Here is a 112662-nt window from a genome sequence, read left to right on the forward strand (position 1 = left end):
TTCGCGATCTTGAAGGCGCAAACTATGACGACACGGTATCGGTGTTGACAAGAGAGTGTCTCGGCCCTAGATTCTCCAGCATTGCCATGTGATGTGTTTTCGCAGGAAAATACAACTTGCAACATTATCTATGGCGAGGGGATTCGAACGGGGGTCCGGCCCACATGGGGCAGGACGAAACACGGAGGGGTTCAGTTTCATGAAGTTGCCAGATCTGGCGCGTCGAAGCTGTGTCACTGCCGTCGCAACATCAATGGCAGTTGCGACAGGGATCTTGATCGGCGCGTCTGGCGCCGCCGCTGATCCGCAGGGGATGCCGGACCAGTACCAGCAGTTCGTGACAGACGATGGCTGGACGGTTGGCTTGACGTTGACCAACGAGGTCATCGATCACATCGACAACATCGCGGGTGCGAGCAACTCCTGGCAGGCGCGGGTGTCCTACCGCGCCGAGGCCACGATCACCGGCAATGGCGGTGCTGTGATCCAGGATGCGCAGCTCGAGACGGGGTATTTCGTAGGTTGCCGCACCGACTCCTCGTCGGGGGTGGAGTTGGGCGGTGACCTCGGTCTAACGCTGAGCCAGCAGGTGTTCGGGCAGGGCTATGGCGGCGGTTACGGCCAGGGCAGTCAGAGCGGTGGTGGCGGCGGTGGCTTCGGCGGTGTGTCCGGTGGTGGCTCGCTCGGCGCCCAGGAGCACATCGGCGGCTACATGCGTGTCCTGCTCAAGCCGGGTGGTTTGGCTCAGCTGCCGATGGACCGCATCAACTTCCGGAACATGCGTGCGGTCTCGCAGGTGCGCAACCAGAACGTCGAGGCCGACGGCTGCGGTGGCCAGGTGAAGATCCAGTCCTTCGCGACATTCCGGATCCGCACCGAGAACGGCAACGACACCCAGACCATCTACGGCGAACCCAAGGATCTGTGATGACTACCCGCACTCGTGGTGCCGTGCTGATGGCCGCGCTGGCGTTCCTGTTTTCGATCGTAATGGGTTCTGCGCCAAGAACTTTGGCAGACCCAATCCAGCCGCCACCTCCGAAGCCGATTCCGTATCCGGTGGCTCAGCCCGATGATCTGCCACGGATCGCTCCGATCGGTGGGGCTCAGGTCAAGACGAACACGCCATTGGGAATGGGGCCCGGGACGGGACGGCCGTTGGCGGCGGGCCGCGAGCGCTCCAATGCCACGATCTCGCCCTCACCCACCGATGGCACCCATTTGCCGACGGCCATCGCCGGTAAGGATGTCGTGCTGCATCTGCCGCAGGAGCGTGAGCTGACGCCGGCGCAATGGGGCGACGGTGGGTCGGCGACTTTTACCTCCCGTGACACCGACTACAGGATCTCCCCGTTCGCCGGTGGCGGAGCCGATGTGAACATCATTCGGCGCACCATTTTCACGCCGGAAAACTTCACCTTTGGCCTGCGGGTTCCCGAGGGGACCCACGTGCGCCAGGGCGCGAACGTGGTGTTGGTCGAGTCCGACGCTGCGCCGGGACTGCCCGCAACGACTATCGCCACGCTGTCGGTGCCGGTCGCGCGCGATGCAAAGGGCAATCCGGTACAGGTGACGCCAGTGATCCACGGCGATTACATGTACCAACAGTCCAACCTGGCACTGGATCTCGGACCTGCGGATATCTTCGCGTTCCCGATCACGATCACCCTGTCGTACCGGGCCTCGTCGATTCCGGCGAGCGGGCAGCTCGCCACCGACTGGGAGGGGCTGCCGGAAGGTGGTGGGCCGCCCGAAGCGAAGAAGGCTGCTCAAATCATTGGTGCACCAGGCGATTACGTGGTGGACCCGGGCGGCTCCTACCGGCCCGCGAGCGTCGATCCGGTCCTGTACAGCCAGCGGCATGCTGACCGGTGCCTGTCCGGACCGAACGAATTCCGTTCGGAGGATGGACGGTCGACCGATTTCTGGAGTTCGTGCCAGCGGCAGGCCATGTGCCTAGATGTCACGCCGGCGCAGATGTCGGTGGATGTGTGCAATAACCAGGCGTTCGCCAACATGTCGGCACAGTGCACCGCCACCTTTGGGCAGACAGGTCCCGAATATGACGCGTGCCTGAATGTGGCGAACGGACACTCGGTCTGGTCTAAGGCGAACCTGTTGGGTGGGTGGCTCTGCCAGCCGGTGGGTCCCGGCACCAATACCCGGTTCTTGCCGTCCAACAACAACCGTTACTGCAGTTGACCGGTAGCAAAGAGGGATCGCTATGACTCCGATGAAGGCGCATAAGGCGCGCATACCCACCGGTTTGCGACGCATGCTGGCTGTAGTAGCGATCGCTTCGGTAGCTGTGGCGGGTTGGCAGCTGAACACCAGCTCCCCATCGGGGATTGGAGTGATGGGCCTACCTGGTGCCACCGCCGATCCCACCGGACCCCCGGGGCCGACTGGCGGACCGGATGGCATGAATGGTGGGCAGTTCCAGCCGCCGGGTCTTCCGCCGCAACAGCCGGAGTATCAAGGCGGGAACAACTTGCCGCCGCTTGATCAGAACAATGGGATATCGATCTACAACACAGGTGCGCAGGGGGCGCCTCAGCAGGCGCCTGGTCAGCGGGGTGCGCAACAACCGCAGGGGCAGCAGCCTCAGCACGGGACTCAAATTCCTGACTATCAGACAGCGACTCCGTACACGCAAGGGCCGGGTAAAGCCAATCCGGACTACCGAGTGCCGCAGCAGGGAAACCAGGCTCAGCAGGGCCAGCAGCAACAACAGCCGAGTCAGGCTCCGACGCAGACGCAACAACCGCAGAACAAGCAGGACGACAGCACGCGGCAGCGGCCGAATGATAATGATCAGCAAGATCAGCAGGACCAGAAAAAATGCGAGTTTGTGAGTGGGTACACGTCGGCCATCAACGGCCAGATCGCTTACTCTTCATCAAGCCAGTTCGAACAGCAAGTAGGCGCCGCCGCACAGTCTTGGAACGACTTGGGTGGTATTAAGATGCGGCCCGCGGCTTCATCTGGCCCGGGCTCTTCCAACTCTGATCAAGACTCCTCTGATAAGAATAGCGAAGACTCCAGTAGCACCGGTGCTCAGGTGGAGATTTCCGATATCGATGACCCGGCCGAGCTTTGGGGTGGAGAGTTCGTCCATAGTAGCCGTGGACCCGATCAAATAATCTTGAATCTAGCGCGACTGGACACTTCGAATCCGGCCCAGATTCAATCAGTGATTGCTCATGAATTGGGCCATGCTGCGGGTCTCTCAGATAGTACACCCGGACAATTGATGAATGGATTTGGCGAACTCCCTGTGGGCCCTCAGGCGGGGGATGCTGAATTGTTCAAACAGCTCAGCACGAGCAACCTGGGGCAACAGTGCGCGACATTGAAGCTCGAGCAGTTCATCGAGCACTGGTGCCCAGGAGGAGATACTGGCTGGATCAAGGGCGTCTGTAACGCTGTCGGTGCCGCCGGTGACTATTTATATGGGTTCGGTGCCGAGACGCTGAAGATGATCTGGGACACGGTGTCTGCGATACCGAACACGATTGCCTTCTTGGATGATTTTATTCCAGGGTATGCATTCGATCCTGCTGTAAGACATGCCATCAATAGTTATTTCGAGAACTTCGGATGGGACGATGTAAAACAGCTCGCCAACGGCGCCTTGAATGACTTTATTGAACACGATCTTTGGACATCCGGGAAGTATGCCGAATGGGCGGGACGAATGACTCCCAAGATTCTCTTGCTCCTGGCGGGTGGAATAACAGCGGTCACGAAATTTGTCAAGGTTCTAAATAAATTCCGCGACGGGCTTAAGGTAGTTGTCGATATTGCCGAACAGGCTTCAAAAATCGCCAGTGAAATCAGCGCTATTCCTAAGGGGGGTGGGCAGCTCAACTCGCTTGCCGAAAAGGTGTCTGCCCTCAAACTCGCCCAGGAGCAAGCTGCCGAGATGACCAACATTGCCTCGGAGATCGCGTTTGGCGAAACAGGGGGGATTGCCCATCTTCCGGATGGAACTATGATGGTACTTCCCGCTAACATACTGCAGAAGGCAGCGATGGTCGTTGGTCCTGACGGGGCAGTTACAGTGTTGAGGAACGTCGACCTCACCCAGTTCTTGCAATATGTTCGGTAAGTGAAGTGGATGCGATGAATACAATCCCGGTGCCTTTGATAATAGACTTTGAAGTCTATCTACTCATGACGATGAAGATCAGGTTGGTTAACCGACTGCCCGCTCTGGAAGCTAAACTCTCCGAGTTCGGGCTTTCTGTCGATGATGCACAACATGTTCAGGCCCGAGTAGCTGAGGCTCTTGGAGGCGAAACCTCTCGCTTCGAGGGCATGAAAACCTTTCTCGGGATAAGTCAAGATTCTAATTTGCTGAAGTACGCAAGCGTGCTATGGCCAGAATTCAATTTCAGTGCGATAGCCGACGAATCTGGAGGGCTCGAGTCGGCGCGATATATTCGTGCGAGAGGCGATTTGCATAGCGGAGATTCGCCAGCAGTGTTACCGCCCTGGAGTGCAGACGTCACCGATTTTACTCAGCATTTCGGCCCTCTGACTAATGGTCGTAAATGGCTTCTATCTGACAAAACATTGCCAGGCTACGAAGAGTACGAATTTTTCTGGAACGAAGAACGATACGGTGTGGGCTTCAGTTGGGGGCTGTTTCTGTATGCAGCAAAGTACTGGCCTGAAGACTGAGATGACTTCAAAGGAAACGGGCAATCTTATGTATAAGAATATCGTACGAGTATCGATATTGATATCGATGACCTTCGTTATTGGGTGTCAATCGACGACTAATACGCAAAGCGTTACTTCTTCGTCTGCATCGGCTTCATCTTCAGCTGGTCCCTCTCGCCTTGTTGAAGTCAAGGAAATAACGCCCACATACAGAATCGATCTCGGCGATCAGAGGCGATTGGCCGGTTTAGCTGATGCTATTTTCGTGGGTACGGTTAAAGAGAAGCAGGACACGATCTTTCGTCACGCTAATATTGCCTACACGAAATTCACAGTGAATATCATGCTTGTTCTCAAGGGAGGCGCCTCAGGTGCCGTCACGGTCGAGCAGCAGGGCGGATTCGACGCTAAATCAAATACAAGATATATCGTTAAGGGAGATCGGCCGCTCGCAACGGGTGGTGCCTACATCTTCGTTGCGATGCACCGAGAAAAAGAAAACACATACAATGTTATCAATATGTATGGTGATATCCCGCTCACCGACGCAGAGGCGAGTGCGGCCACATCAGAGAATCCACCAGTCGCTATCGTAAAGATGCGAGATTCCATCGCCAATCAAATCCCGTCCTAGGCTCGTTCGGGCGATGCAACATGACTGAGACCATTAGGCTGATCCGATGATTCGGGTGACTCGGTTGATGCTGGCCGCGATGTGCGCTGCAACGATGCTGGCTTCGGGGTGCTCGGCCGTCGTCGACGGTGACGCGATCGCCACTCCCGGCGAGGAGGGCAAGCGGCTTACCAACCCGAAATGCAATTCGGTGACGGTGCCGCTCATGGAAGTGCCGCTGGACAACGACTCCGAGCCGCGGGTAGAGGTTCCGCAGCCTGCGGGCTGGGAACGGGTCAAGCGCTTCGAGAGCGGAGTGGTGCGTATCTACCTGGCGGCCACGAATCTTCAGTCCAACGGGTTTGTGCCAAATGCCACGGTGGCCATCGCGAACCTCACCGGCAAGGCTTCAAACGAGGATGCCGCGTTCGCTGCCGAGCGCAGCGGGTTGGAGTCGTTCGGTGTCACGGATCTCGTTGAAGCTGCGGGCACCATCTGCGGGTATCCCTCGAAGACTTTGACTTACAACATGGGGCTTGGGCCCATCCCATCGCACCGGGTGACCACGACCCTTGTGGCGGTCAAGAACGGCAGCAAGGTTTTCACCATCGGGGTGTCGATACAGGCGTTGGACGACACAGTGCGTGGATTTGACACCGGCCGCGAGACGATCCTCTCGGGGCTACAGGTCAGTCCGCCCACTATATCCTGATATCTGTTTCCGGAGAAGCCCATTGGGCATCGATAACGGTGGTGTGCTCCGGTAGCCGGGGGCGGTAGCTCTCATCCTCCGCGATACGGTCGGCGACGCTGGCGTGAATCCAGGCGCCGTCGGGGATGCGGCGACGACGGAATGTCAGGAGTATCCAGAGCCAGCTGACCCGGTGAATCTCACCCATCGCGTACGTGGGTTCCACCGAGCAATACCGTTGATACTTTTCGGTATTGAGCACCAGGCCATGTTCGGCGGCGCCCTCGATGACCCATTTGAGTGCGATATCGGAGAGTCTGTCGTCGTCGGGGTAGTCGCCACCGATATCGGAATGGATACCGGCGAACCATGCCTCGTCAACGAGTCGTTGATCGCCAAGCGGTGTGATGAGGTACTCACGATACGGTCGGCGCTTCTCGTCGATCGGCACCGCGTGCCGTCCGGCCGAGGCGTTGGGAACACTTGGCGCATAAGGCCATTGCATGCTCCGTTTGAAGATGCCAGGCGCGCTCACCGTATCCCACAGGCCGAGATACGCGATGGGGATGGCGACCTTGCCGTCTTGACGGCGCGCCAGAGTGCGTGTGAACGAATGCAGCTGGTCCCATCGATCGGGGGACCAGCGTGCGCACGACTGTGCGTACAGGCTGACCGCATACGGCACCAGGTTTGCAGAGCCGGGGCGCAGCATGCCCACCGAGTTGAGAAGCCCGGCAAGGCCTCTCGCGCAGAGTGCGCCCCGACTGAACCCGAAGATGAAGATGTGATCTCCGGGTTGCCATCGTTCGATCAGATATGTGTAGGCCTGTGCCAGCTTGGCCCGCAATCCAATCCCGAACGCGATACCCAGGATGCGAGAGACGAATTGGCTGACCGGGGCATAGGTGCCGATGGCGGGATCGGTGCCGACGCCGGGGTCGTAGTACGAGATCTGGCGGTCGGTCAGATCGTGGACGAGCATGTCGTAGCCGCGGACCACGTTCGTGTTTCCCGAGGCACGGATTTGATTACCTGTGCCGTCGAAACAGACCGACGATGTTTTTGCCCATCGTCGGTCTGTTTTTAGTCGTCGCCGTCGTATGGCTTGGGGTCGTACACCGAGGGATGTGGATTCTGGTAGGCCACATGCTCCTCGTTCCACACGCCGATGACGGCGGGGGACACCTTGGGCAGCGGGCCGACGAGCTCGTTGCCGTTGTCGATACTCACCAGGAATTCAGGGGTGAAGTGCTGATCTTCGTCTTCCTGGTGTTGGTGCGCACCCGCAGCACCCGGAGTCATCATGGTCGGCGGCTGGGCGATGCCCATGCCCTGCATCGGAGACGGCGCGGCCGCAAGTCCCATGCCCGCGCCCGCGGTGTAGGAGCCGGCGATGATCGGTCCAGCGGCGAGGGGGCTGAAGTCAGACTCCTTGTCCTTGTCCTTGTTTTCGTCTTTGTTGGTGGTCGGCTTGCCCCACCGGCCGATGCCGTAAGTGCCGGGGACAGAGCCCGTATTGGGGCCGGTCGCGGCGGTGCTACCGCCCGACGTCGGCCTGGTTCCGGCCCCGCCGGCCGCACCAGCTGCTGACGAGGGTCCGCTACCGCCTGCTCCCGAAGCGCCACCTGCCGCACCCGCGGCCGCCGCTGCGGCACCTGCCGCACCAGACCCGCCACCGCTTGATGACTGCATTGGGTCTGCCAGCGCCGCGGCAGCAGCCGCACGCACCGAGGCTTCGTCGATGGGCTTGACCGTGTCGGGCTTGATGTCTTTGCCGCCGCCCCAGTCCGACGCGGCTTTGGTGATTGCGTTTACCGCCGAAGCATCGCCGAATTGCGGGGCCGCCGGGAGGGTCGGGAGCCCCGACGCGGCCTGCTGCGAAACGGGGGACCAGACGTTTCGCATGATCATGCGGGCCTCGTCTTGCTTCTGCTGGGCTACGGCTTGATCGGCGAAATGCTGCTCCACCTGAGCTCGTGACGCCCCCGTCGTCAGTGGTGACACCTGTACGGGCTCGGGCATGAGGCCCTTGATCTGTGTCATCGCGGTCTCGACTTCTTGAGGCTTGGTTGCCATGAGCGACATGCCATCGCTGACCTTCTCGGCGTGGCTCTTGTAGTCGGAGATTGCTTGCTTCGCGGCTTCAGCGCCTTCGCCTGTCCAGCTTCCGTTGATGGCCGTGTCGAGAGAGGTCTTGAACTTGTCGAGTACCGACTTGAAGCCGCTAGCAAGCTTTTCCCACTCGTCTGCAACTTCGAGGGCCGACTCCGAATCGAATGCGTCAGACGCTTCCTTGATCTGCGTGTGTGCCCAGCTGCCGAAGTCCTCGGTGGGGATACTCGCCGACTCGGTTCCTCCGTCGATATTGGCGCCATGTAGACGTTGCTTGGCGTAAAGCGCATCGCGTTCGCGGTTGCCTTTGGTCCAGCCGTCTTCGTCTCCACTCATAGCAGCTCCTTCGTTTCGTGGCTCACAGCTCCGCTATTAGAATCTGACGTGACGAGTGTCGATCCGGTTCCATGATTTTTGAACTTTCTTCGAGACGCTTGTCGTGCCTGTCAGTATGGGAAGTACGGCATCAAGGCCTCAATGTTTGCTTGAGCAGCGGTCAAGCAGTCAGGGTAGGGCGCAAAGCCGTTCAACCCGTCGGAGACCAGGACGCCGTACACGCCGGTCGACGCGGCCACATCGATCGCACACCCGTTTGTCCTCGGTGGCGGCGTTAAGTAATAACTCAGTGCCTTTCGGTCATTGATCTCAAAATCACGGTAGCCCCAATGAGTTGTGTCTCGTTTGTCCATCTCAAGGGTGTAGTTCGACGCCGAGACCTGTAGGTAGTAACCCGTCCGGGACTTGTATTGGCATAAGTAGTTCTCAACGCCACCACCGTTGATCGAGTTCGGTTCTGGCGGTTGCGCGTCGAGCTGTTGCTGTGCGATGACGCTAGCCGGTATCTCCTTACAGGGCTCATACGTGATACGAGTATGGCCCTTGCTGTTGGTTGGGAGCGGCGACATTACCGGTGCTCCCGGTGTGGGCACCCCGCAGGCGGTGAGAACCGTGACAGCACAGGCCAGAGTGAATTTGCGAAGCAACATGTTCGCGCGGTCGCTTAGTGGCCGAATCCGCCAAACGCCCTGGCATTGCTTTGCTCGGTCCTCTCGTAGGCATTCCGAAGTGCAACAAACAAGCTCTTCATTTCCTCGACACGATCGACGTGCGATTGGAATGTGTTCTCGGCGCTGTTGGCATCCCCGGCTGCCTTCGCTTGGAACTTTCGCGCAAGTTGTGCACCTGAGTCGAGGTGATCCTCGGAGAAGCCAAGTTTGCGCCCGCTAAGAGCGAGGGCGTTGTTCTTCAACTTCTGCAGGCCATCGGCGTACACATCGCATGCCGTGAGGATGTCCCTGAACTGGTTTGGGTCAAGGTGCAGCACCAGGCCGTCGTTGTCGGCGCTACTTTTCAGATTGTCTAGCGACATCGAGCCCCCTCAGGTCATGGCCGGTTTGGCCAGGTCAGATTCATCGTATGTGTATATGACGCACCGTGCCCCGAATCGGTTCCATCGAATTTCGATGAAGTTTCGCCCGGCTAAAGCGCCGCCTACCCGCCCCAGCGTCTGCGCACTCCGGTGTACCGCCAGCCCAGCGCTGCCGCGGCCCACGTCACGATGAACAGCGCCACGATCACGTAACCCATCGCGGCCAGATCGAGCCCGCCCACCGCCGCCAGCGGCCCCGTCGTGATGTCCAGCTTCTCGGTGAGGATCGAAATGATCTCCTGCGCACCAATCAGCATCGCCACCGCCACCGACAGCCCGGTGACCACCAGGTTGTAGTAGATCTTGCGAGCGGGCTGCTGAAATGCCCAGTCGTAGGCGAAATTCATCAGCGACCCGTCGAGCGAATCGAACAGCGACATCCCGGCGCTAAACAGGATGGGCAGCACCAGAATCGCGTACCAGGGCAGCCCCGTCACCGCGGCACCGCTGGCGATCACCAGTAGCGACACTTCGGTCACCGTATCGAAGCCCAGCCCGAACAGCAGACCCACCGGGTACATCTGCCACGGCTTGCGGATCGCCGTCATCAACCGCCCGAAAAGCCGGTTCAGCCCACCGCGATTGGCCAGCTCGCGCTCCAGCGCGGCCTCGTCGACCTCGCCGCCACGCATCCGCTGGGCAATCCGGTAGATACCGATCAGCGACACCAGATTGAGCAAGCCGATGAGCAACAGGAACGTTCCCGACACCGCCGTCCCGAACACGCCAGTCCACTGTTGTAGTGACGAGTGTTCGTCGGAAACATTGGCCGCCAAAGCCTTAACGCCGAGCGCCAGCAGTCCGACCATGATGAACACGATCGACGAATGTCCCAGCGAGAACCAGAAACCCACCGACATTGGGCGCCGTCCATCGGCCACCAACTTGCGGGTGGTGTTGTCGATGGCCGCGATGTGATCGGCGTCGAAGGCATGCCGCATGCCCAGTGTGTATGCCGTGACACCCAGCCCGACACCGAAGACGCTGCCCTGCACCGTGAAATGCCCGGGAGCCACCAGTAGGAGCAGCATGCCCCAACCGAGGACATGCAGGGCGCCCACCGCGACGCTCATTCCGATAACGCTGCGCTTTTGACCTTCATCCAGGCGACGCCAGGCGGTGAGTATCGGCACGTTTGGGAGCCTAGACGACCGGCTTACCCATGCGCTCGCGTAATCGCATGTCCCAGATGAGAACGGCATAGGACAACGTCCATAGCTGCGCGGGCACCAGTCGATCGGCCACCCGCAGCGCGCCGAGCAATCCGTCAAAGAGCCGTTGGTCGCGCTCCGTCCAAGGCACCCGCAACAGCTCTCGGAACTCTGGAGGCAGAAACCCTTTGGTCGCAAACAGATTGAATCGTCCGGCCATCCGCAGCGGCCACGGCAGCATCTTGAACGACGCCACACCCAGCAGGTGCTCGCGTACCGGCGCATCGATGCGGAGCTCATCGAGCGAGCGCTTCCAGTAGTCGTTGAACGCATCCCGGTCGGGCGGCCACGCCTCGGGCCGCACCTGCAAGGAGGTGCCGATCCGAGCCCCGTCGCGATAGATCTCATCGGCCGTCGCATCATCGAGCGGACCGTGCAGCGCCTCGTGGGCCTGCACGTAGTACTGGTACAGGCACGCCGCGACCCAAAGCTGCAGGTCCGGATCGAACGCGTTGTACTTCACCGGGCTCTGGGGCGTCGAACGCACCTGTCGGTGCACGGCGTCGATACCCCGCTTGATGACCTTGCGGTCGTGGCGGTTGCCCATAGTCGCGACGGCCAGGAACGCGCCCGTGGTGCGCGCGCGTTTGAACGGGTGCTTGTAGACGTTGCCGCTGTCGACGGGGCTCTCCAACACTCCATACCCGACACCCGGATGGGACAGCTGCATGATCACGTTCGAGGCAGGCAACAGCAACGACGCCGGGTTGACCAGGTCGACAAGCCTGGCAGGGGAGTGCTTCATTGCACAGCAAATTCTATACAGTGACGACGTGTCGCGTCGAGGATCCCGCGCCGCGGGTATTGCCCTCGGCTACGCATTGGACCGGTGCTTCGGCGACCCGCAACGGTTCCACCCGGTCGCCGGATTCGGCCAAGCCGCCGCGGCATTCGAGACGTTCACCTACCGCGACACCAGGCTCGCAGGCGCCGTCCATACCTCCGCGCTGCTCACCGCCGTCACCGTCGCCGGATGGGCCGCCGAACGCGCGGCGCGTCGCTCCGCAACGGCCACCATCGTCGTGACTGCCGCCGCGACCTGGGCCACTCTCGGCGGGACATCCTTGGTCCGGGTCGGCGGCCGCATGTCGGAACACCTGTACGACAACGACATCGACGACGCCCGCGCGCTGCTGCCGTCCCTATGCGGCCGCGACCCGAGCCTCCTCGACGCAGACGGCATCGCCCGCGCCACCGTGGAATCCCTGGCGGAGAACACCTCCGATGCGCACACCGGCCCGCTTGTATGGGCCGCGATCGCCGGCGTGCCCGGGCTACTGGCCTACCGCGCGGCCAACACCCTGGATGCGATGATCGGCCACAAATCGGCCAGATACCTGCAATTCGGTTGGGCGGCAGCACGGTTAGACGACTTGATGAACCTGCTGCCCGCCAGGATCACCGCGCTGGCCACAGCAGTTGCCGCTCCATTCCTCGGCGGCTCGGCGGTCGCCGCCCTGCGCGTGTGCCTGCGTGACGGACAAAGCCATCCCAGCCCCAACGCCGGTGTCGCGGAAGCGGCATTCGCGGGAGCCCTTGGCGTACGCCTCGGCGGCCCCGTCCGATACCCGTACGGTGAGGAGATACGTCCCACCCTGGGACGTGGTATCGCCCCCAGAATTGGGGATGTGCATGAGGCGGTGCGGCTTTCGCGTGCTGTCCAGAATGTGACGGCCGTCGCCGCGGTGATCGCGGCGCTGTGTCAGCGCCGACCGTAACGGTCGGCAATCCGCTCTTCGGTGGTCTGTGGCGCATTGGGTTTGGCCGCGGCCGCGGTGCGGCGCTGCTTGATCTCGGAGAACGCGAAGTATCCCAGTCCAATTGGCGCGAGAATTCCGAAGGCGATCCACTGGATGCCGTAAGACAGGAACGGCCCCGCATCCAACTGCGGCAGCGAGATGACCCCCAAGCCGCCCGGCTGATCTTCCGCCAGCTGCAGATAGGGCCCTGCCAACGGAATTTTCAGCAGTGTCGACACCTGGTCCGGGACGATCGAATACACCTGGTATTCGCCGTTTTCCATGAATGGCGCCTTCTCCGACTGCTGTTCGGACTCCCGCAGCCGCGCCGAGATGGTCACCTGCCCCGATGGTGCCGCGGGTATCGGGGGCGCGGCGGTGCCCTGCTCGGGCCGCGCATAGCCGCGGTTCACCAGAATCGCGGGTCCGCCGTCGACCTGGAAGACCGTCAGCGCCTCATAGGCCGGTTTGGCATCGACCACCCGCAAGCGGGCCAGCACCTGACGGTCCGGCAGATAATGACCGGTCGCCGTCACACGACGCCACTCGGAGTCCTCGGGCATCGAATAGTCAGGCCGGAGCTCGCCTTTCAGCGGCACCGGATCGGCGCTCACCGAGTGGGCGATGCGGTCGTTTTCCCGCGAGGTCTTGGTGTTCTTACCCAGCTGCCATGGCGCCAGCACCGTGAAACACAGATATGCGAATGCGATGACCACCAGCGCCAAGGCAATCCAGCCAGGACGCAGCAGAAACGCGAGCCGACGCATCAGGTGTTCTCACGCTCCGCGAGCGACTTGTCGACCCACTCGTGCAGACCGGGCATCGCTGCTTCGATCACCGAGAGCACGTCGACAAAATCGTCGCGGTTGCCGTAGTACGGGTCCTCGACATCCAGAGCCGCCCGGCTGGCCCGCGGATCGAACGACCGCAGCAACCGCACCCGCTCGGGGTCAGCGCCCAAATGCAGCAGCATCCGGGAGTGGTTGCGCGCCAAGGCAATAATGAGATCAGCGCTCAGATGATCGTCCTCCACCTGGGCCGCACGGTGATCCGTTGGATAGCCGTGTTCGGCCAGCACGCTGACAGCGCGTTCGTCGGCGGGATTCCCGGCATGCCAGTCTCCGGTGCCGGCACTGGTCACCCGGACTCGATCGCCAAGACCTCGCTCGGCCAGCTGATGGGCCAGCATCTTCTCGGCAATCGGAGAGCGGCAGATGTTTCCGGTGCACACGAAGGTGACGTGAAGACCGTGAGATTCAGACATGAAGCTCCTCCCGCAGCTCCTGCGGGGTGCCCACCCGCCCGATGATCCACCGAGAAAGATCGCCGGAGCTCACCGCCTCATCATCGAAATCGGTTGCTCCATAACCCCAGTCGACGATCACGGTGCCGATACCGTGCGCGGCCGCGCCCTCGACATCGTGTACCCGGTCGCCGACCATCACCACACCGACCGAAGGAACCTCGTCCAACTGGGACAGCGCGTGCGCGATCACCTCGGCCTTCCCGGACCGGGCGCCGTCCGGGCTCGCCCCGGCAATCACCTCGAAGAACTGGGTGAGCTCGAAGTGGTCCAGGATGCGGCGTGCGATCGGTTCGGACTTGGACGTCGCCACCACCATCGGTACCCCGGCGGCCTGCAAACCGCTCAGGACCTCGCGGACACCGTCGAACATCTCGTTGACGGCCCATCCACGTTCGCCGTAGTCGGCGCGGTATGCCGCTATCGCGTCATCGGCCCGGTCGCCAAGCCCCATCGAGCCAAGTGTGACGTGCATTGGTGGTCCGACCACCCGAGACGTGAGGTCGCCGGCGGGCTCGGGAGCTCCGACGTGGCTGAGCGCATGACGGAAACTCGAGACGATTCCCGGTGCTGAGTCGGTCAAGGTGCCGTCGAGATCGAAGATCACCAGCATCGGAGGAGCCACCCCCCTACATTAGTGTCGAGACATGAATGGGCACGGGACAGGTAGCCGAGCAGTGCGCTACCACGGCGACCAGGCGCTGACTCCCGGCGTCCTGGACTTCGCTGTGAATGTGCGCGCTGCCGTGCCGCCACCGTGGCTGCGTGAACGGCTCGCGTCCCGCCTCGACGAGTTGGGCAGTTACCCGCGCCGCGCCGACGAGGAACGCGCCATCTGCGCGATCGCCGACCGTCACGACCGCCCGATCGATGAGGTGCTGCTGCTGGCCGGAGCCGCCGAGGGCTTCGCGATGCTGCCCCGCCTGAATCCGCGGCGGGCGGCGGTGTTCGCGCCGGGCTTCACCGAGCCTGAGGCCGTCCTCGCCGAGGCCGGTATCCCGATCGACCATGTGGTGTTGCCGCCACCGTTTGCGATCGATTCCGCGGCCGTGCCCGAGGACGCCGATCTAGTGGTCATCGGTAACCCCACCAATCCGACCTCGGTGCTGCACTGTCGCGAGGACCTGCTGGCGCTGGGTCGCCCTGGACGGATCCTGGTGATCGACGAGGCCTTCATGGATGCTGTGCCCGGCGAGCCGGAGTCGTTGGCGTCACTGCGGTTGTCCGGCCTTGTGGTGCTGCGCAGCCTGACCAAGACGTGGGCGCTCGCCGGATTGCGCGCCGGCTATGCGGTGGGTGATCCCGAGGTGTTGCGAAGGCTTGCGCATGGGCGCGCGCATTGGCCTTTGGGCACAATGCAACTCGAAGCCCTTGCGGCCTGCAACACCCCAGAGGCGGTGGCGCACGCAGCGCTGGACACGGAGCGTCTCGTCGACACACGGCAGCGGCAGGCCGAGGCCCTATGTGGATTGGGGTTGGCTGTCACCGCGGGATCCGCGCCGTTCCTGCTGGTGGCTGTGCCCGATGCGGAGCTGATGCGCAAACACCTGGCGATGAAGAACATCGCTGTCCGCCGCTGCGACACCTTCGTGGGTCTGGATGGGAACTATCTGCGGGTCGCGGTGCGATCCGAATGGCCGGAGCTGGTGCAAGCGATGAAGGAGATTCTCTAGTGGGTGTGCGGCTCGCGGACATCATCGGCGTGCTCGACGGAGCGTATCCGCCGGCGCTTGCCGAATCCTGGGATTCGGTGGGCTTGGTCTGCGGCGACCCCGACCAGCAGATCGATACGGTGACCATCGCCGTCGATGCGACGGCGTCAGTGCTCGACGAGATGGACAGCGCTGCAACCGGTTCGCATCTACTGTTGGCGCATCACCCGCTGCTGCTGCGCGGTGTGGACACGGTGGCAGCCAGTACGCCGAAGGGCGCCCTGATCCATCGTCTCATCCGGTCGGGCGGCGCGCTCTTCACCGCGCACACCAACGCGGACTCGGCGAGCCCCGGTGTATCCGACGCCCTTGCCGAGGCCCTCGGGCTGACGGTGACCTCGGTACTGTCGCCGCAGCTCGCCGCCTATGACAAGTGGGTGGTGTTTGTGCCCATCGCATCCGCGGATGCGGTGCGCCGCGCGATGTTCGATGCCGGGGCAGGTCACATCCGCGACTACTCCGACTGCTCGTGGAGTGTCACGGGCACCGGCCAGTTCCGGCCGTTGGAGGGTTCCGATCCGACCATCGGCACGCATGGTGTAGTGGAGCATGTCGTCGAGGACAGGGTGGAAATGGTTGCCCCGTCGCGATTGCGGTGCGGGCTGTTCGCCGCGATCCGGGCCGCCCATCCTTACGAGGAACCCGCCATCGACGTGCTGCCGATGGCCCCCGCACCGGCAGGTACGGGTCTGGGCCGCGTGGGTGTGCTGACTACACCGGAGCCCCTAAGTGACTTCGTATCCCGTGTCGGCGCCGCGCTTCCCGAAACCGTGTGGGGAACCCGAGCGGCAGGCGATCCGGATGCGGTGATCGAGACCGTCGCCGTCTGCGGCGGCGCGGGTGACTCTTTGTTGAGCACTGCCGTCGGATCGGGGGTTGACGCGTATGTCACCGCGGACCTGCGGCACCATCCCGCCGACGAGCATGCCCGGGCAAGTAGTGTTGCCCTGGTCGACGTAGCCCACTGGGCCAGCGAGTTTCCGTGGTGTGCGCAGGCGGCACGGGTGCTCGACGCCGAATTCGCGGAGAAGCTCACGACCCGGATATCACCGATACGTACCGACCCGTGGACGCTGGGTGGCCCAGAGAAGGAAGTAACAGTATGAAAGCCGTTGCAGCGCAACAACGTCTACTGGTCGATTTGGCCTCGGTGGACGCCGAACTGACGCGCATCGCGCACCGGCGGGCGAATCCGTCGGAACGTCAGGAACGCGAGGAGTTGCAGGCGCAGCAGCGGCCCATTCTCGACGAGGTGGGTGCACTCGGCCTCGCGCTGGAGGACCTGGATGCCAAGGTGGCCAAGCTGGACGCCGAGGTGACCGCTGTTCGGCAGCGGGAGGATCGGGACCGCTCGTTGTTGGCCTCGGGGAGTGTGAACCCGAAGGAACTCACTGAGATTCAGCATGAGCTCGACACCCTGGAGCGTCGCCAGTCCAGCCTGGAGGATTCCGAACTGGAGTTGATGGAGCGCCGTGAGGAGCTCCAGGCTCAACAGGTCTCGGCACAGGCGAATGCCGACAAGGTCGCCGAGAGGATCGCGGAAATCGAACGGATCCAGCGTGCGGTCGACATCGACATAGACGCCGAGGAAAACCGTTCCCGACAGCGACGTGACGGTCTGATGGCCTCAATTGATGGTCCGTTGCTGGAAACCTATGAACGCCAACGTCGTTCGGGTGCTCCGGGCGCGGGATTGCTACAGGGCAATAAGTGTGGCGCCTGCCGCATTGAGCTGGATCGCGGTGAGCTGGCACGGATCTCGACGGCCGACGCAGACGAGGTACTGCGGTGCCCCGAGTGCGGCGCGGTCCTGGTACGTCTGTGAAGGTTCTTGTCGAGGCTGATGGTGGTTCGCGTGGTAATCCGGGATTGGCCGGGTATGGCACGGTGGTGTTCGCCCCGGATCACGAGACGGTATTGGGGGAGGCGTGCGAGGCGATCGGTCACGCGACTAACAATGTGGCCGAATACCGCGGTCTGATAGCGGGACTCGCCGAGGCGGCACGGCTCGGCGCCACCGAGGTGAGCGTCTCGATGGACTCCAAGCTCGTTGTCGAGCAGATGTCCGGCAGGTGGAAGGTCAAGCATCCCGACCTGATCACTTTGTACCGGCAGGCCGTCACTGCGGCCATGCAGTTCGAATCGGTCAATTACAAGTGGATTCCGCGAGAACGCAATAAGCACGCCGACCGGCTGGCCAACGAGGCGATGGACCGCGCCAGCGGCATCGAACCAAAGCAGCCGAAGAAGCCCAAGGAAGCCGCAGAGCCCAAGGCCAAGCCGGCTGATACCGCACCGGGCTGGACCGGGGCGCGCGGCAAGCCCACCCGGATGCTGTTGTTACGCCATGGGCAGACGGAACTTTCGGTGCAGCGCCGCTACTCGGGACGCGGAAACCCCGAGCTGACTGAACTTGGTCGCGAGCAGGCCGCAATGGCAGCGCGATACCTCGCAGGCCGCGGCGGCATCTCGGCCGTCATCAGCTCACCATTGAGTCGCGCCCGCGAGACTGCGGCCGCGGCCGCCGATGCGCTTGGGGTTCCATACACCGTCGATGACGATCTGATCGAAACAGACTTCGGTACATGGGAGGGTTTGACGTTCTCCGAAGCGGCCGAGCGTGATCCGGAGCTGCACGGCCGCTGGCTCAGCGATACCTCGGTGACTCCGCCAGAAGGGGAGAGCTTCGACACCGTGCACCACCGGGTGCGGCGGGCCCGCAACCGGATTATCGCCGAGCACGGTGGCGCAACGGTTTTGGTGGTCTCGCATGTCACGCCCATCAAGACGCTGCTGCGCCTGGCGCTCGACGCCGGGCCCAGTCTGTTATACCGGCTGCACCTGGATTTGGCCTCGCTGAGCATCGCCGAGTTCTATTCGGACGGGCCGGCATCGGTCCGACTGATGAACGAGACGTCGTACTTGACTTAGGCTGTCGCCATGGCCTCTCGCGATCACGGCGATCCGGGCGATGCGCCCACCATCGCCCCACCCCTGACAGACGTTGCCAATCCGGCTAGACCATCGGCCGCCGAGGAGGCCCGAACCGTCGCGGCGTCCACGAACATCGCGACGCTTGCGACTCTGTCCGCCGAGGGTGACCCCTGGGCTTCGCTGGTCACCTACGGGCTGCTGGACGGGGATCCGGTGCTGTGCGTCTCGCGAATGGCCGAGCACGGCCGCAACCTGATGCGTGATGCCAGGGCAAGTGTTTCGATCGTGGCGCCCAACCCGCCCGAGGACCCGCTCGCCAATACCCGGATCACCCTCGCCGGGGCGGTGCGCCAGCCGAGTCCGGAAGAGTTACCCGCGGCGCGAGAGGCGCATATCGCCGCGGTGCCGGCCGCTCGTTACTACATCGAGTACAGCGACTTCACCGTCTGGCTCCTGGCGGTTGACCGAGTGCGTTGGGTTGGTGGCTATGGCCGCATGGACTCGACAAGTGGTTCCGAATATCATTCGGCCTCATCGGATCCCGTCTCCACCAACGCCGCCGGTGCCATTAGTCACCTCAACGATGACCATGGGCAGGCGCTGCTCGATATGGCGCAACGACTGGGCGGATATCCGGACGCTACCGCGGCGCGCTGTGAGCGGGCGGACCGGTACGGGTTGGACATCAGGGTGAGCACTCCGCGGGGGTGGGCGGTGACCCGAGTCGGATACGTCGATCCGATTGATTCGATCGACGACCTACGGCTCGCCACGGTGCAGCTGGCGCAGCTAGCACGTTAGGGCGTTGGTTTCCGCCAATCAGTGAGATTGTGGATAACTTGACGATTGCTCGAATGGCTGTGGATAACAGCATGATCCGATCGTTACTCGAACGTACGTTCTAGTAACGTGATGGCATGTTCCCCACCGATCCAGCTGCCGAGGCGGCCCGGCTCGTCGACCGAATCGCCGAGCTAGAGCGGATGAAGGCCGCGGCCGCCGCGGAGCAAGCTCATGCCACGGTGCTGCTCGACCGTGCCCGCCGTGCGGATGAGGCCGCCAAGGGAGTGCCTCGGCGTCGGCAGGGGATGGGAGTAGCCGCGGAGGTGGCCTTGGCGCGGCAGGATTCGCCGGCCCGTGGCAGCCGTCACCTCGGCTTCGCGAAGGCGCTCGTCCACGAGATGCCTCACACGCTCGCGGCATTGGAGTGCGGCGCGCTCAACGAATGGCGCGCGACGATTCTGGTGCGCGAAACCGCCTACCTCGTCGTCGAGGACCGGCAGAAGATCGACGTCGAGATGTGCGCGGACGTGGCGTGGCTGCACGGAATGGGCGATGCCAGGCTCACCGCAGAGGCGAAACGCCTGGCCTATCGGCTGGATGCCGAGGCCGTGGTGCGCCGTGCACGTCGAGCGGAGAGTGAACGCCGAGTATCCATCCGTCCTGCACCCGACACCATGACCTACCTGACGGCACTGCTGCCGGTGAAACAGGGAGTGGCTGTGTACGCGGCTCTCAAACGGGCCGCCGATACATCAATGGATCCTGTTCGCGGCCAAGGGCAGATCATGGCCGACACCCTGGTGGAACGGGTGACCGGCGTATCAACCGCCGAGGCTGTGCCCATCGGCGTGAACATCACGATCTCCGATGAGGCCCTACTTGGCGGGGGTGTCGAGCCCGCCACTATCGCGGGTCACGGACCTGTCCCTGCGGGAGTGGCGCGCAGGCTCATTTCCGATGCCGTCAGCGCCGGTGCGAAGGTCCTCGCGCGGCGGTTGTATCGATGCTGTGGCACGGGTGCCTTGGTGACCTCAGATTCGCGAAGTCGCCTGTTCCCCAAGGGATTGGCCGAGCTGATCGACCTCCGCGACCAAACCTGCCGCACACCGTACTGTGACGTTCCGATTCGCCACCACGATCATGTCGTCGGGAGTGCACGGGGTGGGGCGACCTCATTCGACAACGGTCAAGGCCTCTGCGAGCGATGCAACTACGTCAAAGAGGCGCCGGGTTGGAACGCAACGTCTGTGCTCGGTCCGGATCGGCACACCGTCGAGATCACGACACCGACGGGAACCGTCTATCGGTCCACGGCGCCACCACTGCCTGGGTAGATCCGGGTAAATGGCCACACGGCGACGACATAGATAAGTACGACCGTGACCGGCACGATGAACGGCAGCCAGGACTGTCCCTGCACGGGTAGTGCTGTGGCGAGCAATGCCGCGCATGCGAACAGCAGCGCGGGAATGATCACCTCATTTCTGACGGCAATGACGGCGGAGGGCAAGTGCAGGGGATAGGCGGTGAGCAGATAGGTCGCGGCCGCGAGGCCGGAGAGCGTTGCCAACACTGCGGGAGTGTTACCCAGCGCCAATGCACCGATGGCCGATAGCACCGCGAGTATCGCGGCTATCCGAAACCGAAGACCGGCGAGAACCAAGACCGTCGCGCAAACCGATACCGGTACAGCATATTTTGTGATCCCACCGACCGCTGCTGTCACCATCAAGAGGCCGAGAGCGGCAGCGACTATCGCGCGTACGTTCATCTGCGCCGTCCGATTCGTTGGCGCTGCGGTATGAGATGCATCGCGTGGTTGAGTCCGGCGTCCTGGCTCCAGGCGATCACATCGACACCCGTCACGGCGATGTTGCGGTACATCCGCGAGCGCTCCAACCGCCACCAACGCGCGACGATCGGATCTGGTTCTACACGAAATGGCAAGCGATCGAGCACATCAACCACCAGGACGGGGTGCCCGCGTCGCCGAAGGTCGGTAAGCGCAAGGCCGAAATCGGCATTCAAAAGGGTGGAAAATGCCACGACGATCGAGTTGGGCGGCATCGCTGCACGTGGGGCAAGCGCGCTGGGGCTTTGCGAATGCCACTCTCCGGCATCGAGAATGGCATCAAGCACGCGGTAGAACTGGTGACGGCCTATATCAGGAGAAAGCCACCGCGGTGCACTGCCCAACACGACAACGCCCGCGCGGTCGCCGCGCTGCAACACCGACTGCACGAGCTGCGCCGCACCGCGCGCGGATCGCTCGGTCGCCGTGGTCGCCGGGCCCAACGGCTGCGGATAGGCGTCGATGAGAACAACGAGATCGGCTGCGCGGTCCGTGAGCCGGTCGGTGACATGTAAGCGTCCCCGTCGCGCGCTGACTCGCCAATTGACCGTCCGCAGAGAGTCGCCCGGGACATACTCACGGATATCCGCGTACTCGACGCCAGACCCATGGTGTCTCGTCAGATGTGTGCCGATTCGATCGGGTAGCTCGGCAGGTGGTAGCGCGACATCCTGCGGGTCCGCGGATGGATACACACGCAACTCGGCGACAGAAAGCGGGATCGGAGCGCCAACCCAGAGCCCGGATGTCGACATCGTATGAACCTCAACCGCAATGGTGTACCGGCCCCATCGCGGGGCCGACACATGCATCGTCACCTGGTTGGGCGCGGTCGCCTCGTCCACCGTGATCTGCAGACCATCGATGTGCACGGGTCGCAGCCGGTAGACCACGGCCGCATCGCTCGACTCGACCGATGCGGTGAAGGTCACCGTCTCAGACTCCAAGCACCGCAATGGACTTGGCATATCCGACGCCCATACCCGGGCCTCCGCAGGCTTTCTGGCGGCGCCGACGAGGATGCCGAGGAACGGCGACGCGAAGAGGATCAGCTGCCACCGCCCGGCGATTACCGCGAGCACCAGCGCGACGGCGGTGCAGGCGGCCAGTGCCGATACCAGCGGGGAAGCGCGCCAACCGATCATCCGGATGCTCGCGGTACCGGCAGCCGATGGAGCAGCTCGTCGACCACATGCGCGCCGGTGATGCGGCGCACCCACATCTCGGGGCGCAGACTGATGCGGTGCGCCACCGCGGGCACTGCCAGTGCCTTGACATCCTCGGGGATCACGAAGTCACGCCCCAACAGCATGGCTCGGGCCCGTGACATCTGCACCAGGTCGAGCTCGGCGCGCGGGCTGGCACCAACCTCGACATGCGAGTGATTGCGCGTCGCCGCGGCCAGGGCGACGACGTAGCGAAGGACGTCCGGATGCACCGAAACCTGTTCGACCGCCTCTCGCATCATGATGAGGTCTTCGGCGGCGACCACTTGCGACACCGTCTGCTGCGCTGATCCCCGCGTCAATCGACGCTGCAGCATTTCGATCTCAAGGTCCTCGGTGAGGTAACCCAGTTCGAGCCGGACCGCGAATCGGTCAAGCTGAGCCTCCGGTAACGGATAGGTTCCCTCGTACTCAATCGGATTATCCGTTGCCAACACAACGAACGGTGTTGGCAGCCTGCGAGTTTCACCGTCGATGCTGACCTGCCCCTCTGCCATCGCTTCAAGCAGTGCCGACTGCGTCTTGGGTGGGGTTCGGTTGATTTCGTCCGCCAGTAGGAGGTTCGTGAAGATCGGCCCGGTCCGGAATTCGAACAGCCCGGACGACATGTCGTAGATCGTGGAACCCAGCAGATCCGCGGGCAACAGATCGGGAGTGAATTGCACCCGGGCGAAATCCAGACCCAGGGCGGCCGCGAACGACCGGGCGATCAACGTCTTGCCCAGGCCCGGCAGATCCTCGATGAGCACATGACCGCGCGCGAGGATGGTCAGCAGAATGAGTTGTAACGCATCGCGTTTGCCGACAACCACACGTCCGATCTCGTTCAGTACCGCATCCGCGTGCTGGGTCGCGACGGTGACCGGAAGTGTCATCACATCTGTTCCAATCGTTCGAGTATCGACTGCAGTACCGCGCGGCCGGGAGCGGGATCAGCGCGGTCCGCGTACGACGCGCCATTCGGATCGACCCAGAGCCATAACTCGGGGCCAAATGTCATGCGACCGGTCGCGGCGAGCGCAGCTCGATCTTTGGACTGGCGCTGACCCGCCGCCGTCTGGAAGTCCGCCGCGATGAGCGGACGCAGGTGCCGATCCCAATCGCCACGGGTCCGTTCGGCCCAACTGATCCTCGCCTCGGCGCGGGCAAGCCATCGCTGCAACGTCTCATCCGCCTGGGGGCCTAGCGCGTCCAAGGGCTTGGGGTCAGGTGGGATTCGCACCTGCGTCCACAGCAAGTACAGCGCGACGGCCACAACAACGCCGGTGACCGGAAGGGTGAGCGCGCGCAGCGGGGTCGCAGCCACACTCGCCTCGGTCACGATCACCAGCAGCAGCGCGGCCGGCACCAGCCATTTCACTGTCTGCTCCGAAGGTCGTCCAACACGGTTTGCAGCCACCGCGCGGCGGATTCGCGGTCGGTTTGGGTCATCTGGTGCGGGCTGAATCGAGCTTCCGAGAAGAGTGAGACAAGCTGTGTGCCCGCGTGGGACTGGAGTGCACCGATATGGACTGCCCGCTGCAAGACTTCCGATGGGGTGTCTGACGCGAGTGGTGCCGCATCGGGTGCCGCGGTGAGTCCCTGCTCCATTGCCGCGTAACACGCAATGATCGATGCGCGCGGATCGCGCCCCGGTTCGGCGACCTCAGCGAGGCCGAGCTCAACGAGATGGGCCAGGGATCCGGACGTCGTATCAGCGCCTTCGGGTGCCGCGGATTGAGCAATGCCGCCGACGGCGGCGTCCGGCGCGCGCCCCCTCAACACAAGGACCATGACGGCCATACCGACCAACACCGCGCCGAGGATCAACAGTGGCGTGTCGGGCTGCTCCCGTTCGGGTTTGGCGCGTGGGGCCTGACGCGGCTCGGTGCTATCTGCCCGCCTCGGTTCCGAGGTACTTGAGGCCGGCTCCCGCACGGGATTTTCCCCCGTTGGCCTGGTCAGATAGAGCGACGTCCAGAGCGCGCCGACCAGGAGAAGCGTGCCCACGAGGGCGATGATCGCTTCGCGTCGGCTCAGACCCCGCAACCGCAAATACGACGGGCCCGCGGCGAGCGCTGGCTGCTGGCGTCGCCGACGAAGGCTCAGCAGTATGAGAATGGATAGGGCACCACATAGCAAGAGCTGCAAGGCTATTGAGTGAACCTCATCCCGAGGTTGTTCGGGTTGAGGGAGTGCCTTCGCGTCCGGCAGATAGCTGCGCAGGGCGACGACCGATAGCGCGACAAGGACGATGAGCCCGGCCACTCGAATGAGCGGCCTGTTGGCACCGTTCATGCCTCATCGTTGCACGACGACGACCATTCAGTCCCTAGATCTCGAGAAGGAGCTAGTAAATGCTGCGCTCCACCATTCGGATGTGATTGCCGGATGGGTCGCGGAACGCCGAATCTATTCCGTAGGGCCGTGTTTCGGGCTTCTCGGCGAATTCGAGGCCGCGCGCCGACATCTCCTCGTAGGACTTCTTGCAATCATCGGTGGTGAGAAACACGGTGCCCGCGAATCCCTTGGCGGCCAGGTCGAGCACCGACTGGCGGGTCGGCTCATCCATCACCGGTTCACCGGGCACCGCCATCAACACAATGTCCACATCGGGCTGTCCGGGCGGACCCACCGCCAGCCAACGGAAGTCGCCCAGCTCCGGCATGCTCACATCCGAACGGACTTCAAAGCCAACCTTTTCCGTCCAGAACGCCAGCGCGGCCTCCTGGTCGTGAACCCACAATTGCACACTGCCGATTTTCGCCATGCGCCCACGCTAGAGCCGCACGAGGGCATCCGTCTTCTCCATATGTGCTGTTTTCATATCCGGCCTGGTGCGCATGCGCAGGATGCAGCCGGGCACTCGGGCATAGGTCGACGCGGGCGGCATGCTCGCCCGATAGACGGTGGGGGACACACCGAAGGTGCGGGTGAATGTCGAGGTAAATGACCCGACGCTGCGCAGGCCGACCTCCACACAGATATCGGCAACGGAGTGATCGGTGTACCGCAGTAGCGCGGCCGCCCGCTCCAGCCGTCGCGATTGCAGATACGCGTGCGGCGACTCTCCGAACGTCCGACTGAACATTCGGCTGAAGTGTGCGCGGGACAGCCCCGCGGCCGTGGCCAGATCCGTGACGGTGATGTCATCGGCGTACCGCGAATCCACCAGGTCCTTGGCCCGGAGTAGATATCGCGCCGGCGGCGCCTGAGTCATGAATAGGTGCCCTCTGGGATGAGGTTGGTGATGCAGAATGGGTGACCGGCCGGGTCGATCAGCACCCGCCAGCCGGCAGAATTGGGTTGAACTTCGGCCTTGGTGGCGCCGAGGCCGAGGATGCGCGCCTCTTCGGCATCCAGGTCTGCGGCTGCCAGCTCGAGGTGTAGTTGTTTCGGCACCGCACCTGCTGGCCACTGCGGCGGCTGATGGTCGGCCACCCGCTGGAACGTCAGCAATACGGCTGCGCCCTTCAAGGCGACCATATCCGGGCTCTCGAACAAAATCTCCAGGTCAAGAACCTGCTGGTAGAACCCGGCCAGCGCCGCTGGATCGGAACAGTCGATCGATATTGCGCCCAGCCGAGCCGTTGTCGTCATGGTGATGAGCTTGTCACGAGTAAGATGACCGCGCGGACGAGTTGGCCGGGCGGCTGCGCGTTGCGGGAGATATCCCGCGACACGAGGAAAGTCCGGACTTCACAGAGCAGGGTGATTGCTAACGGCAATCCGAGGTGACTCGCGGGACAGTGCCACAGAAAACAGACCGCCACCACTGAGTCTTTCGGGAGTCAGCGGTGGTAAGGGTGAAACGGTGCGGTAAGAGCGCACCAGCGGACCGGGTGACCGGTTCGGCTCGGTAAACCCCACCCGAAGCAAGGCCAAAAGGCTGTGCTTGCACAGCTGCGGAAGTGTTCGAGGGCTGCTCGCCCGAACTTCCGGGTAGGCCGCTTGAGGTACCCGGCGACGGTGTGCCCAGATGGATGGTCGCCGCTACGCGGCCGCGGCTAGCCCGTGGCTGCGTGGAACAGGATCCGGCTTACAGGCCAACTCGCCCGCCTCGCACTACCCTGACGTGGTGACGTTGAAGCGACTGGTCGCCCGCGACCTCAGCTTCGACGGCATCCGTACGGAGTTCGCGCTTCCCGCCGAATTCGGTTCCGACGTACAGCGCGATGCCGAACAGGCCGTAGACCGTTACCGCAGTGAGCGCATCGACCGCACCGATCTGGGGCTGGTCACCATCGACCCGCCCGGGTCGCGCGACCTCGATCAGGCCCTGCACCTGGAACGCACCACCAATGGTTATGTGCTGCACTACGCCATCGCCGATGTCGCCGCGCAGGTTGAACCCGGCAGCGCGTTGGACCTCGAGGCACGCCAACGGGGCGAGACCATTTACCTGCCCGACGGTTCGGTGCCGCTACACCCATCGGTGTTCTCCGAAGGTTCGGCGAGCTTGCTGCCCAACGAGATTCGACCCGCCGCGCTATGGCGCATCGAAACCGATGACGACGCCAACCCGGTCAACTGGAGCGTCCAGCGCGCCCTGGTGAAATCGGTGCAGCAGCTGAGTTACCGGGAAGCGCAGGACGCCGCGGACGCCGGACACTCGCACCCCGCCATCGCCGTACTCGCTGAATTTGGCCGCAAGAGAAGAGATCTCGGACTGGCCAGGGGTGCTATCGAACTGAACCTCCCGTCCCAGGAAGTGGTGCGCGGCCGCAGTGGCGAGTGGGAACTCGCTATCGAGGCCCGTACCGAAACCGACGGCTGGAACGCGCAAATATCCCTGCTCACCGGGATCTGCGCGGCGCAGATCATGCTCGACGGCGATGTCGGCATTCTGCGCACGCTGCCGCCCGCGGACGGTGATGCGCGTCGGTGGATGCGTCGCACCGCCGACGCGCTCGGACTGCCCTGGGTAAACGACATTCCGATAGGGTCGCAGCTCGCCGCGTTGGACCCCTGCGCCACAACCACATTGGCGATGATGACACAAGCCACCACACTCCTGCGGGGTGCTTCCTACCTGGTCTTCGACGGAAACCGCCCGGATGACCAGGCCGCCCAGCATGCGGGCATCGCCGCCCCCTACGCACACGTGACCGCGCCACTGCGCAGGTTGGGGGATCGATTCGCCACCGAAATCTGCCTGGCGCTATCCGCAGGCACGCCGGTCCCGCAATGGGCACGTGATGGTCTTGCCGACGCCAGATCGTCGCTGCTGAGCTCGAACACCTTGGCCAACAAGGTGGAAAAGGCCTGTGTGGACCTCACCGAGGCCACGGTGCTCGCCCCGCAGAAGGGCCAGACCTTTGATTCGGCGGTGCTCCGGGGTGCCGAAAAGAAGCGGCCCGCAGAGGTTTTCGTGACCGATCCGCCAATCCTGGCCCGCTGCGAAGGCGATCCGCCCGAGGGCCAGCGGGCCAAACTCAGCCTGCGTGAAGCAGATCCGGACAGCCGGACCGTGCTCTTCGGCTTTCCGGCCGACGGCAGCTGATCACTTCTTGTAGCGCACGGCCCTACGGAGCGCCTTGAGCGTCGTCTCCACCTGGTGGCGTGCGGATTCGGCCGCATCGTGGTCACGCTGGTACAGCACCCCGTACGTGAAGGTGTCCTCACCGGCGGTGTGCGCCTCGGCGGCCTGCGTGGCCACATAGGTGCGGCTCACCACGCTGTCCTGATGCTCACCCAGCAGCTCCTGAATATCCTTGGCTGCTTGGGCGATTCGCTTGGCGCCCTCCGCGCTGGCCACATAGCGCAGGCGCTTGGCCGACTTGCGGATCCGGTGCAACGCCTCATCGCGATACTCGCCCTCGGCGCGCGCCGCCGCCCGCGCCGCACGGCGCAACTTGCGGTACGCAGCATCGAGCGAGCCGCCCTCATCCGAATGATGGGTGCCCGGTGCCGGGCCCGCGGAAGCTACCAGCGTGTCCAAGGAATCGAGCAGCCGGAAATAGCGATGACTGCGCATCGCCGCGAGGGACCGGTGTAATCCGTTGTCGTACCGCTCCCTGGCCGCATCCACCAGCCGTTCATGCACCGGGCCGCGAATCAGCTCCTCGGGGATCTCGGCGAGTGCAGATTCGTACCGCTGTGCGAGCACCTCGGCGTCACGCGCCACCCCGAGGATGTTAGCCAGTAGACGGAGCTCGTCGAGCGGCTCGGGATTCGTGTCCAGGCCGAAGCGCTCTGGATTCGACTGCAACAGGCTGCGGATGCGCCGGATGGTGACGCGCATCTGGTGCACCGAATCATCGGTGTCCACCCGGACCGCGCGGTCCCAGCCCTGTAGCTGGTCCAGCTGTTCGAGCAGTGCCCGCTGGATCGAGTCGGTTCCTTGGGGGCGCTCGCGTTCGGGCACGTCAAGAACCCGGGCCAGCTTGGAACCATGGCCAGCAGGGGCCGCACCGGCGTCGAGTAGGCGTGCGGTGACCCGGTCGAACAGTGCGGTGTCGCCGGAAACCGACAGCTCCAGCTCCCATTCCCGCCAGCTCTGCTCGGAGCCCTCCTCATCGGAGTCCTGGCCCACCAGCCGGGCCGCGGTCACGTGGTCATCGCAGAATTCCGCGAGCTGCTCACCGTCCGCGCCGATCAGTATCAGCACCGTGCGGGCGGTACTGATACGTGCGACAGGAGCCAACTCGTTCTCGCGCACCACCGCGAGCACGGTGTCACGCAGTTCTTCCGGGACTGCAAGGGAATCCGCGTCATTACTCTCGAGGGGCAGACGTAGCTCGGTTCGGGTATCCGGCCCCGCAGGCAGCTTCACATGCCATCCCGCGTCGGTACCGCCGGTGCGGCGACGCAAGGTTATGCGATGTTGAGCCAGCCGCTTGTCGGGTGTGTCAAAGTACACGGCGTCCAAATGTTGCTGGGGCTGCTGCTCCACATGAGTGACGGCGGAGATTCCGTCGAATGACGGATTGATCGTCGCGTCCGTGACGTCGAACTTTCGCTCGACCTCGACGTGTTGAGATGGCATGAAATGTGTGCCCTGACGGTCGAAGGGACGGGATGCTCGGGTGCGCGGGCGAGACGATTACGCGACACGGTGCCACATTCAGGTAAACAATGGTCACGACTCGTCACGGGGTAATCTAAGATTCTCTTAGGGTTCTCATAAGGTCGGGGTATCGGTTTGGAACGCGATATTCGTTGCGCACCGCGTGTGGTGCCGGGTGTTGGTGTTCTGTGGTCGGTATCGTCCCCTCATGGGACGCCAGCCGTATCCACAGCTAGACCGAGGTCACCATGAAGTTACTTGTTGAGGAGTACCTGAACGGTAAGGGCGAAATCGTCTTGCCGGATGGCTATACCGTCAACTACTACCTTGAGCGTGCCATCAGCGAGCTGGGCGATGCCTTTGCCTACCGCTATCTGGACTTCAACACGAACTCCGATGGCGAACCTAACGACCTCAACTGGACGCAGCTTGGCCAGCGCTCTCGCGCGGTCGCGGCGAGACTCCAGCAAGTAACCAAGCCCGGCGACCGCGTCGCGATCTTGGCCCCTCAGGGCATCGAGTACGTCATCGGCTTTTTCGCGGCGATCGAGGCCGGAAACATTGCGGTCCCATTGTTTGCTCCGGAACTTCCCGGTCACTCCGAGCGGCTCGACGCGGTGCTCACCGACGCAGAGCCGACCGTCGTCTTGACCAACAACGCCGCGGCCGAATCCGTCAGCCGGTTCGTGCGTGGCCTGCCCCGTGACCGACGTCCGCGTGTGCTCGCCGTCGACAGTGTCCCCGATTCGGTGGGCGACACCTACGTCAAGGTGACCCCGGATACCGACGACATCGCGTACCTGCAATACACCTCCGGATCCACCCGGGTGCCTGCCGGTGTCGAGATCACCCACCGCGGGGTGATGACCAACGTGTTGCAGATGATCTTGTCCCTCGGCCTGGACGAGAGCACTCGTTGTGTCAGCTGGCTGCCGCTCTATCACGACATGGGCTTGTTATTGACCTTCTTCCCGCTGTGTGGCGGCCGGGTCACCCTCATGTCGCCGGTCTCCTTCGTACGTCGCCCTGGACGGTGGATCAAACTACTGGCGGCAGAGGCGAAGCTGGGCCGCACCCTGGCAGCTGCCCCGAATTTTGCCTTCGAGCTCACCGCCGAACGTGGCTTGCCCAAAGATGGGGAGACCCTCGACCTGAGCAATGTGGCGGGGTTGATCAACGGTTCCGAGCCGGTGAGCATTGCCTCGATCCGCAAGTTCAACGAAGCGTTTGAACCGTATGGATTGGCGTCGACCACGATCAAACCGTCGTACGGCATGGCCGAGGCGACGCTGTTTGTCTCCACCATCGCCCCCGACGCCGAGGCGTCGGCGATCTACCTTGACCGCGAGCAGCTCGGTGCCGGACATGCGGTCAGGGTGAGCGCGGATGCCGAGAACGCGGTGCCACAGGTGTCCTGCGGCAAGATTTCGCGCAGCCAGTGGGCTGTGATCGTCAACCCGAACGCGGACACCGAGCTGCCCGACGGTGAAGTCGGCGAGATCTGGCTGCACGGCGACAACATCGGCCGCGGCTATTGGGGCAGGCCCAAGGAGACCGACTTCTCGTTCCGCAACAAGCTACAGGCCCGGCTTGACCACAGCAGCCATGCCGGTGACACCGAGCCCGGCGCCACCTGGTTCCGCACCGGAGATCTGGGCGTCTACCTCGACGGCGAGCTGTACATCACCGGCCGAGTCAAGGACCTCGTCATTATCGACGGCCGTAACCATTACCCACAGGACATCGAGGCCACCGTCGAGGAGGCCTCAGCCGCGGTGCGGCATGGTTTCGTGGCGGCGTTCTCGGCGCCCGTGAACGAGCTGCCTGTCGGCGTCGGCCAGGACAACGGGACAGGGGAGCGCTTGGTCATCGTCGCCGAGCGTGCCGCCGGTGCGGGTCGCGCCGATCCGGAGCCCATCGTCGATGCCATTCGCGCTGCCGTCTCACGGCGCCACAACCTGCCCATTGCCGATGTGCAGTTGGTTCAGGCGGGCGCGATACCGCGCACTACCAGCGGAAAGCTTGCACGCCGAGCGTGCCGCCAGGAGTATCTGGACGGCAAGCTCGGCGTGCGCGCCTAAAGTTTCCGACGAAGAACTTCAGTACGAGTGCTCGGGGGCGGGGAATACGCCGCGAGCCACCTCATCGGCATACTGCTCGGCGGCCTTGCGTAGCTCCGCGCCGACCTGACCGAACTGTCTGACGAACTTGGCGGTCTTGCCGCTGGTCATCCCGGCCATGTCCTGCCACACCAGCACTTGGGCATCGCAGTCCTTGCCCGCGCCGATACCCACGGTGGGGATGGTGAGCTTGCCGGTGATCTGCGTTGCCAGGTCCGCGGGCACCATTTCCATCACGACGGCGATCGCACCGGCCTCCTGCACGGCGATTGCATCGGCGACGAGCTGCTCGGCGGCGTCATCGCGGCCCTGAACCCGGTATCCGCCAAGGCCGTTCACGCTCTGCGGGGTGAACCCGATATGCGCGACCACCGGAATCCCGGCGGCGGTCAGCGTGGCGATCTGCTCGGCAACCCGTTCTCCGCCTTCAAGTTTCACCGCATGCACGCCGGCTTCTTTCATGAAGCGGGTGGCCGTTGCGAGAGCCTGAGCAGCGCCACCTTCGTAGGAACCGAAGGGCAGGTCGGCGATCACCAGCGCCTCGGTGGCGCCGCGAACCACACCGCGCGCCAATGGAATCAGCTCGTCGGCCGTGATCGGCACGGTGGTGTCGTACCCGTAGATCACGTTCGCGGCCGAATCCCCGACCAGCAGAACGGGAATCCCGGCATCGTTGAATACGCGGGCGGTGGAGTAGTCGTACGCGGTGAGCATCGACCACTTGTGGCCCTCGGCCTTCCACTTCTGCAAGTGGTGCGCGCGGGTCTTAACGCGGGGTTTGCGCTCCGTGTCGGAAGCAGCGCCATACAAGGCAGATTCGGACATCTCGGACATGAATGAGTCACCTCATCGATCGAATTCCTCAAGGCCCGTCTGGGTCCCTGGGTTTCTAACGATCTTCAGTCTGCCACTGCGTGGCGATGAGGTGAATAACAGAGAGGGTGGATTTGATCACACCGGCAGTCACGGCATTTGGTCACGACGGAATACCCGGCTCGCCTAGCCTGTGCGCATGCAGCGGCTTTCCGGACTCGACGCCAGTTTCCTCTACCTGGAAACACCCACCCAACCCATGCACGTGTGCGGGGTACTGGAATTAGACACCACAACCATTCCTGGTGGCTACTCGTTCGAGAAATTACGGACGAAGCTGATGGAACGGGTCGAGGGCATCTCGTCCTTCAAGGAGAAGCTCGCCGACAGCCGCCTGAACCTGGATCACCCGGTGTGGGTCGACGATGACGACTTCGACATCGACCGGCACCTGCATCATGTCGGCCTGCCCGCACCCGGAGGCAGGGCCGAGATCGCGGAGATGTGCGGACACGTCGCCTCACTGCCCTTGGATCGCGCCCGGCCGCTGTGGGAAATGTGGGTCATTGAAACCGGAGCGACCGGTGGCGGCACCCGCCTGGTGGTTATGACCAAGATGCACCACGCCTCCGTCGACGGCGTTACCGGCGCCAACCTGATGTCGGCGCTCTGCGGCCTGGAACCAGACGCGGAAGCACCCGAACCCGCCGCGGGCGTGGGCGGCGCCAACAGCCTCGAAATCGCGATCACCGGAGCCCTCAAGTGGGCGTCGCGGCCACTGAAGTTCGCCAAACTGCTGCCCGCGACCATCGGGGTCATCCCGGCCTGGCTGGAACGCTCGAAGCGCGGCGAGGCGATGACGGCGCCCTTCTCGGCGCCGCGCACCTCCTTCAACTCCACGATCACCAGCCGCCGCAACATCGGGTACGCCCAGCTGGACCTCGAGGACGTCCGCGCGGTCAAGAACCACTTCGGCGTCAAGGTCAACGATGTCGTAATGGCCATCTGTGCCGGTGCGCTGCGCAAGTACCTTGAGGATCGGGGCGAGCTCCCGGAGAGCTCGTTGGTGGCCATGGTTCCGGTTTCGGTGCACGAGAAGTCGGACCGGCCGGGCCGAAATCAGGTGTCGGGCATGTTCTCCCGTCTGGAAACCAATGTGAATGACCCAGTCGATCGCCTTAGAGCGATCGCCGAGGCCAACAACGTCGCCAAGGAACACACCGCCGTGCTGGGTGCCACCCTGCTGCAGGACTGGAGCCAATTCGCGGCGCCTGCGGTCTTCGGAACCGCGATGCGGGTCTACTCGCGCATCCGGTTGGCCGACCGCCACCCGGTGATTCACAACCTGGTGGTTTCCAATGTGCCGGGACCACAAGTACCGCTGTATTTCTTGGGCGCCGAGGTCATCGGGATGTACCCGTTGGGGCCGATCTTTCACGGCGCCGCGCTCACCGTCACGGTGATGTCGCTGAACGGGAAGCTCAACGTCGGCCTGATCTCCTGCCCCGATCTGATGCCCGACCTGTCCACGCTGACCGACGATTTCGGCGTGGCGCTGCAGGAGCTGAAGGCTCGCATCTAATCCGGCGGGCACGAGCGCAGCGAGCGGGGAATTGGCGGGCTCATGGCACCATGGCTGACATGATGTTTCGTGGGCTTGCCCGCTCTGGGTTGCTGCCGCTACTGGCTCTTGCCTCGGTGGTAGCCGTCGTCTCTGGTTGTGTGCGTTCGGTGGAGGGCGAGGCGATGGCCGCGCGCCTGTCGCAGGGCACCCTGAACTGGGGCGAGTGCGGCGAGTTTGTCCCGGAGAACCAGACGGTGCCGGCGAGCACCCAATGCTCGGAACTGGAGGTTCCCGTCGACTACGCGAAGCCCGACGGAGCCAAGGCGCGGCTCGCGATCATCAAGTACCCGGCGAAGGGCAACAAGATCGGGTCGCTGCTGATGAACCCAGGCGGCCCCGGACAGTCGGGTATCGAGGCCGCCATCGAGATCGTCAAGCACGCGCCCAAGGAGATTCGGGAGCGCTTCGATTTCATCGGGTTCGATCCGCGCGGGGTCGGCTCGTCCACACCGGCGATCGAATGCAACACCGACGCCGACGTGGATCGGATGCGTGCACAGAACGACACCGACTACAGCCCCGAGGGTGTTGCTCGCATGGAGCAGGACTCCAAGGACTTCGTGAAGCGCTGCCTGGACAAGGTGGGCAAGGAGTTCTTGGCCAATGTCGGCACCGTGAATGTCGCCAAGGACATGGACCGGATGCGCGAGGCGCTCGGCGACGACAAACTCACCTACCTGGGCTACTCGTACGGAACCCGCATCGGGACCACCTATGCCGAGCAGTTCCCGCAGAACGTGCGGGCCCTCATCCTTGACGGCGTGATCGACCCCAACGCCGATCCAACCCAGGCCGATATCGACCAGATCGCGGGATTCCAAAAGGCTTTCGACAACTACGCGGCCGACTGCACCAAGAACCCGACTTGCCCGCTGGGTACCGATCCGGCGCAGACGACGGCCCGCTACCGGGCCATGGTCGACCCGCTCGTCGAGCATCCGGTCAAAACCAGGGACGGCCGCGGTCTCTCTCATGCCGACGCCATCATCGGCACCATCATGGTGATGTACTCGCCCACACTGTGGGACACCTTCACCAAGGCGCTGCGCGAACTCAGCGAGGGCGGGGGCGACATTCTGCAGCTGCTTTCCGACGCGTACATGAAACGTGACGACGAAGGTCACTACAGCCACGCACAGGACGCGCAAACCGCCATCAACTGCGTCGACGAACCGCCGCAGACCGACCGCGCCAAGGCCATCGAGAAGGACCGGCGCATCCGGGAAGTGGCGCCGTTCCAGGACTACGGCACGTTCACGGGTAATGCTCCGCTGGGTGTGTGCGCGTTCTGGCCGGTACCGGCGACCAGCAAGCCGCATCCCATCAACGTGCCCGGTCTGCCCAAACTGCTGGTGGTGTCCACCACCTACGACCCGGCGACGCCGTACCAGGCGGGCGTTGAGCTGGCCAAACAGCTCGGCGGAGGCTTGCTTACCTACGACGGAACCAAGCACACCATCGTGTTCGACGGGAACCAGTGCGTCGACCAAGCGGCCCAGGACTATCTCATCAAGGTCACGACTCCGGCTGAAGGCACCCGCTGCTGAGCACTTTTGGGGTCCGACGTGGCACGATGTGGCCCATGATGCGGATGCGCCGGGCGTTGCCGGTGATTCTTTTGATGTTCTCGGCTGCGATCCCGGCCATCCCCGCGGCCGCCACGCCGCTCCCGGCGCCGGGTCCCGCCCTGCAGGCGTTCTACGACCAGCAGGTCACATGGGGGAGCTGCGCCGGCTTTGTCGGTGACACCAGCCGCATCCCGACCGCACGGTGCGCCAAGGTGAAGGTGCCCGTCAGCTACGAGAAGCCGACGGGTGCAGTCGCGCAGCTGGCCGTGCTGAAGGTGCCCGCCACTGGCAAGCGCGTCGGCGCCCTGCTGGTCAACCCCGGTGGACCGGGAGGGTCGGGCGTTGACCTGGCAGCCGGCATGGGTGCCAAGCTGGCCGAATCCGCAATCGGGCAGAGCTTCGATATCGTCGGGTTCGATCCGCGTGGTGTCGGCGGTTCCACACCGACCCTGCGATGCCGCACCGACGCCGAGTTCGACGCCTTCCGTAAGGAGCCGCTGGCTGACTACAGCCAGGCCGGCGTCGCCCACATCGAGGGTGTATACCGCCAATACGTCGCCGAATGCGCAAAACGTATGGGGCTGGATTTCCTTGCCAATGCCGGAACTGCCTCCGCGGCAAGGGATATGGACATCATCAGGGCAGTGTCCGGGGACAGTAAGCTGAACTACCTTGGCTACTCCTACGGCACCGAGCTGGGTACCCAGTACGCCGAATACTTCCCGCAGAACGTGCGCACGATGGTCCTCGACGGCGCGATCGACCCGACTATCGACCCGGTGGAGTCCAACGTCCGGCAGATGACCGGGTTCCAGGTGGCGTTCAACGACTATGCGGCCGACTGCGCCAAGGACCCCAAGTGCCCGTTGGGGACCGATCCGTCGCTGGCCGTCAAGAAATTCCACCAACTGATTGATCCATTGGTGGCCAAACCCGCCAAGACCAACGACCCGCGCGGCCTGGGGTACCAGGACGCCATCACCGGCACTATCCAGGCGATGTACACGCCGCGGTACTGGAAGTACCTCACCTCGGGTCTGGCGGGCCTGGTCGACGGCAGTGGACCCGATGACCTGCTGTGGCTGGCCGACCAGTACCAGGAGCGCGACGACCAGGGGCAGTACGACAACCTGCAGGACGCGTTCAATTCGATTCGGTGTGTCGACGGGCCGACACCGAAGGACTCCGCCCCCTGGGTAGCGGCCGATAAGACGCTGCGGCAGCAGGCGCCGTTCTCGAGCTATGGCGAGTTCACCGGATATGCCCCACGCGATATGTGCGCCTTCTGGCCGGTGCCGCCGACCTCGGCTCCGCACACCCCGTCGACCCCCGGCCTGCCGCCGGTGGTGGTGGTCTCCACGACCCATGACCCCGCGACCCCCTATGAGGCCGGGGTGGCACTGGCGCAGCAGTTGGGTGGATCGCTCATCAGTTACGAGGGCACCCAGCACACCGTCGCCTTCAACGGAGAGGCCTGTGTCGACGAAGCCGTCACGCGCTACTTCGTCGACGGCACCGTTCCACCCAGGGACGTGCGGTGCTGACGGACGCTATGTCGACGCAGATGTAATAGCCTCTCCCCATGGATCGTCAGAAGGAATTCGTGCTGCGGACGCTGGAAGAACGCGATATTCGTTTCGTCCGGCTGTGGTTCACCGATGTGCTCGGTTACCTCAAGAGCGTGTCCATCGCGCCCGCTGAACTAGAGGGTGCGTTCGAGGAGGGCATCGGCTTCGACGGGTCGTCCATCGAAGGCTTCGCACGTATTTCCGAATCGGACACCGTCGCGCACCCCGACCCGTCGACATTCCAGGTGCTGCCGTGGACGACGAGCGCCGGAAAGCACCACTCCGCACGCATGTTCTGCGATATCAAGCTGCCGGACGGATCACCGTCCTGGTCCGACCCGCGGCACGTGCTGCGTCGCCAGCTCGCCAGGGCGAGCGATTTGGGCTTCTCCTGCTACGTGCACCCCGAGATCGAGTTCTTCCTGCTGAAGAACATGCCCGATGACGGGTCGGCGCCGATTCCCGCCGATGACGCCGGGTACTTCGACCAGGCCGTGCACGAGGCGGCGCCCAACTTCCGTCGCCACGCCATCGACGCGCTCGAATCCATGGGCATCTCGGTGGAATTCAGCCACCACGAGGGTGCGCCGGGTCAGCAGGAGATCGACCTGCGCTACGCCGACGCGCTGTCCATGGCCGATAACGTGATGACCTTCCGCAACGTGGTCAAGGAAGTGGCGATCATCGACGGTGTGCATGCCACGTTCATGCCCAAGCCGTTCAGCGATCACCCGGGCAGTGCGATGCACACCCATATGAGCCTGTTCGAGGGCGATACCAACGCCTTCCACAACCCCGATGACCCGCTGCAGCTTTCGAGTGTCGGCAAGTCCTTCATCGCGGGAATCCTGGAGCACGCCAACGAGATCAGCGCTGTCACCAACCAGTGGGTGAACTCCTACAAGCGTCTGGTGCACGGCGGCGAGGCGCCGACGGCGGCATCCTGGGGTGCGGCCAACCGCTCGGCGCTGGTGCGGGTTCCTATGTACACGCCCAGCAAGTCGTCCTCACGTCGCATCGAGGTGCGCAGCCCCGACTCGGCCTGCAACCCGTACCTGACGTACGCGGTACTGCTGGCCGCCGGCTTGCGCGGAGTGGAGCAGGGCTACACGCTCGGACCCGAGGCCGAGGACAACGTCTGGCAGCTGACCGCCGCCGAGCGGCAGGCCATGGGCTACAAGGAACTGCCCAGCACATTGGAGAACGCGCTCATCGCCATGGAGCGTTCCGAGCTGGTAGCGGAAGCCTTGGGAGAGCACGTCTTCGACTTCTTCCTGCGCAATAAGCGGGCCGAGTGGGCGCGCTACCGCAGCAATGTGACCCCGTTCGAACTGCGGGCCTACTTGGGTTTGTGAGGTGACCCGAGCCTCCACCGAGCGTTCGAAGGTTCCCAGCGCTGGAAGGCTGGGGCTCGTCGATGCACGGGCCGCCTCGCTGCTCGAAGAGCTGGGCTGGACCACCGAGACGCATATCGCGCAGCTGTGGTCGCTCTCACGGTCACCCGATGCCGACGCCGCGTTACTCACCCTGATCCGGCTCCGCGAGGCGCTGGGAACCGAGTGGGCCGCACTGGATCGAGAGCTGAGCGACGACGCCGCCATGCGAGGCCGACTGCTGTCGGTGATCGGATCTTCACTGGCACTCGGCGATCATCTGGTGGCGCACCCCGATCGTTGGCGTCTGCTGGTCGGGGAAATCGAGCTGGAGTCCAAAGATGCTCTAAAGGAGCGATTTTTAACGGCCGTCGGCTCCGTTGGGGGACGCGCCTCGGTATCCGAGCCCGCTGCCATCTCTGCGCTGCGGGACGCTTATCGAGACCGGCTATTGGTACTCGCCGCACTCGACCTGGCGGCCACCGTCGAGAACGAACCGGTGTTGCCGTTCCCGGTGGTGGGTCAGCACCTGTCCGATCTCGCCGATGCGGCGTTGACGGCGGCGCTGGCCGTCGCGGTGTCACTGGTGGTTCCCGATGGGCAGGACCCGCCCCGACTCGCGGTCATCGCGATGGGCAAATGCGGTGCGTGCGAACTCAACTACGTCAGCGATGTCGATGTCATCTTCGTGGGGGAGGAGGCCGATTCGCTGACCACCCGCGTCGCCGGGGAGATGATGCGCATCGGCTCCAGCACCTTCTTCGAGGTGGATGCGGGGCTGCGGCCCGAGGGCAAGCGGGGGGCGCTGGTGCGCACCCTGGATTCCCATATCGCGTACTACAGACGGTGGGCCAAGACCTGGGAATTCCAAGCACTGCTGAAGGCGCGTCCCGCCGTCGGCGATCCGGAACTGGGCAAGGCATACGTAGACGCACTCATGCCGATGGTGTGGACCGCCTGCGAGCGTGAGGATTTCGTAACCGAGGTACAGGCCATGCGCCGCCGAGTGGAATCGTTGGTGCCAGCGGAGCTGCGCGAGCGTGAGATCAAACTGGGCACCGGCGGGCTACGTGACGTCGAGTTCGCGGTGCAGCTGCTGCAACTCGTACACGGGCGGGTGGATGAGTCGCTGCATGTCGCGTCGACTATCGAGGCACTAGCGGCGCTTTCCACAGCCGGATACATCGGGCGCGACGACAGCGCGAACCTCACCGCCTCGTACGAGTTCTTGCGGCTGCTGGAGCACCGGCTGCAGCTGCAGCGCCTCAAGCGCACCCACACCCTGCCCGCGCCGGAGGACACCGAGGCGATGCGCTGGCTGGCGCGCGCCGCTCACGTGCGCCCGGATGGGCAGAACGACGCCGTCGGGGTGCTGCGGGCAGAGATCAAACGCCAGGCAATGCGAGTGTCCCGCCTGCACAGCAAGCTGTTCTACCAACCGCTGCTGGAATCGGTGACCGAGTTCGACAAGGAAGCGTTGGGGCTCTCCAACGAGGCGGCAGTACGCCAGCTCGCCGCGTTGGGTTACCAGTCACCGCAGCATGCGCTCAGTCACCTGTCCGCGCTGACCAAGGAGGGCGGCCGCCGCGGGCGCATCCAAACTATCCTGCTGCCAACGCTTTTAGACTGGTTGGCGGATACCCCCGATCCGGATGCCGGGCTGCTGGCCTATCGCCGGGTGAGCGAGGCGCTGGTTGACCAGACCTGGTACCTGCGCACCCTGCGCGATGAGGGCGCGGTGGCCAAGCGGCTCATGCAGATCCTGGGCACCTCCGCCTATGTGCCGGATCTCATCATGCGGGCACCCGAGGTGATCCAGCTGTACGGCGACGGGCCTAGCGGCCCCAAACTTCTTGAGGCCGAACCGATTTCAGTGGCGGGCGCGCTGATCGCGTCCTCGGCCCGGCACGCCGACCCGGAGCGGGCGATCGCGGCGGCACGAACATTGCGGCGCCGGGAGTTGGCGCGGGTGGCCTCGGCCGATCTGCTGGGCCTGCTGGATGTGATCGACGTGTGTCAGGCGCTGACATCGGTGTGGGTGGCGGTGCTGCAGGCGGCCCTGGACGCGGTGGTCAAGGCAAGTGTCCCCGCAGATTCCGAGGCACCGGCCGCGATAGCCGTCATCGGGATGGGCCGTCTGGGTGGCGGTGAACTGGGCTACGGATCCGATGCCGACGTCCTCTACGTGTGCGAGGCGCGTGGCGATAGCACCGATGCCGAGGCCGCGGGATGGTCGGCGTCGGTGGCTGAAAAGGTTGGCAAGCTGCTCGGTGCGCCGAGTACCGACCCGCCCCTGCAGGTCGACACGGGACTACGTCCTGAGGGGCGCAACGGGCCGATGGTGCGCACGCTGGCGGCCTACGAGACGTACTACGCGCAATGGGCACAGGCATGGGAGGTGCAAGCGCTGCTGCGCGCGCACAGTGTCGCCGGGGATGCCGATCTCGGGCTGCGGTTTCTGCGCATGATCGACAAGACGCGGTATCCCGCCGGCGGTATCGCCCTGGACGCGGTGCGCGAGATCCGCCGGATCAAGGCACGGGTGGATGCCGAGCGGCTGCCGCGCGGGGCCGACCCCAATACCAACACCAAGCTGGGCCGCGGCGGGCTGGCCGATGTGGAGTGGACCGTGCAGCTGCTGCAGTTGCGGTACGCCCACGAACATCAATCCCTGCACAGCACCTCGACCCTGCAGACATTGCACGCCGCGGCAGAGGCGGGCCTTGTCGACGCCGAGGATGCCGAACTGCTGCGACAGGCCTGGCTGACCGCCACCAATGCCCGCAATGCGCTGGTGCTGGCGCGAGGCAAGCCCACCGACCAGCTGCCCGGCCCCGGCCGGCTGCTCAACACGGTGTCTGCCGCGGCGGGCTGGCCGGATCACGACGGCGGCGAGTTCCTGGACAATTATCTGCGGGTGACCAGGCGTGCGAAAGCGGTCGTACAGCGCGTCTTTGGGGAGTAGCTTCGTGCCGATCCCAATCGGCTGATCCAGACCTTTCAAGGAGTGGTTCATGAAGTGCACATCGATCATCGTGGGTGTCGGCGTGGTGGCAGCCGCCCTCGGCATCGCAGCACCCGCCCAGGCGAAGCCGGGTGACTGCACCGTCTCGGAGGAGGCTCGGCTCGATGCGGTGGCGTCAACCAAGCGGGCCGAGTACCTGGAGAGGCATCCCGACGTCAACACCGGGATGAGCGACGCACTCAAGAACACCCCCGGAGACGGTGAGGCGAAGCATGACGCGGTGCAGGTGTACCTCAACGCCAACCCCGCTGCCAAGGCCGACCTGGACGCGATCCGGCAGCCGGTTCAGGACTTCAAGACCAGGTGCTGGTCCGAGGGGTAGGCACCCGACGAACTTCACCGACGTAATTTCTGCCCGGCTTCTAATGGTTCCTTAACGTTAGGGCCATGACCGTCCAACCAACGCTCGATAGCGTCCCGGACGAGTCGGCATATCGTCGGCTGTAATGCTGAACAAGGAGTACTCCATGAAGTTCACCTCTGCTGTACTCAGTGGTGTTGTTGGTGCCGGTGCTGTTGCCGGCGCCCTGGCATTCGCGGGTGCGGCCACTGCCAAGCCCGGCGATTGCACCGCTGCAGAGTTCGCCCGGACCCATTCGACTGTGTCGAGCCAGGTCGCGAGCTACCTGGACAAGAACCCGACGATCAACGACGGCATCACCAAGGCCGCCAAGGGCGCACCCGAGGGCGAGCGACGTGAAGCCATCAAGACCTACCTGGATGGTCAGCCCGCAGCCAAGGCCGAGCTCGACAAGATCCGCCAGCCGCTGACGGGCCTGAAGAGCAGCTGCGGTGCGGACACCGATGACGACAAGCCGGCCCCCGCCGCGCCTGCAGGTCTGGTCGGCCAGCCTGCACAGCCCGCCACCGAGAATGCTCCTGCCGAGCAGCCGCAGCAGCCGTGGAACCCCTTCGCGCCGCAGCAGCAGCCGGCCGAGGAGACCGCCAACACCGAGCAGGCAGCGCCCGCAGCTCCGGCGAAGCCGGCTTCGCCCGCCGTCACCGCCGTGGTCGATCAGCAGGACGCCTAACAACACCATGAGACGGGCGGCTCGGAATGAGGCCTAGCCTTAGGCAGCGATGACTCACGAAACTGCCGCCCGTCACAAGGTGTTGATGGTCGATGACGACCCGGATGTCAGGAACTCGGTAGCCCGCGGGCTACGTCACTCGGGTTTCGACGTCCGGGTCGCCGTCGATGGCCGCGATGCGCTTACCCAGCTCGCGGCCGATGAACCCGATGCCCTGGTGCTCGATGTGCAGATGCCCGAGCTGGATGGCGTGGCAGTGGTTACCGCCCTGCGGGCCCTGGGTAATGACATTCCGATCTGCGTGCTCAGCGCGCGCGACACCGTCAACGATCGGATCGCCGGCCTCGAGGCAGGCGCCGACGACTATCTGACGAAACCCTTCGACCTTGGCGAGCTGGTGGCGCGTCTGCGCGCACTGCTGCGCCGTCGCGGCGCCGGTGGTGGCGGCCTCGCCACCTCCACCATCACCGTTGGACAGGTCACCGTCGACGTTTCCCGCAGGTTGGTCTTCTCCGGTGGTGAACGCGTCGAACTGAGTAAGCGCGAATTCGATCTCCTGGTGGTGCTGGCCGAGAACACCGGGGTGGTGCTCAGCCGCACTCGGCTGCTGGAACTGGTGTGGGGGTATGACTTTGACGTCGAGACCAATGTGGCCGATGTCTTCGTGAGCTATTTGCGTCGCAAACTGGAAGCCGGGGGAACCCCGCGGATCATCCACACCGTCAGGGGGGTCGGATACGTGATGAGAGAAGAGCCGTGAAACGTTCGCTCTCGCTGCGTACCCGGGTAGCGGTCGCGGCATTCCTGGCTACCGGTCTGGTGGTGGCGCTTATCGGTATTGTCGCCGGTATTACCTTGGTACGCAACGATACTCAGCAACTTGATCGACGCTTGGACGTGCTGGTGGACGCGGTACAGGCCACCACTCGGCACGGGGACACCACATTTGTGCTCACCGTCCGTGACGCCCAAAGCGGAGGGCTGGTGATCTTCCGGGGTGTCGAGCTGCCGAAGCTGCCGCCGGGAACCGAGAATGTCACCGTCGGCGGTGCCACTTACCGCGTCCGGACCGTCCCGAACCCCGAAGAGCAGACCGTGATCTCACTGGGGACCAGGGCCGACGCGGTGCTGGTCAACCACCGCGGAATCCCGGTGTTCATTGCCGTCGGTGTGCTATCGATGCTGCTGGCAGGCGGTTTCGCGTGGCTGTTCGGCGGGCGCGCGGTGCGACCACTGCGCCAGCTCACCGAACAGACCCGTCAGCTTGACACCGATGGCCTGCACGTAGCCGCGGTGCGCGGCGCCCGCGAGGCCGAAGAGCTTGCCGACGCCCTGGCTGCGATGCTCGGCCGGGTCTCGGCGGCGCAGTCCGAAACCACCAAATCCCTTCTCGCGGCTCGCGATTTTGCCGCGAGCGCTGCCCACGAGCTGCGGACCCCGCTCACCGCGATGCGTGCCGACCTGGACACCCTGCGGGCACACGACCTGTCGAACGAGGAACACACGGAGGTGATCGGGGACCTGCAGCGCGCGCAGCGACGCGTTGAGGCCACCATCACCGCACTCGGCCAGCTGGCCTCCGGGGACCTGGCTCGGCCCGAGGACCGCGAGCTGGTGGATATCGCGGATCTGCTGGATCGGGTGGCCGGAGATGCGTTGATGCACCCCGCCGCCGCGCCGGAGATCACCGTCAACGCCGACGATGGTGGTGTGGTGCTGGGCTGGCCTGACGGTTTGCGGTTGGCCGTGGACAATCTGGTGCGCAACGCCATCAACCATGGCAATGCCAAACATGTTGTGCTGTCCGCGAATCGGATCGACAACCGGCTGGTCATCGAGGTCGACGATGACGGTAGTGGTCTACCGGAGGCGGACCGGGAACGAGTGCTCGGACGTTTCGAACGCGGACCCGGCGCCAACCCTGGCGGGCTGGGATTGGGGCTGGCGCTCGTCGCGCAGCAGGCCGCGTTGCACGGGGGTGACGTGGTGCTGTCCTCAAGCCCGATGGGCGGTTTGCGGGCGACGCTGACGATCTTGGCTGAATAGATCTGCCGGTTAGTTCTTACGTGACCCGTACTTGGCAAGCCATTCGCGGGCCTCGTCGGGCAGGTTCCCCGAGGTCTCGGCGGCCTTGCACCAGCGCCGCACCATCTTGACCATGTTGGCGGGGTTGTAAGCGTCCTCCTGCTGCGACCACAGGCCGTCCCCGGCGTAATGCAGCACAGTCAGGTTCGGTTCACCCCAATGCTTGCCGTCACCCGGATCGCTCATCACATTGTCGATTTCGCAGACCACCCAACCCTTTTCGGGATCGAACACCGTCCAGGTGGCGGGCAGGCTCGGCATGTGGTTGCCGGGGAAATCTGCCATGACCGCGGTGATGTACTGCCGGATGGCCTCCTTGCCCTGCAGGCGACCCACCACATGCTCGATGTAGAGGGCGTCCTCGGTGTACATCTCGGCATAGGGGTTCCAGTCGCCGGTTTCGATACAGCGATGGACGGTGGCCTGGTGTTGCGCGAACGCTTCCTCGAGTTCGGCGCGGCTGAATGACGGCATGGGTAAAAGAGTGCCATAAGGTACCGTCCCTGAGGTGCGAGGACGGACCGCCGTGGGGGCGCTGGGTTGGCTGCTGAGCATGGTCGGCGTGCTGGCCATCGCGTCCCGCTGGGCGCGGTCGAGCTGGTCGCCGCTGATCGGGTTGGCCGCCGCGTGGCCACTTACCTGTGTGCTGATGATCTTGGCGCTGTTGCTGTTCCTGTTGGTACGGCAGTGGTGGGGTGTGATGACGGCGGTAGTGGTGATCGCGCTGCAGGTTCTGGCCATCGCACCGCTGTACCTGCCCGATAGTCATCTGCAGGGAACAACCATCACCGTGCTGCAGATCAACCTGCGCTTCGGTGCCGGCGATGCCGGGGCAGTGGTGGCGACGATTCGCGAACACGATGCGGGGGTGGTGACCGTTAACGAGCTGACCCCGGAAGCTCGGGCGAAACTCGTTGCTGCGGGTATTGATTCGGTGCTTCCGTACTCCTACACCATCGCCGAACCGAAGGCCGCGGGCACCGGGATCTGGAGTAGATATCCGTTGACTCCCGTGCACCAGGACGATCAGAGCTACGCCTTCCGGCAGATCTGGGCAGAGGCCGAGGTACCCGGAGTCGGGCCGGTCATGCTGGTAGCCGTGCACACCCGCCCACCGGAGAAGGATATGAGTTCGCCGGGCTGGCTGACCGAGCTGGACACCATCGGGCGGCAGTTAGGAGCACTTCGTCCCGACGTCAAAGTCATTGTTGGCGGTGACTTTAACGCCACGTACGATCACTTCGCGTTTCGGCAGATCCTCACCGGCGGATTCGCCGACGCCGTCGATCAGGCAGGAACCGGCTGGGTGCCGACCTGGCGCGAAGGACGCTGGTACACAAGGCTGATCGGGATCGACCATGTGCTCACGCGTGGCGCGACGGCCAAAGAGGTACGCACTGAGGCGATTTATGGCACGGACCACCGGGCGCTCATCGCCACGGTGGTGGTGCCTAGCTCTTCTTCTTGAGTGCCGCGTCTATCGACAGCGATCCGCCACCGGTGAACACCAAGAGGAAGAAGGCCCAGCAGAACAGGGCGGATAACTCGCCCTGGTTCACGATGGGCAGCAGCCCCAACTTCTGGTGCTGGGTGAAATAGGCCACCGCCATCGTGCCCGATGCGATGAAGGCCGCGATTCGCGTGCCTGCGCCGAACAGAATTGCGACACCGGCGAGGAACTCGATGGTGCCGGCCCACCAGCCCAGCGACCATGACTCGATCGGCGGCATATCCGCCAGCTCTGGCCAGCGGAAAAGGATGGCCGTGCCGTGGCAGACGAATAGGAAACCGACGACGATGCGGAACAGCGACAGGACAAGGGGTGTGGCGCCGTCGAGCTTGGCGACTGCGTTGGTGCTGGAGGAGGCCATGGCACAGGATGCTAAACCAATTCTGGCGTAACGACTTAGCGCTTAGCTCGGGTAATGAATCGGTCGACCGACAGCGATCCGCCGCCGGTGAACACCAACAGCAGGAAGATCCAGCTGTACAGTGCCGCGGCCTCGCCGTTGTTCTGGATGGGCAGCAGACCCTCGGGCTGGTGGTACGTGAAGTAGGCGACAGCCATGGCCCCGGAGGCGACAAACGCTGCGAGGCGGGTCCCCAATCCGAGGATGAGCGCTGCGCCGCCGACGAATTCGATGATGCCTGCCCACCAGGGCAGGGTTCCGACGGACTGTAGATATGAGGCGAGCGGCCAACCGAAGAGATGGGAGGTGCCATGCAGGAAGAACAGGAAGCCCACTACGATCCGGAATGCCGACAGAACGGCCGGTGTCAGTCCGGCAAGCTTGTTTTCGATGTCTGCGAGAGCCATACGCCTAACAATAGGACTACGGTCCGCATTATTCCTGTTATGTGTCGGCGAGGGCGTTCGCCGGCGCCGAAAGTGAAGCTGTGGCGGAATTTCCGGCGAAATCTCGCCATGGCTTCACGCTCGGTGAAAGAGACGCGGAAATGACAAGGCCCCCGGGGTTTCTCCCGGGGGCCTCGTCGTAGAACCGACTTAGACGTCGAAGTACAGTGCGACCTCGTACGGGTGAGGCCGGATGTTGATCGGCTCGATCTCCTGCTCCCGCTTGAACGCGATCCAGGTCTCGATCAGATCCGAGGTGAAAACGCCACCCTCGGTGAGGTATTCGTGATCCTTCTCGAGGTTGTCGATCACGGTGCCCAGGTTGGTCGGCGCCTGCGGAATGTTGGCCGCCTCCTCCGGGGGCAACTCGTACAGGTCCTTGTCGACGGGCGCCAACGGCTCGATCTTGTTCTTGATGCCGTCGATACCGGCCATCAGCATGGCCGCGAATGCCAGGTACGGGTTACCCGAGCTGTCCGGGCAGCGGAACTCGAGGCGCTTGGCCTTCGGGTTGTTGCCCGTGATCGGGATGCGCACGCAGGCCGACCGGTTGCGCTGGCTGTACACCAGGTTGATCGGGGCCTCATAGCCCGGCACCAGCCGCTTGTAGGAGTTCACCGTCGGGTTGGTGAACGCCAGCAACGACGGGGCGTGGTGCAGGATGCCGCCGATGTAATGGCGAGCCAGGTCCGAGAGGCCGGCGTATCCGGACTCGTCGTGGAACAGCGGCTTGCCGTCCTTCCACAGGGACATGTGGGCGTGCATGCCGGACCCGTTGTCACCGAAGAGCGGCTTGGGCATGAAGGTGACGGTCTTGCCGTTGGCCCACGCGGTGTTCTTGATGATGTACTTGAAAAGCAGCACATCGTCGGCTGCGGCCAGCAGCGTGTCGAACTTGTAGTTGATCTCGGCCTGTCCGCCGGTACCGACCTCGTGGTGACCGCGCTCCAGCGTGAAACCGGAGTTGATCAGGTTGGTGGTCATCTCGTCGCGCAGGTCCACATAGTGGTCGTACGGGGCGACGGGGAAGTAGCCGCCCTTGGGGCGCACCTTGTAGCCGCGGTTCGGGCTGCCATCCTCCTCGTAGGGCTCGCCGGTGTTCCACCAGCCAGACTCGGAGTCGATCTCGTAGAAGGTGCCGTTGATCTTCGAGTCGAAGCTGACCGAGTCGAAGATGTAGAACTCGGCCTCGGCGCCGAAGTAACAGGTGTCGGCGATACCGGTGCTGGTCAGGTACTGCTCGGCCTTGCGGGCCACATTGCGCGGATCGCGCGAGTAGGCCTCACGGGTGAACGGGTCGTGCACGAAGAAGTTGACGTTCAGCGTCTTGGCGGCACGGAACGGGTCGAGCTTGGCAGTCGAGATGTCGGGCAGCAGCAGCATGTCCGACTCGTGGATCGACTGGAAACCGCGCACCGACGACCCGTCGAAGCCGAGACCGTCTTCGAAGACGCTGGCATCGAATGCAGATGCGGGGATGGAGAAGTGCTGCACGACGCCCGGCAGGTCACAGAACCTGACGTCGACGTACTCGACCTTCTCGTCGGCGATGAACTTGAATACCTCGTCGGGGCTACTGAACGCCATGCTTCTCCTCGTTAATCCCTGTTATCCCTGATTCGATGACCGCGCGACTGAACCTATGAAGCGGGTGTTGCCCGCGGGTCAACCATATGTTGCGCGGATGTTACGCGTAACCATCTGTGGGCTGGCCTTTACGCTGTGAGCATGGCACGGGACCTGGGTTCATGGATGTCGGGGCTGGGGTCGGTAGAGGGAGCGGGCAACTCTCGGTATCCGGGAGACCAGCTCGGCCTGCCTGAGACGGGTCCGGGATCGGCCGCACCGATGTCGCGGCGGCTGGTCGCGCTGCTGGTGGACTGGCTTATCGCGGCGGGGCTGGCGTTGCTGATCGAGCGGGGCGATCTGTTGTCGACGATGCTGCAATCGGTGCAGTGGATCGTCTGGTTCGTCATCGGGGTGGTCGCGGTGCGACTGTGGCGGTTCACGCCCGGCCAGTACATGGCGGGCCTGCAGGTGGCCCCGGCCGACGGCACCGACTCGGTGGGTATCGGGCGTGCATTTGTCAGAAACCTGTTGATCACCCTGATCGTCCCGCCGCTCATCACCGATGTGGACGGCCGTGGTCTGCACGACCGGGTGACGCGCACCGTCGTGGTTCGTAGCCGCTAGATGGTCCTGCTCGCCGTCTGTCTGGCGGTGTTCATGCTGCTGCTCGACATGACCATCGTGTCGAGCGCGCTCGCCGACCTGCAGTCGTCGTTAGGGGCCGATCTCTCCGATCTGCAATGGGTCATCGACGCTTACGCGCTGCCGATGGCGGGGCTGCTGCTCACCGCCGCAACTCTCGGTGATCGGCTGGGCCGCCGCCGGCTCTATATGACCGGCATGGTGGTGTTCACCTGCGCCTCACTGGGCTGCGCGCTTTCGAATAGTGCCGAGATGTTGATCGGCGTGCGTGCCGTGCAAGGTGTCGGTGGCGCGATCCTGCTGGCGGTCTCCCTGCCGATCATCGCGGCCGCCTATCCCGGCGAACGCCGCGGCGGTGCCATCGCGATCTACGGTGCGGTGATGGGGGCGGGCAGTGCCGCAGGCCCGCTACTGGGCGGACTGTTGGTGACCCATTACGGCTGGCAGTCCATATTCCTGGTCAACATTCCGGTGGGTGTGGTCGCGTTGGTGATCGCGGCCCGGCACCTGCCGGAGACCCGCGCCGATGAGACCCGGCCGGTCGACTGGACGGGCACGATCCTGCTCACCTCGGGGCTGATCACCGGCGTCTTCGCGGTGATCTCCCTGCACGAGGGAGGGATCGGAACTCAAGTCTCCGCGGCTCTGGCGGTCTGTGCCGTTGCGGCCCTCGCACTGTTCCTTTGGTGGGAAGGCCGTGTCACGGCGCCCATGCTGAGCCTGCGGTTGGTCTTCTCACCCGGATTCGCGGGGGTGTGGGTTGCCGCGGCCGCGGCCTCCGGCACGCTCATCGCGGCCACCAACTACCTGGCATTGCACTTCATGAATACCCTGGGTTACAACGCATTTGAGACCGGACTGCGTGCTGGCCCGCTGACGCTCGCCACCGTGCTGGGTGCCCCGCTGGGGATTCTGGTGGGCAAGCGGTTACCGACGGTGGCGACCATTCCCGGCGGAGTCGCGCTGGTGGCGGTCGGCTTGTGGGCCGCCGCCGGTGCGGACGCCGGTACCGATTGGACTCACTTCATTCCGGGCTCGGCGCTGGCCGGGTTGGGGCTTGGCGCGCTCTCGGCCGTGACATCCGATGCCGCACTGCGGTTTGTGCCGTTGTCAGATGCCGGAATGGCGACCGGATCGGTGAGCACGGGGCGCCAGATCGGCATTCTGCTGGGGGTGGCAGGACTCGGGGTCGCCTTCGGCCACGCCGCGTCGGATGCTGGGCCTGACGTGCGGGCTGCCGGTGCTGCGGGCATCAACAGCGTGCTGACGTTGGGGGCACTTGCGGCGGCCTGTGCCGCGCTCGTTTCGCTGATTCTGCTCGGTGTGGCTACGATGAGGCGCTCGCGTGAACCGGTCACCGGAGAGTCGCTAGCTATCTAGCCATCGGTGATCGGCCCTGCCTGCAGGGATGCCCACGGGTATTTGTGCATTGCGGTCGTAACCCGTAGACAGAGGGAGTAGCTTTCGATCATGGAGAGCGCGGCGATTTTCATCGCGGCGCCCGGTGTCGGTTCCGATCGGGGGACGGACGCGAACCCGCGGCCGCGTTACAGCATCGTGTTGTCATCCGACCCGGCTGAAGTGGAAGCCGCACAACGACTTCGGTATCAGGCCTTCGCCGACGAAATGGGCGCACCACTTCCGAACGCCGTTCGCGGGCCGATCACGGGCGAGATGATCGATCTGGACAAGCTGGATCCTTACTGCGATCACCTGCTGGCACGTGATGAGGACACCGGACGGATTATCGGCTGTTGTCGGCTACTCCCGCCCGAGGGATACCGGGCCGCGGGGGAGACGTTTACCGACTCGATGTTCGATGCGTCGGCGCTTGACCCGCTGCGGCCCAAACTGGTTGAGATTGGCCGAGTTACCGTGGCACCCGATCATCGCAACGGCGCCGTCATGGGCATCTTGTGGGCCGGAATCTTCCGGTATCAGCAGATGACCGAGCACCAGTACGCGATCGGCTGTTTGTCTGTCCGGATGGAGGACGGCGGGCCGCGCGGATCGTTGGTGCGCTCGGTGCATGATTTCGCGCAGCGATTCGCCGCCCCCGACGAGTATCGAGTCATACCGCGCCAGCCTGTTGTGGTCGACGGCGTGCCGTTGGAGAACATACCGCCGCAGGAAAAAGCGAAGATTCCACCGCTGCTCCACGGATGCCTGCGCATCGGCGGACGTATCTGCGGACCGCCCTCCTATGACCCGGAGTTCGATATGGCGGACTTCTTGGTGCTGGTCACCAAGGACACGACACGGCAACGCTATCTGGAGCGTCTGGAGCGGTCCCTTGCCCTCGGATAGCCATGCTTGTCACGATGTGCTCGGCGTCGGTTTCGGGCCATCGAATCTTGCGCTCGGGATAGCGCTCGCCGAGCACCCGCACCGGCTGTCGGCGCGATTCGTCGATGCTCAGCCCGAATTCGGGTGGCATCGCGGGATGCTCATTCCTGGGGCACGCATGCAGGTGTCCTTTCTGAAGGATCTCGTGACCCTGCGAAACCCGAAGAGTCACTACACCTTTGTCAACTACCTGACCGAACGTGGACGGCTGCCGGATTTCATCAATTCGCAGACCTTCTTTCCGACTCGGGAGGAGTTCCACGATTACTTGGATTGGGCGCAGCAGGCGCTCGGGGCGGATGTCAGCTATTCCTCGCGGATGGTCGGGATTGAGGCGGCCCCAGACGGATTCGAGGTGCGGCTGCATGGCACATCGGGGTCGTCGCCCGATCGTGTGATGCACACACGGGCCCTCGTTCTTGGTTGCGGAACATTCGCGGCCATGCCGTCGGGAATCAATCCCACTGCGCGGCAATGGCATAGCAGTGAGCTGCTGAACCGGCTCGATGCGTTGGACGCTCCACCGGCGCGGGTTGCGGTGGTCGGTGCCGGGCAGAGTGCCGCGGAGGCGGTGGCGTATCTGCACAGTCGGTATCCCGATGCCCAGGTGCATGCCATTTTCGCGCGGTACGGCTACAGCCCCGCCGATGACAGTCCGTACGCCAACCGCGTTTTTGACCCGGCGGCGGTGGAGGACTTCTACGCGGCGCCCGTCGAGGTTCGCCAGCAGCTGATCGCGTATCACCGCGACACCAATTACGCGGCGGTTGATTCCCCGCTGATCGCCGATCTCTACGACCGCGAGTACCGGGAACGGGTCAGCGGACAGCGACGACTGTGGATGCATAACGCCTCGAAGATCGCTGCCGTGGATGAGGCTTCGGAACGGGTGCGCCTGGCTGTGACACATCTGCCGACATCGACGACCGAGCTGCTCGACTGCGATTTGGTGGTGTACGCCACGGGATATCGGCCGTTGGACGTGCGGGCGTTCCTGGGCGCACTGGCATCGCACTATGAGTTCGACGAGAACGGGTTGCCGGTCGTGGAACGCGATTACCGGCTACGACCGCAGGCGGACGCCCCGGGTGACATCTACCTCAACGGGTCGGTTGAACACAGTCACGGATTGTCGTCGTCGCTGCTGTCCAACGTCGCCGTGCGCTCCGGTGAGATCGTGGATTCGCTCGTCGCCGAGACGGAGACGCGCGCTGCGGTGGCGTCCTTCAGGACCGGATAGACAAAGCGCTCGATCATCTCCGCTTCCACGGCTGGGTCCGTCGCGGGCCAGAACAAGAACGCCATCACAACGCGTGAAATCCATTGCCCGGCGATCTCGTCAAGCAGACCGGTGAACGCTGAGGCCGAACGCGGGATCTGCGAGGACGGTGTGAGGTAGGACCCGAGAGAAGCCGGGGACATCGTCGCCACCATCGCACTGACGACCGGATCGTTGCGGATGGCGGCCAGCGAAGCAGTGATAGCGGTGACCGCACGCCGCCGCGCATCCGCCGACTCGACTGCGCGCTGGATGTCGGCGGTGACACTCGCGATGTTCCGCGCCAGCACGGCGTCGACAATCGCCCCCTTGCCCCCGACATGCCGATAGACCGTCGCGCGGGAGCATCCCACCTCGCGGGCCACCGAATCGAGGTCCAGCCGGTCCAACCCGTGACGCGCAATCTGCTTGGCCGCCACCGACACGATGCGATTGGCGGCCATGGTGTGACGGTCGCCCCGGTGCAACCAATCTGAGTAGGGTGACATTAGATCCTAAATTTATCGCAACTTGAGACAAATTTCCAAGAATTCTCAAGATTTGCGCAGGTGGAGCAGGTGTATTGAGACGCCGTAGATCATGGCCCTGAACAGGTGTTTCTCACTTTGGCGAATGCCTTGACGTGCGGTTTTCCGGTCTGTCAGCCTCATGGGTGATGAGTACCGTAGAGCTCTTTGACCCGCAGGTCCTCGAAGACCCGTATCCGTTCTATCGGCGGCTGCGCGAGACCGCGCCGGTGTGGCCGGTGGGGGATTCCGGCTTCTACTTCGTCTCACGCTGGGACCTGGTGGTGGAGGCCACCGAGCGCACCGAGGACTTCTCCTCCAACCTCACCGCCGTGCTTATGAAGTCCGATGGCTCAGCTGGCCCCCATGATGCGGTGACGGTCGCGGAGATGGGTCCGGTCGCCGATCCGACGCATGTGCTGGCCACCGGCGACGATCCGGTTCATCACGCGCACCGCAAGCTGGTGCTGCCGACGCTGGTCGCCAGGCGAATCACGGCCCTGGAATCCGTCATGGCCGAGACCGGCGCACGGCTGTGGGAGCGCGGCGTGGACGGTGACGGCATCGACTGGATGACCGCGATGGGCGATGCGCTGCCGATGACGATGGTGGCCCGGCTGATCGGGCTACCCGATGAGGACGTGCCGCAGCTTGTGCAGTGGGGTTACTCCAGCACGGAGATGCTGGGTGGGCTCAACACCCCGGAGCGGCAGGCTGAGGTGGTCACCGACACCATGTATCTCCTTCTGTACTTGCGTGAACACCTGGAGAAGGAACTGTCCGCACCGGGCGAGGACCTTCTCGGATATCTGGCGCAGGCGTGTAATCGGGGAGATATCTCCCTGGACATCGGGGTGATGATCCTGGTGCAGCTGGTCGGCGCGGGCGGCGAGTCGACGGCCGGACTGATGGGCAATGCCGTGCGCATCCTCGGCGAGAATCCCGAGCTGCAACGCCGTATCCGTGAGGACCGTGCGCTCCTGCCGACTTTCCTGGAAGAGGCGCTCCGACTGGAGTCGCCGTTCCGGGGACATCATCGACATGTGCTGGCAGATACCTCGCTCGGTGGGGTCGAGCTGCCCGCGGGCAGCCACCTCACGCTGATGTGGGGTGCCGCCAACCGCGATCCGGCTGTCTTCGAGGATCCCGACACCCTGCGCCTCGACCGGCCCAGCCCTCGCAGCCACATCACTTTCGGCAAGGGGCTGCATTTCTGTGTCGGCGCGGCGCTGGCGCGCCTCGAGGCGCGTACCGCCATCAACCTACTGCTGGACCGAACGCGCGAATTCGCGGTCAAACCAGGTGGTGCTCAGTGGGTTCCGAGCATCATGGTGCGTCGGCATCAGAAGCTGGAGCTGCAGCTCAGCCCGGTCTAACGCCGCCTGATGGTGCGCTGCATCCCGCCGCGCGACTTCGCCTGGCCCGGCGTCGGGCCCTTCGGCATGGCCGCAGCGCGCGAACCCAGGGCCGACAGCCGCGACTCGATGGAGTCCATCTGCTTGGCGGTGATATTGGCCGGGAGCTTGTTCAGGTGCCGTTCCAGCTTCGACAGCGGCACCTGACCGTCCTCGTTACCGACGATGACGTCGTAGATGGGGGTATCACCGACCACCCGTGCGGTGCGCTTCTTCTCCTGGGCCAGCAGCGGCCCCAGCCGGCCGGGAGCCCCCTCGGCGACGAAGATGATGCCGGGACGGCCAATGACCCGATGGACAACATCGAGCTGGGTGGTTCCGGCGACAGCGGTGGTGACTCGCCACTTCCCGCGCATGTTGTCCAGCGCCCAACCCGCGGCACCCTTCTGGCCCTCGGCCTTGGTGAACACCGACTTCTGCACACGACGGCCGAAGATGATGAACGCCACCAGCACGCCGAGTACCACGCCCAGGATCGGGAACATGAACACGCTGATCCCGCCCGAGAAGTACCCGGCCACCGCGAACACCGCGACGATCAGCACAAACGCGCCAATCATGTATGGCAGCAGCCGCTTGTCTTCCTTGCGCTGAATCTGGAAGGCCTGCCACATCTGGGCGCGGCGCGCCTTCGATTCGGCCTTGCGGCGCGCCTTTGTCTCGGCCTTGGCGACCTTGGCCTCGGCGGGACTCAGTGATTTAGGCATATGCCGAGTCTAAGTCTCAGCGTGCGATGAGATTGACCGCCTCCTGGGCGGCCGAACCGGCGGACGCCAGGTGCTCCAGCTCGGCGGGCAGCAGCCGCCCGTGATGTGCCATGGCCTGCGTGTACAAACGCCCGGCCCGATACGAGGAACGCACCAGCGGCCCGGCCATCACACCCGCGAAGCCCAGACCCTCCGCGAAATCCGAAAGCTCCACGAATTCTTGCGGTTTCACCCAGCGGTCAACAGGATGATGCCGAGGGGAAGGCCGCAGATACTGGGTGATGGTGATGATGTCGCAGCCCGCCTCGTGCAGCGCGACAAGCGCTTCGCGGATCTCGTCGTTGGTCTCGCCCATGCCGAGGATCAGGTTGCTCTTGGTCACCAGATGCGCCTCGCGGGCCTTGGTGATCACCGACAGGCTTCGCTCATAGCTGAACGCGGGGCGGATGCGGCGGAACACCCGCGGCACCGTCTCCAGGTTGTGCGCCAGTACCTCGGGGCGGGATGCGAACACCTCGTCGAGCTGCTCGGGGACGGCATTGAAGTCCGGGATGAGCAGCTCCACGCCGGTGGCCGGGTTGAGCTCCTTGATGTACCGCACGGTTTCGGCGTACAGCCAGGAGCCGCCGTCCGGCAGGTCGTCACGGGCCACCCCGGTGACCGTCGAATACCGCAAGCCCATTTGGAGGACGCTTTCGGCTACGCGCCGTGGTTCGTCGCGGTCCAGCTCGGCGGGCTTACCGGTGTCGATCTGGCAGAAATCGCAGCGCCGCGTGCACTGCTCGCCGCCGATGAGGAAGGTGGCCTCGCGGTCCTCCCAGCATTCGAAGATGTTGGGGCATCCGGCCGCCTCGCACACGGTGTGTAGCCCGCCTGCGCGCACCAGCGACTTGAGTTCCTTGTATTCGGGGCCCATCTTGGCGCGGGTGCGGATCCAGTCCGGCTTGCGTTCGATGGGGGTTTGGGCGTTGCGCACCTCGAGTCGCAGCAGCTTGCGCGGTTCCGTCATGCTCCCACCGCCCCGACGGCTAGTCGTCCTTCGAGCGCATCGAGCACCGAGGAAACCACCTGTTCACGCACTTCGTCCACGGTGACGTCGCGGCCCAGTTCGGCGGACAGGGTCGTCACTCCGGCGTCGCTGATGCCACACGCCACGATCGGCAGGTATGCGTCCAGGCTGTTATCGCAGTTGAGGGAAAACCCGTGCATGGTGACGCCGCGCTGCACGCGAACCCCGATCGCCGCGATCTTGCGTTCCGGTTTGCCGCCGCCCGCGGCCAGCCACACGCCGGAGCGGCCATCGACACGCTTGGTCTGCACGCCCAGCTGCGCGCATACCGCGATAATCGATTCCTCAAGGCGCCGAACGTAGTTCACGACGTCAATGGGCTCGGCCAATTGCACGAGCGGGTAGCCGACCAACTGACCGGGCCCGTGCCAGGTGATCTTGCCGCCGCGATCGGTGTCGATGACGGGTGCGCCGTTGATCGGCCGCTCCTGCGGTTCGGTGCGCCGCCCCGCCGTGTACACCGCCGGATGCTGCAAGGTCAGCAGGGTGTCCGGTCCACCGGCGACGCGGGCCTCGACGATATCCCGCTGCAGGTCCCAGGCCGTCTCATAGCCGACGGTGCCCAGATCCCGCACGACGACGGGATCTGCGCTGGATCGGATAGATCCATGGGTGCGGTGCACGGGTTCCATTATCTCACTTCATCGGTCGACTGTTGTTGGCGTAGGCCAGCGCCTCGCCGATGGTGTGATGCTCGAACTCGAATCCGTGCTGTTCGAGGACAGCGGGGATAACGCGCATGCTGCGGGTCAGCTCGGCATCGGCGAACTCTCCGAAGATGGCACGCAGCGCGAACTGGGGCGCCACCAGCAGGGTCGGTCGCTGCAGCATCCTGCCGAGGGCGGCGGTGAACTCGGCGTTCGTCACCGGCGCCGGCCCGGTCAGGTTGACCGCACCGGACAGGGTCTGTTCGGTCAACGCGAATTCGAGTGCGCGGATCTCGTCCTCAAGGCTTATCCATGGCATGTACCAGCGTCCATCGCCCAGCCGGGCACCCAAACCCAGTGAGAACAGCGGGCGCGATCGGCCGAAGAGCCCGCCGGCGGGGGACAGCACCAGGCCGGTACGGACGATCACCACCCTCGTGCCGGCGCGCACGGCCTCCTCGGTCGCCGCCTCCCAATCGATACAGACGCGCGCAAGGAAACCCGTACCACTGGTGGCGGTCTCGTCGATGACGCGGTCCCCGCTGTCGCCGTAGTAGCCCACTGCCGAAGCGTTGATCAACACCGGCACACCGGCATCGACGACGGCGCCGGCGAGCACCTCCGTGGGGGTGATACGGCTGTCGTAAATCTCCTGTTTGTACGCGCCCGACCACCGTTTGTCGCCGACGCCGACACCGCACAGGTTGACGACGGCGTCGGCACCCTCAAGGGCGCCGGGATCGATCTGCCCGCTCGCCGGATCCCAGCGCTGTTCGTCGGGACCCATCGGGTCGCGGCGAACCAGTCGGACCACGGTGTGGTCGGCAGCACGCAACGATGCAACAAGCGCCGATCCGATCGTCCCCGACGATCCGGCGATGACGATCCGCCTGGAACCCATAGGCCTACAGCCCCAGGTCTGCCTCGAAAGCGCCTTCTTCCAGCCGATGCTTGATGGTGGTGAGGAATCGGCCGGCGTCGGCACCGTCGATCAGGCGGTGGTCGTACGTCAGAGGTAGGTAGCAGATCGACCGGATGCCGATCGACTCGTTACCGGCATTGTCACGGATAACCCTGGGGCGCTTCACGATTGCGCCGGTGCCGAGCATGGCGGCCTGCGGCGGAACCAGGATCGGGGTGTCGAACAGGGCGCCCTGGCTGCCGATGTTGGTGATGGTGAAGGTCCCACCGGCGAGCTCGTCGGGCTTGAGATTCCCGGAGCGGGCGCGTCCGGCGATATCGGCGATGGCACGGGCGAGCCCGGCCAGCGACAGATCACCCGCGTTGTGGATCACCGGGGACAGCAGACCCTGATCGGTGTCGACGGCGATGCCCAAGTGCTCGGCGTCGAAGTAGGTGATTTCCTTGGTGTCTTCGTTGTAGCTCGCGTTGACGTTCGGGTGCGCCTTGAGTGCCTCGACCGCGGCCTTGGCGAAGAAGGGCAGGAACGTCAGGTTGACACCCTCGCGTTCGGCGAAGGTGACCTTGGCCTTGGCTCTCAGTGCCGAGATCTTGGTGACGTCGACCTCGTGCGTCTGCGTCAGCTGTGCGGTCTGCTGCAGCGACTCGCGGGTCTTCTTGGCGGTGATCTGCCGAATCCGGTTGGCCTTCTGGGTGGTTCCGCGCAGGTGCGCCAGTGCGGCGGCTTTCGCCGGAGCAGAAGCGGCGGGAGCTGCCGGTGTGGCAGCTGTGGGGGCCGACGTCGCGGGGGCCTTCGCGGCCTCAGCGGCAGCCAGCACATCCTGCTTACGGATGCGTCCACCCACACCGCTGCCGGTCAACGCGGACAGATCCACGTTGTTCTCGGATGCGAGCTTGCGCACCAGCGGGGTGACGTAGGGGTTGTCGCTGCCGCCGTCGGCGGCGACAGGCGCAGCAGCCGCAGCAGGTGCCGGGAGAGTGGCAGGCGCCGGTGTCGGAGGTGCGGGCGGTGCCGGGGCAGCGGGTGTCGGTGCCGGTGGCGTGGGCGGTGCCGGTGGCGCAGCGGCGGGAGCCGGGGCAGGCGCGGGTGCGGGGGCCGCAGCAGGAGCGGCACCAGCAGCCCCGACCACGGCGAGCTCGCCGCCGACGGCCACGGTGTCGTCCTCGTTGGCCGTGATGCTCAACAGCACACCGGCCACCGGTGACGGGATCTCGGTGTCGACCTTGTCGGTGGACACCTCGACGAGCGGCTCGTCTACGCCGACCTCGTCGCCGATCTTCTTGAGCCAGCGGGTGACGGTGCCCTCGGTGACGGACTCGCCGAGCTCGGGCATCGTGATCGAGGTGCCAGGGCCTGCCGGAGCCGCAGCAGCTGCGGGGGCGGCCGCGGCGGGCGCGGCTTCAGGAGTGGGCGCCGGTGCGGGTTCCGGGGCGGGAGCGGGTGCCGGCTCTGCGGCCGGTGCAGCTGCGGCAGGTGCCGGTGCTGCGGGCTCTGCGGCTTCACCTGCTTCGCTGATCACCCCGAGCTCGGCGCCGATCTCGACGGTGTCATCCTCACGGGCGACGATCTTGGTCAGCACACCCGCAGTGGGAGCGGGGATCTCGGTGTCCACCTTGTCGGTGGAAACCTCCAGCAGTGGCTCGTCGACTTCGACCGTGTCGCCCTCTTGTTTGAGCCACCGTGTCACCGTCCCCTCGGTCACGCTCTCACCGAGGGCGGGCATCTGGACGGAGAAGGCCATGGTTTCCACTCCTGAAAAGGTTCCGATAGCGGCTTGCGCAACGTGCGACATATCTGGCTTACCACAGCGACGTGGCCAGCGGGTCAATCCTGTCACTGAGTGGAACGACGCGCCTGCCCGGGTCCAAGATCGTCGGGTGAGCGAGCGCACCGTCGTCTGCACCATCAAGCCCGGCAGCCGCAAGGGGCCCGCGGTCGAGGTTGCCGACGACGGTGCGTTGACGCTGTTCGTGCGGGAGCCGGCGATCGACGGCAAGGCCAACAAGGCGGCGGTTGCCCTGCTTGCCGAGCACCTCGGGGTGCCCAAGTCGGAGGTGCGGCTCGTTGCCGGTCAGACCAGCAGGCTCAAGCGATTCAATATCGGTCAGCGCCGCTGACCGCGTTTGGCGTCGATCAGATCGTCGAGTGAAGAGAACTCCGGGGCGGGCGCGGGCAGCGGTTTGGCGTTCACCGCCTGTAACCCGTCGAAGATGAGCGCCAGGTAACGGCGCCAGGCCGGATCGCCCATCGCGTACGCAGGCCCCATCATCGTCAAGATTGCGCCGATATCCTCCGGCTGAGCATCGGCACGGATGACACCTGCCGCCCGCGCGCGCTCGACGAGCCGGGTCACGGTCTCCATGATGAGCGGCCAGAACCGCTCCTTGTCCGCAGCGCGCCCGCGCCCCGCGAGCGCGTCATAGAGTCCGCGGTCGGTGGCATGGCGAGTCGCGACGCTCTCGCAGAACTGCCAGAGGGCCTCCCGCGGATCTGAGATAGCCAATGCCGCACGCGCATCCGCCACTATGTGCTCGGTTGCCTCCCCGAGAACCTCGGAGGCCAGCTCGTACTTGTCGCGGAAGTGTCGGTATGCGGTACCTGTCCCGAGGCCCGCGTGGGCGGCGATGTCATCGAGTGTCGCGTCGAGACCTCGCGCGGAGAACACCGCGTGTGCTGCCGCGACCAACCGTGCGCGGTTCTGCTGCGCATCCTTGCGCGGCGCCATCAGGCCAGGCCTTGCGCTAGCAGGTCACGGGCGCAGTCGACGACGGTCTCAGCCCCGGGCCGAGGCGACCAGCCGAGCACTCGTTGTGCCTTCGCGGTGGAGTGCCGATTACGTCGCCCTAGTCCGGGGACGATGGCGCGCAGGTCTGGGCTCAGCAGAGCCAGTGCCCGCACCGCGATATCCGGTAGTTGTCGTGTCGGTACCTTGGCCGCGTCGGGCCCCAGTTGGTCCTGGAGCGTTTTGGCGATATCGCTCATCCACATGAATTCTCCGGTGCCCAAGAATCTTTCACCTGCCGCGTGAGGTGATGTCATCGCCCTCAGGTGGAGGTCCACGAGATCCCGTACATCGACCACTTCGAGCCCGATTCGTGGCGTGCCGGGTATCGCGCCCGTCAGTAGCCGCGAGATAACTTGTACGGAGCCACTGTTATCCGCTCCCAGTACCGGCCCGAAAACGGCACCCGGTAGGACCGTGGTCAATTCGGTTGGGCTCCCTTGTTTTTCGATAAAGTCCCATGCCGCCCGTTCCGCGATGGTCTTGGATTGCCGGTACGCGGGGATCCCGGGTTGGTCGGGATCGGTCCACAGCGTCTCGTCGGTGACGCCCTCGAGGGCATATGACGAGGGACTGGCGGCGTTGGCGGCAGATGTGACGACCACGCGCTTGACACCCGCTGCGGCGGCTGCGCGCAGCACGTGGAGGGTGCCCTCGCGCGCCGGGGTGATCAACGTCTCGGCATCGCGCGACCGATCGGCGCCGAGGGGGGAGGCGATATGCAGCACGTAGTCGCAGCCGGAGACGGCCGCCGCCCACCCCTCGGGCCGCACCAGGTCGGCGTGCGCGAACTCCAATTCCCCGGCGCGGTCGGTCGCGCGGGCGACGGCGGACCGCACCAACTCTTCCTTGGCGGGACTGCGCAGTGTTGTCCGCACCTCGTAGCCACGTTGGAGCAGCTCGGCAATCGCCCACCGCGCGATGAAGCCGCCGCCTCCTGTTACCAGCACTTTTTCACTCATGACTCTCCCAAATTTAAACGGAGACTCAACCTCCGCTTGGATGGACGATAGCATAAACGGAGGCTCGATCTCCGTTTATTTATCGCGTTCTCAGAATTAGCTGGCACCATGTGTGAATGGCATGGATCGACGCCTTCCGCGGCAAGCGTGAGGGGCAAACGAAACGCGGTACCGATAACGATCTGCGCTACCTCGCCACCTGGACCGCGGCGCGCACCGGTGTCGAGGCCTACGTCGAGCCGCAGACCAACTTCTCCGACGTCACCGTGATTCTCATTGCCGGTGACGGCGAATGGACCCGACGGCGCGTCGGAGGGGTAGCGGGGGCGCGGCGAATCTCCGAGAAGCTCAAGATCCCGGTGTACGACGTGCATCGCACGGGATACCCGCAACGCAAGCGTGATTACGACGCCCGGCAGAAGATCCTCAAGCGTCGGGCCACCGAGGAGCAGGCGTAAAGGGGGAGATCAGCCGTGGTTCACCCGTTAGCCGAGATGTCCTCCAGCACGCTGAAGATGGTTCGCACCGGCACACCGGTACCGCCCTTCGATATGTAACCCCACGGCCCACCGGTGTTGTACGCCGGACCCGCGACATCGATATGAGCCCACTGCACGCCGTCGGCCACGAATTCGCGCAGGTACAGACCGGCCGCCAACATGCCACCGTTGCGGTGGTTGGTGACGTTCGCCAGGTCGGCCACCTTGGACTTGAGATCGTCGCGCAGCTCCTCGGGTAGCGGCATGGCCCAGCCGTTTTCGCCCACCGACTGAGAGATCGTCGCCACGCGGTCCCTGAACTCGTCGGTGCCCATCACGCCGGGGGTTCGGGTACCCAGCGCCACTACCTGCGCGCCGGTCAGGGTCGCGGTGTCGATCAGATAGTCGGGCTCGTCCTGGCAGGCCCGGACAATCGCGTCCGCCAGGATCAAGCGTCCCTCGGCATCGGTATTGATCACCTCGACGGTGGTGCCGTCCAGCTGGGTCAACACGTCACCGGGACGCTGCGCCGTCGACGACGGCATGTTCTCGGCCATCGGGACCGTCGCGATCACGTCGATCGGCAGCTGCCGCCGGGCCGCCAGCAGTGTCACCGCGATAACCGCTGCGGCCCCGCCCATATCGGAGGTCATATTCTCCATACCGCCCGCGGGCTTGATCGAGATGCCGCCGGTATCGAAGGTGATGCCCTTGCCCACGAGCGCGACCTTCTTGGCCTTCTTTCCCTTTGCGCCCCGGTAGGTCAACCGCACCAGACGCGGGGGGCGCGAGGAGCCCTTCCCGACTCCGACGACGCCGCCGTAGCCGGCCTTGGCCAGCTCCTTCTCGTCGAGCACCTCCACCTCGATGCCCTCCGTCGTCGCCAACGCCTTTGCCTGCTTGGCGAATTCGGCGGGGAACAGGTGACTGGGCGGGGTGTTCACAAAATCACGCGCAGTGGTCACCGCGGTCGCGACGGCCGCGCCGCGCTCCATGGCCTCCTTCTGGGCACGACCCTTGTCGCCGACGAGCAACGTAACCTTCTGCAGCCCAGCGTCCTTCGGCGCGGTCTTGGTGCGGAACGCCGCAAAGCGGTAACCGCCCAGCACCAGGCCCTGCACGGTGGCGTCGACGTCCCGCTCCGACAGCGTGGTCACCACGGTTTCCACGTTGTCGAGGGTTCGGGCGGCCACGCCCGCGGCACGACGGATCGCCTCGGGGCCGGTATTCTCCGCGTCACCCAGCCCGACGGCCAACACACTGGCCACCGGCAACCCGTCCACCGCCACCCGGGTGAGCTGCTCGGCCGAGCCGGTCGCTCCCACGGCCTTGAGTGCGGCCTCGATGGACTTGACGGCCTTGGTGTCCAGCAGCTGCGCATCGACCACTTTGGGGCCCTTGTCGGATTCTTTCTCGCTGGGACGGACACCCACCAGCAGCACCGCGGCGGAGACTCCGCGCTGCGGAATGGAGGTGGCCAGGGCGAACGAGGGTGCCGTATATGCGCTCATAGGCACTCAGCCTAGTGAAAGCGAGTGATGCGCCAATTAGGGTGAACTCCCATGACGGATCTTTTGCTCGGACCACTGCACGACAGGCACACCGCACAGGGCGCCACCTTCGCCGAATTCGGCGGCTGGAGCATGCCGGTGTCCTACGCCGGAACGGTCGGGGAGCACACGGCCACACGCGAAGCCGTCGGCCTGTTCGATGTCAGTCACCTCGGCAAGGCGCTGGTGCGTGGTCCCGGTGCCGCGGCGTTTGTGAATGCCTGTTTCACCAACGATCTCAACAAGGTTGGGCCGGGCAAGGCGCAATACACGCTGTGCTGCACCGAAAACGGCGGTGTCGTCGACGACCTCATCGCCTACTACGTCTCCGATGACGAAATTTTCCTGGTCCCCAACGCCGCGAACACCTCAGCCGTCGTCGCGGCCCTGCAGGCTCAGGCCCCGGAGGGCATCGCCATCACCAATCAGCACCGCGACTACGCGGTGCTGGCCGTGCAAGGTCCCAAATCGGCGGAGGTGCTGCAACGACTCGGGCTGCCAACGGATATGGAGTACATGGCCTACGCCGACGCCACGCTCGACGGTGTGCCGGTGCGGGTGTGCCGTACCGGCTATACGGGGGAGCACGGCTATGAGCTACTCCCATCATGGGATTCAGCAGGTGCGATATTCGATGCGCTGCTGCCGGTGATCACCGAGGCCGGTGGACAGCTTGCGGGTCTTGGTGCACGCGACACCCTGCGCACCGAGATGGGCTATCCGCTGCACGGGCACGAGCTCTCCGCCGATATCAGCCCGGTGCAGGCGCGGGCCGGATGGGCCGTCGGCTGGAAGAAGGACGCGTTCTGGGGCCGTGACGCCCTCATCCAGGAGAAAGCGGACGGTCCGCGTCGCACCCTGCGGGGCCTGCGCGCCACCGGCCGAGGAGTGCTGCGCCCCGATTTCACGGTGCTATCCGGTGGCCTGTCGGTGGGTGTGACCACGTCGGGAACCTTCTCGCCGACCCTCAAGGCCGGAATCGCCCTGGCATTGCTGGACACCTCCGCGCAGATCGCGGACGGTGCGAGCGTCGTCGTCGACGTGCGCGGCCGGGAGATCGAATGCGAGGTCGTCAAGCCGCCATTCGTGGACGTCAACGTCGGATAATCGGTTCGGGTTTGGCCACGTCGGACAGCTAGACTGCCGAGCATGAATCCGCTTCCCGAGTTCACCCGGCAACTCAACCCGTCACCGGCCAGCCCGGCCCGGCGGGCTGAGGTACTGGCCGCGCCGGGATTCGGGAAGTACTTCACCGACCACATGGTTTCCATCGAATGGAATACCGAAAGCGGTTGGCATAAAGCGCAAGTGGTGCCATATGGCCCCATTACTCTCGACCCGTCGGCCATCGTTCTGCACTATGCGCAAGAGGTGTTCGAGGGGCTCAAGGTCTATCGGCAACCCAACGGATCTCTCGCCGCGTTCCGGCCCGAAGCTAACGCCGAACGGTTGATTCAGTCCTGCCGCCGCATCGCCATTCCCGAGCTGCCACAGGAGCTGTTCATCGAATCGCTGCGCCAGCTCATCGCGGTCGACGCCGATTGGGTGCCGCCGGGCGGCGGGGAGGAATCGCTCTACCTGCGGCCGTTCATCATCGCCACCGAGGCGGGCCTCGGGGTGCGGCCGGCCGCCGAATACCGGTACCTGCTCATCGCCTCACCCGCCGGTGCGTACTTCTCTCAGGGCATCAAGCCGGTCAGCGTGTGGCTCTCTCATGAGTACGTGCGCGCCGCACCGGGCGGGATCGGTGCCGCGAAGACCGGCGGCAACTATGCCGCCTCGCTGGTCGCCCAGGCGCAGGCAGCCGACGAGGGCTGCGATCAGGTGGTGTGGCTCGACGCCATCGAGCGCCGGTACATCGAAGAAATGGGTGGGATGAACCTGTTCTTCGTGTTCGGTCGTGATGGTGAGGCCCGCTTGGTGACCCCCGAGCTGTCCGGTTCACTGCTGCCCGGCGTGACGCGAAAGTCCCTATTGCAGTTGGCCTCCGACGCCGGTTTCGCCATCGAGGAACGCAAGATCGATGTCGACGAGCTGGAGAAGAAGGTGGCCTCCGGAGAGATCACCGAGGTGTTCGCCTGTGGGACCGCCGCGGTGATCACGCCGGTCGGCCGCGTCAAGTACTCGGGCGGTGAATACACCATCGGCGATGGGGAACCCGGCGAGGTGACCATGGCCCTGCGCGACACGTTGACCGGAATCCAGCGCGGCACCTTCGCCGATACACACGGCTGGATCACCAAGCTCGGCTAGGGCCCATCTAGCGAGGCCTCAGCGCCCCGCACCCGTCGGCGGTACGTCACCTTGTCGAACTCACGGCCGTATTCGTCGACGGCGGTGACGTCCATCTCGCTGGCCAGCGTCCCCGGGCGCACGTCGACGCGGATGAACGCGTAGTTGCGATAACGGACACGGGACCACGTGACCGCCTCAATGTGCTTGGTGCCCTCGGGCGTCCAGACATAGCTATTGGGTACCAAGGTGTCACCGATTTCGCGGCCCCGGTAGCCCTCCGGCTCGCCCGGCTGAAAGTCGTATCGGGGCCGGCCCGCGGAGCCCACCGTGTAGTACACGGTGCCATCGGATTCTGGGTCGACGGTCGAATTGTCCCCGGCTTCCCGGGTCGGCCGCCCGCCGCGGATGGGATCGGTGCGCTCGAAGACGTGGTTGTGCCCCTGCAGCACCAGATCCACCCGATAGCGATCGAACAGCGCGCACCAGGCGTCGCGCACTCCGCCGTCGCTCGCATGTGACTGCGTTGTCGAGTACGCGCAATGATGGAAGAAACACACGATGAAGTCGATATTCGGGTTGGCCCGGTACGCCGCCAGAGTTCTGCCCACCCAGCCGGTTTGGGCCCCAGCGGAGTAACCGGTGTTGGCCCGGATCTCATAGGACACGTCGTTGGCGTCCAGGGAGAGCACGGCGACATTGCCATAGGTGAACGAGTACGCCGACGGGCATCCTGTGGGGCCGCCGCCGGGGAAACCGAGACGGGCCAGGTGGCCGCCGTAGCCGTGAGTCCCGTACGCGGCCTCCATATCGTGGTTACCGGTCGCGAACATCCACGGTGTGATTGAGGCACTGGGTTCGATGGACGCCAGGTATACATCCCAGACGAAGGGGTTGTACTTGTCGAACCCGGTTGCGGCCTTGCCACTCGATGGCACGAACTGGGGCTTTTTCCCCATCCCGGACGGGTCCGCGTACGCGATATCCCCGGCCAGGATGTGGAAATCGGGTCGGCACGCCACGATCTGATTCAAGACGTTCTGCGTATGCGACGCGGCGGGGTCGTTGTCCGCGCTGTAGTAACTGTCGTCGTACTCACCGGCCGCGAGGTTTGTTGGGAGTGACGGAGTTTCGTCGGTGCCCTGATCGCCCATCATGGTGAAACGGAACGGGGCGAGTGCATTTCGTGCCGACGGGATGGCCGTCGCGGCCGAACGGACATCGCTCAGGAACCCGTCGGTGGTCCGCCAGCGGTAAAAATGCTCGCTGCCCCCACCGAGCCCATGGACGGGCGCGTGGGCGTAGAACTGTTCGGCCGCCAGCACCCCATGGTCGCTGGACGGGATCTGTGTCACGAGATTACGGACCTCGGCCTCAAGAGAGGCACCTAGTTCGGGCGTTGGGCCGTGGTCGAGAAAGATCCTGGTGCCGTGCGGATTCCTGGACAGCTGTGCGGAGAAGCTGAGCTGGCTGGAGGAGTCGGCGCCGAACCCGACGCGCCTGCCTGCGACACCCAGGGGGGCGTCGTCCGCATATGCCCGCCGGCCGAACGGCGAAAGGCCCAGCGCGGCTACTGCGGTGGCTGCCGCCGACCCCCGCAGGAAGTTCCGGCGTGACACCGCGTGGCGGAACAGGTACCCGCGATGCCACTCGTACTGCTCGGCCATCGTCATCGCCCCGGCAAGTGATTGGGGAATCCCCGTGTCCGGTATCTCACCGGGAGGATTCAACGGATTGCGCGGCATAGCTTCGAATAGTGGCGTACTGCACGGGGTGACGCGACCGCACAGGCCGAGCCCGCTCGCGAACTCTTGATGAATCCTGGTGGCGGCGCTATGCGGCGGCCAACCCCAGGGCGGCGAGCGTCGTGGTGAGCTCAATGCTCGCGCCCAGCACATCGCCGGTGATCCCACCAAACCTGCGGACGCAGTGCTGCACCAGCAGTGCCCCGACGACCAGCGCCACCAACACCGCCATTGGCCCCTGCCACGGCCGCCAGGGTTGGGCGAGAACCCCCACCGCCATCGCCGCCAGCACCCATATCGCCACCACCCACAGCGGCTGAGAACCGGCAACCCGCGCGCCGAAACCGCTGTGGGCGGCACCCGGCACCCCGCGTCGGCAGGCCACTACCGCGCTCACCCGGCCGACGGCGACGGCCAGCACGATCGCCAGCCACTCCTGCCTGGATGTGAGCACACCGAATGACAACGCCTGTGCCAACAGGGTGATGACCACCGCCGCCACTCCGAACGGCCCTGCTGACCCGTCACGCATCACGGTCAACGCGCGCTCCGGCGGCCCGTAGCAGCCGAGCCCGTCGGCGGTATCGGACAGCCCGTCGATATGCAGGCCGCGGGTCGCCAGTACCACCACGGTCACCGCGGCCAGCCCGGCCAGTGGTGCCATGTACTCGAAGTGCATAACCCAGGCGACGAAGGCGGCCAGCGCGCCCAACGCGGCGCCCACCACTGGCAGCGCGCCCAGCGCTGGGCCCGACAGCGTGCCCGCGAGCCGCGCGGGAACGGGTGTCACGGTGGCGAATTCGAAGGCTCCGCCGATGGGCCGCAGGATCCGCAGCAGCCGGTTCATGTATCCGGACCCTGTGGGCCGTCGATCTGGGCCTCATCGAATGTCGCCATCTGGGCCAGTGTGGCCGCGGCGGCCTGCAGCACTGGCAGTGCGACAAGGGCGCCAGAGCCCTCGCCCAGTCGCATCTCCAGATCCAACACGGTGTCCAGCCGGAGGCGTTGCAGGGCAAGCGAATGCGCGGGTTCGGTGGAGCGGTGTCCGGCCAGCCACCACTGCCGGGCCCCCGGGGCCAGCTGCTCGGCCACCAGTGCTGCGGCGGTCACCACCACTCCGTCGAGTAACACCGGGGTGCGCCGCACTGCCGCCTGTGCCACGAATCCGGTCATCGCCGCCAGATCGGCGCCGCCGGCACGGATGAGCAGCGCGATCGGATCGGTGCGCACATCCTTGGTGCGGCGCAACGCATCGCGGACGGCGGCGATCTTGCGTGTCCATCCGGCATCGTCGATCCCCGTGCCGCGACCTACTACGGCCACCGGTTCGCTCGCGGTGAGCGCCGCCACCAACACCGTCGCCGGTGTGGTGTTCCCGATGCCCATATCGCCTGCGATCAGCAGATCGGCTCCGCTGTCGATCTCGGCATCGGCCAGGGCGATCCCGGCGGCCAGCGCGGCGTGACCTTGTTCCGTGGTGAGGGCGTCCTCTACCGCGATATTGCCGCTGGAACGACGAATCTTATGGGCGGCAAGGGGTTCGGTCAGCGATACGTCGCTGTCCACCGCAATGTCGACCACTCGCACGCCCACCCCGGCCAGCGCGGCAAGCACGTTCACGGCGGCACCCCCCGCGTCGATGTTTCGCACCATCTGGGCGGTCACCGATGAGGGATAGGCGGACACACCGCTGGCGGCTACTCCGTGATCACCGGCGAAGACCACCACCCGCGGGCGTTGGAATGTCGTCGGAGGGCACTGATTTTGGCAGGCCGACACCCACGCCGAGAGCTCCTCTAGTCGCCCTAGCGCACCGGCCGGCTTGGTGAGCCGCCGTTGTCGGTCGCGGGCGGCGGCAGCCATATCGGGGTTGGGCGCCGAAATCGGGCCGAATCGCGGAGCCTCGGCCGGCTCGGCGTGCGAGGTCACGCGGAGGCTCCCTTGATCGCCAGCGGCTGACCGGCAACCACCAGGAGAATCCGCTCGCTCTGTTGCGCCACGGCCTGATTCAGTGCGCCGAGTTCATCGGCGAAGAGCCGCCCGGAAGCGGTGGCGGGCACGATGGTCAACCCGACCTCGGGGCTCACAATCACGAGATCGGAGGAGTAGGCGTCGATGGCATCCACCAAATCGCCGATATCGGCGGCGACGGATTCGCCGCCGCCATCCCATGCGCCGCGCGCGTCCATGATCGAGGTCAGCCAACCCCCGAGATCGTCGATGAGCGTCGGCATCGCGTCACCGGTGCGCAGCTCGGCCGCGATATCCGTGGTCTCGGCTGTCACCCAGTGATCGGGGCGTCGGGACCGATGTGCCGCAACCCTTTCCGACCATGCCGCATCCTCGCTGAGTGATGAGCCGGTCGCCAGGTATCGCACGGGTCCCTCGGCGGGCAGCAGGGACTCGGCGACGCGCGACTTTCCCGAACGAATTCCGCCAAGAACCAGCGTGGTGGGCACAGTGCGGTTAGACCGGCTCGCCGCGGTTCACCCGGGGGCGCGGTGCGCGCATCTTGCGCAGCTGAGATGCACGGCTCGCGGCATACCAGCCGAGTTTGAAGCCACCCTCTTCGCTGGTCGGGAAGCGTTCGCCCACACGTTTGTTCACAAGCCTGCCGACGAAGATTCCGTCGACGATCATGACGAGCATCAGCACCAGCATCGCCGGGGTCATCCACAACTGCACCTGGACGGACGGCACCGCGAACATGGTGAAGATCAAGAAGAGCGCCAAGGGCATGAACAGCCCCAGGACGTTGCGTCGCGAATCGACGATATCGCGGGCGAATGCGCGCACCGGCCCCTTGTCGCGGGGCAGCAGGTACGCATCGTCTCCGGCCATCATTTTCTCGCGATTGTCGGCGATCCGAGCGCGTCGGTCGACGTTCTCCGCCTTGCGTTCCGCGCGTGACAGCTTCGGTCCGCGCAAGCTCTTACGGCGCTGGCGGGCCTCGGCGCTGGTCAAAGGCGCCGGGGCGACGGGCCCGCGGCGCTTGCCGGTATCCCGTTTGGGGGTGGGGCGACCTTTTCCGGCCTGCGCCGACGATGTGACATCCGTCTCATCCGCAGGAGACGAAGAGGAGTCTGCAGGTTCCCCGTCGGGGGAGGATTTCTTTCGGCCGAGCAGTTTCACTAGCCCAGATTATCCTGCGCGAATGAGTCAGATTCTGGTGGCGCCCGACAGCTTCGGTGACACGCTCACCGCCACGGAGGCGGCGACCGCCATCGCGGACGGCTGGGCGAGGACTTCCCCCGGCGACATTCTCGTCCTCAGTCCCCAGTCCGACGGGGGACCGGGATTCGTCGAGGTGCTGGCCGCGCAGCTGTCCGCAGCGCACCGTCACAAGGTGCGTGTGCGCGGACCCCTAGATGACGAGGTGGATGCCGGTTGGTTGTCTGACGGCACCACCGCCTACATCGAATGCGCCCAGGCCTGCGGGCTGCCGCTGCTTGGACGTACGCCGTCCGTCGATACCGCGTGGCGGGCCCGCAGCACCGGAGTCGGCCAGCTGATCGCTGCTGCTCTCGACGGCGGAGCCACTCGGATCGTGGTCGGTCTCGGCGGCAGCAGTTGCACCGATGGCGGTGCCGGGCTTATCGAGGGTCTCGGCGGGGTCGACGAGGCGCTACGTCGTCTGGCCACAACGGAATTGGTGGTCGCCAGCGATGTTGAGCATCCGCTGCTCGGCCCGTGTGGTGCGGCCGCGGTGTTCGGTCCGCAGAAGGGAGCCGACCCGGACACCGTGAAACGGCTGGACGCGCGGCTCACCGATTGGGCCGGTGAGTTGGAGCTCGGAACCGGCCGATCCGTCCGAGATCTTGCCGGTGCCGGGGCCGCGGGCGGGATCGGAGCGGCACTGCTCGCGCTGGGCGGCCGTCGTGCATCGGGTGCCCGCATCGTCGCCGAGCACACCGGCCTCGACGGCGCGATCGCGGCGGCGGACCTGGTGATCACCGGTGAGGGCAAGTTCGATGATCAAACCCTGCACGGCAAGGTCGCCGGGGCAGTGGCGGGCCGCGCCGCGACATCGGGCACCCCGGTGCTGGTATTGGCCGGTCAGGTGGCACTGACCGTCGATGAGTATCGGCAGGCCGGGATCACCCGCGCCGAATCGATCGCCCAGTTCGCCGGGTCGGTACAGCGGGCCATGGATGACGCGGCCGGCCAACTGACCGGGCTGGCGGCATATGTCGCCGGTGACTGGTCGCGCGGCTAGGTCATAGATGTAGGAATAGCCGCAGACGAGGTACCGTTGACATCACAAGACGTTCTCTACCCGGACGTCCGCCCGAGAGCTTCGACGCAGGGGAGATCCCACGATGACTGTCCAAGACGAATCAACCGCCACCGCCACCGAGGAAACCCACGGTGCTGTCTTGACCGATGCCGCCGCAATCAAGGCCAAGGCGCTGCTGGATCAGGAAGGCCGTGACGACCTGTCGCTGCGGATCGCCGTGCAGCCGGGTGGGTGTGCGGGCCTGCGGTACCAGCTGTTCTTCGATGACCGCACGCTTGACGGCGACCTCGTCAGCGAGTTCGACGGTGTGAAGCTCACCGTCGACCGGATGAGTGCCCCGTACATCCAGGGCGCCTCGATCGACTTCGTCGACACCATCGAGAAGCAGGGCTTCACGATCGACAACCCGAACGCCACCGGCTCCTGCGCCTGCGGCGACTCCTTCAACTGATCAGAACGCGTTCGCGCCGCGCATGTACGCGGAGCAGACGTAGATCTTGCCGTCGTTGATCAGCAACTCGGCCTGTCCCTGCGGGGCGTCCTTCCGCTTCTGACTCGTTGCGGTGAACAAGACCTTGAGTTGGTATTCGGAGAAGTACACGATCTTGTCGATCGACTTGACCGCGGCCTTGCCAAAAGTCGCAACAAACTGTTGGGCGTTGGCGCGCACAATCGTGTCGTCGATGTCCTTGTCGCGTACCGCGTCATACAGTCCGCAGCCGGCATTGCGTGCCAGCGTCACGGTGTCGAGATTGGCCATCGCATCCAGATAGCCCTGGATTGTCTCCTGGACCTTCACCTCACTGGGGCGGCGGGACACGCCGGAATTCTTGGCCAGTAGCCCCAGAAGTAGCGCCAGCACCAGCAACGCCACCACCACGGCGGCGGGCGCGAGCCACCCAGGGACCTTGCGTGGGCGCTCGGGGTAGTCGACCGGCGGAGGCATAGGCGGTAAACCAGGGTAGGGCACCGTCGAATAACCTGGTTCTGCCATTGTTTCTCCTGAAATTTCGTTCCCCGACCGACAATCCAGGCTAGCAATCGGCCACAACTCCAGAACAATTACGTTGGGTAAGCTTCGGGGGTTGTCTCGTTCCAACCTGAATTCCCGCCGAACCGCACGAAGGGCCTCACGCGTGTCCATCATCGTCACCGGATCCATCGCCACCGACCACCTCATGAACTTTCCCGGCAAGTTCTCCGAACAGCTGTTGGTCGAGCACCTGCAGAAGGTGTCCCTCAGCTTCCTGGTGGACGATCTGGAGATCCGCCGTGGTGGAGTGGCCGGGAACATCGCCTTCGCCATCGGCGTGCTCGGCGGCAAGCCGGCGCTGGTGGGTGCGGTGGGTGCGGACTTCGCCGAGTACCGGTCGTGGCTCGAGGGTCACGGCGTCAACTGCGACGCCGTGAAGATCTCCGAGACCGCCCACACCGCGCGTTTCGTGTGCACAACCGACCAGGACATGGCGCAGATCGCGTCCTTCTACCCGGGTGCCATGTCCGAAGCTCGCGACATCTCCCTGGCCGATGTGGTATCGCGTACCGGGACAACGGAATTGGTGATCATCGGGGCCAACGACCCCGATGCGATGTTCCGGCACACCGAGGAATGCCGCAGCCTGGGGCTGCCCTTCGCGGCCGATCCGTCGCAGCAGTTGGCCCGGCTCTCCGGTGAGCAGGCACGCGAACTCGTCGGTGGCGCCAGGTACCTGTTCACCAACGACTACGAGTGGGATCTGCTGCTGTCCAAGACGGGGTGGACCGAGGCCGATGTGCGCGAGCGTGTCGAGCTGCGGATCACCACCTTGGGACCCAACGGCGTCGAGATCGTGGAGAAGGATGGCACATCCCTCAAAGTGGGTGTGGTGCCGGAGAAGGAGCAGGTCGACCCGACCGGTGTCGGCGACGCATGGCGCGCCGGATTCCTCACCGGCCGCAGTGCCGGTCTGAACCTGGAGCGTTCGGCCCAGTTGGGATCGCTTGTGGCCGTGCTGGTTCTGGAGACCGTCGGCACCCAGGAATGGGTGTGGGATCGTGAAAGTGCGCTCGGTCGACTGGCTGATGCGTACGGCCAGGAAGCCGCTGACGAGATCGGTGCCGCGCTCTAGCGCGGTACCGCTAGAGCTGCACCGGGTAGTGCGGCTCCTGGATGACGGGCCGTACCGACTGTTCGACGAAGATCGCGTGCCACAGCATGAAGATCAACACCGTCCATAACCTGCGGCTGTGATCGGCGACCCCAGCGGCGTGCTCGGTGAGCATCCGGCTCACCGCGTCCACGTCGATCAGGTGGCCGGTTTGCGTGGTGGCGAGCATCTCGCGGGCCCAGTCGTGCAGCAGTCCATCGACGAACCAGTGCCGGATGGGCACCGGGAAACCGAGCTTGGTCCGGTGCAGAACATGCGCCGGCACAATGGGTTCCAGTGCCTTGCGAAGCGCGTACTTGGTGGTTTCCCGGGTGATCTTCTCCCGGTAGGGCAGCGTGGACGCCACCCTGAACACCTCGGGGTCCAGGAACGGCACCCGCAGCTCCAGTGAGTTCGCCATCGTCATCTTGTCGGCCTTGACCAGGATGTCGCCGCGCAACCAGGTGAACAGATCCACATATTGCATGCGTGCCACCGGATCCCACCCCGCACACCGCTCGTAGAGCGCTGCGGTGACGTCTTGGTGGCCCCATTCCGGGCGGTAGTGGGGGAGCACCGCGCGCAGCTGTTCGTCGTCGAAGCTGCGGGCGTTTCCGTAGTAGCGCTGCTCCAGTGTCATCGACCCGCGGTGCAGCAGGCTCTTACCGCGTACCCCGTCCGGGATTGCCGCGGACAGTCGCGCCGCGCTACGGCGCAGAGCGCCGGGGAGGTACTCGAAAGGCTTGAGTGACAGCGGTTCCCGGTAAATCGTATATCCGCCGAACAGCTCGTCGGCGCCCTCGCCGGAGAGCACCACCTTGACGTGCTTACGCGCCTCCCGGGCGACGAAAAACAGCGGCACCAGTGACGGGTCCGCCACCGGATCGTCCAGGTACCAGACGATCTCGGGTAGCGCGGAGACGAACTCCTCCTGGCTGACCACCTTGACGATATGGCGTGCGCCGATCGCCTGCGCCGACTCGACTGCCACGTCGACCTCGGAATAGCCTTGCCGCTCAAAGCCGGTCGTGAAGGTGATGAGCTTCGGGTTGTGCCGGATTGCCAGCGCGGCGATGGCCGTCGAGTCGATACCGCCCGACAGGAACGATCCCACCGTGACATCGGCCCGCATGTGCTTGGCCACCGAATCGGAGAGCACCTCGGTGATCTCGTCGTACCGGGACTGGCGGGTCGCGCGGGTGAACGGCAACACGGAGAACCGGGCCGGGAAGTAGCGGGTGACGCGTGGCTCCTGGCCGGGGGCGATGCGGGCATACGAACCGGATTCGAGGCGACGGATCTCGGAGTGCAGGGTCTCGGGCTCCGGAACGTACTGCAGCGCCGTGTAATGCTGCACCGCCCGCAGGTCCAATTCGGTGCCGATGCCCAACTGATCCACCAGGTCCAGCAGGCATTTCTTCTCGCTGCCCAGGGCGGTACCGCCCGGACCGGTCGCCATGAACAGTGGCTTGATACCGAACGGGTCGCGAGCACAGAACAACTCGCGCTGGGCGGTATCCCAGATGGCGAAGGCGAACATGCCGCGCAACCGGTGTAGCGCGTCGACACCCCAGAAGTGGTAGGCCGCGAGAATCGCCTCGCCGTCGCCTTCGGTGGCGAACACGGCGCCGTGCTGCTGCGTGAGCTCCTCACGGAGCTCTAGGTAGTTGTAGATCTCGCCGTTGAAGACCAGCACGTACCGGTCCGGGTCATCCGCGGGACCCCAGCGCAGCGGCTGATGCGAATGCGCGATATCGATGATCGAGAGCCGGTTGAAGCCGAAGAGCACGTTCTCCTCGTGCCAGATTCCGGGCTCATCGGGGCCGCGGTGGCGCATATGCACCATCGCCGCATCCACCGCGGGGCTATGAGATTCGAGCGAAGAACCGGGCGGACCCAGCCACGCCACCAGTCCACACACGCGGCCAAGTATGCAACATCACCGGACCTATCACGGGACCATGGTCCCCACACCGGCCCCGTCACGCCCTGGGTGGGACGGCGTGGTCTACGCTGCGTAGTATTCGATTGCTGCCACTGGTCAGCGATGGAATTTGTTCGCAGCAGACCGAGCTTTGGAGGCTACAAACGTGACGTCACGGTCCGGCTCACGGCCGTCCCTGCTGGCCACTGCGGTGCTGTTGGGTGCGGCGAGCTTCCTGCTCAGCGGTTGTAGCGTCCAAGAAGTACTGCGCTTCGGCTGGCCCGAGGGCATCACCCCCGAGGCCCACGACTACATGGCACCCCTGTGGACCTGGGCGGTCGTCGCCTCGCTGGTTGTCGGCGTCATCGTGTGGGGCCTGACCTTCTGGACCATCGCTTTCCACCGGCACAAGCCGGGCGATACCGAGTTCCCGCGCCAGTTCGGATACAACCTGCCGCTGGAGCTGATCCTCACGGTGGTGCCGTTCCTGATCATCGCGGTGCTCTTCTACTTCACCGTCGTGGTGCAGAACCGGGTCATGCACAAGGACCCGAACCCCGAGGTCGTCGTCGACGTCACAGCCTTCCAGTGGAACTGGAAATTCGGCTACCAGAAGGTGGCGTTCAAGGACGGAAGCCTCAGCTACGACGGCGCCGATCCCGAGCGCAAGAAGGCCATGAGCTCCAAGCCCGAGGGCAAGAATGAGCACGGCAAGGAGATCGTCGGTGCGGTGCGCGGCCTCAATCGCGAGGACCGCACCTACTTGAACTTCGACAAGGTCGAAACCGTCGGTACCTCGTCCGAGATCCCGGTGCTGGTGCTGCCCAGCGGTAAGAGCGTCGAGTTCCAGCTGGCCTCGGCCGATGTCATCCACTCGTTCCGGGTGGTGCCGTTCCTGTTCACCCGCGACGTGATGCCCGAGCCCAAGGCCAACAACTCCGACAACGTCTTCCAGGTCAGCAAGATCCTGAAGGAAGGTGCGTTCGTCGGACGTTGCGTCGAGATGTGCGGTACCTACCACTCGATGATGGCCTTCGAGCTGCGCGTGGTCAGCCCTAACGACTTCAAGTTCTACTTGGATGCTCGTAAGAACGGTAAGACCAACGCCGAGGCGCTGGCGTCGATCGGGCAGTCGCCGGTCTCCACTACCACCAGACCGTTCGACGGCCGTCGCGGGGAGCTTGCCCCGACGGACAACAACGCAGCCAAGAACTAGGCGAGGAGAGCAGCATGCATATCGAAGCCCGACTCTTCGAGATCCTCACTGGATTCTTCGCCCTCGCCACTGTGATCTACGCGGTGCTCACCGCCCTGTACGCCAACGGTGGTGTGGAGTGGGCGGGAACAACCGCCATGGTGATGACGACGGGTCTGTCGCTGATCATCTCGACGTTCTTCCGCTTCGTGGCCCGGCGTCTGGACACCCGGCCCGAGGACTACGAGGATGCCGAGATCGCCGACGGAGCTGGCGAGCTGGGCTTCTACAGCCCGCATAGCTGGTGGCCCATCATGATCGCGCTGGCCGCAGCCACCACCGCCGTGGGTGTGGCGCTGTGGCTACCGTGGTTGATCGCCGCCGGTGGCGTGTTCGTGCTCAGCGCGGTTGCCGGTCTGGTCTTCGAATATCACGTGGGCCCGGAGAAGCACTAGCCTTCATCTCGGCTTTGCGCCCCTTTCCAGCTCGTTGGGCTGGTTGCACTCCCGCTTTGCGGCGGGACTCCCGTGGCAGGTGTGACGGGACCGTGTCGGCCATCACCTTTTCGATAACAATCCGGTGGTCAGTTTGGTTTTTCCGGCCGTCAGGTTTCGTCGCTCCCGATCGCGTTGGCTATCGTTGCCATGGCCTCTCCAGGAGGTGGCCCGGTGGGGTGTGGGAAGTGACGAAAAGGAACTTGTGTAGATGAGTGGGACGGACAACCCAGGGTCGGGGACTCCCGGGGAAGTTCCGGATCTCGACGGCCCGAATGCGGACGCCGCGGCTCCAGGGGCAGACTCTGCCGAGCTTCCCTCGCAGGCTTACTCGGCGCCCGAGTCCGAGCAGTTCACCAGTCCGTATGTGCCGTACGACGAATACGACACCCAGCTGGTCGGTGACGATGAGCCGCCTCCGCCGCGATGGCCGTGGGTTGTCGGGGTGGCCGCGATCATTGCCGCCATCACATTGGTCGCCTCCGTTGCACTGCTGGTAGCCGGGCGCTCGGACGAGACAACCGGTGCCGCCAAGAGCACCACCGTGACACCGACCCCGAGTACCACACCGTGGAACGAGATCATCACCACCACGGAGGCGCCTCCTCCGCCACCACCCCCGCCGCCGAGCAGCGAGCCTCCACCGCCGCCGCCTCCGGTGGTGACCGAGACGGTGACGGTGGAGCCTCCACCGCCGCCCCCGCCGCCGGCGACGACGCATGAGCAGCCGCCGCCGGTGACGACCACGACGACACCGCCGCCGCCTCCGCCGCCAACAACCACCACGACACCCGCCGGGCCGCGTCAGATCACCTACTCCGTGACGGGTTCCAAGGCTCCGCTTGATCGCATCTCAATCACCTGGACCGACGGCTCCGGGCGTACACGGGTGAACCCGAATGTGTACATCCCGTGGTCGATCACCGTCACCCCGATCTCGAACTCGGAGATCGGGTCGGTATCGGCGAGCAGCTTCCTGCGACTGAGCCAGCTCAATTGCACGATCACCACCAGCGATGGACAGGTGCTGTCCGCTAACAACAACAATTCGGCGCAGGCAACCTGCTGATGCCAGCCGCTCGATGGGCCAAGCCGCTGGAGGCGATAGCCGGGCCGGTACGACGGTCCTCTCCGCAAGCCGTCGACCGCATGCTGCTGGGGTTGTGTGCGGTCATCTGGCTGGCGTTCGTCGGAATGCTGGTCGGCGCCATCGTCGTGCTGGCCGGTGCGGGGGAGGGCTCCGCGTCCGCTGGCCCTTCTCTGGGCATCTACATCGTCATCGGGGTGTCGCTGGCCGTCATCCTCGGCGCCGTGCCGCTGCTGCTGCGCGCACGCAAGACGGCCGCCCAGCGCACTGCGCGCGGCGCATCAAAACCTAAGGGCATTAATGCCACCCGTGCAGAGAAGGCGTCATCGGGCCCGCCTCCTACGGAGGCCGCGACCGAGAAGCTCAAGGCATTCGGCGGTCTTTCTGATCCGGTGAGTCAGATGTCGCAGGACTACACCGGTCCCGGATCGCCGGCATACCGGGCGGCCGCCGAGGAGGCCGCGAAATCAGCGGTAGCCGACCGGCTGTGGCTGCGGGCCACCGTGGGGATCGCCGGTGCGATCGGTCTGGCGCTGCTGGCGGTGGTCACGGGCACCTACCTGCTGGCCGTGGACAGCGACACCGCCGCCATTGTCGCGTTCGCGTTCGCCGGGTTGATCACCTGCGCGATGGGAGCAATTCCGTGGCTGACACTTAAGAAGCTGCGTGAGCTTGGCGCATCGGGATCGTCTGACAAGTAGCTCGGTGCGTTAGACGTCGGCGATTCCGGCACGGGCAATGACTTTCGTGATGGTGGCTCGCACGAGTGATTCTTCGGGGACCGCATTGCGGCGGCCATACTGCTCGGCCAGCTCGGCTCCCATGTAGCGCGCGCCGATCGTGGTGGCCCACCTGAGCATCTCGTCGAGATCGTTGGTCAGTCGCGCTTCCGCTGTGAACTGGACGTAGGAGTACGGCGGCCGCTGATCGTCGACCGCCAGCGAGATGCGTGGGTCTCGCCGAATTGCCTTGCCCTTCAGGGTGTCTGTACCGGTCGTGAAGATCAGTTCGTCACCGTCCGGGCCTTCGTGCAACAGGAACCAGACCGGCGTCACGATGGGTGCACCGTCGGCGCGCACCAGGCCGAGCATTCCGGTTCGTGTGCCCTTGGTGGCGAAGGTCCACCATTCCTCGCGGTTCATCTCGCGCATGCCCGCAACGCTAGCCGGTGATGCGGGGCGGTGCACGGAAAAGAGTTGGGCCCCGCACACTTTCGTATGCGGGGCCCAACTGTCGAGCTGACTTCTAGTGGCCGTGACCGTTCGTTGAACCGTTGGTTCCCGGTTCGCCGTCCTGGTACTCCTTCAGGGCAAGCAGCGACTGGTGGTGAGCGGCGTGCTCGGCATCCACCAGCGCCTGCTGCTCGTCGGCGGGGTCGGCGAACAGGAACGAGCCGATGCCGGGTGCGCCGGCCGATCCGAGCTTGTTCATACGCTGAGGCACCGCCGCGCCCTGATATTCCAGCGGAATCGCGTGACCGTGCTCGTCGACACCGGCCAGCGGCTGGTGTAGCTCGATGTACTCGCCGTGCGGCAGCCGCTTGAGGATGCCGGTCTCGATGCCATGCTCAAGCACCGCGCGGTCGCTGCGCTGCAGGCCGATGGCCCACCGGTAGGCGATGTAGTAGACGACGATCGGCAGGATCACCATGCCGATACGGCCGATCCACGTCGTCGCGTTCAGCGAGATGTGGAACTTGAACGCAATGATGTCGTTCATCGCGGCCAGTGTGGTGATCATGTAGAACGAGATCGCCGCCGCGCCAACAGCGGTGCGGACCGGAGCGTCACGCGGACGTTGCAGCAGGTTGTGATGTGCGTTGTCGCCGGTGAGCTTCTTTTCGATGAACGGGTACATGGTCAGCAGCCCGAACACCAGACCCATCATCACGGCGACACCGAACACCGCGGGCACGGTGTGCCCGAAGATGTACAGCTCCCAGGCCGGCCATAGCCGGGCGATGCCTTCTGTCCACATCATGTAGAAGTCGGGCTGGCTACCCGCGGAGATCTGAGATGGCCGGTAGGGGCCCAGTAGCCAGATCGGGTTGATCTGCAGCAGGCCGCTCATCAGCGCCAAGATGGCGGTGGTGAAGGCGAAGAACGCACCGCCCTTGAGCGCGAACACCGGAAGGATGCGCACGCCGACGACGTTCTTCTCGGTGGCGCCGGGGCCGGGGAACTGGGTGTGCTTCTGGTACCACACCAGTGCCAGGTGAACGGCGATGAGCGCCAGGATGATTCCCGGAATCAGCAGGATATGCAGCGCGTACATGCGCGGAATGAAGATGTTTCCGGGGAAATCGCCACCGAACAGCGCCCAGTGCATCCAGGTGCCGATGAGCGGGATGCCCAGCGTGATGGATGAGAACGCGGCACGCAGCCCGATACCGGAGAGCAGGTCGTCGGGCAGGGAGTAGCCGAAGTAACCCTCGAACATCGACAGGATCAGCAGCAGTGAGCCGATCACCCAGTTGGCCTCGCGGGGGCGACGGAATGCGCCGGTAAAGAAGATGCGTGCCAGGTGCACCATGATCGAGGCCGAGAACATCAGGGCGGCCCAGTGATGGATCTGACGGACGAACAGTCCTCCGCGAACCTCGAAACTGATATTCAAGGCGGTTTCGTAGGCCTTGGACATCTGCACACCGCGCAGCGGCTGGTAGACGCCGTTGTAGGTGACCTCGGCCATCGACGGGTCGAAGAACAGGGTCAGGTAGACGCCCGAGAGCAGCAGGATGACGAAGCTGTACAGCGCAATTTCACCGAGCATGAACGACCAGTGCGTCGGGAAGACCTTGTTGATCTGCCGCTTCATCCCGGCCGCGAGGTGATACCGGGAGTCCATCGCCTCAGCTTGTTTGGCTGCGCGTGACGGCTTTTGGGCTGTGTCGCTCATGATTTGCGCTCCCAGAATGCGGGTCCGACGGGTTCGACATAGTCGCCTGCGGCGACGAGATATCCGTCCTTGTCGACGGTGATCGGCAGCTGCGCCAGCGCACGAGCGGCAGGCCCGAAGATGGGCTTGGCGAAATGCAGCGCATCGAACTGCGACTGGTGGCAGGGGCACAGGATGCGATAGGTCTGCTGCTCGAACAGCGATGTGGGACAACCCAGATGCGAGCAGATCTTGGTGAACGCGAACAGGTCGCCGTAGTTGAAGCTCTCCTGCCCCCTGCGCTTCACCACCTTGGATATATCGGATGGGCGCACCCGGATGATCATGACGGGGTTACGCACCCCCATCTGAATCTGTGACAGCTTCTCGTGTGACTCGACGGTGGTGCCGTCGCCGTCCGACTCACGCCATGGGAACACGGTCTCCATGCCACCGGCGTCGATATCCTCCGGGCGCACCTTCAGCAGCACATTGGCGCTGCTGCCGACCGCGCGACCCAGGTAGATGGTCTCGCCGTGGTAGCGGGGGGTCCAACCACTGGTGAGCAGCACGGGCTGCTTGCCGTTGGCGGTGGGGACCACACGGGCCCAGGGGTTCTTGATCATGCCGCCGATGAATGCGACGGCGGTACCGGCGCCCATGGCGCCGACGCCGAACCCGAGGGCCCGGACGATCATCTTGCGACGGGGCAGCGTCGAGGTATCCAGGGTGTCCTGCAGCTGCGCGACGATGGTCTTGCGATCCACCTCGGACGATCCGGGGCCGTCATGCCGGTCCTGGATCGAGATCTCCTGCGGGATGAACTTCTTGGTGTAGAGCACCGCGCCGATACCCAACGACAGCACGGACAGGCCCAGGGTCAGGCCGTACAGCGGGGTCGCCAGGTTGTAGGCCGCATTACCCGGATCGCCGAACGGCTTGTACTCCCATGGCCAGAACAGGAACACCCCGAGCAGGGCCAAGCCGAACACGCCACCGAGGGCGAACCACAGCGCGATGAGTCGCTCGGCGCGCTTCTCGGCCTTGGTGCCCGCGACCGGCCACCGCGGTTCGCGGTAGACGATCTCGACACCGTCGAGGTTGGTGCCGAGTTTGACCAGCTCGTCACGGCTCATGGCCGCGAGCTGCTCGTCGGTGGGAATTTCTACGTTGGGATCGCCACTCACGCGCGCGCTCCAATCCACAGTGCCGCGCCGATGGCCGCGACGATGCCGATGATCCACATGGCCATGCCCTCGGAAGTGGGGCCGAGGCCGCCAAGCCCGTAACCGCCGGGATCGGGTGTCTCCGCTGATGCGCGGACGTAGGCGATGATGTCCTTCTTCTCGTCAGGGGTGAGCTGGCGGTCGGAGAACTTGGGCATGTTCTGCGGGCCGGTCAGCATTGCGGTGTAGATCTGCTGCTCACTGGCCGGGTCGAGTTCGGGGGCGAACTTGCCCGACGAGAGCGCACCACCGCGGCCGGTGAAGTTGTGGCAGGACGCACAGTTGAGCCGGAACAGGTCGCCACCGCGGGCGATGTTGGTGCCGCGCAACGACTCCTGAGCTATCGCGCCGTCGCCGTCGCGGATCACCTGGGGGCCGCCGCCGTTGGCCTGGATGTAGGCGCCGAGGGCGTCGGTCTGCTCCTCGTCGAAGATCGGGTCCTTGCGCTGCGCCTGGGCTTCGTTGCGCATGGCCGGCATGCGGCCGGTGGACACCTGGAAGTAGACGGCGGCGTCGCCGACACCGATGAGGCTGGGTCCGCGGTCCGGCACACCCTGCAGGTTGGCGCCGTGGCATGTGATGCACGAGGTCTCGTACAGCTGCTTGCCGGTGCGTAGGAGCGCCGACTTGTCCTCGTCGGCCACCGCGACCTGCGGGGTGGGCGTGAAGGTAGAGGCCAGGCCGCCGGCAACCACCAGCGCAATCAGCAGTAGCAAACCTGCTGAGATGCGACGGCGGAATTTGCGGCGTGCGCGATTCTTGGCGGGTGTGGTCTCCACGCTCACCTGTTGTGCTCCCTTCACCGGGTCGGGCTGGATCAACGGACGAAGTAGATGGTGGCGAACAATGCGATCCACACGATGTCGACGAAGTGCCAGTAGTACGACACCACGATCGCGGAGGTCGCTTGGGCCGGAGTGAACTTACTCATCCGGGTGCGAACCAGCAGGTAGACGAAGGCGACGAGACCGCCGATAACGTGCAGACCGTGAAAACCTGTGGCCAGGTAGAACGTTGAGCCGTAGGCGCTGCCGGCGATGGTGGTGCCCTCACGGACCAGGTTCATGTACTCGTAGCCCTGGCCGAGGACGAAGAAGGTGCCCATAATCAGGGTGATGATGTACCAGCGGCGCAGCCCGAACACATCGCCCTTTTCCGCGGCGAACACACCCATCTGACAGGTGAAGGACGAGGCGACGAGGACGGCGGTGACCGGGATGGCCAGCCCCATGTTCAGCTCGGTGGGCTCCGGTGGCCACTGTCCGCCGGACTGGGCCCGGGCGGTGAAGTAGAACGCGAAGAGCCCAGCAAAGAACATCAACTCACTGGAAAGCCAGACGATGGTGCCAACACTCACCATGTTGGGGCGGTTCAGCGAATGAACCCGCTGGGTAATGGCGGTTCCCGCCGGCGATCCTGGGGCTGCTGCGGTCGTCACGCCGTAAGTATGACGCTTTGTAGTTGTCGAGAGCCACCCGGGTCCGACATTGATTTGTGACCGACGCTCGACAATGCGTGTGGCCTCCGGCGGGAGGGATTCCGGTGCCGTCGGCCCGGCGTGTCGCGGCAGGCCCCGGGCGATTTACTTCTTTGTGGTCGCCGTTGTCTCCATGGGAGCATTTGCGGCGTGCTGGAACATTCCTGGCCCCAGGTACTGGGGGAGCTGACGGCCCGTCGCGACCTGAAGGCGGGACAGGCGGCCTGGGCCATGGATCAGATCATGACGGGTACGGCCACTCCGGCTCAGATCGCGGCCTTCGGGGTGTCGATGCGGATGAAGCGCCCGACCTCGGAAGAAGTTGGGGAGCTCGCCGACACCATGCTGTCCCACGCGATCCGTTTCCCCTCGGATGAGCAGGGCGACCGGATCTCCACGGACGCCGTGGACATTGTCGGCACCGGCGGCGATGGCGCGAACACAGTGAACCTTTCCACCATGGCCTCCATCGTGGTGGCGGCGTGCGGCGTACGGGTGGTCAAGCACGGCAATCGGGCGGCGTCGTCGTTGGCCGGCGGCGCGGACACGCTGGAGGCGTTGGGGGTACGCATCGACCTGGGCGCCGATCAGGTGATGCGCAGTGTCGCCGAGGTGGGAATCGGGTTCTGCTTCGCGCCGCATTTCCACCCGTCGTATCGGTACGCCTCGGTGGTACGTCGCGAGATCGGAGTGCCCACCGTATTCAATTTGCTTGGGCCGCTGACGAATCCGGCCCGCCCGCGAGCCGGCCTGATCGGCTGTGCCTTCGCCGATCTCGCCGAGGTGACGGCGGGGGTCTTCGCCGGGCGCGGGTCCAGTGTGCTGGTGGTGCACGGTGACGACGGGCTCGACGAGCTGACCACCACCACGACCAGCACCATCTGGCGGGTGCAGGCGGGCACGGTGGACAAGCTGCGGTTCGATCCCGCGGCATTTGGTTTCGCGCGTGCCAGGCTGGAGGAACTGGTCGGCGGTGATCCCGATTTCAATGCCGCCGAGGTCCGGGCGGTGCTGGCCGGTGACAAGGGCGCGGTTCGTGACGCGGTGCTACTCAATGCCGCCGGCGCCATGGTCGCCCATGCAGGCCTGGCCAGCGATGCTCAATGGGTGCCCGCCTGGGAAAATGCGCTCGCGCGGGTGGCCACGGCCATCGATTCGGGAGCGGCAGCGGCGTTACTCGACAGCTGGATCGCCGTCAGCCGGCGGCTCGGGGCGCAGCAGGATGCGGGTCAGGCGTAGCGACCCTGACGAGTTCAGCCATTCCCCAGTCGTCCTGGTGGGCAGTGCTCGCCATCCGTGCGCTGCGTGCAGTCGCCGCCCACTCGCGTAGCGGTCCGGAACATCCGGTCGCCTCGGCGTAGCCATCGGTCGAGGACACGATGCGTACGCCGGGCTCGGCGAGCCAGCGGGTAATCAGCCCGATCTCCTCGGGTGCGGCCCCGCCGAACGGTTCGGGTGTCGGCAACACCACCTGAGCCGACACGGAGGCGGCCGCCACCACCGGCATCGGGGGGACGCTGCGGCGGGCGACCGCCGCCCCGGCCAGCTGCCCGTAGCGGACCACGGCGATCTGCCAGCCGCCTTCGCCGTCGGGGCGCGCAGCGATCAGCTCCTCGATGCGTGAGAGGGCATACAGGCGGTGCTGGCGGGCCAGTGCCTCGACGATTGCGGCCGTCGCATCCCGTTGTCGCGCGGCGGTCTCGTAGCGCCGCAGGTCTGCCAGCTCTGCCACCCGCTCACACATAGCGTGTAGCGGCTGGCCGTGGGTGCCGGCGAGGACTGCATATGCCTGGTCGAGGGCGTCCCGGTATCCCACCGCATCCACCCCCGCAGGTGCGGGACATGGGGAGGCGGTGTCATGGGGGTAGGACTGGCCGTCGCAGGCCGGGCCATGCCGCCCAGCGGCTCCGATACGCCTCGTGCAGGTGCGCACGCCGGTGAACCGGGCGAGTACCAGGGCGGCGGTCACCGCGTCGCCACGTGCGCGAAATGGGCCGAGCATGGGCCGAGCGTTTGTGGTGCGGACGACCGCGAAACGGGGGAAGGGCTCCTCGGTGAGCACCACCCACCACCAGCGATGCGGGAATCGAGATTTTCTGTTGTACGGCGGTGCGTGCGCACCCAGCAGCCGCAGTTCGCGAACCGCGGCCTCCAGGGGATGTGCACAGGTCACGTGGTCCACCGCGGTCGCGATGGTGACCATCTCGCGCATCCGGCCACGCGGGTCCGCGCCGGTGAAGTACTGCTGCACCCGTCTGTGCAGGTTGACTGCGGTGCCCACGTACAGCACTTCGCCTGCAGGCCCGCGGAACAGATAAACGCCTGGGGCGTAAGGCATTCCATCGGCCAGGGAGCGCTTGTCGCGCAAAGCGTTGGGCACCTGGGTGCGGTACCGTCGCAGCTCGCCCATGGTGTCGACGCCCTGGTTGCCCACCCGGCCGATCAGCGCGTGCAGCACGTCGACGGTGGCCCGGGCATCGTCGAGCGCCCGGTGGTTGGGGGTGGTTGACGCGCCGAGTAGCTGCGCCAGAGCACCCAGGCTGACTCGCGGGGCCTCGTCGCGGGACAGCACTCGGCGGGCCAGCCGGACCGTGCACAGCACGGTTGGTTGGGGCCAGTCGATCCCGCACTGCCGTGCGGCCGCCTTGAGGAACCCGATATCGAAGCCGACGTTATGGGCCACCAGGACTGTGCCGCGGGCGAATTCGAGAAAGCTGGGGAGCACCTGTTCGATTGGCGGAGCGTCCACCAGCATCGCCGAGGTGATGCCGGTGAGGCGGACGATCTGCGGTGGTAGTGCTCGTTTCGGATCGACCAGTGTGGCCAGCTCCCCGAGCACCTCACCGCCGCGCACCTTGACCGCGCCGATCTCGGTGATCGCGTCATTCTCGGCGCTGCCGCCGGTGGTCTCCAGGTCCACCACCACAAAGGTGGTGTCGCGCAGTGCTTGTGCCGACGACCCCGACGAGGAGTGCACCTCGTCGAAGGTCATTTGCGTCATGACGTGACCGTAAGTCCTGGGACCGACATATCGGGCTCACGCCACGGGGGTACAGATCAGCGCGAGCGCATCGTTCGTCGTATCGACGCCGTCGGCGCCGATCTTCTGCTCGAGCCGGGCCCGCAGCTCGCTGCGCGTGGGTGCATCGAGGGTGAGGTGGTTGGAGTAGGTGAAGACCATGTCGAGGTATGCGCGTGTGGAGAAATGTGGCCGCTCCAGAAAATGCAGGTGCTGCACGTGATATCCGGATTTCTCGATGATCGGGGAGACGGTGTCCTCCGTGTTCACGGAGGGGCGCCTCGTGGTGTCCATGAAATCGGCATAGACGGTGTCCAGGTCGTCCCGAGTCGGGGCGGTGGGCTGAATGCGGTTCCAGATGAGGGCGAGTCGGCCACCGGGGCGAAGTGCCGTCCCCACCTTTTGTAGCGCTGCAATCGGCTGTACCCAGTGAAAGGACTGGGCGAACAGCACCAGGTCGAAGGTCCTACCCGCTGGCTGCCAGTCCTCGAACGTCGCCACGTCGACGTCGATGCCTTCCCAGCCGCCACCCGCGCCATCCGGGCATCAGGCTCGATGGCGAGCACCTGCGCACCGGCCGAGATCAACTGCGCCGCGGCGATCCCGGTGCCTGCTCCGACGTCGAGGGCGCGCGTCTGCCCGCGAGAAACGAGCTCATCGATCAGCGGCTGGGGATAGCGGGGGCGGTGGCGGTCGTAGGCGTCGGCGGATTCTCCAAACGACTCGGCCCGGTGGCGGTCGGTATGTGCCGGTCGTGTCTGTTCGGTCATACCGCCAGCGTGCCAGGGAACGACTACCTGTCGGTGGTCGCGGTTACCGTCCGGTCAAACCAGAAGAACCCCGAAGAACCCCGAAGAACGATGTATGCGAAAGGAGGAGCCATGCTCATCGATTGTGACGATTGCGCGATGCGCGGCCCGGGATGCGATGACTGCGTGGTCAGTGTGCTGCTGGGTGTCCCGCAGACGCTCGGTGACGACGAGCGCGCCGCGCTGGAGGTGTTGGCCGAGGTGGGGCTTGCGCCACGGCTGCGGCTCGTGCCGATTCACCGTGATCGCGACACGCCTGTCACCCCGCTGACACGCGATGCCGGAGTCGCATAGGGCACACTCGGAAGAGGTACGTGATGGCCCGCCCCGGAGACGGGGAGGCGAACCGGCGCTTACGTGATATTGACGTCATTCCACACTGCGGTGGACAACGCCGATGCCATTTCGTAACCTATCTGAGACCTATCAGCGCCGGAGTTCGCGGCGATCCATTTGCAGTAAAGGGATGTAGTCAGTTGAGTGTCGGGCGTCTTCTTCGAGATCACACGGATCGATCGACGCCCTCACCACTCCGTCGGATGATGCTCGCGGCAACTGCTGCGGTACTGGTCGGAGGGGTATTTGCGGGTGGTCAGATCGCCACCGCGGACCCCAATGGCGACGCCGTCAAGAAGCTCAACGAGCTGTCCCGCCAGGCCGAGGCAACCTCCGAGGCGGCTAACTCCGCGAAGGTCGATCTCGACGCCAAGCTGGCCGCTCAGCGCGACGCGGAGAAGTCTGTCCTCGCCGACGAAGCCGTCGCGACGGCCGCACGCACGGCGGTGTCCAGCTACCAGGTCGATATCAACAAGGCAGCAGTGGCTGCCTACATGGGCGGTAACACGAGCGGCTACAGCGCCGTGTTGACGTCCAACTCGCCGCAGAACCTCATCGACCAGTTGTCGGTGCAGCGCACGGTGGGAACCGAGATGCGTGGCCGGATGGACAGTTACCGTGCGGCGCTCGCCTCAGCAGATGCGGCCGAGCAGCGGTCACGTGATGCCGCCGAGAATGCCCGGGTGGCCGCCGAGCAGGCCAAGAACGTACGCGCTTCGCTGCAGGCCAAACAGAGCCAGCTGCAGCTGCAGGTCGCGGTCGTCAAATCGCAGTACAACACCCTGAGCCCGGGCCAGCGTGCGCAGCTGGCAGCACCGGCGCCCGTGCCTCCGCCCGCTGAATCGGGTCAGGAGGCCGATGCACCGGAGCCGCTGATGCAGGCCGCGGCGGCCGCACCCGCACCGGAGGCCGCCATTGGCGGCGGTTCCGCGGCCGGTTCGAACGCCGTCGCGGCGGCACTGACCCGTATCGGCGCGCCCTACTCGTGGGGCGGTTCGGGCCCCAACGCCTTTGACTGCTCGGGCCTCGTCATGTGGGCTTGGGGTCAGCAAGGCGTGTCGCTGCCGCACTCCAGCCAGGCGCTGGCGCGTGGTGGGACACCCGTCGGGCTGAACGAACTGCAGCCGGGCGATGTCATCAACTTCTATGGAGACGCCTCGCATACCGGCCTATACGTCGGGAACGGCATGATGGTGCACGCCTCCACGTACGGCGTTCCGGTCGCGGTCGTGCCGATCACCTCATCCGGCCCGATCTACAACGCGCGCCGCTACTAAGCCGCGGCTATCGTTCTCGTGTGCCCGGGGTAGCACGCCGGATATCGCTCTTCATGGCGGTCCTGGTGATTCTGTGCGGGGGTTGTGGAGCACAGCCTGCCGCACCGATGAATGACGCGCGCACCTCGATTCGAGCACTGTTGACGCATTACTCGGAAGCGCTGCGCAGCGGTGATGCCACGGCGTTGCGTGCCCTGCTCGCCCCCGACAGGCCCAAGTTCATCGAGGCTCAGTTGCGGTTGCAGGAGAATCTCTCAGGGCTGAAGACAGATACGTTCGAATTCCGACTGGCAGCCGAAGTTCCCGCTGATCCCGTTGTCCAGCACCAACAATGGCGACTGGACGCGACGCTGGTCTATGCGGTCAGCGGGGTGGACAAGGTTGCCGTCCAACGCCCCACCACCGTCGGTGTGTCGCGCGATAAGGACGACTGGCGGTTGTTCGACGCCGGCGCGGCCGCCGTGCCCTGGCAGTTCGCTCCGGTGGTGGAGGCGCGTAAGAAGGTGGGGGACCGGGACGTGGTGGTGCTCGGGCATCCCGGCTCGGCGGTCATGCCACGACTGACCGACGAGGTAGACGGTGCATTGAGGTCGCTGTCGGAGTTCTGGGGGGCGGGCTGGCATTCGGGGGTGCTACTGGTTGCGGCCGGATCCGATGCGGAGTTCGCCGCTGTAGTCGGCGGGGAGCGCACCGACGGAATAGCCGCCGCGGCCGTCGCCGACCGTGTTGATAGTGGAGTTGCCGTGGGACAGCGCGTGATTTTCGCAGCCGGCTCGGCAGCGCTCCCGCCCGATCAGTTCCGCGTGGTGCTGCGTCATGAGCTCTTCCATGCGGCGGCGCGCACGCTCACCGGCGACCATGCTCCTCTCTGGCTGGTGGAGGGCGTGGCCGACTACAACGGGCGGCGGGGTAGCGGTACTCCCTTCCGGAATGCGGCGCCCATGTTGACGAGTGCCCTTGCCGCGGGGCGGATTCCGGATCATCTGCCCACCGATGCGGAGCTCGACACTCCTGACACGCATCGCACGCAGGCCTATGAGGAAGCCTGGTCGGTGGCGCAATACGTCGCCGAAACCTTCGGTGAGCCCCAGCTGGTGAAGCTGTATCGATATGGCGCCGCGTTTGTGCCGGACCCGCAGGGCGCCGCGATTCAGCGTGCATTGGGCGTTGACGAGGCGACGCTGGTGCGGCAGTGGCGGGGCTGGCTCGGCTCGCGTCCACTGCGCTAGGCCCAGTACGGTTGGACTGTGACCTCTCACATTGGCGGCCAGCGGCAACGGATTCTGTTGGTCACCAACGATTTTCCACCCAGGCCCGGTGGCATTCAGTCCTACCTGCAGGAGCTGGTGACCCGCCTGGCCGGATCGCACGAGGTCACCGTGTACGCGCCGCGGTGGAAGGGGTGTCAGCGGTACGATGCCGCCGCCGATTACGACGTGGTGCGGCACCCGACCTCGTTGATGCTTCCGGGACCCGGTGTCCGCCAGCGCATGGTGGACCTCATCAGGTCGCAGCGGTCTGATGTGGTGTGGTTCGGGGCGGCGGCTCCGCTTGCACTGTTGTCGTCGGCGGCGAAGGCAGCCGGCGCTGCTGTGACGGCCGCCAGTACACATGGGCACGAGGTGGGCTGGTCGATGCTCCCGGTGGCGCGGTCCGCTCTCCGGCAGATCGGGGAGAGCACCGATGTGATCACTTACGTCAGCCGCTACACCCGCGGACGTTTCGCCTCGGCCTTCGGTCCGCGCGCCGCGCTGGAACATCTGCCTGCCGGTGTCGACACCCGTAGGTTCCGCCCCGACCCGGCGGCACGCGAGGAGCTGCGACGCCGTTATGGGCTCAGCGACCGGCCGACCATTGTGTGCGTCTCCCGGCTCGTTCCGCGCAAGGGCCAAGACATGCTCATCGAGGCGCTACCGGCGATCCGGGAACGCGTGGACGGTGCGGCGCTGGTGATCGTGGGCGGCGGTCCGTATGCGGAACCGTTGCGCGCGTTGGCTAATCGGTTCGGCGTTGATGAGCATGTGGTGTTTACCGGCGGCGTGCCGTGGGAGGAACTACCCGCCCATCACGCGATGGGCGATGTTTTCGCGATGCCCTGCCGCACCCGCGGCGCGGGGCTCGATGTCGAGGGCTTGGGAATCGTATTCCTGGAGGCGTCGGCCTGCGGTGTTCCGGTGGTCGCCGGAAACTCAGGGGGCGCACCGGAAACCGTGTGTGATGGCGAGACGGGACTCGTCGTCGACGGCAGGTCGGTCCCCGCGATCACCGACGCGATTGTCCAGATCCTGTCCGACCCGGCGCGCGCCGCCATGATGGGGGCGGCGGGGCGCACCTGGGTGACCGATCACTGGCGATGGGATCACCACGCCGCGCGATTCGCCGAGCTGGTGAGCGCCTCCGTCTGACCCCGTCGAGCAGTATCGACTTGGCTTGCCGCCCTTCGGCTGATGCTGACTATCCGGCGGGTGCCCCCGCGTAGATGGCGTCGATATCGGCCGCGAACTTCTCGGCCACCACCTTGCGTTTCACCTTGAGCGTCGGTGTCATCTCGCCGGTGGCTTCCGTGAAGTCGACCGGCAGGATCCGGAACTTCTTGATCGCTTCGGCATGGGAGACAACCTGATTGGCGGCCTTTACCGCGGTTTCGACCTCCGCGATCAGATCCGGGTCTTCGGTGAGATCGGCGACGGTGGCTTCTCGTGGCTTGCCGTTCCGGGACTTCCAACCGTCGAAGGCGTCCGGATCGATCGTGATCAGTGCACCGATAAACGGCTGCTTGTCGCCGACGGCCATCGCCTGGCTGATCAACGGGTGGGCGCGCAGATGGTCCTCAAGCCCCGCGGGCGCGACGTTCTTGCCACCGGCGGTGACGATGATTTCCTTCTTCCGGCCCGTGATCGTGACGAAGCCGTCCTCGTCGATCGCGCCCAGGTCGCCGGTGTGGAACCACCCGTCCACGATCGAGTCGTTCGTGGCGGTGTCGTTCTTCCAGTACCCGCTGAACACCACGCCACCAGACACGAGCAGCTCGCCGTCCGCGGCGATCTTGACTGCGTTACCGGGTAACGGCCTTCCGACACTGCCGATCTTGAGGCCGCCGATAACGTTCACCGCGCACGCCGCCGTCGTCTCGGTGAGGCCATAGCCTTCGTAGATGGTCAGGCCAACGCCGCGGTAGAAGTGACCCAGCCGGGCGCCCAGCGGGGCGCCACCGGAGATCGATGCCACGCATTCACCGCCGAGTGCCGCGCGCAGCTTCCCGTAGACCAGCTTGTCGAAGGCAGCACGCTTGGCGCGCAACACGATGCCCGGGCCTCCGTTGTCCAGTGCCTGGCTGTACTCGACGGCGGTGTCGGCGGCGGCGTCGAAAATCTTTCCCTTGCCGTCGTTCTGGGCATTCTGACTGGCGGTGTTGTACACCTTCTCGAAGATGCGGGGAACCGAGACGATGAAGGTCGGCTTGAAGACCCCGAACGTCGGCACCAGGGTCTTGATATCGCTGGTGAACCCAACGGTGACCTTGGACTGCAAGCAGGCCATCGCGATACCGCGCGCCAGCACGTGAGCCAGCGGCAGGAAGATCAGCGTCCGGCTGCCCTTCTGCAAATAGTCGGGGAAAACGGAACGCGCGCCGCGGGTTTCGTACACCAGATTGGAGTGGGTGAGCTGGCAGCCCTTGGGGCGTCCAGTGGTACCCGAGGTGTAGATGAGTGTCGCGGGATCGGTGGCCTTGATGGCGTCGAGCCGGCCGGTGAGCTCGGCGGGGTCCACCCCGGCGCCCGCCTCGGCGAGCTCGTCGAGGGCCGCGGGCGCACCCGAGGTGTCGATGTGAAACACGGTGCGCAGGTCGGGCAGCTCGGGTGCGAGTTGTTCGGCGATCTTGGCGTGGGCATCGGTTTCCACGAATAGTGCCACTGCGGCGGAATCCTGCAATACCCACCGGACCTGATCGGCCGAGGAGGTCTCATAGATAGGCACGGTGATCGCGCCGATCGACAGGATCGCGTAGTCGATGATCGTCCACTCGAAACGTGTCGCCGAGATCAGTGCCACTCGGTCGCCGGGCGCCACACCCTTGGCGATCAGACCGTTGGCCACCGCACGGATCTGCGCGGCGGCCTCTGCGTAGGTGACGGGTGTCCAGGCGCCGTCGATGAGACGGGAGAACACCGCTTGGTTGGGATCTTCACGCTCGTAGTCGTAGACGGCGCGGACAACCGAGGCGTTGTCTTCGACGGTGAACGGGGCAGGGACGCTGAACTCTCGCACCTGCTCAGACTAGTCGCGGCCTACAGATCGTCGGAGCCGTTGCCTCATTTTTCGCCGCGGATGCGCCCGAGAATGCGTCTGTGCAGGCACATCACGGTCTCGGAGGGGGCCAGGCTTAAGCTTGTCCGCGATGAACAGCATTCAGGTCGCAGACCAGACCTTTATCGCGGCAGATCCCGTGGACATCGGCCGCGCCGTCTCCAACTCCGCGGACTGGCGCCGTTGGTGGCCAGACCTGCAGCTCAATGCCGTGGAGGAGCGTGGCGAGAAGGGTATCCGCTGGACGGTGGCAGGACCACTGACCGGGACCATGGAGGTGTGGCTTGAGCCCGTGCTGGATGGTGCGATCCTGCACTACTTCCTGCATGCCGAGCCCTCGGGTGCCAGTGCCGCGCACGTGGCCAAGTTGAATCTGGCCAAGCTCAATCATGCCCGCCGCATCGCCGGGAAGCGGTTTGCGTTCGGGATCAAGCAGCAGCTCGAGGCCGGGCGGCCCATCGGCGAAGCGCGCGTGCGTCAGGCCTGATCAGCCAGAGCCAGCACGACCACCGGGATGGGCCGGGAGGTCGCGCGCCGGTAGGCGCTGTAGTGGCCAGAGTTGTTGGTATCGGCTAACTTCCACAGGCGCTCGTAATCCGTGTCGCCGGGCAGCAGAGCCTTCGCACGGGCACGGCGTTTGTCCCTGCCCAGCTGCACCTGCACATCGGGGTGCGCCTTGAGATTGTGGTACCAGGCGGGATTGCGGCGGGCGCCGCCGTTCGAGGCGACGATGACGAGATTGTCGCCGTCTTTGGCATAGGTCAGCGAGTTGATCCGCTGTGCCCCGGTCTTGGCGCCGGTTGAGGTCAACAACAGGCTAGGCGCCATTCCCGGAACATGATGACCCAGATAGCCTTTCGACGCGATGTAGATGCTCTGGTGCACGCCGAGCACCTTCGCCACTAGACGGCTCATGGGCGTCTCTCCTTCGCGAGGCTGCAGTGAAATGCCAGGATGGGAGTATCCGACTGCCAGTGAGAAGGGTAGCGTCTGTCAGGTGGCTGAGAAGACTACCCAGACGATTGCCATCGATGCCGAACCCGGCAAGGTGATGGCGGTGATCGCCGATATCGGCGCCTACCCGGAATGGGTGTCGGAGTACAAGGAAACCGAGGTGCTCGACACCGACTCCGAGGGCAGGGTCAAGCGCGCACGTCTGGTGCTGGACGCCGGTGTCCTCAAAGACACCCAGGTCCTTGAGTATGTATGGTCCGCGGATGGCCGCAAGGTCACCTGGACCCTGGCGGAAAGTTCCCTGTTGCGTTCGCTGGAAGGGACATACCTTTTGGCGGCCAAGGGGTCTGGCACCGAGGTGACCTATGAGCTCGCGGTCGACCTTCAAATTCCGATGATCGGAATGCTGAAGCGCAAGGCCGAACGCAAGATCACCGATTCCGCGCTCAAGGATCTGAAGAAGCGAGTCGAATCTGACCGCTAGCGACGTCGGGGAGAAGCTCGTGTCCCGCCCCGCAGACGTCGCCCCCGAAGTCCAGGCGCCGTTGACAGCCACCATCGGCCTTTTCGTCGGCAAGGGGGGCGTGGGTAAATCGACGCTGGCCGGTGCCACCGCCGTGCGTTATGCGCGCGCCGGGCAGCGGGTGCTTGCGGTATCCACCGACCAGGCTCATTCCCTTGGTGATGTCTTCGGTGTCCGGGTCGATCCCTCTCCGGGCGCTGACTTTGTGCGGGTGTTCGAGGACCCGTACGGGGGTCAACTCGACGTGATGGCCCTGGACACCCTGGGCCTGCTGGAGCGTCGCTGGGGCGACATCGCCGAGACGATCGCCGCGCAGTACCCCGAATCGGATATCGGATCGCTTGCCCCCGAAGAGCTTTCCGCGTTGCCGGGAGTTCAGGAGATGCTCGGCCTGCACGAGGTCCAACAGCTCGCCGAGACGGGCGAATGGGATGTCGTCGTTGTCGACTGTGCCTCAACGGCCGATGCGTTGCGCATGCTGACCCTGCCGGGAACCTTCTCGATGTATCTGGAACGGGCTTGGCCGCGGCATCGTCGGCTCGGTGGTATCGGCACCCCTCGTGCCCTGATTCTCGCCGAACTACTGGAACGTGTTGCGGCGTCGGCAGATCGGCTCGCAGGCCTGCTCGCGGACCCTGATCGGGTAGGGGCGCACTTGGTGCTGACTCCCGAACGGGTGGTGGTGGCCGAGGCGATCCGCACCGTGGGGGCGTTGGCGCTGATGGGTGTGCGCATCGATCAGGTGATCGTCAATCAGGTTCTCATTCAAGATGATTCGTACGAGTATCACAACCTGCCGGCCCATCCGGCCTTCGACTGGTACATGCAGCGCATCGCCGATCAATCCGCCGTCCTCGACGAGCTGGGGCAGATGATCGGCGATGTGGAGATGCTGCTGGTGCCGCACCTGTCGCGCGAGCCCATCGGGTCGGAGGCCCTCAGCGAACTCGCCGACGCGGTGCGGCGCCGCGATGGCGCCAAGCCCCCGGCGCCGTTGGCGACCGTCGTTGAGCACGAATCCGGATCCGGGGCCGACACCCACTATCGGTTACGGCTAGAGTTGCCGCAGATCGACCCGGCCACGCTGAGCCTTGGCCGGGTGGGAGATGACCTGGTCATCGGCGCAAACGGGATGCGTCGGCGGGTCCGGCTGGCCTCCGTGCTGCGGCGCTGTGTGGTTGTCGATGCCCGGCTTGTCGGTGGCGAGCTGACCATACGGTTTAGAGCGGATCCGGAGGTGTGGCCTACGTGACGGGTACCCATCCGGAACTCGGCCCCGAACTGCGGGCGTTGGCCGCCTCAATCCTCGACAAGCTCGACCCGGCGCTGCGACTGGCCGCGCGTGCCCCGGCCGACGGCGGCATTCCCGGAAATTGCAACCAGTTGTTCTGCCCGGTCTGTGCGCTGGCAGCCCTTGTCGAGGGTGAGCACCATCCGCTGCTGGCGACCATCGCCGAACACAGCCTCGCCCTGGTGATGGTGGTGCGGGCGATGATCGAGTCGGCGGATGGATCGGGCGACCCTGAGGACCCCGACGGCCCGGAGGGTGGCTACCAGAGTCCCTTCCCGCCACCGCCGCCAAGCTCGCAATCGACTGGCTACCAACCGATTCCAGTCGATATCGACGAGTAGTCAGCGCCCGAGACCGAGGCGGACTGCCTGTTCAACGGGGGAGTAGTCGCCATCCGCGTCTCCGTCGCGATCCAGCACCAGCGGTTCGCGTAGAGGTAGGGCAGGCTGTGACAGGAACCGCGCCTCATGGCCGCGGTGCTTCTGCGCGGCATGGATCAGGAACGGATGGCATACGAACACATCTCCGGCAGATCCGGTCGCGAGCACCTCAGAACGATTCTGGGACACCGCGTCCCATTGCTCTCCGATACTGAAGACATCGGTGCCCTGGGCGCCGAATGACTCCAGCAGCATCGGAACGTCCCTATGCGAGCCGGACCGGATTCGCGTGGGCGCGTCCTCCTCGCCCACATCGGAGAAGAGGAACAGCATGAGCAGTGCGCGCTCCCGCGACCACAGGTTGACGTGGTACCGCCCGTCTGGCCCGGCGAAGCTGGCGTCGATATGCCAGCCATCGTCGGGAGGGCTGTCGGCATCTTCGTCGCCCTCGGGAAACCTGATCGGAAACATCCCGACCTCGCGCCTCGGTGCCCATCGTCCGAGCCCCACCAACGCGTCATAGGTCTCGACGAGGCGCGGAGCGTTCACGATCTTGTCGAACACCGGGGCGCCGGTGGTGTCGTATGCCCAGCAGACACGCTCGGTCCACGTCGATCTGTCGTGTGGATCGGGTCCGATCTGCGACCACATGATGTCGCGTGCTTCGCGCGCCCAGTCCCTGGGAAAGGCGCCGCGTACCGCAACGAATCCCTCGTCGACGAAGGTTTCGATCTCGCGGGTATCCATGCCCGGCACGGTAGTGCTCGGGACCTTAGACAGTCCACGGAGTTTCGCCGTCGCCGAGGGTAAGCTCGGCGCCAGCCCCATGCTGCTCATGGGGATCGGGAGAGGATGCGCGATGTTCTATTGGCTGCTGAAGTTCGTCTTCATGGGGCCGATCCTGCAGCTGATGGGCCGGCCGAAAGTCGAAGGTCTGGAGAACATCCCGTCATCCGGGCCGGTAATCCTGGCAGGCAACCACCTCGCTGTGGTGGACAGCTTCTATTTGTGCCTGGTGTTGCGCCGTCGGGTGACCTTCCTGGCCAAGAGCGAGTACTTCACCGAGCCGGGGTTCAAGGGCTGGCTCAAGAAGGTGTTCTTCAGCGGGGCCGGGCAGGTGCCGATCGACCGGACCAGCGCCGACGCTGCCGAGAATGCGCTGAGCACCGCCAAGCGGCTGCTCGGTGAGGGCAAGCTGCTGGGGATCTATCCAGAGGGCACCCGTTCCCCGGACGGGCGGCTCTACAAGGGCAAGACGGGCCTGGCGCGCATGGCCCTGGCGACCCGTGCGCCGGTCATCCCTGTCGCCATGGTCGGCACTACCGCGATGAACCCGCCGGGAACGGCCCGCTGGCACTTCGCCAAGGTGACCGTGAAATTCGGCAAGCCGCTGGACTTCGCGCGCTTCGACGGGATGGGCGGTAACCGCTTCATCGAACGCGCGGTCATCGACGAGGTGATGTACGAGCTGATGCAGCTTTCCGGTCAGGAGTACGTCGACATCTACGCTGCCTCGCTCAAGGACAAGCCCAAGGAAAACGGCGAGGTCGCCCAGCAGCCCGACCGCATCCCGGAGAGCGCCGCCGGTTAATCCGATTCCCCTGCATCTTTGCTACATCTTTGGTAGCACCTCGCCGTGGGGCGTGGGTCAGCCATGCGTGCCGGTACCGCTAGTCTTGAGCCCACCGGCGGGATAACTGAGAGATGCGAGGGCCGTGCCGAATTCAATAACCGAAACCACCGACGCGGACGGCGACTCCACTCGTCGAGTCGCGGGATGGATCACCTGGGGTGGGCCGCTTGTCCTCGCGGTTGCGCTGTTGCTGCACGCGTTCGTGTTCATTCACTGGCCCACGTATGCGCTGCAAATCGACGTCTTGGTCTATCGATTCGGTGGCACGCGCGTGCTGGACGGTCTGGATCTGTATTCGATCGGGCGCAATGGTGAGATCGACGATTTGCTGTTCACCTACACACCGTTCGCCGCACTGGTGTTCACCCCCTTGGCTTTCATCACCGACTTCACCGCACAGGTCCTGTCGCTCATAGTGTTCCCGGCGCTGCTGGTCTACTCGGTGTGGCGCATGTTGACCTGGCTGTCGGTGTCCGTCAAGGCCGGACTATGGGGGTTGTTGGCTCTGCTGGTCGGGCTGGTTTCGTGGCTGGAGCCGGTGCGGCTCTCCATTCAGCTGGGTCAGATCAATCTGCTCATCCTGGCCGTGGTGGTGACGGACATCCTCGCTTCCAAGCGGTGGAAACTGGCCGGGATCGGCATCGGCATCGTTGCCGGTATCAAGCTGACCCCGATGATCTTCATCGTCTTTCTGTTCGTCGTCGGACGGATTCGCGCGGCCATCGTCGCCACCGTCACACTGATCGCCACGATCGGCCTGGGATTCATATTCTTGCCCTCGGCGTCGCACTACTACTGGGTGCAACGCGCCTTCGAGAAGATCAGCCGCATCACCCGCGACCCCACCGCGAGCACCAGCGTCAGCGGACTGTTCCTCAGATTGGATCTGTCGGCCGGGCTGGCCACTGCGCTGTCGGCACTGGTGATGGTGGCGAGCCTGGTGGTCGCGGTTATGGCGTACCGGCGCGGCCAGCTATTGCTGGCGATCTCCATCGTGGGTATGGCATCGGCGGCGGCCTCGCCGTTCAGCTGGAGTCATCACTGGGTGTGGTTCGTGCCGTTGGTCGTCCACCTGGGTTACCGGGGCTACGTACTGGGTAAACGGGCATCCGCGATCACTATGTGGGCGTTCTGTGTGGTGTTCGCGGCCTGGTTCACGAGTTTGAGCGGAAAGACACCGGACTCCGGGGCACTGACGTTGCGGCCCGGGGGCATCCTGAACGATCTGATCCCGAGCCTCTACGTGTTCGTTCACCTCGCGGTACTCGTTGCCAGCTGGGTTTGGTTGCGGCGAGGCTCGGTGGAAGCGAATAACGTTGTGCATGAAGATGATTCGTTACAGGCAGACGAGCTGGCGCCGGCTTCTCCGGCGCATAACTAGGCGGCGTACGTGCGCTATTTCTACGATACCGAGTTCATCGACGACGGCCGCACCATCGACCTGATCTCCATCGGCATGGTCTGCGAGGACGGGCGTGAGTACTACGCGGTGTCCACCGCCTTCGATCCGCAGCGGGCAGGCCCATGGGTAAGACAGCACGTGCTGCCCAAACTTCCGCCGCTATCTTCGCCGCTATGGCGCTCCCGGGGGCAGATCCGCGATGAGCTCGCCGATTTTTTGGGGCTGGGCCGCAACGCCTCAGACCTACAGCGCGACCCGGTCGAGCTGTGGGCCTGGGTCGGCGCCTATGACCATGTGGCGCTGTGCCAGCTGTGGGGAGCCATGACAGACCTGCCGCAGCCGGTACCGCGCGTCACCCTGGAGCTCAAACAGCTGTGGCAGGACCGGGGGCGCCCCGATATGCCGAAACGGCCCGCCGATTCCCATGATGCGCTGGTCGATGCCCGGTACAACCTGGTTCGCTACCGGGCAATGACCCCCGAAGCCTGATCGGTACACAATTCGGGCGAGAAAATCCGCTATAAGGCACGGTTAAGATGGTTTCGTGAACTGGACAGTCGACGTCCCCATCGACCAATTGCCGGAGCTCCCGCCGCTCCCGGCCGAGATGCGTGCGCGCCTCGATGCCGCGCTTGCCAAACCTGCTGCTCAGCAGCCGAGCTGGCCAGCGGATCAGGCTGCGGCGATGCGGACCGTGCTGGAGAGCGTGCCCCCGATTACCGTCCCCGCCGAGATCCAGCGCTTGCAGCGCCAGCTCGCCCAGGTGGCGCGCGGTGAGGCATTCCTGCTGCAGGGCGGCGACTGCGCCGAGACCTTCGTCGATAACACCGAGCCGCATATCCGGGCCAATATCAGGGCGCTGCTGCAGATGGCAGTGGTGCTGACGTACGGGGCCAGCATGCCGGTGGTGAAACTGGCCCGTATCGCCGGCCAGTACGCCAAGCCGCGCAGCTCTGACACCGACGCGCTCGGATTGAGGTCCTACCGCGGCGACATGGTGAACGGTTTTGCCCCCGATGCCGCGCTGCGCGAGCACGACGCGTCGCGCCTGGTGCGCGCCTACGCCAATGCCAGCGCCGCCATGAACCTGATGCGTGCGGTGACGGGCTCAGGGATGGCCTCGCTGGCCCTGGTGCACGACTGGAACCGCGAATTCGTCCGCACCTCGCCTGCGGGTGCCCGGTACGAGGCGCTGGCCTCCGAGATCGACCGCGGACTGAAGTTCATGAGCGCCTGCGGTGTGGCGGATTCGAACCTGGATACCGCCGAGATCTACGCCAGCCACGAGGCCCTGGTGCTCGACTACGAGCGTGCCATGCTGCGTCTGGGTGAAGACGAGAACGGCGAGAGTGCGCTGTACGACCTGTCGGCCCACTACCTGTGGATCGGCGACCGCACCCGGCAGCTCGATCATGCGCATGTGGCGTTCGCCGAGATCATCGCCAACCCGATCGGGATGAAAATCGGCCCGTCTACCACGCCTGATCAGGCCGTTGAATACGTGGAACGTCTTGACCCGCACAACAAGCCGGGTCGCTTGACGTTCGTTTCCCGGATGGGGAACTCGAAGGTGCGGGATCTGCTGCCGCCGATTATCGAGAAGGTGCAGGCGACCGGCCATCAGGTGGTGTGGCAGTGCGATCCGATGCACGGCAACACGCACGAGTCGCCCAGTGGTTACAAGACACGGCATTTCGACCGGATTGTCGACGAGGTGCAGGGCTACTTCGAGGTACACAATGCGCTCGGTACCCATCCCGGTGGTATCCACGTCGAGATCACCGGTGAGAACGTCACCGAATGTCTCGGTGGGGCACAGGATATTTCGGATGACGACCTGGCTGGTCGCTACGAGACGGCATGCGATCCGCGGCTGAACACCCAGCAGTCGTTGGAGTTGGCGTTCCTCGTCGCGGAGATGCTCAGGGACTAGTCACTTCCTGCTCGAGCGCGCAACTATGCACGCATTGCGCAAGAAACTGGGTGCATAACTGCGCGCTCGGAGGGAAATCTAGAGCAGGTTGGTGATGTTGGCGCCCAGCGACCAGCATCCAGCCGCCACCGAGCCGGTGATGATGAGGACGATCACCAGCCACATGAAGATCGCACGGCGGCTCTGCTGACGTTCGTACCGGTAATCCGAGTCGTCGATATCGGAGAAGAACGCCGAATCGTCGGATTCGCCATCGAATTCCCGACCGTATTCGGGACTGTAGGCGGAGACGGGGTCCATCATCCGAGTCGGGTTGGGCACTCGGGGCTGCGAGTACCTCCCGCTTGCGGGGGACTGGGGGCGTGGAGAGACACCCAAGGCGGCCGCGGCCGAGGCGGTATCGGCGGCATCGAGGTCGCGGGCCGGGGCGGCGTCGGTGCCGCCCAAATCGATGAGATGACTGCGGTACAGCTGTTCGGCGACATGCTGTTTGGAGTCCTTGGGGGCGGGCACCCGGAAGGGCGGCAACTGCAATTCGGCACCGATGGCCTCCAGCTCGGCGCCCATCTGTGCGGCATCCGCGTAGCGGGCATCAGGGTCCCGGGAGGTGGCACGCAGCACCAGCTCGTCGAATTCCTCTGGGACGCCGTCGATCGCCTCGCTGGGTGCCGGCACATCGCGATCGATGCGCTGATACGCCAGTGCCAGTGGCGTATCGGCAGTGAATGGCGTTGAACCGGTGAGCAATTCGTACATCAGAATGCCCGCCGAGTAGACATCGCTTCGTGGGCCGGCCGACCCGGTGCGTACCTGCTCGGGGGACAGATACGCCGCGGTGCCCAAGATCACGCTGGTGGAGGTTATGCCGGCTTCGGCGATGGCGCGGACAAGCCCGAAATCGGCGATTTTGACCTCGCCGTCATCGGAGATCAAGACGTTCTCCGGTTTGACATCGCGGTGCACCAGCCCGGCCCGGTGCGCGACCGCCAAACCACCCAGCAGCGGTTGGAAAACCGCGGCCACTGCATGCGGGGGCATGGGGCCGCGTTCGCGTAGCAGCTCCCGCAGGGTGCCCCCGACGATCAGCTCCATCACCAGGAACGGGTGCTTACCGTCTAAGCCCTGATCGAAGACGGCAACCAGCCCGGGGTGACGCAGCCGTGCCACGGCACGGGCTTCGAGCCGGAAACGTGCGAGAAACCCGGTGTCGGAGGCGTAGCGGCTGTCCATCACCTTCACGGCGACCGGGCGGTCCAGCCGGGTGTCCAGCCCGCGATACACGGTCGACATGCCGCCCGTCGCGATCGGAGCCTCGATGCGGTAGCGACTATCGAGCACCGCACCGATCATGGGATCGACGCGGCCGGTCGGGGACTTGGGCGATGTCATCGCATCGATGGTATCGAGTGATGCGGGTATGCCCCTTCGTCAATGTCGCTTGTCGAGCATTTCGCGAAGGGAGGTGAGGATGGGCCCTGCCCCCGAAAACAGCATGGTTCGCCATTGACGGTGCAAGGGAATGGTGGGGTCGAACCGGCTATAGGTGACTCGGAGCCGTGTGCCGCCGGGCTCCGGGAGCAGATTCCAGCGGGACGTCACTTCGATTCCGGGGGCGGTCACCACTTGTTCGATGTGCTCGTTAGGTACCACGCTGGTGTAGGTGGTGCGAACCACGCCATCGAATCCGACCGTGGGTTGCGGATGGGTGACGATGACGCGTGTCTGTCCGACCTCAACCGGGGTATCGCTGACTTCGTTCACCTGTGAGGCCGTCAGTTCGAGCGAGACGAGGACATCCCAGACCGTCTCGATCGGGTACGGGTAGAACTCGCTGAACGTGATCGATGTCGGGTCGCCTGAACTCAAGTCTCGCCTCTCGCCGTGTGGATATAGCGATAATCAAGTGCGAGGTTACGCGCGTCACCACACGCGGAGGCCACTTTTGACCGATGGTGGGGTGCGGGACGACTAGCGTCTTTCGTTATGAGCGCAATTCCCTTCGTTGCCGACACGCTGGACGCCGATGAGCCGATGTTCACCCTCAAACAGGCGGCGGCGCGCCTGCGGGTCCCGGTCAACAAGATTCAGCAGTCCTTACGCGATGGCGAGCTGATCGCGGTCAAACGCGATCGCGAAATCATGGTTCCCGTCATCTTTTTCAGCTCCGACGGTCCCGTGGTCAAACACCTGTCCGGGTTGCTCTCGGTGCTGCGAGACGGCGGCTTCCGCGAGCCCGAGATCCTGCAGTGGTTGTTCACCGGCGACGAGTCGCTCACGGTGACCCGGGACGGCACTACCGAACGAATCGAAGCGGCCCGCCCGGTCGATGCCCTGCACGGCCATCAGGCCCGGGAAGTGCTGCGCCGGGCGCAAGCAATGGGGTACTAGCCGGCCGCTGCCTGGGTGCCGGCCTCGGCCGGCTCGGGGTCTCGCGGTTCAGGTGCGGAATTGATCATCCGCCACGCGATGGCGGCGCAGGTGGCCGCGATCAGCACATGGATCCACACGTACATGCCGTGGGAGCCATCGGGTTTGAAGATCACCATGATCCAGGTCGAGAACCCGGCGATGGCGGCGATGGCAGTCCGCGATTGGGTCAGGGGTGCCGCGATGGCCAATGGCCATGTGTAGTACCAGGGGAGCGCCGCCGGTGCCATGAGCACCACGATCACCATCGCCCACAGGATCCCGAACATCGCATCGCGGTCGTTATGCCGGTGCCGCCACCACACCACCGGCAGGCTGAGCGCGAGAACCATGACGCCGATGATGCGGGTGATCTCCAGGACGGCGTCGAAGTTGACGGTGACGAAAAGACCGGCGAAGACGTTGATGATGTTGGCGACGGCAGTCGGCACGGTCAGCCAATTGATGATCTTCACCGAACCGGCCAGTGCGGTCAGCCATCCCAGGCCCACTCCGGCGATCCAGGACAACACTGCGAAGACCGCGACGACGATTGTGACCGAGGCTGCCGACGCCATGGCAAATGCGACCAGCGGGCTCCGTTGTCGCTGCGGTCCCTGCTGCGGAGAACCCCGGTGCGGTGCGGAGGCATTCTCAACGAGTCGACGCATCCAGATCCACACCAGGAATGGCAGTGCCAGCCCGGCTGTGGCCTTGACCGCAACTGCTAGGGCCACTACCGAGATGCCCCAAACATGGTGCCGCTCAAGGGCGAGGGCGATGCCCGCCATCATGAGACCGACCATCAGCATCTCGTTGTGCACGCCGCCCATGAGGTGGATGATCACCAGCGGGTTGAGGACGCAGATCCACAACGCCTTGCTGGCGTTGGTGGAAAGGCATTGGGCGACTCGGGGGGTGGCCCACACCAGTAGTGCCAGCCCGGGCAGCATGCACAGGCGCAGCAGCATGGTTCCCGCCACCACGTCGTCACCGACGATCTGGGTGACGAACCGTGCGATGAGGATGAACAACGGTCCGTAGGGCGCCGTGGTGGTGGACCAGATGGGACTGACGTTCTCCAACAAGGCGTTCGGGTTCTCCACCGGGCCAACCAGATACGGGTCGAATCCGTCGCGTAGCAGTGCGCCCTGTGCGAGATAGGAGTAGGCATCCCGGCTGAACACCGGAACCGAGGCGAGCAGTGGCAACAGCCAGCACGGAATGACAACCAGGATGGACTCTTTGGTCACCTTGCCCGCGATGACGTGTCGGCCGAGTCCGAGCCATGCCAGCAGCATGAGTGCGACCCCGAGCCACATGCTGATCGAGGACACCACCAACCCGTGGCCGAAACGCAGCCAGGACAGTCCGACGGATTCCAGTAGCGGGTCGTGCTGCCTGGTGCTACCCGCGCCCAATCCGCCGATGGCAATGAGGATGGCGCCGCCGAATCCGGTGATAGCGGCGCGGCCGGCGGGTGTCCGTAGGAAGGCGGCCGCTCGTCCGGTCCGCGGTGCGGGTGTCGGAGGCCGGGGGGCCTGCTGGGCCCCTGAAGATGTACTCACGTGATCATGCGCTCCGGTTGGACACCAATCGGACAAGCTCCGACAGCGCGGTGCGCGCATCGTCGGCGATCTCGGCGCTTGCCAATTGATCCAATGCGCGGTTGGTGTGCTCTTCGATACGGGATTCCACCGCCGCGAGAGCGCCCAAATCGACTATGAGTGAACACATTTCAGCGACCTGCTGATCGGTGAGCGGTGTACCGATCCAGGAGTGCAACATATCCTCGGCGGCACTGTCGCTGATGCGCGCGAGCCGTAGAGCCTCGGCCAACAGCACGGTGCGTTTCCCGGAACGCAGGTCGTCCCCGGCGGGTTTCCCGGTGACCTTCGGGTCACCGAAAACCCCGAGCACGTCGTCGCGAAGCTGGAAGGCTACGCCGATATCAAGCCCGACATCGCCGAGAAGCTGTGAGATCTCCGGGTTCTCGGCCGCCATCGCGACACCCAGCTGCAGCGGTCGCTGCACCGTGTAGCCGGCGGTCTTGAATCGGATCACCCGCAAGGCGGTTTCGACGGACTCGTCGCCGGAGGATTCAGACAGGATGTCCAGATACTGACCGCCGAGCACCTCGCTGCGCAGGATCGACCACACACCCCGCGCCCGGGTATGTGTCTCCGGAGAGAGCCGCGCCCCGACCACCATGTCGTCGGCCCAGGTGAGTGCCAGGTCGCCGAGGAGGATCGCGGCAGATATCCCGAACTGTTCGGGGGAGCCGGACCAGCCGTTCTGGCGGTGCAGGGCCGCGAACTCGACGTGGATGGTCGGTTCGCCGCGCCGGGTGGCCGAGCTGTCGATGACGTCATCGTGGATGAGTGCGCAGGTGTGCAGCAATTCGAGCGCGGCGCACACGCGCAGCACCTCGGGGTTCCACGGGTCAGGGTCTTTGGTGACCGCCCGCCAGCCCCAATAGGCGAATGCGGGGCGCAGCCTCTTGCCGCCCCGCAGCACAAACCGGTCGAGGGCGGTGATCGCATGCTCATAGTTCTGGCCGATATGCGCGGTGTGCTCGCGGCATTCGGCCAGGAACTGGCTCAGTTGGTCGCTCACCGCATCGGTCAGGTGCCGGGCATTGGCAGCGGCTACGTTGACACTCAGCGGGGCGTCCTTTCACGGTGCGGCAATTGTCCCGGAGGCTCCCCGGATGGCCGGGAGTGAACCTAGACTAATCCCACCTATCCTTAACAGGTGACAACTAACCCGCTCGACCGTGATGGACGGGTCGCCGAGCTGCAGGATCCGGGGTCGATCGTCGATCGCCTGGCCGCGGTTCAACCCGGCGAAGTCGCGTTCTCGGTCGAGTTCATGCCGCCCCGCGATGAGGCGGCAGAGGCCCGGTTGTGGCGGGCGGCAAGAGTTTTCGAGCGGTATCAGCCGGTGTTCGTCTCGGTCACCTACGGTGCGGGCGGTTCCACCCGTGACCGCACGGTACGGGTGACCGGAGAACTAGCCGAAAACACGACGCTGTTGCCTGTCGCACACCTGACCGCCGTCGGGCACACCGTTGGTGAGCTGCGGGCCATGGTGGGGGCGTATGTGGACCGTGGCATCACCAATATCCTTGCCCTGCGCGGCGATCCGGTAGGGGATGTGAATGCGGAATGGATTCCGCATCCGGGAGGGCTGACGTACGCCGAAGAGCTGGTGCGCCTGGTCCGCGACCTCGGTGATTTCCACGTCGGGGTGGCGTCCTTCCCCGAGGCGCACCCCCAGGCGATCGATCTGGAACACGACACGGTCCATCTAGTGAACAAGCTCCGTGCCGGGGCCGAGTACTCGATCACCCAGATGTTTTTCGACGTCGACGACTATCTTCGGTTACGCGATCGGGTGGTGGCCGCCGATCCGGAGCAGGGTGCAAAGCCCATCGTTCCGGGTCTGATGCCCATTACGTCGCTGCGGTCGTTGCGCCGGCAGGTCGAGCTTTCCTCGTCCATACTGCCCCTCGCGCTGGAGGAGCGGCTCCTCCGTGCCGCCGGTGACGGTCCGGACGAGAATCGTGACGAGGTCCGCAAGGTCGGCGTCGAGGTCACCACTGCCATGGCGTCCCGGCTACTCGCCGAGGGCGTTCCGTGCTTGCACTTCATGACCCTGAACTTTGCGCGGGCCACCTCCGAGGTGTTGGAGAACCTCGGGGTGCGGATCACTCCGGGATCTGGTCGGGCGTAAACCGCGGGGACTGGTCGCGGGCCAGCCAGGCCATGGATGCGACAAGGGCGCCGACCAGCAGTGCGGCCACCGTCACAAAGATCGCGGCACCGTTGAACGAGCGGGTGCTGGGGTCGGTGTAGCGGGCAGTCGCGGTGAAGTTGCTGACTACGCCAGGAGTGAGTTTCCACTGCACGGAATCTGAGCCGAGCGTCTCCCCGTTGGTGGATTCGATATCGCCGGGAAAGGAAACGGCCAGCGACACATCGGCATTCGAGGTGTCTTCCAGCGCGGTGAGATCGGCGCGCCCTTCCAGGACCACCACATCGCCGTTACGCCGCAGCGTTAGGTCGAAACCGGCGGCGTTCTTGTTCATCCCGGCGAGCTGCGGGACCTCCGCGAAGGTCAGATCGTTGAAGATGGCTCGCGACCCCACCATGCCGTTCTCCTCGTAATCGCTCACCTGGACCTTCTGGGCGAAGGACAGATTGCGGTCGAGCTGGGGTCCCTTGTCGTTCTTGCCCTGTGGCTTGGCGACGGCGATCAGCTGCCCGGAGACGTGATCGTCGGTGGTGACGGTCATCGAGGCCTTGACGCGTACGCATCCCGATAGCAGCGGCAGCGCTGTCAACAACAGCACGGCAGTGATACGTGCCACGCGCCCTGGCCTGCGATGAGCGGCTCGCGTGAAAAGCGTTGGGCTATTCATCGCGGCTCATCGTGCCAGACGGCGGCGACGTCCGGCTGCTGATATCCGGGCTCCAGCGGCAACGCCCGGCCAAGCACGGCGAATCGCCTGGGATCGCCGGCGAACTGGTGTTGCCGGATGACATCGGTAAATCCGAGTCGACGGTACAGCCGCCAGGCCCGGTTGGACTCGCCGCTGATCTCGGGGGTGGACAGCAGGACATGCGATTCGGTGCGGCCCGCGAGCAGCCGCCGAGCCAGCGCCTCGCCGAAACCGTGCCCCTGCAGGCCAGGGTCGACATGCAGTTCGGTCAGCTCGAAGTACTGGTCGAGGAGGGCGCTGATGTGGTCACGCGGCACCCCCGACTTCCGTAAGCCCTGGCTGACCTGCTGGTGCCACCACTGGTCGGCGGCCCCGCGGTAGCCGTATGCAATCCCCACGATGCGTGCCTGGTCCATTAGGTCCTGGTCAGGACCGGTATCGGGCGGTGCTGCCGTGCTGTCGAAGATGGCGGCCGCCTGCCAACCCCGTCTGCGGCTGTGTTCCAGCCACATCGGCGCACGCTGATCCTCGGTGCCGTGGGGGTAGCCCATGGCGACGACGTAGATACGAAGCGCTTCGCTGAGCCGGCGCTGCATATCGCGTTGCGACAGATCGGCCAGGAATGTCGTCAACGTGCGTCCTTTGATCTCTCGGTGTACTGCCCGGGTTTATCACGATCGGCCGATTCTTGGGTGCTGACGCGAGTTTCGCCGGGTCCGTCGGCGCGCCGCGGTGTGGGGTGTTGCCGGGCAGGAACGGCCGGGAGATTGATAGGTGAACCGGGTGGTATGACGGGTATTCACCTCGTATTATGAACGTGAGGGTGTTGTAACCGCGGCACCCTTGATAGAAGACATTGGTGTCAATACTGGTATCCAGTACTGACAAGGCACGACACAGTCAACCGGTCGCGATGCGCCAGAGGGAGGGACCGATGCCACTCTCCGAGCACGAGCAGCGCATGCTCGACCAGATCGAGAGCGCGCTGTACGCGGAGGATCCCAAGTTTGCGTCGAGTGTGCGCGGAGGCCGCCTGGGTGCGACCTCCGGCCGTCGGCGCTTGCAGGGGGCGGCGCTGTTCTGCATCGGGCTGGCCATGCTGGTGATCGGTGTTGCAGTGCCTGCCACCCAGATCGGGAACTTCCCGGTCCTGAGCGTGATCGGATTCGTCGTCATGTTCGGGGCGGCGGTCTTCGCGATCATCGGCAGCCGACGCTCCGATGCGAACGCTGTCGGCCAAGGGGGATCGGGTGGGGCCATCGGCCGGACCCGTCGGCCCCGTGCGGCCGGCTCGTTCGCGCAGCGCATGGAAGAGCGCTTCCGCCGCCGTTTCGACAACTGACGTTACCCAGATAGCAACAGGCCCGCGCCGAGTGCGCGGGCCTGTTGCTATCTGGGTTGCTGTCTGAGCCGCCCGTACCGCCGCCGCTCGGCGTGGGGTGATCTCTCGCAAGCCCGGTGGCCCCGGCAGGCCAAATCGTTATCAACTCGTCTAGAGATCGGCGCCCCACTCGTCCCCACTGGGTTGACCTGGGATAACGGTGTACTAACGGCGTCCCAATCCTCGAAGGTGGGCGCGTGGTGGGGAGACACGCGGCAAATCAGAATCAAAGTGGGGGGTTGTGGGGTAAAGTGGCGGACATCGGAGGGAAGAGTAGCTCCGACGAGCAATTGGGCAGGGAGGTAACGGGATGTTTCTCGGTACCTACACGCCCAAGCTGGACGACAAGGGGCGGCTCACATTGCCCGCCAAGTTTCGGGACGCACTAGCGGGAGGGTTGATGGTCACCAAGAGCCAGGACCACAGCCTCGCCGTGTATCCGCGGGTCGAGTTCGAGGAGCTGGCGCGCAAGGCCGCCTCGGCTTCCCGGAGCAACCCGGAGGCCCGCGCCTTTCTGCGTAACTTGGCGGCGGCAACCGACGAACAGCACCCGGACGCGCAGGGCCGCATCACCCTGTCCGCCGACCACCGGCGGTATGCGGATCTCTCCAAGGACTGCGTCGTCATCGGATCTGTTGACTACCTAGAGATTTGGGATGCCACCAAGTGGCAGCAGTACCTGGAGGAACACGAAGAGAACTTCTCGACGGCCAGCGATGAATCCCTCAATGGCATCTTCTGAGCGAGCCCGCGCAGCGCGGCCTCTGTCCGATACGGCCCTGGCGTACTTCCCCGACGCCAGGTTCGCACCATCGGGCAGGGACCGGACTTCGTGGGCTCCTTGCACCTACCAGCGCTCCCACAGGGGCGTTTCCCGCTCCCGGAGGGGTGTCGCCGTGTCTGACAATGATTTTCCGGCTGATTCGAGGGCCCGATTCGGCCATGTGCCGGTCATGCTCGACCGCTGCTATGAGCTGCTCGCTCCCGCCTTGACCAGACGGGCCGCCAACGGAGAGGGTGCCGTTCTTGTCGACGCCACCCTGGGCGCAGGTGGGCACACCGAACACTTCCTCTCCGTGCTGTCGGGCTTGACCGTTATCGGTCTCGATCGCGACACCAACGCCCTGGATATCGCGCGGGCGAGGCTTGCGCCCTTCGGGGCTCGATTCACCGGGGTGCATACCCGGTACGACGGCATGGCCCATGCGCTTGACGGGTTGGGTTACCGTGCAACATCTTCGGTCGATGGAGTGCTCTTCGATCTAGGCGTTTCCTCCATGCAGCTCGATCAGGCCGAGCGTGGATTCGCCTATTCGGTCGACGCGCCACTCGATATGCGGATGAATGCAGAGGACGAACTGACCGCGGCCGACATCCTGAACACCTATTCGGCCGCCGAGCTGTCCAGGGTGCTCAGCAGATTCGGTGAGGAGCGATTCGCACGCCGAATCGCCGACGAGATCGTTCGGCGTCGCGCCGCCGAACCCTTCACGCGCAGTGGACAGCTGGTCGAGCTGCTGTACGCGGCCATCCCGGCGGCCACCCGCCGCACCGGCGGCCACCCGGCGAAACGCACTTTCCAGGCTCTCCGGATCGCGGTCAACTCCGAGCTGGAATCCCTTGCGGCCGCAATACCTACCGCCATGGCCGCGCTGCGCCCGGGTGGCCGGCTCGCCGTCATGGCCTACCAGTCGCTTGAGGACAAGATCGTCAAGGCCGAGTTCACCGCCGCTACCGCATCCCGGTCGCCGATCGACCTGCCGGTCGAGCTTCCCGATGACGCACCGGATTTCACCTCGATCACTCGCGGGGCGGAGCAGGCCAATGAAACGGAAATAGAAGCCAATCCACGCAGTGCACCGGTGCGGTTACGGGCTGTCGAGCGAGCTGCGCATGGGAGGAACGCATGATCGGGGTGCGTAAGAAGGCGGCGGAGGCGCCCGAGAAGGCCAAGCCCACCAAGCGTCGCAGCGCCACGCCCAGGGCCACCGCGGCAGGCCCGTCACCGCGGCCACGCCGTTCCTCACCGCAGACCATGCCGATTCCGGTGCAGCGTAAGGGGCCCGAAAAGATCCGTCCGGCCACCAGTACCGGGCAGGCGAAGGCCCGCGCGAAGGCTCGCAAGGCCAAGGCGCCCAAAGTCATCCGGATACCGCTGCGCGAGCGAATCCTTACCCGCCTGTCCGAGGTGGACCTGAGGCCACATGTGTGGGTCGCCAAGGTCCCGTTCGTGGTGCTGGTCATCGG

The 112662-nt window shown here is 64.8% G+C and carries 114 protein-coding genes, 1 other RNA gene and 1 pseudogene (1 of these 116 only partly in view); 61 read left to right on the forward strand and 55 right to left on the reverse strand.

The window, feature by feature from the left end:
* Positions 1-199: 199 nt before the first annotated feature.
* The 6 genes from AB0H22_RS17220 to AB0H22_RS17245 all read left to right on the forward strand — a co-directional run bounded on the left by AB0H22_RS17220 (position 200) and on the right by AB0H22_RS17245 (position 5993).
* Entirely contained in the window at positions 200-928 is a 729-nt protein-coding gene (locus tag AB0H22_RS17220; protein WP_180751509.1) for an MspA family porin, read from the forward strand.
* Positions 928-2202, forward strand: a complete 1275-nt coding sequence (locus AB0H22_RS17225) for a hypothetical protein (RefSeq protein ID WP_358147608.1) — start codon at positions 928-930, stop codon at positions 2200-2202. Before AB0H22_RS17220 ends, AB0H22_RS17225 begins: the two co-directional genes overlap by 1 nt.
* A gap of 31 nt (positions 2203-2233) precedes the next feature.
* Complete coding sequence (locus AB0H22_RS17230; protein WP_358147959.1) at positions 2234-4111, forward strand: hypothetical protein; 1878 nt, start codon at positions 2234-2236, stop codon at positions 4109-4111.
* A 14-nt stretch (positions 4112-4125) separates the two neighbouring features.
* Positions 4126-4686 carry a hypothetical protein gene (locus AB0H22_RS17235; protein ID WP_358147610.1) on the forward strand — a complete coding sequence of 187 codons (561 nt, stop codon included), beginning with the start codon at positions 4126-4128 and terminating at the stop codon, positions 4684-4686.
* 67 nt (positions 4687-4753) lie between these two features.
* Positions 4754-5302: a hypothetical protein gene (locus AB0H22_RS17240; RefSeq protein ID WP_358147612.1), complete on the forward strand. Its 549-nt coding sequence runs from the start codon at positions 4754-4756 to the stop codon at positions 5300-5302.
* A 94-nt stretch (positions 5303-5396) separates the two neighbouring features.
* Positions 5397-5993 (forward strand): LpqN/LpqT family lipoprotein, encoded by a 597-nt coding sequence (locus AB0H22_RS17245; RefSeq protein WP_358147962.1) that lies wholly within the window; start codon positions 5397-5399, stop codon positions 5991-5993.
* Here the strand turns inward: AB0H22_RS17245 and AB0H22_RS17250 are convergent.
* From AB0H22_RS17250 to AB0H22_RS17275, 6 genes are all read right to left on the reverse strand, one after another.
* Positions 5983-7074, reverse strand: coding sequence for a DUF2235 domain-containing protein (locus AB0H22_RS17250; RefSeq protein ID WP_358147964.1), 1092 nt, complete (start codon positions 7072-7074; stop codon positions 5983-5985). The genes AB0H22_RS17245 and AB0H22_RS17250 overlap by 11 nt on opposite strands.
* Positions 7056-8420 carry a PPE domain-containing protein gene (locus AB0H22_RS17255; RefSeq protein WP_358147614.1) on the reverse strand — a complete coding sequence of 455 codons (1365 nt, stop codon included), beginning with the start codon at positions 8418-8420 and terminating at the stop codon, positions 7056-7058. Before AB0H22_RS17255 ends, AB0H22_RS17250 begins: the two co-directional genes overlap by 19 nt.
* Before the next feature lie 110 nt (positions 8421-8530).
* Positions 8531-9070 (reverse strand): DUF3558 domain-containing protein, encoded by a 540-nt coding sequence (locus AB0H22_RS17260; protein ID WP_358147617.1) that lies wholly within the window; start codon positions 9068-9070, stop codon positions 8531-8533.
* 14 nt (positions 9071-9084) lie between these two features.
* Positions 9085-9453 (reverse strand): hypothetical protein, encoded by a 369-nt coding sequence (locus tag AB0H22_RS17265; RefSeq protein WP_358147619.1) that lies wholly within the window; start codon positions 9451-9453, stop codon positions 9085-9087.
* A 122-nt stretch (positions 9454-9575) separates the two neighbouring features.
* On the reverse strand, positions 9576-10619 hold the full coding sequence (locus tag AB0H22_RS17270; protein ID WP_219603377.1) for a HoxN/HupN/NixA family nickel/cobalt transporter: 1044 nt from the start codon (positions 10617-10619) through the stop codon (positions 9576-9578).
* A 37-nt stretch (positions 10620-10656) separates the two neighbouring features.
* Positions 10657-11469, reverse strand: coding sequence for an oxygenase MpaB family protein (locus AB0H22_RS17275; protein ID WP_358147622.1), 813 nt, complete (start codon positions 11467-11469; stop codon positions 10657-10659).
* Between the two features lie 28 nt (positions 11470-11497).
* Between AB0H22_RS17275 and AB0H22_RS17280 the strand changes: the two genes are divergently transcribed.
* Positions 11498-12442 carry a cobalamin biosynthesis protein gene (locus AB0H22_RS17280; RefSeq protein WP_358147626.1) on the forward strand — a complete coding sequence of 315 codons (945 nt, stop codon included), beginning with the start codon at positions 11498-11500 and terminating at the stop codon, positions 12440-12442.
* Here the strand turns inward: AB0H22_RS17280 and AB0H22_RS17285 are convergent.
* From AB0H22_RS17285 to AB0H22_RS17295, 3 genes are read right to left on the reverse strand one after another with little or no spacing between them, the layout of a single operon-like run.
* On the reverse strand, positions 12427-13230 hold the full coding sequence (locus AB0H22_RS17285; RefSeq protein WP_358147628.1) for an SURF1 family protein: 804 nt from the start codon (positions 13228-13230) through the stop codon (positions 12427-12429). The two genes, AB0H22_RS17280 and AB0H22_RS17285, sit on opposite strands and share 16 nt — an antisense overlap.
* Positions 13230-13727 (reverse strand): low molecular weight protein-tyrosine-phosphatase, encoded by a 498-nt coding sequence (locus AB0H22_RS17290; protein ID WP_358147631.1) that lies wholly within the window; start codon positions 13725-13727, stop codon positions 13230-13232. Before AB0H22_RS17290 ends, AB0H22_RS17285 begins: the two co-directional genes overlap by 1 nt.
* Positions 13720-14379 carry an HAD-IA family hydrolase gene (locus AB0H22_RS17295; RefSeq protein WP_180751606.1) on the reverse strand — a complete coding sequence of 220 codons (660 nt, stop codon included), beginning with the start codon at positions 14377-14379 and terminating at the stop codon, positions 13720-13722. Before AB0H22_RS17295 ends, AB0H22_RS17290 begins: the two co-directional genes overlap by 8 nt.
* A 34-nt stretch (positions 14380-14413) precedes the next feature.
* Here AB0H22_RS17295 and cobC point away from each other — a divergent pair, with 34 nt between their 5' ends.
* The 6 genes from cobC (at position 14414) to AB0H22_RS17325 (ending at position 20529) form a co-directional block, all read left to right on the forward strand.
* Positions 14414-15439: an Rv2231c family pyridoxal phosphate-dependent protein CobC gene (cobC, locus tag AB0H22_RS17300; RefSeq protein WP_358147633.1), complete on the forward strand. Its 1026-nt coding sequence runs from the start codon at positions 14414-14416 to the stop codon at positions 15437-15439.
* Complete coding sequence (locus AB0H22_RS17305; protein ID WP_358147635.1) at positions 15439-16584, forward strand: Nif3-like dinuclear metal center hexameric protein; 1146 nt, start codon at positions 15439-15441, stop codon at positions 16582-16584. The genes cobC and AB0H22_RS17305 overlap by 1 nt, the downstream gene beginning before the upstream one ends.
* Positions 16581-17303: a C4-type zinc ribbon domain-containing protein gene (locus tag AB0H22_RS17310; protein WP_358147637.1), complete on the forward strand. Its 723-nt coding sequence runs from the start codon at positions 16581-16583 to the stop codon at positions 17301-17303. Before AB0H22_RS17305 ends, AB0H22_RS17310 begins: the two co-directional genes overlap by 4 nt.
* The gene (locus tag AB0H22_RS17315; RefSeq protein ID WP_358147639.1) at positions 17300-18409 is read left to right on the forward strand and encodes a bifunctional RNase H/acid phosphatase; all 1110 of its coding nucleotides are present in this window, start codon (positions 17300-17302) and stop codon (positions 18407-18409) included. The genes AB0H22_RS17310 and AB0H22_RS17315 overlap by 4 nt, the downstream gene beginning before the upstream one ends.
* 9 nt (positions 18410-18418) lie before the next feature.
* Complete coding sequence (locus tag AB0H22_RS17320; RefSeq protein WP_358147642.1) at positions 18419-19213, forward strand: DUF2470 domain-containing protein; 795 nt, start codon at positions 18419-18421, stop codon at positions 19211-19213.
* A gap of 116 nt (positions 19214-19329) precedes the next feature.
* Positions 19330-20529, forward strand: a complete 1200-nt coding sequence (locus tag AB0H22_RS17325; protein ID WP_358147645.1) for a DUF222 domain-containing protein — start codon at positions 19330-19332, stop codon at positions 20527-20529.
* Here AB0H22_RS17325 and AB0H22_RS17330 read toward each other — a convergent pair.
* From AB0H22_RS17330 to AB0H22_RS17365, 8 genes are read right to left on the reverse strand one after another with little or no spacing between them, the layout of a single operon-like run.
* Entirely contained in the window at positions 20496-20966 is a 471-nt protein-coding gene (locus tag AB0H22_RS17330) for a hypothetical protein (protein WP_358147647.1), read from the reverse strand. The two genes, AB0H22_RS17325 and AB0H22_RS17330, sit on opposite strands and share 34 nt — an antisense overlap.
* A complete protein-coding gene (locus tag AB0H22_RS17335) occupies positions 20963-22192 on the reverse strand; it encodes a DUF58 domain-containing protein (protein ID WP_358147650.1) in 1230 nt (409 codons plus the stop codon). Before AB0H22_RS17335 ends, AB0H22_RS17330 begins: the two co-directional genes overlap by 4 nt.
* Complete coding sequence (locus AB0H22_RS17340; protein WP_358147652.1) at positions 22189-23148, reverse strand: MoxR family ATPase; 960 nt, start codon at positions 23146-23148, stop codon at positions 22189-22191. The genes AB0H22_RS17335 and AB0H22_RS17340 overlap by 4 nt, the downstream gene beginning before the upstream one ends.
* Positions 23148-23633, reverse strand: a complete 486-nt coding sequence (locus AB0H22_RS17345; protein ID WP_180751490.1) for a hypothetical protein — start codon at positions 23631-23633, stop codon at positions 23148-23150. The genes AB0H22_RS17340 and AB0H22_RS17345 overlap by 1 nt, the downstream gene beginning before the upstream one ends.
* A complete protein-coding gene (locus tag AB0H22_RS17350) occupies positions 23630-24550 on the reverse strand; it encodes a DUF4129 domain-containing protein (RefSeq protein ID WP_180751489.1) in 921 nt (306 codons plus the stop codon). Before AB0H22_RS17350 ends, AB0H22_RS17345 begins: the two co-directional genes overlap by 4 nt.
* Before the next feature lie 52 nt (positions 24551-24602).
* Positions 24603-25022 carry a VOC family protein gene (locus AB0H22_RS17355; protein WP_180751488.1) on the reverse strand — a complete coding sequence of 140 codons (420 nt, stop codon included), beginning with the start codon at positions 25020-25022 and terminating at the stop codon, positions 24603-24605.
* Between the two features lie 9 nt (positions 25023-25031).
* On the reverse strand, positions 25032-25472 hold the full coding sequence (locus AB0H22_RS17360; protein WP_180751487.1) for a helix-turn-helix transcriptional regulator: 441 nt from the start codon (positions 25470-25472) through the stop codon (positions 25032-25034).
* On the reverse strand, positions 25469-25852 hold the full coding sequence (locus tag AB0H22_RS17365) for a VOC family protein (RefSeq protein ID WP_358147655.1): 384 nt from the start codon (positions 25850-25852) through the stop codon (positions 25469-25471). Before AB0H22_RS17365 ends, AB0H22_RS17360 begins: the two co-directional genes overlap by 4 nt.
* A 37-nt stretch (positions 25853-25889) precedes the next feature.
* On the opposite strand from AB0H22_RS17365, the gene rnpB reads away from it, so the two are divergent.
* Both rnpB and AB0H22_RS17375 read left to right on the forward strand, forming a co-directional pair.
* An RNA gene (rnpB, locus tag AB0H22_RS17370) (RNase P RNA component class A) lies at positions 25890-26310 on the forward strand.
* Between the two features lie 20 nt (positions 26311-26330).
* Positions 26331-27755, forward strand: coding sequence for an RNB domain-containing ribonuclease (locus AB0H22_RS17375; protein WP_358147658.1), 1425 nt, complete (start codon positions 26331-26333; stop codon positions 27753-27755).
* On the opposite strand, the gene AB0H22_RS17380 is transcribed toward AB0H22_RS17375, so the two are convergent.
* Positions 27756-29240, reverse strand: coding sequence for a CYTH and CHAD domain-containing protein (locus tag AB0H22_RS17380; protein WP_180751484.1), 1485 nt, complete (start codon positions 29238-29240; stop codon positions 27756-27758).
* A 269-nt stretch (positions 29241-29509) separates the two neighbouring features.
* Between AB0H22_RS17380 and AB0H22_RS17385 the strand changes: the two genes are divergently transcribed.
* Positions 29510-31342: a fatty acyl-AMP ligase gene (locus tag AB0H22_RS17385; protein WP_180751483.1), complete on the forward strand. Its 1833-nt coding sequence runs from the start codon at positions 29510-29512 to the stop codon at positions 31340-31342.
* 18 nt (positions 31343-31360) lie between these two features.
* Here the strand turns inward: AB0H22_RS17385 and panB are convergent, their stop codons facing one another.
* Positions 31361-32206, reverse strand: a complete 846-nt coding sequence (gene panB, locus AB0H22_RS17390; protein WP_180751605.1) for a 3-methyl-2-oxobutanoate hydroxymethyltransferase — start codon at positions 32204-32206, stop codon at positions 31361-31363.
* Positions 32207-32393: 187 nt separating this feature from the next.
* On the opposite strand from panB, the gene AB0H22_RS17395 reads away from it, so the two are divergent.
* The 9 genes from AB0H22_RS17395 to AB0H22_RS17435 all read left to right on the forward strand — a co-directional run bounded on the left by AB0H22_RS17395 (position 32394) and on the right by AB0H22_RS17435 (position 44429).
* Positions 32394-33776, forward strand: a complete 1383-nt coding sequence (locus tag AB0H22_RS17395) for a wax ester/triacylglycerol synthase family O-acyltransferase (protein ID WP_358147660.1) — start codon at positions 32394-32396, stop codon at positions 33774-33776.
* 59 nt (positions 33777-33835) lie between these two features.
* On the forward strand, positions 33836-35365 hold the full coding sequence (locus AB0H22_RS17400; RefSeq protein WP_358147663.1) for an alpha/beta hydrolase: 1530 nt from the start codon (positions 33836-33838) through the stop codon (positions 35363-35365).
* Positions 35366-35400: 35 nt separating this feature from the next.
* The gene (locus AB0H22_RS17405) at positions 35401-36930 is read left to right on the forward strand and encodes an alpha/beta hydrolase (RefSeq protein WP_358147665.1); all 1530 of its coding nucleotides are present in this window, start codon (positions 35401-35403) and stop codon (positions 36928-36930) included.
* Between the two features lie 38 nt (positions 36931-36968).
* Positions 36969-38309, forward strand: a complete 1341-nt coding sequence (locus tag AB0H22_RS17410) for a glutamine synthetase family protein (protein ID WP_180751479.1) — start codon at positions 36969-36971, stop codon at positions 38307-38309.
* Between the two features lies 1 nt (position 38310).
* Entirely contained in the window at positions 38311-41292 is a 2982-nt protein-coding gene (locus tag AB0H22_RS17415; RefSeq protein ID WP_358147667.1) for a bifunctional [glutamine synthetase] adenylyltransferase/[glutamine synthetase]-adenylyl-L-tyrosine phosphorylase, read from the forward strand.
* Positions 41293-41341: 49 nt separating this feature from the next.
* Positions 41342-41674 (forward strand): hemophore-related protein, encoded by a 333-nt coding sequence (locus tag AB0H22_RS17420; protein WP_180751477.1) that lies wholly within the window; start codon positions 41342-41344, stop codon positions 41672-41674.
* A gap of 145 nt (positions 41675-41819) precedes the next feature.
* Positions 41820-42383 carry a hemophore-related protein gene (locus tag AB0H22_RS17425; protein WP_180751476.1) on the forward strand — a complete coding sequence of 188 codons (564 nt, stop codon included), beginning with the start codon at positions 41820-41822 and terminating at the stop codon, positions 42381-42383.
* A gap of 49 nt (positions 42384-42432) precedes the next feature.
* Positions 42433-43143 carry a response regulator transcription factor gene (locus AB0H22_RS17430; RefSeq protein ID WP_180751475.1) on the forward strand — a complete coding sequence of 237 codons (711 nt, stop codon included), beginning with the start codon at positions 42433-42435 and terminating at the stop codon, positions 43141-43143.
* Entirely contained in the window at positions 43140-44429 is a 1290-nt protein-coding gene (locus tag AB0H22_RS17435) for a HAMP domain-containing sensor histidine kinase (RefSeq protein WP_180751474.1), read from the forward strand. The genes AB0H22_RS17430 and AB0H22_RS17435 overlap by 4 nt, the downstream gene beginning before the upstream one ends.
* 9 nt (positions 44430-44438) lie before the next feature.
* Here the strand turns inward: AB0H22_RS17435 and AB0H22_RS17440 are convergent, their stop codons facing one another.
* Positions 44439-44942 (reverse strand): nuclear transport factor 2 family protein, encoded by a 504-nt coding sequence (locus AB0H22_RS17440; protein WP_180751473.1) that lies wholly within the window; start codon positions 44940-44942, stop codon positions 44439-44441.
* Between the two features lie 52 nt (positions 44943-44994).
* Here AB0H22_RS17440 and AB0H22_RS17445 point away from each other — a divergent pair, with 52 nt between their 5' ends.
* Positions 44995-45936, forward strand: coding sequence for an endonuclease/exonuclease/phosphatase family protein (locus AB0H22_RS17445; RefSeq protein WP_358147967.1), 942 nt, complete (start codon positions 44995-44997; stop codon positions 45934-45936).
* On the opposite strand, the gene AB0H22_RS17450 is transcribed toward AB0H22_RS17445, so the two are convergent.
* The 3 genes from AB0H22_RS17450 to glnA form a co-directional block, all read right to left on the reverse strand.
* Positions 45920-46339, reverse strand: coding sequence for a DoxX family protein (locus AB0H22_RS17450; RefSeq protein ID WP_358147671.1), 420 nt, complete (start codon positions 46337-46339; stop codon positions 45920-45922). The genes AB0H22_RS17445 and AB0H22_RS17450 overlap by 17 nt on opposite strands.
* Before the next feature lie 35 nt (positions 46340-46374).
* On the reverse strand, positions 46375-46785 hold the full coding sequence (locus tag AB0H22_RS17455) for a DoxX family protein (RefSeq protein ID WP_180751471.1): 411 nt from the start codon (positions 46783-46785) through the stop codon (positions 46375-46377).
* Positions 46786-46974: 189 nt separating this feature from the next.
* Positions 46975-48411, reverse strand: a complete 1437-nt coding sequence (gene glnA, locus AB0H22_RS17460; RefSeq protein ID WP_180751470.1) for a type I glutamate--ammonia ligase — start codon at positions 48409-48411, stop codon at positions 46975-46977.
* Between the two features lie 141 nt (positions 48412-48552).
* Here glnA and AB0H22_RS17465 point away from each other — a divergent pair, with 141 nt between their 5' ends.
* From AB0H22_RS17465 to AB0H22_RS17480, 4 genes are all read left to right on the forward strand, one after another.
* Positions 48553-49017: an RDD family protein gene (locus AB0H22_RS17465; RefSeq protein ID WP_180751469.1), complete on the forward strand. Its 465-nt coding sequence runs from the start codon at positions 48553-48555 to the stop codon at positions 49015-49017.
* Entirely contained in the window at positions 49018-50415 is a 1398-nt protein-coding gene (locus AB0H22_RS17470) for an MFS transporter (RefSeq protein WP_180751468.1), read from the forward strand.
* 90 nt (positions 50416-50505) lie between these two features.
* Positions 50506-51342: a GNAT family N-acyltransferase gene (locus AB0H22_RS17475; RefSeq protein WP_358147675.1), complete on the forward strand. Its 837-nt coding sequence runs from the start codon at positions 50506-50508 to the stop codon at positions 51340-51342.
* Positions 51343-51358: 16 nt separating this feature from the next.
* Complete coding sequence (locus AB0H22_RS17480) at positions 51359-52621, forward strand: SidA/IucD/PvdA family monooxygenase (RefSeq protein WP_358147970.1); 1263 nt, start codon at positions 51359-51361, stop codon at positions 52619-52621.
* Here AB0H22_RS17480 and AB0H22_RS17485 read toward each other — a convergent pair.
* Complete coding sequence (locus tag AB0H22_RS17485; protein ID WP_358147677.1) at positions 52504-53103, reverse strand: TetR family transcriptional regulator; 600 nt, start codon at positions 53101-53103, stop codon at positions 52504-52506. The two genes, AB0H22_RS17480 and AB0H22_RS17485, sit on opposite strands and share 118 nt — an antisense overlap.
* A gap of 212 nt (positions 53104-53315) precedes the next feature.
* On the opposite strand from AB0H22_RS17485, the gene AB0H22_RS17490 reads away from it, so the two are divergent.
* Positions 53316-54542 (forward strand): cytochrome P450, encoded by a 1227-nt coding sequence (locus tag AB0H22_RS17490; protein WP_358147680.1) that lies wholly within the window; start codon positions 53316-53318, stop codon positions 54540-54542.
* On the opposite strand, the gene AB0H22_RS17495 is transcribed toward AB0H22_RS17490, so the two are convergent.
* Genes AB0H22_RS17495 through sucB form a run of 5 tightly spaced genes read right to left on the reverse strand, consistent with a single transcriptional unit; the run spans position 54539 to position 59667 of the window.
* The gene (locus AB0H22_RS17495) at positions 54539-55288 is read right to left on the reverse strand and encodes a DUF4191 domain-containing protein (RefSeq protein ID WP_180751464.1); all 750 of its coding nucleotides are present in this window, start codon (positions 55286-55288) and stop codon (positions 54539-54541) included. The two genes, AB0H22_RS17490 and AB0H22_RS17495, sit on opposite strands and share 4 nt — an antisense overlap.
* 16 nt (positions 55289-55304) lie before the next feature.
* The gene (lipA, locus tag AB0H22_RS17500) at positions 55305-56297 is read right to left on the reverse strand and encodes a lipoyl synthase (protein WP_358147682.1); all 993 of its coding nucleotides are present in this window, start codon (positions 56295-56297) and stop codon (positions 55305-55307) included.
* Positions 56294-56989, reverse strand: a complete 696-nt coding sequence (lipB, locus tag AB0H22_RS17505) for a lipoyl(octanoyl) transferase LipB (RefSeq protein WP_180751462.1) — start codon at positions 56987-56989, stop codon at positions 56294-56296. Before lipB ends, lipA begins: the two co-directional genes overlap by 4 nt.
* A 4-nt stretch (positions 56990-56993) precedes the next feature.
* Positions 56994-57905: a TIGR01777 family oxidoreductase gene (locus AB0H22_RS17510; protein ID WP_180751461.1), complete on the reverse strand. Its 912-nt coding sequence runs from the start codon at positions 57903-57905 to the stop codon at positions 56994-56996.
* 4 nt (positions 57906-57909) lie between these two features.
* Positions 57910-59667, reverse strand: a complete 1758-nt coding sequence (sucB, locus tag AB0H22_RS17515; RefSeq protein ID WP_358147685.1) for a 2-oxoglutarate dehydrogenase, E2 component, dihydrolipoamide succinyltransferase — start codon at positions 59665-59667, stop codon at positions 57910-57912.
* Positions 59668-59803: 136 nt separating this feature from the next.
* Here sucB and AB0H22_RS17520 point away from each other — a divergent pair, with 136 nt between their 5' ends.
* Positions 59804-60043, forward strand: a complete 240-nt coding sequence (locus AB0H22_RS17520) for a DUF167 family protein (RefSeq protein ID WP_358147687.1) — start codon at positions 59804-59806, stop codon at positions 60041-60043.
* On the opposite strand, the gene AB0H22_RS17525 is transcribed toward AB0H22_RS17520, so the two are convergent.
* Complete coding sequence (locus AB0H22_RS17525) at positions 60031-60651, reverse strand: TetR/AcrR family transcriptional regulator (RefSeq protein WP_180751458.1); 621 nt, start codon at positions 60649-60651, stop codon at positions 60031-60033. The genes AB0H22_RS17520 and AB0H22_RS17525 overlap by 13 nt on opposite strands.
* On the reverse strand, positions 60651-61670 hold the full coding sequence (locus AB0H22_RS17530) for an NAD-dependent epimerase/dehydratase family protein (protein ID WP_358147689.1): 1020 nt from the start codon (positions 61668-61670) through the stop codon (positions 60651-60653). Before AB0H22_RS17530 ends, AB0H22_RS17525 begins: the two co-directional genes overlap by 1 nt.
* Positions 61671-61786: 116 nt before the next feature.
* On the opposite strand from AB0H22_RS17530, the gene AB0H22_RS17535 reads away from it, so the two are divergent.
* A complete protein-coding gene (locus tag AB0H22_RS17535) occupies positions 61787-62128 on the forward strand; it encodes an oxidoreductase (RefSeq protein ID WP_358147692.1) in 342 nt (113 codons plus the stop codon).
* Between the two features lie 20 nt (positions 62129-62148).
* Here the strand turns inward: AB0H22_RS17535 and AB0H22_RS17540 are convergent, their stop codons facing one another.
* Positions 62149-63660, reverse strand: a complete 1512-nt coding sequence (locus tag AB0H22_RS17540; protein ID WP_358147694.1) for a leucyl aminopeptidase — start codon at positions 63658-63660, stop codon at positions 62149-62151.
* 51 nt (positions 63661-63711) lie between these two features.
* Here AB0H22_RS17540 and gcvT point away from each other — a divergent pair, with 51 nt between their 5' ends.
* Positions 63712-64806, forward strand: a complete 1095-nt coding sequence (gene gcvT, locus AB0H22_RS17545) for a glycine cleavage system aminomethyltransferase GcvT (protein ID WP_358147696.1) — start codon at positions 63712-63714, stop codon at positions 64804-64806.
* Between the two features lie 42 nt (positions 64807-64848).
* Positions 64849-65952, forward strand: coding sequence for a branched-chain amino acid aminotransferase (locus AB0H22_RS17550; RefSeq protein ID WP_358147699.1), 1104 nt, complete (start codon positions 64849-64851; stop codon positions 65950-65952).
* Here the strand turns inward: AB0H22_RS17550 and AB0H22_RS17555 are convergent.
* The 5 genes from AB0H22_RS17555 to AB0H22_RS17575 all read right to left on the reverse strand — a co-directional run bounded on the left by AB0H22_RS17555 (position 65949) and on the right by AB0H22_RS17575 (position 70808).
* Positions 65949-67676: a metallophosphoesterase gene (locus AB0H22_RS17555; RefSeq protein WP_358147701.1), complete on the reverse strand. Its 1728-nt coding sequence runs from the start codon at positions 67674-67676 to the stop codon at positions 65949-65951. The two genes, AB0H22_RS17550 and AB0H22_RS17555, sit on opposite strands and share 4 nt — an antisense overlap.
* An 88-nt stretch (positions 67677-67764) precedes the next feature.
* On the reverse strand, positions 67765-68523 hold the full coding sequence (locus AB0H22_RS17560; protein ID WP_358147703.1) for an adenosylcobinamide-GDP ribazoletransferase: 759 nt from the start codon (positions 68521-68523) through the stop codon (positions 67765-67767).
* A complete protein-coding gene (cobT, locus tag AB0H22_RS17565; protein ID WP_358147972.1) occupies positions 68520-69539 on the reverse strand; it encodes a nicotinate-nucleotide--dimethylbenzimidazole phosphoribosyltransferase in 1020 nt (339 codons plus the stop codon). The genes AB0H22_RS17560 and cobT overlap by 4 nt, the downstream gene beginning before the upstream one ends.
* 62 nt (positions 69540-69601) lie before the next feature.
* The gene (locus AB0H22_RS17570; protein ID WP_358147706.1) at positions 69602-70135 is read right to left on the reverse strand and encodes a bifunctional adenosylcobinamide kinase/adenosylcobinamide-phosphate guanylyltransferase; all 534 of its coding nucleotides are present in this window, start codon (positions 70133-70135) and stop codon (positions 69602-69604) included.
* Positions 70136-70142: 7 nt separating this feature from the next.
* Positions 70143-70808 carry a DUF3043 domain-containing protein gene (locus AB0H22_RS17575; RefSeq protein WP_180751449.1) on the reverse strand — a complete coding sequence of 222 codons (666 nt, stop codon included), beginning with the start codon at positions 70806-70808 and terminating at the stop codon, positions 70143-70145.
* 22 nt (positions 70809-70830) lie between these two features.
* On the opposite strand from AB0H22_RS17575, the gene AB0H22_RS17580 reads away from it, so the two are divergent.
* Both AB0H22_RS17580 and AB0H22_RS17585 read left to right on the forward strand, forming a co-directional pair.
* Positions 70831-71892 carry a glycerate kinase gene (locus tag AB0H22_RS17580; protein ID WP_180751448.1) on the forward strand — a complete coding sequence of 354 codons (1062 nt, stop codon included), beginning with the start codon at positions 70831-70833 and terminating at the stop codon, positions 71890-71892.
* A gap of 103 nt (positions 71893-71995) precedes the next feature.
* Positions 71996-72364 (forward strand): iron-sulfur cluster assembly accessory protein, encoded by a 369-nt coding sequence (locus AB0H22_RS17585; protein WP_180751447.1) that lies wholly within the window; start codon positions 71996-71998, stop codon positions 72362-72364.
* Here AB0H22_RS17585 and AB0H22_RS17590 read toward each other — a convergent pair whose 3' ends face one another.
* Positions 72365-72907 (reverse strand): hypothetical protein, encoded by a 543-nt coding sequence (locus AB0H22_RS17590; RefSeq protein ID WP_180751446.1) that lies wholly within the window; start codon positions 72905-72907, stop codon positions 72365-72367.
* A gap of 142 nt (positions 72908-73049) precedes the next feature.
* On the opposite strand from AB0H22_RS17590, the gene AB0H22_RS17595 reads away from it, so the two are divergent.
* Positions 73050-74021 (forward strand): carbohydrate kinase family protein, encoded by a 972-nt coding sequence (locus tag AB0H22_RS17595; protein ID WP_180751445.1) that lies wholly within the window; start codon positions 73050-73052, stop codon positions 74019-74021.
* Positions 74022-74031: 10 nt separating this feature from the next.
* Here AB0H22_RS17595 and asnB read toward each other — a convergent pair whose 3' ends face one another.
* Positions 74032-75960 (reverse strand): asparagine synthase (glutamine-hydrolyzing), encoded by a 1929-nt coding sequence (gene asnB / locus AB0H22_RS17600; protein WP_180751444.1) that lies wholly within the window; start codon positions 75958-75960, stop codon positions 74032-74034.
* Between the two features lie 169 nt (positions 75961-76129).
* Between asnB and AB0H22_RS17605 the strand changes: the two genes are divergently transcribed.
* From AB0H22_RS17605 to AB0H22_RS17620, 4 genes are all read left to right on the forward strand, one after another.
* Entirely contained in the window at positions 76130-77179 is a 1050-nt protein-coding gene (locus AB0H22_RS17605; protein WP_180751443.1) for a cytochrome c oxidase subunit II, read from the forward strand.
* Between the two features lie 14 nt (positions 77180-77193).
* Positions 77194-77613 carry a cytochrome c oxidase subunit 4 gene (locus AB0H22_RS17610; RefSeq protein WP_180751442.1) on the forward strand — a complete coding sequence of 140 codons (420 nt, stop codon included), beginning with the start codon at positions 77194-77196 and terminating at the stop codon, positions 77611-77613.
* 250 nt (positions 77614-77863) lie between these two features.
* Positions 77864-78721 carry a hypothetical protein gene (locus AB0H22_RS17615; protein WP_358147711.1) on the forward strand — a complete coding sequence of 286 codons (858 nt, stop codon included), beginning with the start codon at positions 77864-77866 and terminating at the stop codon, positions 78719-78721.
* Positions 78721-79440, forward strand: coding sequence for a DUF2561 family protein (locus AB0H22_RS17620; protein WP_180751440.1), 720 nt, complete (start codon positions 78721-78723; stop codon positions 79438-79440). The genes AB0H22_RS17615 and AB0H22_RS17620 overlap by 1 nt, the downstream gene beginning before the upstream one ends.
* A gap of 9 nt (positions 79441-79449) precedes the next feature.
* On the opposite strand, the gene AB0H22_RS17625 is transcribed toward AB0H22_RS17620, so the two are convergent.
* The 5 genes from AB0H22_RS17625 to AB0H22_RS17645 form a co-directional block, all read right to left on the reverse strand.
* Complete coding sequence (locus AB0H22_RS17625) at positions 79450-79890, reverse strand: PPOX class F420-dependent oxidoreductase (protein WP_180751439.1); 441 nt, start codon at positions 79888-79890, stop codon at positions 79450-79452.
* A gap of 94 nt (positions 79891-79984) precedes the next feature.
* A complete protein-coding gene (locus tag AB0H22_RS17630) occupies positions 79985-81637 on the reverse strand; it encodes a cytochrome bc complex cytochrome b subunit (RefSeq protein WP_358147713.1) in 1653 nt (550 codons plus the stop codon).
* Positions 81634-82803 (reverse strand): ubiquinol-cytochrome c reductase iron-sulfur subunit, encoded by a 1170-nt coding sequence (locus AB0H22_RS17635; RefSeq protein WP_358147715.1) that lies wholly within the window; start codon positions 82801-82803, stop codon positions 81634-81636. Before AB0H22_RS17635 ends, AB0H22_RS17630 begins: the two co-directional genes overlap by 4 nt.
* A complete protein-coding gene (locus AB0H22_RS17640) occupies positions 82800-83627 on the reverse strand; it encodes a cytochrome c (protein WP_358147717.1) in 828 nt (275 codons plus the stop codon). The genes AB0H22_RS17635 and AB0H22_RS17640 overlap by 4 nt, the downstream gene beginning before the upstream one ends.
* Positions 83628-83659: 32 nt before the next feature.
* Positions 83660-84280 (reverse strand): heme-copper oxidase subunit III, encoded by a 621-nt coding sequence (locus tag AB0H22_RS17645; protein ID WP_180751436.1) that lies wholly within the window; start codon positions 84278-84280, stop codon positions 83660-83662.
* A 189-nt stretch (positions 84281-84469) separates the two neighbouring features.
* Between AB0H22_RS17645 and trpD the strand changes: the two genes are divergently transcribed.
* A complete protein-coding gene (gene trpD, locus AB0H22_RS17650) occupies positions 84470-85558 on the forward strand; it encodes an anthranilate phosphoribosyltransferase (protein WP_180751435.1) in 1089 nt (362 codons plus the stop codon).
* Here trpD and AB0H22_RS17655 read toward each other — a convergent pair.
* Both AB0H22_RS17655 and AB0H22_RS17660 read right to left on the reverse strand, forming a co-directional pair.
* Positions 85515-87320, reverse strand: coding sequence for a DEDD exonuclease domain-containing protein (locus AB0H22_RS17655; RefSeq protein ID WP_358147719.1), 1806 nt, complete (start codon positions 87318-87320; stop codon positions 85515-85517). The two genes, trpD and AB0H22_RS17655, sit on opposite strands and share 44 nt — an antisense overlap.
* A gap of 36 nt (positions 87321-87356) precedes the next feature.
* Positions 87357-88108, reverse strand: a pseudogene (locus AB0H22_RS17660) (class I SAM-dependent methyltransferase).
* A gap of 111 nt (positions 88109-88219) precedes the next feature.
* On the opposite strand from AB0H22_RS17660, the gene AB0H22_RS17665 reads away from it, so the two are divergent.
* The 4 genes from AB0H22_RS17665 (at position 88220) to AB0H22_RS17680 (ending at position 92165) form a co-directional block, all read left to right on the forward strand.
* Positions 88220-88441: a hypothetical protein gene (locus AB0H22_RS17665; RefSeq protein WP_180751432.1), complete on the forward strand. Its 222-nt coding sequence runs from the start codon at positions 88220-88222 to the stop codon at positions 88439-88441.
* Between the two features lie 248 nt (positions 88442-88689).
* Entirely contained in the window at positions 88690-89760 is a 1071-nt protein-coding gene (gene ripC / locus AB0H22_RS17670) for a peptidoglycan hydrolase RipC (protein ID WP_180751600.1), read from the forward strand.
* A gap of 65 nt (positions 89761-89825) precedes the next feature.
* On the forward strand, positions 89826-90989 hold the full coding sequence (locus AB0H22_RS17675; RefSeq protein WP_180751599.1) for a hypothetical protein: 1164 nt from the start codon (positions 89826-89828) through the stop codon (positions 90987-90989).
* A gap of 18 nt (positions 90990-91007) precedes the next feature.
* Positions 91008-92165, forward strand: coding sequence for a glycosyltransferase family 4 protein (locus AB0H22_RS17680; RefSeq protein ID WP_180751431.1), 1158 nt, complete (start codon positions 91008-91010; stop codon positions 92163-92165).
* A gap of 49 nt (positions 92166-92214) precedes the next feature.
* On the opposite strand, the gene AB0H22_RS17685 is transcribed toward AB0H22_RS17680, so the two are convergent.
* Positions 92215-94029, reverse strand: coding sequence for a long-chain fatty acid--CoA ligase (locus AB0H22_RS17685; RefSeq protein ID WP_180751430.1), 1815 nt, complete (start codon positions 94027-94029; stop codon positions 92215-92217).
* A gap of 130 nt (positions 94030-94159) precedes the next feature.
* On the opposite strand from AB0H22_RS17685, the gene AB0H22_RS17690 reads away from it, so the two are divergent.
* On the forward strand, positions 94160-94555 hold the full coding sequence (locus AB0H22_RS17690; protein ID WP_180751429.1) for a polyketide cyclase / dehydrase and lipid transport: 396 nt from the start codon (positions 94160-94162) through the stop codon (positions 94553-94555).
* On the opposite strand, the gene AB0H22_RS17695 is transcribed toward AB0H22_RS17690, so the two are convergent.
* On the reverse strand, positions 94546-94983 hold the full coding sequence (locus AB0H22_RS17695; RefSeq protein WP_180751428.1) for a nitroreductase family deazaflavin-dependent oxidoreductase: 438 nt from the start codon (positions 94981-94983) through the stop codon (positions 94546-94548). The two genes, AB0H22_RS17690 and AB0H22_RS17695, sit on opposite strands and share 10 nt — an antisense overlap.
* A gap of 82 nt (positions 94984-95065) precedes the next feature.
* Here AB0H22_RS17695 and AB0H22_RS17700 point away from each other — a divergent pair, with 82 nt between their 5' ends.
* From AB0H22_RS17700 to AB0H22_RS17710, 3 genes are read left to right on the forward strand one after another with little or no spacing between them, the layout of a single operon-like run.
* Positions 95066-95506 (forward strand): SRPBCC family protein, encoded by a 441-nt coding sequence (locus tag AB0H22_RS17700; protein WP_180751427.1) that lies wholly within the window; start codon positions 95066-95068, stop codon positions 95504-95506.
* A 19-nt stretch (positions 95507-95525) separates the two neighbouring features.
* Positions 95526-96797, forward strand: coding sequence for an ArsA family ATPase (locus AB0H22_RS17705; RefSeq protein ID WP_180751426.1), 1272 nt, complete (start codon positions 95526-95528; stop codon positions 96795-96797).
* On the forward strand, positions 96794-97177 hold the full coding sequence (locus AB0H22_RS17710) for a hypothetical protein (RefSeq protein WP_180751425.1): 384 nt from the start codon (positions 96794-96796) through the stop codon (positions 97175-97177). The genes AB0H22_RS17705 and AB0H22_RS17710 overlap by 4 nt, the downstream gene beginning before the upstream one ends.
* On the opposite strand, the gene AB0H22_RS17715 is transcribed toward AB0H22_RS17710, so the two are convergent.
* Positions 97178-97963 carry a phytanoyl-CoA dioxygenase family protein gene (locus tag AB0H22_RS17715; RefSeq protein ID WP_358147724.1) on the reverse strand — a complete coding sequence of 262 codons (786 nt, stop codon included), beginning with the start codon at positions 97961-97963 and terminating at the stop codon, positions 97178-97180. It abuts the gene before it with no gap.
* 112 nt (positions 97964-98075) lie between these two features.
* Between AB0H22_RS17715 and AB0H22_RS17720 the strand changes: the two genes are divergently transcribed.
* From AB0H22_RS17720 to AB0H22_RS17735, 4 genes are all read left to right on the forward strand, one after another.
* On the forward strand, positions 98076-98807 hold the full coding sequence (locus AB0H22_RS17720) for a lysophospholipid acyltransferase family protein (RefSeq protein ID WP_180751598.1): 732 nt from the start codon (positions 98076-98078) through the stop codon (positions 98805-98807).
* Positions 98808-98931: 124 nt separating this feature from the next.
* Entirely contained in the window at positions 98932-100230 is a 1299-nt protein-coding gene (locus AB0H22_RS17725; RefSeq protein WP_180751423.1) for a glycosyltransferase 87 family protein, read from the forward strand.
* A gap of 9 nt (positions 100231-100239) precedes the next feature.
* Positions 100240-100740, forward strand: coding sequence for a polyadenylate-specific 3'-exoribonuclease AS (locus AB0H22_RS17730; protein ID WP_180751422.1), 501 nt, complete (start codon positions 100240-100242; stop codon positions 100738-100740).
* Between the two features lie 55 nt (positions 100741-100795).
* Positions 100796-102184 (forward strand): class II 3-deoxy-7-phosphoheptulonate synthase, encoded by a 1389-nt coding sequence (locus AB0H22_RS17735; RefSeq protein WP_180751421.1) that lies wholly within the window; start codon positions 100796-100798, stop codon positions 102182-102184.
* A 78-nt stretch (positions 102185-102262) separates the two neighbouring features.
* Here AB0H22_RS17735 and AB0H22_RS17740 read toward each other — a convergent pair whose 3' ends face one another.
* Positions 102263-103603, reverse strand: a complete 1341-nt coding sequence (locus tag AB0H22_RS17740) for a protein kinase (protein ID WP_358147977.1) — start codon at positions 103601-103603, stop codon at positions 102263-102265.
* Positions 103604-103612: 9 nt separating this feature from the next.
* Entirely contained in the window at positions 103613-104050 is a 438-nt protein-coding gene (locus AB0H22_RS17745) for an SRPBCC domain-containing protein (protein WP_180751420.1), read from the reverse strand.
* Positions 104051-104167: 117 nt separating this feature from the next.
* On the opposite strand from AB0H22_RS17745, the gene AB0H22_RS17750 reads away from it, so the two are divergent.
* A complete protein-coding gene (locus AB0H22_RS17750; protein ID WP_180751419.1) occupies positions 104168-104572 on the forward strand; it encodes a helix-turn-helix domain-containing protein in 405 nt (134 codons plus the stop codon).
* On the opposite strand, the gene AB0H22_RS17755 is transcribed toward AB0H22_RS17750, so the two are convergent.
* Both AB0H22_RS17755 and AB0H22_RS17760 read right to left on the reverse strand, forming a co-directional pair.
* Positions 104569-106218: an alpha-(1->6)-mannopyranosyltransferase A gene (locus tag AB0H22_RS17755; protein WP_180751418.1), complete on the reverse strand. Its 1650-nt coding sequence runs from the start codon at positions 106216-106218 to the stop codon at positions 104569-104571. The genes AB0H22_RS17750 and AB0H22_RS17755 overlap by 4 nt on opposite strands.
* Complete coding sequence (locus AB0H22_RS17760) at positions 106163-107206, reverse strand: polyprenyl synthetase family protein (RefSeq protein ID WP_180751417.1); 1044 nt, start codon at positions 107204-107206, stop codon at positions 106163-106165. The genes AB0H22_RS17755 and AB0H22_RS17760 overlap by 56 nt, the downstream gene beginning before the upstream one ends.
* Before the next feature lie 138 nt (positions 107207-107344).
* On the opposite strand from AB0H22_RS17760, the gene AB0H22_RS17765 reads away from it, so the two are divergent.
* Complete coding sequence (locus AB0H22_RS17765) at positions 107345-108325, forward strand: methylenetetrahydrofolate reductase (RefSeq protein ID WP_358147730.1); 981 nt, start codon at positions 107345-107347, stop codon at positions 108323-108325.
* On the opposite strand, the gene AB0H22_RS17770 is transcribed toward AB0H22_RS17765, so the two are convergent.
* On the reverse strand, positions 108300-108962 hold the full coding sequence (locus AB0H22_RS17770) for a DUF3153 domain-containing protein (RefSeq protein WP_180751415.1): 663 nt from the start codon (positions 108960-108962) through the stop codon (positions 108300-108302). The genes AB0H22_RS17765 and AB0H22_RS17770 overlap by 26 nt on opposite strands.
* A 47-nt stretch (positions 108963-109009) precedes the next feature.
* Positions 109010-109666 (reverse strand): GNAT family N-acetyltransferase, encoded by a 657-nt coding sequence (locus AB0H22_RS17775; RefSeq protein WP_358147733.1) that lies wholly within the window; start codon positions 109664-109666, stop codon positions 109010-109012.
* Positions 109667-109968: 302 nt separating this feature from the next.
* Here AB0H22_RS17775 and AB0H22_RS17780 point away from each other — a divergent pair, with 302 nt between their 5' ends.
* The 4 genes from AB0H22_RS17780 to AB0H22_RS17795 all read left to right on the forward strand — a co-directional run.
* Positions 109969-110376 (forward strand): DUF3040 domain-containing protein, encoded by a 408-nt coding sequence (locus AB0H22_RS17780; RefSeq protein ID WP_180751413.1) that lies wholly within the window; start codon positions 109969-109971, stop codon positions 110374-110376.
* A gap of 349 nt (positions 110377-110725) precedes the next feature.
* Entirely contained in the window at positions 110726-111157 is a 432-nt protein-coding gene (gene mraZ / locus AB0H22_RS17785; protein WP_180751412.1) for a division/cell wall cluster transcriptional repressor MraZ, read from the forward strand.
* Positions 111144-112325, forward strand: a complete 1182-nt coding sequence (gene rsmH, locus AB0H22_RS17790; protein ID WP_358147735.1) for a 16S rRNA (cytosine(1402)-N(4))-methyltransferase RsmH — start codon at positions 111144-111146, stop codon at positions 112323-112325. Before mraZ ends, rsmH begins: the two co-directional genes overlap by 14 nt.
* On the forward strand, positions 112322-112662 hold the 5' end (the start) of the coding sequence (locus AB0H22_RS17795; protein ID WP_180751410.1) for a hypothetical protein. Its footprint extends 634 nt past the window's final position; the window shows 341 of its 975 coding nt (coding positions 1-341); its start codon is at positions 112322-112324; the stop codon falls past the right edge of the window. The genes rsmH and AB0H22_RS17795 overlap by 4 nt, the downstream gene beginning before the upstream one ends.

This window comes from Mycobacterium sp. NPDC050853 (assembly GCF_040653875.1).
In the GTDB taxonomy this organism is placed as follows: Bacteria; Actinomycetota; Actinomycetes; order Mycobacteriales; family Mycobacteriaceae; genus Mycobacterium.

What these genes read in the sequence shown, in the direction of transcription:
- AB0H22_RS17220 (WP_180751509.1), top strand. Translation starts at nt 200, where the DNA reads ATGAAGTTGCCAGATCTGGCGCGTCGAAGCTGTGTCACTGCCGTCGCA.
- AB0H22_RS17225 (WP_358147608.1), top strand. Translation starts at nt 928, where the DNA reads ATGACTACCCGCACTCGTGGTGCCGTGCTGATGGCCGCGCTGGCGTTC.
- AB0H22_RS17230 (WP_358147959.1), top strand. Translation starts at nt 2,234, where the DNA reads ATGAAGGCGCATAAGGCGCGCATACCCACCGGTTTGCGACGCATGCTG.
- AB0H22_RS17235 (WP_358147610.1), top strand. Translation starts at nt 4,126, where the DNA reads ATGAATACAATCCCGGTGCCTTTGATAATAGACTTTGAAGTCTATCTA.
- AB0H22_RS17240 (WP_358147612.1), top strand. Translation starts at nt 4,754, where the DNA reads ATGACCTTCGTTATTGGGTGTCAATCGACGACTAATACGCAAAGCGTT.
- AB0H22_RS17245 (WP_358147962.1), top strand. Translation starts at nt 5,397, where the DNA reads ATGCTGGCTTCGGGGTGCTCGGCCGTCGTCGACGGTGACGCGATCGCC.
- AB0H22_RS17255 (WP_358147614.1), bottom strand. Translation starts at nt 8,420, where the DNA reads ATGAGTGGAGACGAAGACGGCTGGACCAAAGGCAACCGCGAACGCGAT.
- AB0H22_RS17260 (WP_358147617.1), bottom strand. Translation starts at nt 9,070, where the DNA reads ATGTTGCTTCGCAAATTCACTCTGGCCTGTGCTGTCACGGTTCTCACC.
- AB0H22_RS17265 (WP_358147619.1), bottom strand. Translation starts at nt 9,453, where the DNA reads ATGTCGCTAGACAATCTGAAAAGTAGCGCCGACAACGACGGCCTGGTG.
- AB0H22_RS17275 (WP_358147622.1), bottom strand. Translation starts at nt 11,469, where the DNA reads ATGAAGCACTCCCCTGCCAGGCTTGTCGACCTGGTCAACCCGGCGTCG.
- AB0H22_RS17285 (WP_358147628.1), bottom strand. Translation starts at nt 13,230, where the DNA reads ATGCGTCGGCTCGCGTTTCTGCTGCGTCCTGGCTGGATTGCCTTGGCG.
- AB0H22_RS17290 (WP_358147631.1), bottom strand. Translation starts at nt 13,727, where the DNA reads ATGTCTGAATCTCACGGTCTTCACGTCACCTTCGTGTGCACCGGAAAC.
- AB0H22_RS17295 (WP_180751606.1), bottom strand. Translation starts at nt 14,379, where the DNA reads ATGCTGGTGATCTTCGATCTCGACGGCACCTTGACCGACTCAGCACCG.
- cobC (WP_358147633.1), top strand. Translation starts at nt 14,414, where the DNA reads ATGAATGGGCACGGGACAGGTAGCCGAGCAGTGCGCTACCACGGCGAC.
- AB0H22_RS17310 (WP_358147637.1), top strand. Translation starts at nt 16,581, where the DNA reads ATGAAAGCCGTTGCAGCGCAACAACGTCTACTGGTCGATTTGGCCTCG.
- AB0H22_RS17320 (WP_358147642.1), top strand. Translation starts at nt 18,419, where the DNA reads ATGGCCTCTCGCGATCACGGCGATCCGGGCGATGCGCCCACCATCGCC.
- AB0H22_RS17325 (WP_358147645.1), top strand. Translation starts at nt 19,330, where the DNA reads ATGTTCCCCACCGATCCAGCTGCCGAGGCGGCCCGGCTCGTCGACCGA.
- AB0H22_RS17330 (WP_358147647.1), bottom strand. Translation starts at nt 20,966, where the DNA reads ATGAACGTACGCGCGATAGTCGCTGCCGCTCTCGGCCTCTTGATGGTG.
- AB0H22_RS17335 (WP_358147650.1), bottom strand. Translation starts at nt 22,192, where the DNA reads ATGATCGGTTGGCGCGCTTCCCCGCTGGTATCGGCACTGGCCGCCTGC.
- AB0H22_RS17340 (WP_358147652.1), bottom strand. Translation starts at nt 23,148, where the DNA reads ATGACACTTCCGGTCACCGTCGCGACCCAGCACGCGGATGCGGTACTG.
- AB0H22_RS17350 (WP_180751489.1), bottom strand. Translation starts at nt 24,550, where the DNA reads ATGAACGGTGCCAACAGGCCGCTCATTCGAGTGGCCGGGCTCATCGTC.
- AB0H22_RS17355 (WP_180751488.1), bottom strand. Translation starts at nt 25,022, where the DNA reads ATGGCGAAAATCGGCAGTGTGCAATTGTGGGTTCACGACCAGGAGGCC.
- AB0H22_RS17360 (WP_180751487.1), bottom strand. Translation starts at nt 25,472, where the DNA reads ATGACTCAGGCGCCGCCGGCGCGATATCTACTCCGGGCCAAGGACCTG.
- AB0H22_RS17365 (WP_358147655.1), bottom strand. Translation starts at nt 25,852, where the DNA reads ATGACGACAACGGCTCGGCTGGGCGCAATATCGATCGACTGTTCCGAT.
- AB0H22_RS17380 (WP_180751484.1), bottom strand. Translation starts at nt 29,240, where the DNA reads ATGCCATCTCAACACGTCGAGGTCGAGCGAAAGTTCGACGTCACGGAC.
- AB0H22_RS17385 (WP_180751483.1), top strand. Translation starts at nt 29,510, where the DNA reads ATGAAGTTACTTGTTGAGGAGTACCTGAACGGTAAGGGCGAAATCGTC.
- panB (WP_180751605.1), bottom strand. Translation starts at nt 32,206, where the DNA reads ATGTCCGAATCTGCCTTGTATGGCGCTGCTTCCGACACGGAGCGCAAA.
- AB0H22_RS17395 (WP_358147660.1), top strand. Translation starts at nt 32,394, where the DNA reads ATGCAGCGGCTTTCCGGACTCGACGCCAGTTTCCTCTACCTGGAAACA.
- AB0H22_RS17400 (WP_358147663.1), top strand. Translation starts at nt 33,836, where the DNA reads ATGATGTTTCGTGGGCTTGCCCGCTCTGGGTTGCTGCCGCTACTGGCT.
- AB0H22_RS17405 (WP_358147665.1), top strand. Translation starts at nt 35,401, where the DNA reads ATGATGCGGATGCGCCGGGCGTTGCCGGTGATTCTTTTGATGTTCTCG.
- AB0H22_RS17410 (WP_180751479.1), top strand. Translation starts at nt 36,969, where the DNA reads ATGGATCGTCAGAAGGAATTCGTGCTGCGGACGCTGGAAGAACGCGAT.
- AB0H22_RS17420 (WP_180751477.1), top strand. Translation starts at nt 41,342, where the DNA reads ATGAAGTGCACATCGATCATCGTGGGTGTCGGCGTGGTGGCAGCCGCC.
- AB0H22_RS17425 (WP_180751476.1), top strand. Translation starts at nt 41,820, where the DNA reads ATGAAGTTCACCTCTGCTGTACTCAGTGGTGTTGTTGGTGCCGGTGCT.
- AB0H22_RS17430 (WP_180751475.1), top strand. Translation starts at nt 42,433, where the DNA reads ATGACTCACGAAACTGCCGCCCGTCACAAGGTGTTGATGGTCGATGAC.
- AB0H22_RS17440 (WP_180751473.1), bottom strand. Translation starts at nt 44,942, where the DNA reads ATGCCGTCATTCAGCCGCGCCGAACTCGAGGAAGCGTTCGCGCAACAC.
- AB0H22_RS17450 (WP_358147671.1), bottom strand. Translation starts at nt 46,339, where the DNA reads ATGGCCTCCTCCAGCACCAACGCAGTCGCCAAGCTCGACGGCGCCACA.
- AB0H22_RS17455 (WP_180751471.1), bottom strand. Translation starts at nt 46,785, where the DNA reads ATGGCTCTCGCAGACATCGAAAACAAGCTTGCCGGACTGACACCGGCC.
- glnA (WP_180751470.1), bottom strand. Translation starts at nt 48,411, where the DNA reads ATGGCGTTCAGTAGCCCCGACGAGGTATTCAAGTTCATCGCCGACGAG.
- AB0H22_RS17465 (WP_180751469.1), top strand. Translation starts at nt 48,553, where the DNA reads ATGGCACGGGACCTGGGTTCATGGATGTCGGGGCTGGGGTCGGTAGAG.
- AB0H22_RS17470 (WP_180751468.1), top strand. Translation starts at nt 49,018, where the DNA reads ATGGTCCTGCTCGCCGTCTGTCTGGCGGTGTTCATGCTGCTGCTCGAC.
- AB0H22_RS17475 (WP_358147675.1), top strand. Translation starts at nt 50,506, where the DNA reads ATGGAGAGCGCGGCGATTTTCATCGCGGCGCCCGGTGTCGGTTCCGAT.
- AB0H22_RS17485 (WP_358147677.1), bottom strand. Translation starts at nt 53,103, where the DNA reads ATGGCCGCCAATCGCATCGTGTCGGTGGCGGCCAAGCAGATTGCGCGT.
- AB0H22_RS17490 (WP_358147680.1), top strand. Translation starts at nt 53,316, where the DNA reads ATGAGTACCGTAGAGCTCTTTGACCCGCAGGTCCTCGAAGACCCGTAT.
- AB0H22_RS17495 (WP_180751464.1), bottom strand. Translation starts at nt 55,288, where the DNA reads ATGCCTAAATCACTGAGTCCCGCCGAGGCCAAGGTCGCCAAGGCCGAG.
- lipA (WP_358147682.1), bottom strand. Translation starts at nt 56,297, where the DNA reads ATGACGGAACCGCGCAAGCTGCTGCGACTCGAGGTGCGCAACGCCCAA.
- lipB (WP_180751462.1), bottom strand. Translation starts at nt 56,989, where the DNA reads ATGGAACCCGTGCACCGCACCCATGGATCTATCCGATCCAGCGCAGAT.
- AB0H22_RS17510 (WP_180751461.1), bottom strand. Translation starts at nt 57,905, where the DNA reads ATGGGTTCCAGGCGGATCGTCATCGCCGGATCGTCGGGGACGATCGGA.
- sucB (WP_358147685.1), bottom strand. Translation starts at nt 59,667, where the DNA reads ATGGCCTTCTCCGTCCAGATGCCCGCCCTCGGTGAGAGCGTGACCGAG.
- AB0H22_RS17525 (WP_180751458.1), bottom strand. Translation starts at nt 60,651, where the DNA reads ATGGCGCCGCGCAAGGATGCGCAGCAGAACCGCGCACGGTTGGTCGCG.
- AB0H22_RS17530 (WP_358147689.1), bottom strand. Translation starts at nt 61,670, where the DNA reads ATGAGTGAAAAAGTGCTGGTAACAGGAGGCGGCGGCTTCATCGCGCGG.
- AB0H22_RS17535 (WP_358147692.1), top strand. Translation starts at nt 61,787, where the DNA reads ATGGCATGGATCGACGCCTTCCGCGGCAAGCGTGAGGGGCAAACGAAA.
- AB0H22_RS17540 (WP_358147694.1), bottom strand. Translation starts at nt 63,660, where the DNA reads ATGAGCGCATATACGGCACCCTCGTTCGCCCTGGCCACCTCCATTCCG.
- gcvT (WP_358147696.1), top strand. Translation starts at nt 63,712, where the DNA reads ATGACGGATCTTTTGCTCGGACCACTGCACGACAGGCACACCGCACAG.
- AB0H22_RS17550 (WP_358147699.1), top strand. Translation starts at nt 64,849, where the DNA reads ATGAATCCGCTTCCCGAGTTCACCCGGCAACTCAACCCGTCACCGGCC.
- AB0H22_RS17555 (WP_358147701.1), bottom strand. Translation starts at nt 67,676, where the DNA reads ATGCCGCGCAATCCGTTGAATCCTCCCGGTGAGATACCGGACACGGGG.
- AB0H22_RS17560 (WP_358147703.1), bottom strand. Translation starts at nt 68,523, where the DNA reads ATGAACCGGCTGCTGCGGATCCTGCGGCCCATCGGCGGAGCCTTCGAA.
- cobT (WP_358147972.1), bottom strand. Translation starts at nt 69,539, where the DNA reads ATGGCTGCCGCCGCCCGCGACCGACAACGGCGGCTCACCAAGCCGGCC.
- AB0H22_RS17580 (WP_180751448.1), top strand. Translation starts at nt 70,831, where the DNA reads ATGAGTCAGATTCTGGTGGCGCCCGACAGCTTCGGTGACACGCTCACC.
- AB0H22_RS17585 (WP_180751447.1), top strand. Translation starts at nt 71,996, where the DNA reads ATGACTGTCCAAGACGAATCAACCGCCACCGCCACCGAGGAAACCCAC.
- AB0H22_RS17590 (WP_180751446.1), bottom strand. Translation starts at nt 72,907, where the DNA reads ATGGCAGAACCAGGTTATTCGACGGTGCCCTACCCTGGTTTACCGCCT.
- AB0H22_RS17610 (WP_180751442.1), top strand. Translation starts at nt 77,194, where the DNA reads ATGCATATCGAAGCCCGACTCTTCGAGATCCTCACTGGATTCTTCGCC.
- AB0H22_RS17615 (WP_358147711.1), top strand. Translation starts at nt 77,864, where the DNA reads ATGAGTGGGACGGACAACCCAGGGTCGGGGACTCCCGGGGAAGTTCCG.
- AB0H22_RS17620 (WP_180751440.1), top strand. Translation starts at nt 78,721, where the DNA reads ATGCCAGCCGCTCGATGGGCCAAGCCGCTGGAGGCGATAGCCGGGCCG.
- AB0H22_RS17625 (WP_180751439.1), bottom strand. Translation starts at nt 79,890, where the DNA reads ATGCGCGAGATGAACCGCGAGGAATGGTGGACCTTCGCCACCAAGGGC.
- AB0H22_RS17630 (WP_358147713.1), bottom strand. Translation starts at nt 81,637, where the DNA reads ATGAGCGACACAGCCCAAAAGCCGTCACGCGCAGCCAAACAAGCTGAG.
- AB0H22_RS17655 (WP_358147719.1), bottom strand. Translation starts at nt 87,320, where the DNA reads ATGACGCAAATGACCTTCGACGAGGTGCACTCCTCGTCGGGGTCGTCG.
- AB0H22_RS17665 (WP_180751432.1), top strand. Translation starts at nt 88,220, where the DNA reads ATGCTCATCGATTGTGACGATTGCGCGATGCGCGGCCCGGGATGCGAT.
- ripC (WP_180751600.1), top strand. Translation starts at nt 88,690, where the DNA reads ATGCTCGCGGCAACTGCTGCGGTACTGGTCGGAGGGGTATTTGCGGGT.
- AB0H22_RS17690 (WP_180751429.1), top strand. Translation starts at nt 94,160, where the DNA reads ATGAACAGCATTCAGGTCGCAGACCAGACCTTTATCGCGGCAGATCCC.
- AB0H22_RS17695 (WP_180751428.1), bottom strand. Translation starts at nt 94,983, where the DNA reads ATGAGCCGTCTAGTGGCGAAGGTGCTCGGCGTGCACCAGAGCATCTAC.
- AB0H22_RS17715 (WP_358147724.1), bottom strand. Translation starts at nt 97,963, where the DNA reads ATGGATACCCGCGAGATCGAAACCTTCGTCGACGAGGGATTCGTTGCG.
- AB0H22_RS17720 (WP_180751598.1), top strand. Translation starts at nt 98,076, where the DNA reads ATGTTCTATTGGCTGCTGAAGTTCGTCTTCATGGGGCCGATCCTGCAG.
- AB0H22_RS17750 (WP_180751419.1), top strand. Translation starts at nt 104,168, where the DNA reads ATGAGCGCAATTCCCTTCGTTGCCGACACGCTGGACGCCGATGAGCCG.
- AB0H22_RS17755 (WP_180751418.1), bottom strand. Translation starts at nt 106,218, where the DNA reads ATGCGCGCACCGCGCTGTCGGAGCTTGTCCGATTGGTGTCCAACCGGA.
- AB0H22_RS17780 (WP_180751413.1), top strand. Translation starts at nt 109,969, where the DNA reads ATGCCACTCTCCGAGCACGAGCAGCGCATGCTCGACCAGATCGAGAGC.
- mraZ (WP_180751412.1), top strand. Translation starts at nt 110,726, where the DNA reads ATGTTTCTCGGTACCTACACGCCCAAGCTGGACGACAAGGGGCGGCTC.
- rsmH (WP_358147735.1), top strand. Translation starts at nt 111,144, where the DNA reads ATGGCATCTTCTGAGCGAGCCCGCGCAGCGCGGCCTCTGTCCGATACG.